Origin of the sequence: Lewinella sp. 4G2, assembly GCF_001625015.1 — a bacterium.
GTDB lineage: Bacteria > Bacteroidota > Bacteroidia > Chitinophagales > Saprospiraceae > Neolewinella.
On record NZ_LVWJ02000014.1, the window covers coordinates 1,672,474 to 1,787,816 of the forward strand.

74 protein-coding genes and 1 tRNA gene (1 of these 75 running past the window's edge) are annotated in these 115,343 nt (G+C 53.7%); 35 read left to right on the forward strand and 40 right to left on the reverse strand.

Annotation, left to right across the window (positions count from 1 at the left end; translation table 11 throughout):
• The first annotated feature begins 797 nt into the window (after positions 1 to 797).
• The 10 genes from A3850_RS19895 to A3850_RS07715 all read left to right on the forward strand — a co-directional run bounded on the left by A3850_RS19895 (position 798) and on the right by A3850_RS07715 (position 12,336).
• Entirely contained in the window at positions 798 to 1,817 is a 1,020-nt protein-coding gene (locus A3850_RS19895; RefSeq protein WP_082921684.1) for a T9SS type A sorting domain-containing protein, read from the forward strand.
• 299 nt (positions 1,818 to 2,116) lie between these two features.
• On the forward strand, positions 2,117 to 3,136 hold the full coding sequence (locus tag A3850_RS19900; protein WP_082921685.1) for a T9SS type A sorting domain-containing protein: 1,020 nt from the start codon (positions 2,117 to 2,119) through the stop codon (positions 3,134 to 3,136).
• 337 nt (positions 3,137 to 3,473) lie between these two features.
• The gene (locus A3850_RS07680) at positions 3,474 to 4,910 is read left to right on the forward strand and encodes a hypothetical protein (RefSeq protein ID WP_157500977.1); all 1,437 of its coding nucleotides are present in this window, start codon (positions 3,474 to 3,476) and stop codon (positions 4,908 to 4,910) included.
• 4 nt (positions 4,911 to 4,914) lie between these two features.
• Positions 4,915 to 5,925: a T9SS type A sorting domain-containing protein gene (locus A3850_RS19905; RefSeq protein WP_082921686.1), complete on the forward strand. Its 1,011-nt coding sequence runs from the start codon at positions 4,915 to 4,917 to the stop codon at positions 5,923 to 5,925.
• 78 nt (positions 5,926 to 6,003) lie between these two features.
• Positions 6,004 to 6,300, forward strand: coding sequence for a helix-turn-helix domain-containing protein (locus A3850_RS07690; RefSeq protein WP_068215282.1), 297 nt, complete (start codon positions 6,004 to 6,006; stop codon positions 6,298 to 6,300).
• The gene (locus A3850_RS07695; protein WP_068215283.1) at positions 6,297 to 7,523 is read left to right on the forward strand and encodes a type II toxin-antitoxin system HipA family toxin; all 1,227 of its coding nucleotides are present in this window, start codon (positions 6,297 to 6,299) and stop codon (positions 7,521 to 7,523) included. The genes A3850_RS07690 and A3850_RS07695 overlap by 4 nt, the downstream gene beginning before the upstream one ends.
• Positions 7,524 to 7,612: 89 nt before the next feature.
• The gene (locus A3850_RS07700; RefSeq protein WP_068215284.1) at positions 7,613 to 9,268 is read left to right on the forward strand and encodes an amidase; all 1,656 of its coding nucleotides are present in this window, start codon (positions 7,613 to 7,615) and stop codon (positions 9,266 to 9,268) included.
• Positions 9,269 to 9,387: 119 nt separating this feature from the next.
• Entirely contained in the window at positions 9,388 to 10,752 is a 1,365-nt protein-coding gene (locus tag A3850_RS07705; protein ID WP_068215285.1) for an ATP-binding protein, read from the forward strand.
• A gap of 28 nt (positions 10,753 to 10,780) precedes the next feature.
• On the forward strand, positions 10,781 to 11,782 hold the full coding sequence (locus A3850_RS07710) for an NADP-dependent oxidoreductase (RefSeq protein ID WP_068215286.1): 1,002 nt from the start codon (positions 10,781 to 10,783) through the stop codon (positions 11,780 to 11,782).
• 281 nt (positions 11,783 to 12,063) lie between these two features.
• Positions 12,064 to 12,336, forward strand: coding sequence for a hypothetical protein (locus A3850_RS07715; protein ID WP_068215287.1), 273 nt, complete (start codon positions 12,064 to 12,066; stop codon positions 12,334 to 12,336).
• A 239-nt stretch (positions 12,337 to 12,575) separates the two neighbouring features.
• Here A3850_RS07715 and argH read toward each other — a convergent pair whose 3' ends face one another.
• Positions 12,576 to 13,913, reverse strand: coding sequence for an argininosuccinate lyase (argH, locus tag A3850_RS07720; protein WP_068215288.1), 1,338 nt, complete (start codon positions 13,911 to 13,913; stop codon positions 12,576 to 12,578).
• Positions 13,914 to 14,014: 101 nt separating this feature from the next.
• Complete coding sequence (locus A3850_RS07725) at positions 14,015 to 15,994, reverse strand: T9SS type A sorting domain-containing protein (protein ID WP_068215290.1); 1,980 nt, start codon at positions 15,992 to 15,994, stop codon at positions 14,015 to 14,017.
• Positions 15,995 to 16,203: 209 nt separating this feature from the next.
• Between A3850_RS07725 and A3850_RS07730 the strand changes: the two genes are divergently transcribed.
• A complete protein-coding gene (locus A3850_RS07730; RefSeq protein WP_197494010.1) occupies positions 16,204 to 17,355 on the forward strand; it encodes a spore photoproduct lyase family protein in 1,152 nt (383 codons plus the stop codon).
• Here A3850_RS07730 and A3850_RS19510 read toward each other — a convergent pair.
• From A3850_RS19510 to rsfS, 4 genes are all read right to left on the reverse strand, one after another.
• Entirely contained in the window at positions 17,352 to 17,957 is a 606-nt protein-coding gene (locus A3850_RS19510; protein ID WP_076639932.1) for a Uma2 family endonuclease, read from the reverse strand. The genes A3850_RS07730 and A3850_RS19510 overlap by 4 nt on opposite strands.
• Positions 17,958 to 17,977: 20 nt before the next feature.
• Positions 17,978 to 18,652, reverse strand: a complete 675-nt coding sequence (locus A3850_RS07740) for a nitroreductase family protein (protein ID WP_068215293.1) — start codon at positions 18,650 to 18,652, stop codon at positions 17,978 to 17,980.
• Positions 18,653 to 18,790: 138 nt separating this feature from the next.
• Complete coding sequence (gene ftsH, locus A3850_RS07745; protein ID WP_068215294.1) at positions 18,791 to 20,758, reverse strand: ATP-dependent zinc metalloprotease FtsH; 1,968 nt, start codon at positions 20,756 to 20,758, stop codon at positions 18,791 to 18,793.
• Positions 20,759 to 20,973: 215 nt separating this feature from the next.
• Positions 20,974 to 21,366, reverse strand: coding sequence for a ribosome silencing factor (gene rsfS / locus A3850_RS07750; RefSeq protein ID WP_231915295.1), 393 nt, complete (start codon positions 21,364 to 21,366; stop codon positions 20,974 to 20,976).
• A gap of 124 nt (positions 21,367 to 21,490) precedes the next feature.
• Between rsfS and A3850_RS07755 the strand changes: the two genes are divergently transcribed.
• On the forward strand, positions 21,491 to 22,345 hold the full coding sequence (locus A3850_RS07755; protein ID WP_068215297.1) for a biotin--[acetyl-CoA-carboxylase] ligase: 855 nt from the start codon (positions 21,491 to 21,493) through the stop codon (positions 22,343 to 22,345).
• A gap of 52 nt (positions 22,346 to 22,397) precedes the next feature.
• On the opposite strand, the gene A3850_RS07760 is transcribed toward A3850_RS07755, so the two are convergent.
• Positions 22,398 to 25,223, reverse strand: coding sequence for a S9 family peptidase (locus A3850_RS07760; protein ID WP_068215298.1), 2,826 nt, complete (start codon positions 25,221 to 25,223; stop codon positions 22,398 to 22,400).
• Between the two features lie 323 nt (positions 25,224 to 25,546).
• Between A3850_RS07760 and A3850_RS07765 the strand changes: the two genes are divergently transcribed.
• The 6 genes from A3850_RS07765 (at position 25,547) to A3850_RS07790 (ending at position 30,704) form a co-directional block, all read left to right on the forward strand.
• Complete coding sequence (locus A3850_RS07765; protein WP_068215299.1) at positions 25,547 to 26,008, forward strand: hypothetical protein; 462 nt, start codon at positions 25,547 to 25,549, stop codon at positions 26,006 to 26,008.
• Positions 26,009 to 26,476: 468 nt separating this feature from the next.
• Complete coding sequence (traF, locus tag A3850_RS07770; RefSeq protein WP_068215303.1) at positions 26,477 to 26,716, forward strand: conjugal transfer protein TraF; 240 nt, start codon at positions 26,477 to 26,479, stop codon at positions 26,714 to 26,716.
• Between the two features lie 36 nt (positions 26,717 to 26,752).
• Positions 26,753 to 27,478 (forward strand): hypothetical protein, encoded by a 726-nt coding sequence (locus A3850_RS07775; protein ID WP_197494011.1) that lies wholly within the window; start codon positions 26,753 to 26,755, stop codon positions 27,476 to 27,478.
• Positions 27,479 to 27,594: 116 nt separating this feature from the next.
• Positions 27,595 to 28,203 carry a MarR family winged helix-turn-helix transcriptional regulator gene (locus A3850_RS07780; RefSeq protein WP_068215305.1) on the forward strand — a complete coding sequence of 203 codons (609 nt, stop codon included), beginning with the start codon at positions 27,595 to 27,597 and terminating at the stop codon, positions 28,201 to 28,203.
• Positions 28,204 to 28,335: 132 nt separating this feature from the next.
• Positions 28,336 to 29,658 (forward strand): ATP-binding protein, encoded by a 1,323-nt coding sequence (locus A3850_RS07785; RefSeq protein WP_068215307.1) that lies wholly within the window; start codon positions 28,336 to 28,338, stop codon positions 29,656 to 29,658.
• A gap of 437 nt (positions 29,659 to 30,095) precedes the next feature.
• Positions 30,096 to 30,704, forward strand: a complete 609-nt coding sequence (locus A3850_RS07790) for a protein-tyrosine-phosphatase (RefSeq protein WP_082921688.1) — start codon at positions 30,096 to 30,098, stop codon at positions 30,702 to 30,704.
• 167 nt (positions 30,705 to 30,871) lie between these two features.
• Here A3850_RS07790 and A3850_RS07795 read toward each other — a convergent pair whose 3' ends face one another.
• The 20 genes from A3850_RS07795 to A3850_RS07890 form a co-directional block, all read right to left on the reverse strand.
• Positions 30,872 to 31,987 (reverse strand): ABC transporter permease, encoded by a 1,116-nt coding sequence (locus A3850_RS07795; protein WP_068215312.1) that lies wholly within the window; start codon positions 31,985 to 31,987, stop codon positions 30,872 to 30,874.
• A 6-nt stretch (positions 31,988 to 31,993) separates the two neighbouring features.
• The gene (locus A3850_RS07800; protein ID WP_068215314.1) at positions 31,994 to 33,097 is read right to left on the reverse strand and encodes an ABC transporter permease; all 1,104 of its coding nucleotides are present in this window, start codon (positions 33,095 to 33,097) and stop codon (positions 31,994 to 31,996) included.
• A gap of 110 nt (positions 33,098 to 33,207) precedes the next feature.
• Complete coding sequence (locus tag A3850_RS07805; RefSeq protein ID WP_068215316.1) at positions 33,208 to 33,927, reverse strand: ABC transporter ATP-binding protein; 720 nt, start codon at positions 33,925 to 33,927, stop codon at positions 33,208 to 33,210.
• A gap of 6 nt (positions 33,928 to 33,933) precedes the next feature.
• Positions 33,934 to 34,833 (reverse strand): ABC transporter ATP-binding protein, encoded by a 900-nt coding sequence (locus tag A3850_RS07810; RefSeq protein ID WP_068215319.1) that lies wholly within the window; start codon positions 34,831 to 34,833, stop codon positions 33,934 to 33,936.
• Complete coding sequence (locus A3850_RS07815; RefSeq protein ID WP_068215321.1) at positions 34,830 to 35,762, reverse strand: HlyD family secretion protein; 933 nt, start codon at positions 35,760 to 35,762, stop codon at positions 34,830 to 34,832. Before A3850_RS07815 ends, A3850_RS07810 begins: the two co-directional genes overlap by 4 nt.
• Positions 35,763 to 35,821: 59 nt before the next feature.
• On the reverse strand, positions 35,822 to 37,126 hold the full coding sequence (locus A3850_RS07820; RefSeq protein WP_068215323.1) for a TolC family protein: 1,305 nt from the start codon (positions 37,124 to 37,126) through the stop codon (positions 35,822 to 35,824).
• Positions 37,123 to 37,548: a DUF2141 domain-containing protein gene (locus A3850_RS07825; RefSeq protein WP_068215325.1), complete on the reverse strand. Its 426-nt coding sequence runs from the start codon at positions 37,546 to 37,548 to the stop codon at positions 37,123 to 37,125. The genes A3850_RS07820 and A3850_RS07825 overlap by 4 nt, the downstream gene beginning before the upstream one ends.
• Entirely contained in the window at positions 37,541 to 38,074 is a 534-nt protein-coding gene (locus tag A3850_RS07830) for an RNA polymerase sigma factor (RefSeq protein WP_068215326.1), read from the reverse strand. Before A3850_RS07830 ends, A3850_RS07825 begins: the two co-directional genes overlap by 8 nt.
• Positions 38,075 to 38,234: 160 nt before the next feature.
• Positions 38,235 to 38,849: a TetR/AcrR family transcriptional regulator gene (locus A3850_RS07835; RefSeq protein WP_068215328.1), complete on the reverse strand. Its 615-nt coding sequence runs from the start codon at positions 38,847 to 38,849 to the stop codon at positions 38,235 to 38,237.
• 300 nt (positions 38,850 to 39,149) lie between these two features.
• The gene (locus A3850_RS07840) at positions 39,150 to 39,656 is read right to left on the reverse strand and encodes a hypothetical protein (RefSeq protein ID WP_068215330.1); all 507 of its coding nucleotides are present in this window, start codon (positions 39,654 to 39,656) and stop codon (positions 39,150 to 39,152) included.
• Positions 39,657 to 39,760: 104 nt separating this feature from the next.
• On the reverse strand, positions 39,761 to 41,704 hold the full coding sequence (locus tag A3850_RS07845) for a glycosyl hydrolase (RefSeq protein ID WP_068215333.1): 1,944 nt from the start codon (positions 41,702 to 41,704) through the stop codon (positions 39,761 to 39,763).
• Between the two features lie 228 nt (positions 41,705 to 41,932).
• Positions 41,933 to 43,399: a mannitol dehydrogenase family protein gene (locus A3850_RS20160; RefSeq protein WP_068215335.1), complete on the reverse strand. Its 1,467-nt coding sequence runs from the start codon at positions 43,397 to 43,399 to the stop codon at positions 41,933 to 41,935.
• Positions 43,400 to 43,411: 12 nt separating this feature from the next.
• A complete protein-coding gene (locus A3850_RS20165; RefSeq protein WP_068215336.1) occupies positions 43,412 to 45,139 on the reverse strand; it encodes a cytosine permease in 1,728 nt (575 codons plus the stop codon).
• Between the two features lie 248 nt (positions 45,140 to 45,387).
• On the reverse strand, positions 45,388 to 46,113 hold the full coding sequence (locus A3850_RS07860; protein WP_068215337.1) for a class I SAM-dependent methyltransferase: 726 nt from the start codon (positions 46,111 to 46,113) through the stop codon (positions 45,388 to 45,390).
• A 133-nt stretch (positions 46,114 to 46,246) separates the two neighbouring features.
• The gene (locus A3850_RS07865) at positions 46,247 to 53,557 is read right to left on the reverse strand and encodes a T9SS type A sorting domain-containing protein (protein ID WP_068215338.1); all 7,311 of its coding nucleotides are present in this window, start codon (positions 53,555 to 53,557) and stop codon (positions 46,247 to 46,249) included.
• Positions 53,558 to 53,642: 85 nt separating this feature from the next.
• Entirely contained in the window at positions 53,643 to 54,209 is a 567-nt protein-coding gene (locus A3850_RS07870) for a Crp/Fnr family transcriptional regulator (RefSeq protein WP_068215339.1), read from the reverse strand.
• A gap of 136 nt (positions 54,210 to 54,345) precedes the next feature.
• Positions 54,346 to 57,288: a T9SS type A sorting domain-containing protein gene (locus tag A3850_RS07875; protein ID WP_157500979.1), complete on the reverse strand. Its 2,943-nt coding sequence runs from the start codon at positions 57,286 to 57,288 to the stop codon at positions 54,346 to 54,348.
• 160 nt (positions 57,289 to 57,448) lie between these two features.
• Entirely contained in the window at positions 57,449 to 59,224 is a 1,776-nt protein-coding gene (locus tag A3850_RS07880) for a hypothetical protein (RefSeq protein WP_157500981.1), read from the reverse strand.
• Positions 59,225 to 59,696: 472 nt separating this feature from the next.
• On the reverse strand, positions 59,697 to 61,292 hold the full coding sequence (locus A3850_RS07885) for a T9SS-dependent choice-of-anchor J family protein (protein WP_068215345.1): 1,596 nt from the start codon (positions 61,290 to 61,292) through the stop codon (positions 59,697 to 59,699).
• A 479-nt stretch (positions 61,293 to 61,771) separates the two neighbouring features.
• Positions 61,772 to 63,388, reverse strand: coding sequence for a helix-turn-helix transcriptional regulator (locus A3850_RS07890; RefSeq protein WP_068215348.1), 1,617 nt, complete (start codon positions 63,386 to 63,388; stop codon positions 61,772 to 61,774).
• 373 nt (positions 63,389 to 63,761) lie between these two features.
• Here A3850_RS07890 and A3850_RS07895 point away from each other — a divergent pair, with 373 nt between their 5' ends.
• The 7 genes from A3850_RS07895 (at position 63,762) to A3850_RS07925 (ending at position 83,819) form a co-directional block, all read left to right on the forward strand.
• Positions 63,762 to 64,427 carry a hypothetical protein gene (locus tag A3850_RS07895; RefSeq protein WP_068215350.1) on the forward strand — a complete coding sequence of 222 codons (666 nt, stop codon included), beginning with the start codon at positions 63,762 to 63,764 and terminating at the stop codon, positions 64,425 to 64,427.
• Between the two features lie 623 nt (positions 64,428 to 65,050).
• The gene (locus A3850_RS07900; RefSeq protein WP_068215353.1) at positions 65,051 to 68,476 is read left to right on the forward strand and encodes a helicase-related protein; all 3,426 of its coding nucleotides are present in this window, start codon (positions 65,051 to 65,053) and stop codon (positions 68,474 to 68,476) included.
• Between the two features lie 80 nt (positions 68,477 to 68,556).
• Positions 68,557 to 71,622: a DUF1156 domain-containing protein gene (locus A3850_RS07905; RefSeq protein ID WP_068215355.1), complete on the forward strand. Its 3,066-nt coding sequence runs from the start codon at positions 68,557 to 68,559 to the stop codon at positions 71,620 to 71,622.
• A 109-nt stretch (positions 71,623 to 71,731) separates the two neighbouring features.
• The gene (locus A3850_RS07910; protein ID WP_068215357.1) at positions 71,732 to 74,533 is read left to right on the forward strand and encodes an ATP-binding protein; all 2,802 of its coding nucleotides are present in this window, start codon (positions 71,732 to 71,734) and stop codon (positions 74,531 to 74,533) included.
• Between the two features lie 88 nt (positions 74,534 to 74,621).
• Positions 74,622 to 78,125 carry a DEAD/DEAH box helicase gene (locus tag A3850_RS07915; RefSeq protein ID WP_068215359.1) on the forward strand — a complete coding sequence of 1,168 codons (3,504 nt, stop codon included), beginning with the start codon at positions 74,622 to 74,624 and terminating at the stop codon, positions 78,123 to 78,125.
• Positions 78,122 to 82,972 (forward strand): DarT ssDNA thymidine ADP-ribosyltransferase family protein, encoded by a 4,851-nt coding sequence (locus A3850_RS07920; protein ID WP_068215361.1) that lies wholly within the window; start codon positions 78,122 to 78,124, stop codon positions 82,970 to 82,972. The genes A3850_RS07915 and A3850_RS07920 overlap by 4 nt, the downstream gene beginning before the upstream one ends.
• A gap of 154 nt (positions 82,973 to 83,126) precedes the next feature.
• Positions 83,127 to 83,819, forward strand: coding sequence for a macro domain-containing protein (locus tag A3850_RS07925; protein ID WP_068215363.1), 693 nt, complete (start codon positions 83,127 to 83,129; stop codon positions 83,817 to 83,819).
• A 179-nt stretch (positions 83,820 to 83,998) separates the two neighbouring features.
• On the opposite strand, the gene A3850_RS07930 is transcribed toward A3850_RS07925, so the two are convergent.
• Positions 83,999 to 86,389: a gliding motility-associated C-terminal domain-containing protein gene (locus A3850_RS07930; RefSeq protein ID WP_068215365.1), complete on the reverse strand. Its 2,391-nt coding sequence runs from the start codon at positions 86,387 to 86,389 to the stop codon at positions 83,999 to 84,001.
• Positions 86,390 to 86,797: 408 nt separating this feature from the next.
• On the opposite strand from A3850_RS07930, the gene A3850_RS07935 reads away from it, so the two are divergent.
• Entirely contained in the window at positions 86,798 to 88,165 is a 1,368-nt protein-coding gene (locus tag A3850_RS07935; protein WP_068215367.1) for a gluconokinase, read from the forward strand.
• A 126-nt stretch (positions 88,166 to 88,291) separates the two neighbouring features.
• Complete coding sequence (locus A3850_RS07940; protein ID WP_082921692.1) at positions 88,292 to 89,446, forward strand: T9SS type A sorting domain-containing protein; 1,155 nt, start codon at positions 88,292 to 88,294, stop codon at positions 89,444 to 89,446.
• A 73-nt stretch (positions 89,447 to 89,519) separates the two neighbouring features.
• Here the strand turns inward: A3850_RS07940 and A3850_RS07945 are convergent, their stop codons facing one another.
• Positions 89,520 to 90,455, reverse strand: coding sequence for a hypothetical protein (locus tag A3850_RS07945; RefSeq protein WP_068215372.1), 936 nt, complete (start codon positions 90,453 to 90,455; stop codon positions 89,520 to 89,522).
• Positions 90,456 to 90,719: 264 nt separating this feature from the next.
• Here A3850_RS07945 and A3850_RS07950 point away from each other — a divergent pair, with 264 nt between their 5' ends.
• Positions 90,720 to 91,271, forward strand: coding sequence for a class I SAM-dependent methyltransferase (locus A3850_RS07950; protein ID WP_068215374.1), 552 nt, complete (start codon positions 90,720 to 90,722; stop codon positions 91,269 to 91,271).
• A gap of 101 nt (positions 91,272 to 91,372) precedes the next feature.
• Positions 91,373 to 94,213 (forward strand): hypothetical protein, encoded by a 2,841-nt coding sequence (locus A3850_RS07955; RefSeq protein ID WP_068215377.1) that lies wholly within the window; start codon positions 91,373 to 91,375, stop codon positions 94,211 to 94,213.
• A 400-nt stretch (positions 94,214 to 94,613) separates the two neighbouring features.
• Here A3850_RS07955 and odhB read toward each other — a convergent pair whose 3' ends face one another.
• The 4 genes from odhB to A3850_RS07975 all read right to left on the reverse strand — a co-directional run bounded on the left by odhB (position 94,614) and on the right by A3850_RS07975 (position 101,736).
• Complete coding sequence (odhB, locus tag A3850_RS07960) at positions 94,614 to 95,897, reverse strand: 2-oxoglutarate dehydrogenase complex dihydrolipoyllysine-residue succinyltransferase (protein ID WP_068215379.1); 1,284 nt, start codon at positions 95,895 to 95,897, stop codon at positions 94,614 to 94,616.
• Positions 95,898 to 96,683: 786 nt separating this feature from the next.
• A complete protein-coding gene (locus A3850_RS07965; RefSeq protein WP_068215381.1) occupies positions 96,684 to 100,229 on the reverse strand; it encodes a reprolysin-like metallopeptidase in 3,546 nt (1,181 codons plus the stop codon).
• A gap of 192 nt (positions 100,230 to 100,421) precedes the next feature.
• Positions 100,422 to 101,015, reverse strand: coding sequence for a 1-acyl-sn-glycerol-3-phosphate acyltransferase (locus A3850_RS07970; protein WP_197494012.1), 594 nt, complete (start codon positions 101,013 to 101,015; stop codon positions 100,422 to 100,424).
• A 229-nt stretch (positions 101,016 to 101,244) separates the two neighbouring features.
• The gene (locus A3850_RS07975; RefSeq protein ID WP_068215383.1) at positions 101,245 to 101,736 is read right to left on the reverse strand and encodes an asparaginase domain-containing protein; all 492 of its coding nucleotides are present in this window, start codon (positions 101,734 to 101,736) and stop codon (positions 101,245 to 101,247) included.
• 541 nt (positions 101,737 to 102,277) lie between these two features.
• Here A3850_RS07975 and A3850_RS07980 point away from each other — a divergent pair.
• From A3850_RS07980 to A3850_RS20170, 3 genes are all read left to right on the forward strand, one after another.
• Entirely contained in the window at positions 102,278 to 102,643 is a 366-nt protein-coding gene (locus A3850_RS07980; RefSeq protein ID WP_068215386.1) for an SET domain-containing protein-lysine N-methyltransferase, read from the forward strand.
• A 103-nt stretch (positions 102,644 to 102,746) separates the two neighbouring features.
• Positions 102,747 to 103,502: a hypothetical protein gene (locus A3850_RS07985; RefSeq protein WP_068215388.1), complete on the forward strand. Its 756-nt coding sequence runs from the start codon at positions 102,747 to 102,749 to the stop codon at positions 103,500 to 103,502.
• 300 nt (positions 103,503 to 103,802) lie between these two features.
• A tRNA-Asp gene (locus A3850_RS20170) sits at positions 103,803 to 103,956 on the forward strand.
• A gap of 384 nt (positions 103,957 to 104,340) precedes the next feature.
• On the opposite strand, the gene A3850_RS07990 is transcribed toward A3850_RS20170, so the two are convergent.
• On the reverse strand, positions 104,341 to 105,525 hold the full coding sequence (locus A3850_RS07990) for an acetyl-CoA C-acyltransferase (protein WP_068215390.1): 1,185 nt from the start codon (positions 105,523 to 105,525) through the stop codon (positions 104,341 to 104,343).
• A 387-nt stretch (positions 105,526 to 105,912) separates the two neighbouring features.
• Here A3850_RS07990 and tesB point away from each other — a divergent pair, with 387 nt between their 5' ends.
• Positions 105,913 to 106,770: an acyl-CoA thioesterase II gene (tesB, locus tag A3850_RS07995; protein WP_068215392.1), complete on the forward strand. Its 858-nt coding sequence runs from the start codon at positions 105,913 to 105,915 to the stop codon at positions 106,768 to 106,770.
• Between the two features lie 44 nt (positions 106,771 to 106,814).
• On the opposite strand, the gene A3850_RS08000 is transcribed toward tesB, so the two are convergent.
• The 6 genes from A3850_RS08000 to A3850_RS08025 form a co-directional block, all read right to left on the reverse strand.
• A complete protein-coding gene (locus tag A3850_RS08000; RefSeq protein ID WP_068215393.1) occupies positions 106,815 to 107,381 on the reverse strand; it encodes a DUF697 domain-containing protein in 567 nt (188 codons plus the stop codon).
• Between the two features lie 299 nt (positions 107,382 to 107,680).
• Complete coding sequence (locus A3850_RS08005; RefSeq protein ID WP_068215395.1) at positions 107,681 to 108,694, reverse strand: nucleoid-associated protein; 1,014 nt, start codon at positions 108,692 to 108,694, stop codon at positions 107,681 to 107,683.
• 91 nt (positions 108,695 to 108,785) lie between these two features.
• Positions 108,786 to 111,338 carry an outer membrane protein assembly factor BamA gene (bamA, locus tag A3850_RS08010; RefSeq protein WP_068215398.1) on the reverse strand — a complete coding sequence of 851 codons (2,553 nt, stop codon included), beginning with the start codon at positions 111,336 to 111,338 and terminating at the stop codon, positions 108,786 to 108,788.
• 139 nt (positions 111,339 to 111,477) lie between these two features.
• A complete protein-coding gene (locus A3850_RS08015) occupies positions 111,478 to 112,221 on the reverse strand; it encodes an isoprenyl transferase (RefSeq protein ID WP_068215400.1) in 744 nt (247 codons plus the stop codon).
• Between the two features lie 88 nt (positions 112,222 to 112,309).
• Positions 112,310 to 112,705, reverse strand: coding sequence for a type II toxin-antitoxin system VapC family toxin (locus tag A3850_RS08020; protein ID WP_068215403.1), 396 nt, complete (start codon positions 112,703 to 112,705; stop codon positions 112,310 to 112,312).
• A complete protein-coding gene (locus A3850_RS08025) occupies positions 112,696 to 112,962 on the reverse strand; it encodes a hypothetical protein (protein WP_068215408.1) in 267 nt (88 codons plus the stop codon). Before A3850_RS08025 ends, A3850_RS08020 begins: the two co-directional genes overlap by 10 nt.
• A 263-nt stretch (positions 112,963 to 113,225) precedes the next feature.
• Between A3850_RS08025 and creD the strand changes: the two genes are divergently transcribed.
• Entirely contained in the window at positions 113,226 to 114,623 is a 1,398-nt protein-coding gene (gene creD, locus A3850_RS08030) for a cell envelope integrity protein CreD (protein ID WP_068215411.1), read from the forward strand.
• A 364-nt stretch (positions 114,624 to 114,987) separates the two neighbouring features.
• A protein-coding gene (locus A3850_RS08035; protein ID WP_068215413.1) for a hypothetical protein crosses the window boundary here: on the forward strand, positions 114,988 to 115,343 show its beginning. Its footprint extends 1,444 nt past the window's final position; only the first 356 of its 1,800 coding nucleotides appear in the window; the start codon lies at positions 114,988 to 114,990; its stop codon lies beyond the right edge, outside the window.

Here is a 115,343-nt window from a genome sequence, read left to right on the forward strand (position 1 = left end):
TTAGTTGGTGTGTTGACGATGGCGTCACCCTACTTCTCTAAGGAGGCGGAGGCTACGTGGCGAAATGTTTCCCAAATTGGAATGGTTGCTTGTATGGTGGTGGCTGCCTATCTATTGTTTTTGGCGGGGCGGGAGCGTGCGCTTGGGGTTGGCGCTTTGATGATTTTGTATGTTTTTATTTGGTTGGGGGTAGCCTCTTGGGTTTGGATGTTTTGGTTGTTGGGGAGTGTGTTTGGTTAGCCTCCCGGCTCCCGACCTCCAGGTCGGGTTTTCAGATCTTTATGCACATTTTATGTTTCTTGCTTTTGTTGCACTTCTTTTCAGATGAAAAGAAGCAAAAATCTTGTCCTGTAACCGTGGCTTAACGCGATTTCTCGGCGGAAAGGCTAAAATCTGCAAACTCGCTAATAAATTTTTGCGCTGAGTCTAGGTCTGTTGATTACATTAAATTGTGGGTATAGCGTAAATGTTGGCGCGCTCGAACAGTGCAGATTTCTTGACGCCTTTCCGCCGAGAAATCGCTACCACGTTTAAGGGACGGGTAACTTCGAGGGCTAGAGGTATCACATCTAACGCCTAAAATCTAACGTCTAAAGTCCCTCCAAGCCTTTCCGCTGAGAAATTGCTACTACAGTTCAGGGACGGATGACTTCCAAGGCTTGAGGTATCCCGTCTAACTTCTAAAATCTAACGTCTAAAGTCCCTAAAAGCCTTTCCGCCGGAAACATCACTTCTGCTCAACAAAATTGCTGTTGAAAATATAAAAGCCGCTAGAACTCCCTATCTTCCAACCAAACATGAAACACCTAACGACAAAACTTACGCTACTTTTTCTTCTATCCTGGGCATCATCGCTCACCGCACAAAACAACCCCTCTTGGCCGGACACCCTCAATGTACTCGTCCCTTTCTACTTTGAAGACGGCATTGGTAATAAGGATACCGTATTCGTTGGGTTTAGTGACGAAGCAACAGATGCAATCAATTCACATTTGGGAGAAGTTGATATTACGGGTCAGCCATTCGATAGCATTTTTGAAGTCCGAGTCGCGGAGTTGAATCGCAGGTATAGACCAGAATTCGGTTTGAAGTATTCTGGTAAAACGGGTTATTATAATCGAGTCTATGATTTTCGGTCTTCTACCATCCCCTGTATTAATTATTCCTCCACTAGGATCATCGAGTTCGTAGTAAACGTTAATCACTATCCAATTAAAGTTTCTTGGGATTCAAGCGTGTTCAGAGAAGGTGGAGATTTGTATTGTATTGCGAATTCGTTGATTACCAATAATTACGCCGAACCAATTTTGGACCGATGGTGGGAATTTGCAGCTCCCAATGATCTGGACTTTAAATGTTTAGCGGTTCAGAACAGTACTCACAGTTTTGAACCATTCGCTTCTAGATTTGTGAATTCTCCTTTTGACCCTACGGGAGCATTTATCGTGTTACCAGAAGAAGGCAGCTCTGGGCCAGATACAATGGCCATCTTGTCATTTTCACTTAATTACGGAAATATTGAAACCCCTCCCTGCCACGACATCCTAGCCCCCGTATCCAACCCCGCCGAAGAACTTCCCTTTACGGTTTATCCCAACCCAGCCACCAGCAATTTGCGGGTCACGCTTCCGGAGAACAGCCTGGCTACCAATTTTCGGTTTGACATCTACTCTGCTTATGGTCGTCTCCTGCAATCGGGGCGGCTTGGGGTTGGTGGCTCCATTGATGTTGCGGACCTAGCTACCGGCACCTATTGCTTGCGCCTGGTGGATGAGGCGACGGGGGAGACGGGCGTGGTGATGTGGGTGAAGCGGTGATGGGGGGTGAATGAATTTATCAACTTTTTGAGGCAAGCTCAAAGTGAGTGAGAGGACTGCGTCAAATCACCGCCTGTCAAAATTATTCTGCGATACCGCTAATCGCTGCGTATTTTACTAACGAATTATTAAGTATTCCCGAACCCTACTGCTAATGAAACCAGGATTTACTCTCATCCAACTTGCTGGTAGCTACCACCATCAACTTGACTTGTCATTCCTTCCAAATGGAGCAGGTACAATTGTAGTTGTAGTTGATGGATACCCCTATTACAAACAGTTTGTAAAGCAATAGCGAGATGAATAACTTAAGTCTTAGGTTAATTGGTGCGCTTGTATGCTTGGCGCTAAATAGTCTGCATGCGCAGAGCAACTACGAATGGCCAGATACCCTCAATGTGCTCGTCCCTTTCTACTTTGAAGACGGCATTGGTAATAAGGATACCGTATTCGTTGGGTTTAGTGACGAAGCAACAGATGCAATCAATTCACATTTGGGAGAAGTTGATATTACGGGTCAGCCATTCGATAGTATTTTTGAAGTCCGAGTTGCGGAGTTGAATCGCAGGTATAGTCCAAAATTCGGTTTGAGGTATTCTGGTAAGACGGGTTATTTTAATCGAGTTTATGATTTTCGGTCTTCTACCATCCCATGTATTAATTATTCCTTCACTAGGATCATCGAATTCGTAGTAAATGTTGATCACTATCCAATTAAAGTTTCTTGGGATTCAAGCGTGTTCAGAGAAGGTGGAGATTTGTATTGTATTGCGAATTCGTTGATTACCAATAATTACGCCGAACCAATTTTGGACCGATGGTGGGAATTTGCAGCTCCCAATGATCTGGACTTTAAATGTTTGGCGGTTCAGAACAGTACTCACAGTTTTGAACCATTCGCTTCTAGATTTGTGAATTCTCCTTTTGACCCTACGGGAGCATTTATCGTGTTACCAGAAGAAGGAAGTTCTGGGCCAGATACAATGGCCATCTTGTCACTGTCACTTTACTACGGAAATGTTCAAAGCCCTCCCTGCCACGACATCCTAGCCCCCGTATCCAACCCCACCGAAGAACTTCCCTTTACGGTTTACCCCAACCCAGCCACCAGCAATTTACGGGTCACGCTTCCGGAGAACAGCTTGGCTACCAATTTTCGGTTTGACATCTACTCTGCTTACGGTCGTCTGCTGCAATCTGGGCAGCTTGAGGTTGGTGGCTCTATTGAAGTAGCGGACCTGGCTACCGGCACCTATTGCTTGCGTCTGGTGGATGAGGCGACGGGGGAGACGGGCGTGGTGATGTGGGTGAAGCGGTGATGTAGGTCAGAGAATTTTGCGCCTTTGGAATTTTTATATTATGAAGCAGTGAGACTGATCAACTCTTCGGTGGGGCATTTACTATTTGGAAATTCAAAATTTGTTGCGTACTTTACTTTCGCCTACTTGTCACACCACTTATCAAAATCCTATGAAGCACCTGTTAACCTTACTTCTATTATTCACCACCATAATTGTTTTCGGACAGGCTGACCCTGGGGACTACTGCGCCTCAGATTCTCTTGCTACTAGCCCCCCAGTGTCGTTAGACAAAAGCGCTCATCCTTTCTGTAACCTCGGGGTGCCGGACATAGTTAACAATTGTAAGGAAGTTTACGTGAAAGTAAACGTACATTTCTTTGTCAATGATGATGGTACTGGTTTGACGGCCGGCAATGGGGCATCCAATCAACTTGAGCAGCGAGACGTTTTTCAAAAGGCTGACGATCTCGTGTACTTTGCCAATCAATACATGGAAGACATAAGTAGTAATAAACAGCTGAACCAAATCCCGTGGGGGGCTGATACAACTTCTGCTCAATGTGTTGGTTTGCGGTTTTTGCTTGATGAAGTCTTTATTCATCGAGACAGTAATATGGACTTAATTAATATTGGAGGCCATAATGACCAATATGTTGGAATAAATTACAGAGACGCCTATAATATTCTTGCGGTAGACATTAGGCGGGCAAGTGGGTACGCGCCTAGACAAGGTAGATATATGGTGGTGAGATCATTCGACCAGCAATTGATCGTCCATGAGTTTGGACATTCACTACTTTTGGAGCATACGCATTTTGGTAATTCCAATGGTGATGATAATTGTTTTGATACACCATGGTATAAATGGGAATATGATCGATATGGTGACGGCAGCGTGATCGACAGTAAAAAAACCTGTTGGAATGTGTCAAATAGAGATGCATCCGGAACAGACCTTTGTACACCAAATGGCACGACGGTAATAAATCCTCACCCTTGTTGCGACAGTTCAACGGTGAATAATAACGTCATGACGTATTCGGCTGCCGCACAAAGTGGTTCGATTGCCGCTCTGACTCCTTGTCAAGTCGACATTGCAATGACGGAGTTATTGAAGGAAAAGTGTGACTTAATTGCAGCGATCGAACCAATCTGTAAGCCAGTGTCAGCGCACATTGGTTATAAGCCAAATACTGATTTTAGTCAGGATTGTAGTTGGACATTTTACTTGCGAGGAAGTACCAACGAGACTGAACACAGGATTTCGTACCAAAAGTTACAGCCTGACGGTACGTATAGTCCATTTTTAGACTCCGATTGGCTACCGGGTAGAGCACGGGAAGAAAGGGTAGTAGTTGGCGATGATCCTTACATCAAGCACGGTACGGTTAGACTCCCATCTAATTCGACCTACATCATGACGCTCACTACCAGAAATAATTGTGATACGGATCATTATCGGGTAGAATTTACAACAGGAGCCTGCGACGTAGGAGACCAAGACGATTCACCTAATCCAGGGCCGTTTCATACGGAAGAATTTCAGGCCTACCCCAACCCGAGTAATGGACCAATCACGCTTGAATATGGAATCGCTTCTTCCGCTGAAATAGAAATTTACGTAGGTTCTAATGCGACAAATTCATTTGAACTCATTGCAGATATTTCGGGCTACAAACTTGCTGGTAGCTACCACCATCAACTTGACTTGTCATTCCTTCCAAATGGAGCAGGTACAATAGTAGTTGTAGTTGATGGATACCCCTTTTACAAGCAGTTTGTAAAGCAATAGCGAGATGAATGCTAAATTTGTAATTTCTATTTTTGGAATAATTGTTTCTTGCAGTTGTCTCACCGCACAAAACACCCCCTCCTGGCCGGACACCCTAAATGTACTCGTTCCCTTTTATCTTGAGGATGGTATAGGGAACAAAGACACTGTTTATTTAGGTTTTAGCGATAACGTGCAGGACACGATAAACCCAAATTTGGGGGAGGTTGACTTGACCGATCAGCCTTTTGATAGCGTATTTGAAGTAAGATTAGTTAATTTTAATAGAAGAAGTAATGTTAATTCAGGAATTAACTATTCAGGTAAGGTTGGATATGCAAGAAGATCTTACAGATTTAGGTCCAACACTACACCTTGTATAAATTATGTGGTAACTAGAGGTTTTGAATTCTTAGTGAGAGTAAAGCATTATCCAGTCACCATTACTTGGGATCCTAGCGAGTTCAGGAGTGGCGGGGACTTGGAATGCATTTCTAAATCATTTATAACCAATTCATACGTGGAGCTGGTTCAGGATGAATGGTGGAATTTAACTATGCCAAATGGTTTTGATTTCAGCTGCTTAGGAACAGCAGATGGGGAGCATCAATTTTATCCGATCGACTTGGCTGAAGCCCCTTTTGATCCATTCGGTGCATTCGCAATATTGCCCGTAGCAGGAGAGCCGCAACCAGATACTTTAGCAATTTATCCCATATCACTTTATTACGGGAGCATAGACAGCCAGCCCTGCCACGACATCCTAGCCCCCGTATCCAACCCCACCGAAGAACTTCCCTTTACGGTTTACCCCAACCCAGCCACCAGCAATTTGGGGGTCACGCTTCCGGAGAACAGCCTGGCTACCAATTTTCGGTATGACATGTACTCTGCTTACGGTCGCCTGCTGCAATCGGGAAGACTGGGGGTTGGTGGCTCCATTGAAGTAGCGGACTTGACTACCGGCACCTACTGCCTGCGCCTGGTGGATGAGGCGACGGGGGAGACGGGCGTGGTGATGTGGGTGAAGCGGTGATGGGGATATTGACCACAATAGAGGCTAACATGTTAGCTATTCTGGCCTATAATCCGTATTTTGGCTAAAATATTAGCTATGGATGGTAAGTATGGTTTAGGGCCCACCCCCGGTTCGGTGATGCGGGCGTTGGCAGACCGGCATAAGCAGTTACGTAAGGATAAAGGATACAGCCAGGCGGAGATGGCGAAGCGGTCCGGGGTATCCCTGGGGAGTTTGAAGCGCTTCGAGCAAAGCGGGCAAATCTCATTGATCAACCTTATCCGGCTCATGAATCTGCTAGGTCGGTTGGATGATTTCCGGACGGTGATGGAACGCAAGTTTGACCCGAAGGAAGCGGCTAAGCTGTTTACTTCCTCAACCGGGGAGGGATGAAACGGCTGAACGTAAATTTGGATTTCGGGGTGGAAACCTATTCTGTGGGCCAGCTCGTAAACGATGCGGGGGAGATTCTTTTTCGTTACAATGCCCAATTTTTGGAGCGGGGCTATAATCTCTCACCGTTCCGCTTAAAAATGAACGCGGAGCCACAGACGGCGAGTGTCGACTTTTTTGAAGGGTTATTCGGCGTTTTTAGTGATAGCCTACCCGACGGTTGGGGGCGGCTGCTCATGGACCGCTATTTACGTGAGCGCAACCTGTTGGCAGACGGATTTAACGTGCTCGATCGCCTGGCATACGTCGGAACTAATGGTATGGGGGCGCTTACCTACCAACCCGCTAAAGAGGCCAGCGGCCACTTCAAAGGCTTAGACCTGGATAAAATCGCCACTGCCTCCGCTGAGGTATTGCGCGGCGAAGATGTGGACGTGGTGGAACAACTCGTACAACTAACGGGCTCATCCGGTGGGGCACGGCCTAAGATTACGGCACTCTACAATGCTACCGCAGACGAATTAATGTCGTGGCCGCCCAGAGAAGCACCGCCTCCAGGTTTTGCGGAGTGGCTCATCAAATTTCCGGCAACCATTGATCCACCAGATATCGCAAGGATTGAACTATTCTATGCAGATCTGGCTCGCAAAGCTGGGCTCGAAGTTGCCCCGACGCGGCTCTTTACCGGAGCATCCGGTGCAACGTATTTCGGAACCCAACGCTTTGATCGTAGAGGAAACGAAAGATTGCACCTACACACCGTAGCCGGTATCCTGCACGATAATTTTCGTTATCCCAATCTCGACTATGGCCACGTAATGCACGCCGCTTACGAACTGGAACAGGATTCCTCCGTATACGAGCGCGTACTTCGACTTGCCGCCTTCAACGTGTACGCGCACAATTTGGATGACCACTCCAAGAATATCTCTTTTTTGATGGACCGGTACGGCAAATGGACACTTGCGCCAGCCTACGATCTCACCTTCTCCCATTCTCCACACGGCTACCATAGTATGTCCGTGGCGGGAGTTGCGAAAGCGCCGGGCTTCGCAGACCTCAAGCGCCTGGCAGAAGAATTTGGCGTTGTCGATGCCGGTGACATCATTGCTGAGGTGCGCCAAACGGTCCTCGCGAGCCTCACTGATCTGGATCAATACCAATTATCAACAAGCTCCGCAAAGGAAATCAGGCAAACTCTGCGAGCCGTGAGTAAAAGTTGAGGCTTAGCGTTAAAAAGGTCTCACTTGCCCGGTTGAATTTTTGGTAGATCAATTCCCCATTATCTTACCCCACCGCTCACCCCAACACCATGCTGAAACGCACCCTCCCCCTGCTTGCCATCGCCCTGATTTGTTTCGCCACCGGCATGGCCGTCAACGACGAACTGACGAAGGCTGATCTGTTCGCCGCCGCCAGGGTCCTGGGTTTGGACTTCCTCGATGACGATGAGGTTGAGCTGATGTTGGAGGACGTCCAGGAGCAGACGGCTACCCTGGAGAAGTTGGGGGAGATCTCCATCGATAACGGCGTATCCCCCGCACTGGCGTTCAATCCCGTACTTCGTCCGGACCAACTTCCTGCGTCCAATACCGTCTCTGCACCCGCGGCAGCGCCCGATGTACTGACCGTGAACGCGACGACTACGCCCCTGCAGTGGATGACCGTGAAGCAACTCGGGACCCTCATCAAGGGGGGCGACATTACGAGCCGGCAACTGACGGAATTCTTCCTGAAACGACTGAAAGAACACGACCCGACGCTGCACTGCGTGATCACCCTGACCGAGGAACGCGCCCTGGCCCAGGCCGATAAAATGGACGCCGAACTCGCCGCCGGAAAGTACCGCGGCCCGCTGCACGGTATCCCCTACGGCGCCAAGGACCTGCTCGCCGCGAAGGGCTACAAAACGACCTGGGGCGCCAAACCGTACCGGGACCAGACCATCGACGTGGACGCCGCCGTGATCGAACAACTCGACGAAGCCGGGGCCGTGCTCGTGGCCAAACTGACCCTCGGTGCCCTCGCCTGGGGCGACGTTTGGTACGGCGAAATGACCCGCAACCCCTGGGACCCGACCAAGGGCAGCAGTGGTTCCTCCGCTGGATCAGCCAGCGCGGTTGCCGCCGGATTGGTGCCCTTTGCCATCGGGACGGAGACGCTCGGGAGCATCGTCAGCCCCAGCACGGTTTGCGGAACGACGGGGCTGCGGCCCACCTTCGGCCGGGTAAGCCGCTACGGTGCCATGGCCCTGAGTTGGAGTATGGACAAGGTCGGGCCGATCACCCGGACGGCCGAAGACGCCGGCCTCGTGCTCGCCCACATGGCCCACTACGACCCGCGGGACGCCCACGCCATCGAGGCCGGGTTCCAGTACCGCTGGCCCACCGAAGCGGCGCGGGGTAAGCGGATTGGGTACCTCAAATCCGTGATGGACGGCGATTATCCTTTCCACGAGCAGGATTCTACGGTGCTCGCCGCGTTGAGGGGTAGAGGTTACGAACTCGTACCCATCGAGCTGCCCGAAGCGCCGGATATCAGCTTCATTCTCAGCGTGGAGGCCGCCGCCGCCTTCGACGCCCTGACGCGCAGCAACCAGGACGATGAATTGACGCGGCAAGTCCGCCGGGCCTGGCCGAATACTTTCCGGACAGCGCACTTCGTCCCGGCCGTCGCGTACGTGCAGGCCAACCGCCTCCGCCGCCAGTTGATGGAGGATATGGATAAGGTGCTAACCGAAGCGGACGTAGACGTATACGTCAACCCCAGCTGGCATTCGAGCAGTCTATTTATTACGAATATGACGGGCCACCCCTGTATTTCCGTCCCGAACGGAATGAACGCGGAGGGTACGCCGACGAGCGTTACGTTTACGGGCAAGCTATTTCACGAGCAAGCGATTGTGGACGTGGCGCACGCGTACCAGATGGCTAGTGAGTGGGAGGAGGTGCATCCGGAGGGATTTTGAGTGGGGCGTGTTAGTGCTTTGGTATTTTGGTGCTTCGGTTATAGAAGCACCAAAACACCACACCATCGGCAACATCTTATGCTCAAGAAACATTATGTTTGTGAAACATAAGATGACTAGTGTTCTATAATCGTACTCAGGAAATAGAGAGACTGACCCGGGCGTTGGCCAGGGAGCGGAAGCAGTTTATCGTGTTGTACGGTAGGCGGCGCTGCGGGAAGTCTACTTTGTTGCGCAAGTTTTTGGGAGCGAAAGATGTGTACTACCTAGCTTCTCAGAGTGAGCAGACCCTCCAATTGGCAGCCTTTCGCCAGTTGCTGGCGGAACGCATTCCAGCGTTTGCGCACGCTAATTTTACGGATTGGAACGCCCTGCTGCATTTTCTGAATAGCCAGGTTACCGAGCGTTTTACGCTGGTGATTGACGAATTCCCCTACCTCGTAAGGGCAGCGCCCGATCTACCCAGCATTATCCAGCGCTTGGTCGACGACCGGGCAAAACTGAAGTTTGACATCATCCTTTGCGGATCGTCCCAGCAGATGATGCAGGGTCTTGTCCTTTCGGGAACGGCGCCGCTTTACGGCCGGGCGGATGAGGTACTGAAGATTGATCCCCTGGCAGCTGGATGGCTACTCGATCACCTGCCCGGGCAGACTGCCGATCAGCTTATTACGGAATTTTCGACCTGGGGCGGCGTGCCGCGCTACTGGGAACTCCGCAGTGATTATCCCGATTACGATTCAGCCGTTGCGGAACTAGTGCTCAGCCCCGACGGAGTATTGCGTAACGAGCCCGCCCGTTTGCTGCTTGATGACCTACGGGACCCTACGGGTGCCCTTTCTCTGCTGTACTTGATTGCAAACGGTGTGCACCGCCCTTCGGAGTTGGGTGCGCGGCTGAATAAACCTGCTACCGATCTATCTCGCCCACTCAAAAAGCTGATTGACCTTGGTTACGTGGAACGCGAAAGTCCGTTTAAAGCAAAATCGAAGCACCGCAAGGGGAATCTTTACAAAGTGAAAGATTCCTTCATTCGCTTTTACTTTCAGTACGTGCAACCTAACCTCTCGAATTTACAGGTCGATAATTCGGCCCGTCTCTGGCAGCAATTAAAAGTGAATTTACCACTGTTCGTAAGCCACGAGTTTGAGCGCATGGCCAGAGTCGCCGTGACGCAGGGTGAACTTGGTAAGGACTTTTTCTTTACCCAGCGTTGGTGGGGTAAGGGAAAAAATGGGAAGCCGATGGAAATTGATCTAGTGGGTGAATCTCTCGATAAAACTAAGCTACTCGTTGGCGAATGCAAATGGTCCACCGTAAAAGCACCGGATACACTTAATGCCGATTTGCTAAGCAAGGCCACTCAGCTACCATTTTATCACGGCCAGGAGTTAATCCCGGTGCTCATCGCGAAAAATTTCGCTCACCCACCAAAATGCTTTCACCTCGGCGCTGAGGAAGTACTGACGTTATTACGGAAGTAAACATCCAAGATTAATAACCCATATCGATATGCAAAACCAACAACAACTCCTAAAAAACCGCCCCACCGGCCTGCCCGACGAAAACACCTGGGAGCTCGTCACCACGGAAGTTCCCGAACTGCGGGAGGGCCAAATCCTCGTCCGAAACCACTACGTTTCCCTCGACCCTGCGATGCGCGGCTGGATGAACGACCGCAAATCCTACATCGAGCCCGTGGCCATCGGCGACGTGATGCGGGCCGGTAGCGTGGGGGAGGTCATTAAAGTCAATAAGCATCCGAGTTTCAAGGTGGGTGACGTCGTGACGGGGTGGGGCGGCGTCCAGGAATACCACGTATCCGACGGCAGCGGCTATTACCCGGTCGATACCCGCCTGGCGCCCATGGAAACCTACATTGGCACCCTCGGCATGCCGGGCCTGACGGCCTACTTCGGTATCCTGGAAGTCGGAGAACTGAAGGAGGGCGACGTTGTCCTCGTTTCCGGCGCGGCGGGCGCGGTGGGTAGCGTGGTTGGGCAGATCGCCAAACTCAAAAATTGCACCGTCATCGGCATCGCCGGCGGCCCCGAAAAGTGCGCTTACCTAACGGAAGAACTCGGCTTCGATGGGGCCATCGACTACAAAAACGACAACCTGTACGCCGGCCTCAAAAAGTATTGTCCCAAAGGCATCGATATTTATTTTGATAACGTAGGTGGCGACATCCTCGATGCGGCCCTCACCAAACTGCGGATGAATGCCCGCGTCGTCATCTGCGGCGCCATCAGCCAGTACAACAACACGACGCCCATTAAAGGCCCAAGTAATTACCTGAACCTACTCGTCACCCGCAGCACCATGAAGGGCATGGTCGTTTTCGATCACGCGAAAGGATACGCTGCCGCCGCCAGACAAATGGGCCAGTGGATGGCGGAAGGGAAATTGAAAAGCCGCGAAGATGTGTACGAAGGGATCGAAAATTTTCGGGAGACATTTTTGCGGTTGTTTTCGGGGGAGAAGATGGGGAAGTTGGTGTTGAAGATTGTTTGATGACTTTAGACGTTAGATTTTGGATTTTAGATGGGATGCCTGATAATTTGGTAGCACTTTTTCAGTACGAAGACATTATCCGGAGACCCGACCTCCGGTCGGGTAGTACTGCCAAATGAAGGGTTGTACAATTTTTTAAAATCTATTAACCAATAAAACAAATCACCCGACCGGAGGTCGGGTCTCCAGCTCCTACAAAATTCTGCACTAATAATTTTGTAGCTTTACCTAGCGTTTTCTTAAGCACTATTTGATAAGTTTAACCCAAGACCGAAGCCCTGATGTACGACTACCGCCTAGCCTATTTCTACAATCTTTCTATCACTGTTCTCCTCGGCATGTACGTATTTTCACGTATATCCACCGTCATCAAGTTTCCTGACGATCCTTATCGTAATATAGTGTATCTGATTGCAGCACTTCCGTCCGCCATCGCTGCGTATCACTTCTGGCAACAATATCAGGAGCGGCGGGAGTTGTCCGTACGGGAGGGGGTGTTTATTCTTACAGCGGTGCAGATTGCTACGAATATGATTGGTTGGTTTTTGCGGTGAAATAAGAGGGATGTTAGAGGTTAGATTTTGGATTTTAGATGGGATGCCTGAATCCCCTGGAAGTTATCCTTCCCTTAACCGTGGTAGTGATTTTAGCGGTAGAAAGCGTGATACGGAGACCCGACCTCTGGTCGGGTTAAACTGCCGTGAGATAGGTCCTATATTTTTGAATATAAATAATTGAAAAAAATAATCAACCCGACCGGAGGTCGGGTCTCCAAAATTGTCTCCAAACCGGGCTACAAAAGATTTTCCAACGCTTTAGCACTCCGCTCAAAATCAAACGAAGCCAACACCGCTTCTCGCTTTGCCGCAATCCGTTCATTTCCCAAATTCCCCAAACTGCCCAAGTGGGTATGTTTCAACTCCGTAGGCGGCACAAAAGTGCCCGCTTCAATATCCCGACCCACCTGCGTATACGCATCTCGGAAAGGCACGCCTTGCAGCACCAAATTATTGACGGCTTCGACGGAATAGAGGTAAACGTAACGCGGGTCCGTCGGGAGTTCTTGGGCGCTGACGCGGGTGCGCGGTAAAGCGTAGCGCACCATGGATAGACAATCCTCCAATTGGTCGAGGGCGGGGAAGATGGCTTCCTTCAGCAACTGGAACTCCCGGTGGTAACCGGAGGGTAAGTTCCCCGTCAATTGCGCCATCTGCGCCGGAAGGGTCTGAAGGAGGTTGCACCGGCCACGAATGAGCTCAAACACATCTGGATTCTTCTTGTGCGGCATGATGCTGGAGCCCGTCGTCAACTCATTGGGGAGTTGGAGGAAGCCGAAGTTCTGGCTACTGTAGAGGCACACGTCCATGGCCAACTTCCCCAGGGTTTGGGCGACGCCCGCAATGCCGAAGGCCGTCACCAACTCGGATTTGCCCCGGCCCATTTGCGCCGCCACGACGTTGACGACCGGGCTCGAAAAACCGAGGAGCTCCGTCGTCCGGTCCCGATCCAGGGGGAAGCTGGAGCCGTAGCCCGCGGCGGAGCCAAGGGGGTTTTGGTCCACCACGTCGTAGATGCCCGTCCAGAGTTTGAGGTCGTCGACCAGGGCCTCTGCGTAGGCCCCGAACCAAAGGCCAAAACTCGATACCATCGCCACCTGCAGGTGGGTGTAACCGGGGATGAGCTTGTCTTTGTGCTCCTCGCTTAATTCGGTGAGGGTTTGGCTGAGCTCCCCCGTCAGTTCCACGATGCCCTGAATGCGGTGGCGGAAGTAAAGGCGGAGGTCCACCAGCACTTGGTCGTTACGGCTCCGTCCGGAGTGAATCTTCTTGCCATCGTCGCCGAGGGCCCGCGTGAGCAACATCTCCACCTGGCTGTGGACGTCCTCCACACCCTCCTCAATGGTGAATTGGCCGGAGGCGGCGTCCTGATATAGTGCTTGCAACTTCTCCCGGCACCTGCGTGCAGCGCCCTCGTCCAACAGACCGACTTCGGAAAGCATTTGGATGTGCGCTAACGATCCGAGGATGTCGAACGGCGCCAGCTCCAGGTCGAGTTCGCGGTCGCGGCCGATGGTGAAGTCGGCGATGCGTTGGTCGAGGTCGTAGTCTTTTTCCCAGAGTTTGGTGGCCATAGCGGTAGCGTTGAGTGGCCACGAAGGTAGGAAATAGAGAAGCCGCCCGGCCAAATGATGACACGGGCGGCTCCGATAAATTTAGCCGGTAACTGGAGGCGCTAGCGCTTCACAAAACGCTGGACGCTGCGCTCGCCGGTGGGCGTGCGGACTTCCAGCAGGTAAGCACCGGGGCGCAGGCTACTCAGGTCGATATCGTTGCCAGCCACGGGGACGGCAACGACCTGGCCGAAGCCGTTGTAGATCGTCAATTCGCCGGCGGGGCCGCGGTATTGCATCCGGTCCGTAGCGGGGTTGGGATAGAGGGAAACTGCCGCTTGCGCCACCTCGCTGCGGAGGGTGACGACTTTAGAAAAGGCGGTCGTGCCGTCGAAGTCAACCTGGCGGAGGCGGTAGTAATGCACGGAGCCCGTGGGGTTGGCGTGCTCGAAAGTGTACTCGTTGACGGAGGAAGCTTCAACCGCGCCGGTTACCCGCCCGATCGGAGCGAAGGTGGCACCGTCGGTGCTGTACTCGACGTCGAAGTAATCGTTATCCAACTCGGAGGCGGTCGTCCATTCGAGCAAGGAAGCCCCTTTACTCAGCGTCCGGCCACGGAATTCCGTCAGTTCAACGGGGAGGACGGCGTCGTTGCACGACACTACTTCCGTGCCCGGTACTTCACTAGCATCGTTGGCGCAGTAGACGGCGATGTTATCGATAGCGATGTCTTCTCCGACGGTATTGATGGAGTCGACCTCGATACGAATATCCACCGTAGTAGCGCCGGGGGGCGGGGCCAGGGCGAAGCAGTATTTGGTAAAGGTTTCGTTGATGACTGGGCCTTCTCCACCTCCCTCGTTGCAACCCGTGTCGAAAGCGGGCGGTGAATCCGTACCGTTGGAGGATTGCAGGCCAGTCACGCGCAGCTCCGTTCCGTCGTCAAACGTAGTGTAAACGTAGAGGTTTGAACTGCCATCCCAAGAGTCAAATACACCCGCATTGCTTTGCTCGACGGCGCTGGCGGATTCGGCGAAGTCCATACAGAGGTACACCATGTTGGTGCAGGACGTGATGTCGATACCGGCAACCGAAAGGAAACCGCCGGGAGGGCCACCACAGGCATTATCCGCGTCGCGCGCGCCGAAGAAACTGCCGTCAGCGTTATTGTAAGTGTAATTGCTGTTGATGTTGTCGCCACCGCAGGGGCCACCGTCAAGGCAAACCACGCCAAAGTAGTCGTTGCTATTAACTCTGCTGCAGGCGGGGTCGATGGTAAAGGGCGTGCTCGCGGAGCCATCAAAGTCTTCCAGATAGATCGGCCCGGCGCCGGATACGAAGGGCGTACAGGCATCCAGCAACGTGCCGGGGAGGGTGCCCGGATCAGTGGTGCAGTGGACGCTGATGTCGTCGATGGCAATATCCTCCCCCTGAGTGTTCAGCTCGCCAAAGGTGAACTCAAGATCGAGGGCCGACCCCGTAGTGGGCAACTCGAAACAGTAGTTGGTGAAGGTGGCCGTCACCTCCGGCTCGCCGGGGTCGTCGGCGCGGCCGTCACAGTTGACGTCGATGCCCGGGCGGGTATCCGAATTGGTGAACGCCTGAATGGCGGTGACGTCGGTCAGGTTCGCACCATCCACGCCGGCCCGGACGAAGACGTAGGACGCGGCATCCCAGGTGTCTTCCCGCATGTTGGAGTTGCTGTATTCGGAACCATTAGCCCCGTCCATGTTACGGGTCTCCGCCACGGTGAAGCAGAGGTAAAGGACGTTGGTCGCCCCACCGCAGGAGGTGATGTCGATGTCCGTAAAGCTGAGTAGTTCACCGGCCAGATCCACCGAACAGCCGGGGGCGGAATCCATGTCGCGGACACCAAAGAAAGTGCCGCTGGCGGCCCCGTAGACGAAGTCGGACCGGACGGGATTACTACAACTGCCCCCGTTCTCACACACGAGGCCGAAGTAGTCGTTATTATCCATCGTGCAGCTCATGTCGAAAGCTGGCGGATTGGTGGTATTGGCCCCGTCGAAGTCCTCCGTCCAAATTTGAGCGGAGAGGAAGAGGGGAAAGAAGCATAGAAGAGCAAGTAGAGTTCGTAGCATAATCGAAGTTAGGTTGATCGCCAAAGGACGAATGAAATCGATTGTAATATATAACGGTTTCATTTACAGACAGGCAGAGAGCGACTTGTTAGATAATTTTAGTCCTTCCGGTGGATGATTTACCCCCCTTAAACGAATTTCTGCTCTTTCTGAGCCGATCGAACTCTAAGTCACTGGCTACCGCTTTACTAAGTACAGAACCGGTGCCAATGAACCAATTACACGATGCTCCCCATGTCAGTGCCCAGTTACCCCTGGACCACGCGGAGGAGCCCATCAGCCAATCCGTAGCCCCACCGGTTGCTACATTTACTCAGCGCGCAAATACCATCGGCCGGCCCGCCAAATTGTGGAAACCCAAGCACGTCTACTTCACGGCCGCCGCCTGGGAGGAAGAGCACGGCCGCCGCATTGCGGAACGGTTGGATCAACTTGGCGTCAACTACGAGCGCCTGAGCAAGAATCGGTTGCCCCGGCTAAAGGGCAACACGGTGCGGGAGACCTACCAAAAATCCAAGAACACCCTCGCCATCGTGAACGCGCCCCCGAGTGCAATGCGCCTGACGCCCATCCCGCCTTCCGCCGACTGGCAATTCCACCTCGCGAAGGGCTGCCCGGCGCACTGTCAGTATTGCTACCTGGCAGGAAGCCTGCCGGGTGCACCGATCACTCGTGTGTACGGCAACCTGGAACAGATCCTGGAGAACAACGTGAACTACATTCAACCTGGGGAAGGAACGACCAGCTTTGAAGCCAGCTGCTACACCGATCCACTCGGTTTAGAGCACCTTACCGGTTCCCTCAGCCGGACGATCGAATGGTTCGGTACCCAGCCCCAGGCGACCCTGCGTTGGGTGACGAAGTACGACGACGTCACCCCACTCCTCGGTCTGACCCACAATGGCCACACCCGGAGCCGCATCAGCCTCAATGCCGAGTGGGTCACCCGCCGCTTGGAGGGTGGCACTGCTGATCTTACGGCCCGCATCGAGGCCCTCCGCCGTCTTTGTGGCGCAGGCTATAAAGTAGGTATCGTGCTCGCTCCCATCATGCCCTTCCCCGGTTGGCAGGAGAGCTACGTCGAGGTGCTCGACCGCACTCAGGAAGCAGTAGGGGAGGGGTGCGACGTTACCTTCGAACTCATCACCCACCGCTTCACCCCCGGCTCCAAACAGGTGCTATTAGATTGGTACCCCAACACGAAGTTGGACCTGAGCGAAGAGGGGCGGCGCAAGAAGTTTAATAAATTCGGTGGCCACAAATTCGTCTATCAGAAAGAGCAGTTAGGCGAGCTCAAAGAATGGATGTACCGGGAGATCGGTGCCCGCTTTGGGGAGGAGACAATTCTTTACTTTACCTAGGAAAGTAGGCGCAAGTCAAATTCAAAACCGGGGAGCACGTCTTCGCCGGTGATGGTTTGGTTGAGCGGGGAAACGATCTTGACGGAGCTATCGGCCCGGTAGATCCAGAGCTTATCCGCATCGACGTCGATGAGCCAGGCCAGTTTTACGCCGTTAGCGATCCAGGTTGTGCGCATCCGCAAATCATTCACAAATCCTGAGCGCGTTGGATCAACGACCTCTACGACGAAGTCAGGTACTAGACCGGCGAATTTAGTTAACTCGGTCCAGGATATCGATGCCATCGTTTCTACTGATACGTACGTTACCGATGCTGTTCTTACGGAGGTATCTGGAAGGGTAAAACCAGCTTTACTACCGAATGCCTGGCCACCGTGCTGACGACAGTACATGGTAAGATCCGCAGCCACTGCTGCCACAGCTGATCCAGTCTTCGTAAAGACCGGCGTGCTGATTATTATAGAGCCATTTTCGTTCCGCTCACAAAATATATCCGGATGCTCAGCGCAGAAATTCCAAAAATCTTCCTCCGAGAATTGTTTCGTGGTGCGCAGTGGATAACAGGCCAAAGGAAGATCAGCGCAATACGTTGGTGAGGTCATACTTGTAAGTTAGGAACTCCTCACTCAAACCAAACACTCACCTCTCCCAAACCCTTCCGTTCAATCACAGGAACCTGCGCGTCCTCCGCGGGGTAACCGACGGGGAGGAGCAGAAAGGGGCGTTCGTTCGCAGGGCGCTTGAGAATTTGTTGCAGGAAGTTCATCGGGCTGGGGGTGTGCGTTACGGTCACCAGGCCAGCGTGGTGGATGGCGGCGATGAGGAAACCACAGGCCAGGCCCACGGATTCATTCACGTAGTAGTTCTTTTCCCGCTCCCCGTCCGGCCCAATATCGTAGGCCTTTTTAAAGGCGACGATGAGGTAGGGCGCCGTCGTCAGGAAGGGCTTTTCCCAGTCCGTCCCAAATTTCTTCAGGTCTACCAGCCAGTCGTCGGACATCCGGCCGTGGTAATTTTCGTACTCCTCCTTCTCCGCCGCCTCGCGGATCTTGGCCTTCATCACGGGGTCACTGATCACGCAAAATGTCCATGGTTGTTTGTGGGCGCCACTCGGTGCGGAGGAGGCCGTTTGCAGCAGGTACTCAATCACCTCCTTCGCCACCGGTCGGTCGCTGAATTCTCGCACGGTCCGCCGTTCGTTCAGCTCCTCAAATAGTTGGCGCGCCCGCAGGTGCATGGTTTCGGGGGAACGTTCCGTAAAGGCAAGGGGAGTAAACCCAAGATCAGAATTAGCCATGCCACGAAGGTAGGCACCGCAGTGGAAGCGTAATGCGGCTGGTGGGTGAAGGCATAGAAAAAGGGTGTGAAGCGACAAGCTCCACACCCTTTTTGGGAAGGTAATTGGGTCTAAAATCTAACTTCTAGAATCTTCAGACTACAAAGAATTATCTACCACCCCTTCACTCTCCACTGGTGCCAGCGGATCCGCATCAGAAGGCCGTGGGCCAATCAAGCGCACCAGGTCCTTACTGGAAAGCACTTCTTTGTCTAGCAGTTCCTTCGCCAGCAGCTCCACCTCGGCGCGCTTCTCCCGGAGGAGATCCTGCGCCCGCTGGTACTGCCCTTCGAGGAGGGCACGTACCTGGTTGTCGATCAGCGTAGCCGTATCGTCGGAGTAGGGGCGTTGGTAACCATTCTGGCTCATGCCGTAAAAGCTGACTTGGCCAACCTTATCGTTCATACCGTAGACGGTGATCATGTCGTATGCCTGCTTCGTTACCTTATCGAGGTCGTTCTGGGCGCCGGTACTGATCTTGCCGAAGAAAACCTCTTCCGCCGCGCGGCCACCGAAGGTCATGCACATCATGTCCAGCATCTGTTCGGTGCGGGTGATGTACTGCTCCTTGGGTAAGTACTGGGCGTAACCGAGTGCGGCCACACCACGGGGGACGATCGTCACCTTCACCAGAGGACTGGCGTGTTCCAGGAACCAACCACAGATGGCGTGGCCAGCTTCGTGATAGGCGATGATCTCCTTTTCCTCGGGATTGATGAGCTTGTTCTTTTTCTCGAGGCCACCGATCACTTTATCGAGGGCGTAGTTGAAGTCGTTCAGCGTAATGCTGGTCTGGTTACGGCGCGCGGCAATCAGGGCCGCCTCATTACAGATGTTGGCGATCTCCGCACCGGCAAAACCGGGCGTCATTTCCGCCAGCGTAAAGGCATCCACGAGGTTCTCGTCGATCTTGATCGTCTTGAGGTGAACCTTGAAGATGGCCTCCCGTCCTTTCAAGTCCGGACGGTCGATACCAATTTGGCGATCGAAACGGCCCGGGCGGAGGAGGGCACTGTCCAACACGTCGGGCCGGTTGGTTGCGGCCATCAGGATGACGCCTTTATCCGTGGAGAAACCGTCCATCTCTACGAGGAGCTGGTTGAGGGTGTTCTCCCGTTCGTCGTTACCACCCTGCATGGCACCCTTTCCGCGGGCGCGGCCGATGGCGTCGATCTCATCAATAAAGATGATACAGGGGGCCTTTTCTCGGGCCTGCTTGAAGAGGTCCCGTACGCGGCTGGCACCTACGCCGACGAACATCTCCACAAAGTCCGAACCGGACATCGTAAAGAAGGGAACGCCCGCTTCACCGGCGACGGCTTTGGCGAGGAGGGTTTTACCCGTTCCGGGAGGGCCCACCAGGAGGACACCTTTGGGGATCTTACCACCGAGGGCGGTATACTTCTTGGGGTTCTTGAGGAAGTCGACGACCTCCATCACTTCTTCCTTGGCTTCGTCGAGACCCGCCACGTCGGCGAAAGTGACGTTCACTTTAGAGTTCTGATCGAACAGCGTCGCCTTGGATTTTCCGATGTTGAAGATCTGTCCGCCAGGACCGCCGGCGCCGCCACCCATCCGGCGCATGATGAAGACCCAGAGTAGTACGAGGAGACCGATGGGGAGTACCCAACCCAGGATGCTACCCAAAATATCGGCACGTTCTACGGGGATGATCGGAATTCGCTCGTCGAAAGGTACATCGTTGCGGTCCTGCGCCTCATCCATGAAACGGGTGAAGTTGTCGGCGGTGATGACTTCCATGCGGTAGTCGTAGCGCTTGCCGCCGAGACCCTTATCGGCCGCGTCCTTGTAGGCGTTGCCTTCTTTCTTTTCCGAATCGATGTAGATCTCGGCGTGCTTGCCGTTGACCAGCTCGACCTTGGTGATCGCGCCTTCATCTTCGATCATCTGCAGGAGGCGTTTTTTGTCGATATCGACGTTGGCACCACCCGTCAGGCTGGAGAGAACGAGCGCTAGCAGCACGAGGGACATGATCGCGTAGAGCCAGTAACTCTGGAGCTTGTTCCCGCCCCCTTCGGGCTTCTTATCTTTCTTGTTCGTGTTCATATATGTTTGGCTAACGCACGATGCCTGATTTCGTTGGCTCGTGTTGGGGCGTATTTACGTTATGTTGGGATCGTGACCGTCCTTGGTCTCTAGCGATTATACCCGTGCATTGTTCGCGTAAAACACGGCTAATCCCGGGCGTAGAAGAACCCCGACCACTTAGTTGGGCCGGGTAGAAAGGGCCAAGGTGCGGCGGAGGAAGGCGGGGCGTGGCCCTACACGTCTTCGTAAGTCGTGAACTCGCCGTCGCTCCACAAGTCCTCCAGTTCGTAGAAGGCCCGCGTTTCGGGGTAGAAGACGTGGATGATGGTATCGAAGTAGTCCAGACAGACCCACTTGGCGACGAGGCCGCCATTGACGCTCTTCGGGTGCTCGCTGAGTTCGCGCTTCAGCCGCATCTGGATATTGTCCGCAATGGAAGCGACCTGGGTGACGGATTCACCTTCGCAGACGACGAAAAAGTCCGTAGGCCGGTCCGTTAGTTTACGCAGATCGATCTTGACGATGTTCTTCGCCTTGATGTCCTGCATGGCATCGACGATGACGTCCAGCCGTTGATTCATTCTTTCGGTAACGTTGCCCGATGACAACTTGATGGAAGTATTCAAATTACTTGTTTAGTGAAGGGATTGGTAGCAAGTACCGTGCCAGGGAAACCGGTGGCGGAGCCCATAAGGTCAGTCCCGTTCCGTATTTTCGGCGATAATTACTTAAAGTTACAGCCGGCCGACATTGAAAGAAAGTAACACCCGGGTTTTTCCGAAAGTTTCCCACCACTTCCCTGCCACCGGTAGCACGAATGACCTGGCCGTAGCCGCGCTTTCCTCCCCCCATCCCCCGGCCCACGGGGCGGTCTTTATTACGGACGACCAGTCCGCCGGCCGGGGGCAGGGCACGAACGCCTGGCATTCTTCTCCGTACGCCAACCTCACCTTTAGCTTGGTCACCCGCCCCTCCCACCTCACCGTGGGGCAGGTCTTTGCGTTGAGCCAGGTTGCGGCACTGGCCGTGGCCCAAACGGTTGACGCTTTCCTCGGTCCCACACACCGCACCCGCGCGAGCGCCAAACTTGTCCCGCATCATATCGGGAGCAGCGCCCAAAACCTTGACGGAATAAGCGTAAAATGGCCGAACGATGTATACGTCGGGAAGCGTAAGATCGCCGGCATCCTCATCCAAAATGGACTCCGCGGTAGCGCCCTAGACTGGTCCGTGATTGGCATCGGATTGAACGTGAATGAAACCGACTTCCCGTCGGAACTAAAGGCCACCGCCACGAGCCTCCGCGCCCTGACCAGTACGACCTTTGACCTGGGAACCGTCCTCAAACAATTGCTAACCGACCTCGCCAATCAATACGAAAAAATGAGCAGCAGCGCGGGCCTCGCGCTTCTGGACCGAAATTATGAAGATCGACTTTACCGACGCGGCGTCCCCAGTGAGTTCCGGCACGTGGCGACGGGGAAGGTGTTTACCGGGGTTATTGAGGGGGTGAATGATCGTGGCCAATTGGTGGTGCGGATGGCTGGTGGGCGGGCTAGTGCGTTTGATTTGCGGGAGGTACGGTTATTAGTTTCTAGTAGGTAGTTTCTAGTTTCTAGAAACCCACCACTAGAAACTAGTAACTAAACACTAGAAACTAATAATCCTCCAGCAACTCCAACCCTTGCTCGATCCCTCGCTCCACCGGCGCCACGCCGTCGCGCATCCACCTAGGCATGGGTGCCTCCATGAGGTAGTGGTCGAAGAATTGTTCCATACGGGTCTGGAAGTCGGCGCGGTTGGGAGTTTTGACGGGCCAGTGGGGCTCGCCGCGGTAGTTGAGGAGCCAGGCGGGTTTGCCGAGGCGGCGCAGGGCCGTGAACCACTCGATGCCCTGGTACCACGGCACGGCCCCGTCGGCGTCGTTGTGCAGGATTAGGAGCGGCGTGTTGATCTTGTCCGTCGTGAAGATCGGGCTGTTTTCGAGGTAGCGCAGCGGGTACTCCCAGGGGCTGCCGCCGATGCGCGACTGGGTTTTCTCGTACTGAAACTGCCGGCTCAGGCCCGAACCCCAGCGGATGCCCCCGTAAGCAGAAAACATGTTGACGACCGGCGCGCCGGACTCCACGGCCGCAAATAGATCCGTTTTCGTAACGAGGTAAGCCGCCTGATAACCACCCCAACTGTGGCCCTGGAGGCCGATGCGTTCGCGGTCAATAAAGCCCTCGCCGAGGAGGCTCGTAACACCGCTCATCACGCAGTCGTAGGCGCTTTCGCCGGGGTATCCGACGCGGTAAACGACGTCCGGATTGAAGATCACGTAGCCCTTGCTGGCGTAGTGGGAATAGTTGATGGAACTCCGGCCGGGCGTAGGCGTGCGGTGGCGGTGGACACTTTCGCTGTTGCGCTCGTAGAAGTTGACGAGCAGTGGGTACTGTTTATTCGGGTCGAAGCCGTCAGGTTTGATGAGCAAGCCCTGCAAGGTGCGGCCCTGGTTGTCGATCCAGCTGTAATTCTCGGCGGAGCCCCAGCGGAAATTGGCCTGCTGTGGGTTGGCAATGGAGACGCGGGTTGCCGGCAGGTTTCTGGCGAAGAGGTCATCGGTATACTGCAGGTCAGGGAACTGCCGGAAGTCAGCTTCACTAAAAACGAGAGCTTCTGCGGAGCGCGCCCGCATAAAATCTCCGTAGGTCTTTGGGCCAGAACGGAGGATGAGTACGTCGCCGTTGCTCACGTCCATCCAGCCCATCCCGGCGTGTTTGTTGTTTTCGTTGAACATCGTGACGAACTGGTCCTTGCGCGGGTCGATGAAGGGGTCCTCCCGGTCCAGATCCCGCAGGGCGTAGCGGATTTGGTTGGCGCGCCCCCGTGTCAGCCGCGTGGCGTCGTCGCGGCCGCTCGCGTCGAGTTTCCAGAGGTCGTAGCGGTCGCTGACGAGGAAGTGTTGCCCGTCTTCCAGCGTGCCAGCCATGCCGTAGGCGCGGGGGTGCATGGGCCGGTCGTTGAGTTCGTCGTAGAAAATACCGGTGGCGTTGGTCGTTAGCGTGTGCAGCTGGCCGTTGCTCGGGTCGAAGCTGTTCCAGGTCGTATCCGTTTGGTTGTACCACACGAGATAATTGCCGCCGGCGAGGAAGCGAGCGGGGGCAACTTCACCGCGGGGCACTTCCGTCTCGTCACCGTTATCCAGGTTAATCACTTTGAGGTCGCGGCCACCGGGGTAGCCTTCCCACATGGTTTGTTTGGCGTAAGGCCGGTCGTCGTAGACCGCGACGCAATCGCCGTTCATTTCGGGTGGGGTAACGACGTAGGGGTAAGCCTCCTCTGCGAGTTGCCGCACCCGCCCACTTTCGGTGCGGTAGACGGCGAGGTAGGTAGCCTTTTTGTCGTCGGAGAGGTTCACATTTTGCTGGGTGTAGAGCCGCGGCTCTTCCGTGCGCCAGATCTCGACGTCGGCAATCTCATCTTCGAGCAGAGTCGTATCCCGTTCGGCGCGGCGGGGCCGGTTGCCGAAGAAGAGGCTCTTACCGTCGGTGCTGAAACGGGGCCGGTAATCCTTACTGATGGCGTAGCCGGCGTCACCGTAGTCTTGGCCCGCCGTGGGGTCCGTTACGTTTCCGCGGTCGGCGCTCCAGTACTGGAGGGTGTAGGGTTTTTGCGCGTCTTCACCGTCATCGGTGGCGGAGAGGTAGGCGGCCTGGCGGCCGTCGCTACTCAGGGCGAGGCCGGTGAAGTCGAGGCTATCCTGTTCCAGCGCCCGCCACTCCAGTTCGCGGGTGTCGAGGCGGTGAACGCCGGCCGTCCAGGTGCTGTCCTTATCGGTCTGGTGGGCGAGCAGGACGGGTTCGTCGCGCGCCCAAACGTAGCTCATGACGCCTTCGAGGTAGAAGCTGTCCTGATTCGCGAAGTTTCTCACCACCAGGCGTTTAGCTTTCTTGTCCAGGCTTTTCGTGAGCGAATCGGGCAGGATGCTTTCCGTCAGGTAGGCGTAGCTGCGCGCATCCCGTTCCGGCATCTTTACGCCATGTACGTGGGGGGTGACGACGGGTTCCGGCTGGCCCAGGTTCCAGACGAGGAGGCTGTCCATTTTGGCGAGTTGGTCCTTCGCTTTTTTCTTCTCCTTCAGTTTGATCCGCCGCACTTCCTCGCGGGCGGGTTTGAGGATGCCCACTACATTTTTTCCGTCGTAACTCAGCGTTGCGCCGTGGAGGCGGGGGAAGCGCCGCTCAGTTTGCTTCCGCACGTCGTAGAGCACGGCCACCGGGTCGCCTACGTCCTTGGTCAGTGTATACAGTACGTAGTTCCCGTCGGCGCTCAGTTGCTCGTTGGTGATCCGGTTCCAGCGCTGCATGTCCTTTACCGTGATGGCTTTGCCGTTTGGGTTGGGTGGGTTTTGGGTGCCGGCTCCGCTTCTTTGTGGGGCGAGTTGGGCGCTGGCGCAGGTGCAGAGCAAGGGCAGGAAGAGGAGAAGGGTAGCGTACCGCATGGTGGGGGAGGGTTGGGGTGGGTAAGATACGTTTTTGGGTTGGGGGGGATTGATTGACTACTGTAGGATAGGTCCTTGGAGCGTCCGACGGTACGAGGATCTCCAAGCGTCCGGTGTTGTTGGTCAATACCGGACGCTTGGAGGAACTCCCCACTTGCTGCGCGCGTGGGGAGCACGCTCCAAGGACCTGGGGGCGGCGTGGGGATTGATTAGCTACTGTATTCTAGGTCCTTGGAACGTCCGACGGTAGGAGGTTTTCCAAGCGTTCGGTGATGGAGGGGTAGGGTTCCTGCGGTGGAATTCAAACTATTAATAATGAGGGGATGCAATTATTAGGCTTTACCGAACCATCCGTTCACTCACTCTTTCAAGCCAACATGGTACAACGCGACATTATTCAGGAACAGATCGAGCAACTTGGGCGCGTCCTGGGTAAGATCCTGGCGGACTTTTTGAAGCTTAGAACAAATGCTGACCCAGTACAGGCAATCTCCATAACGCAGGAGGAATTGCGTGAGCAGGTGGGCTTCGACTTCCCACATTTTACGACGTTGGATGGAGCTGCCGCCCTTGCTTACGTTACGCAACTTGAACTAACGGGCGAACACCTCGATCACCTAGCCAAATTTGCTGTCCAAGTTGCGGAGGCGCAACCACTAGGCCGAAAAGAGAACCTACGAAGCGCTCTTCGCTTGTTGGATCTGGCCGCATTGCGCTCCGAAACAGTGACGTTTGACCGCATCTTTTTACGGCGGCGGATTGAGGAAGGGCTTGAGGGGGAGTAGATTAGATTGCTTGATTAGTGAAGAGGGAGGAGTTCTTTTTGGGGCCGGTGTTGGGGTGGGATTCTTTAGTTATGTGTTTGGCCGCACGCTCGCAGGACGATTCTATTTCCGCTGCGCTACAACAGCATCGACGCTACGAGGAGCTCGAGGGTAAATTTTAGTAGGTCTAGGTCCTCGTAGCGTCCGACGTAGGAGGTCCTGCGAGCGTCCGGTTGTGTATGACCGCACGCTCGCAGAACGATTCTATTTCCGCTGCGCTACAATAGCATCGACGCTACGAGGAGCTGAATTTTGTCTATGGTAGGACCTTGGAACGTCCGACGATAGGAGGTCTTCCAAGCGTCCGGCTCTGGGGTGCATACGCTAGTTCTCAAAACCTTGAAGAAATATCTTGTCAACCCTCAACTAAGCGTAATGTGATGATGTTAGTTAGTTGAACTAACTAAATTTACTCACTCAAATCTTTCTATCATGAAAGTCATTTTCTACCACGCCGGGTGCCCGGTCTGTCTTGATGCCGAACGGCAAATCCTCCAACTCGTCGATGCTGCGGCTCACGACGTGCAAATCGTTCACCTCGGCGATGAACCGGGCCAAGTGCCTGCTGCCAAACAAGCCGGTGTGAAATCCGTACCGGCGCTCGTCATTGCGGGCAACGGGCCCATTCACCTCAACTTCGGGGCCAGCATGGCTGATCTGGAAGCTTAACCATCCATACACTAATAGTTAGCTAAACTAATTACTGTGAAGTTCTTACTACCCATTTTGCTACTCGTCGGGGCCAACGGCTGCTCTCAGACCGATCCGAATGCTCCCGGAGCGGAGTTTACGGGCAACGCTGATTTCAACATCAACGCTACGGACGTACGGTTTGACGACCAGTTGCAACAATTGATCTTTACCATCACCGTAGATGGAAATGCTGGTGGCACCGTCCCCATGCCAGTTGGTAGCCTGGATGGTGCGCCCGTGCTCGGATATGTCGTCCCCACCACGCTCCGGGCCGAGGACGTTGGATTCGCCCCCACCGAAGGCATTGTAGCCATGGCGCTGACGAGCCACCCCGATTTCGATGATACCCCACTGTGGGACGAGAATACCGATAAGGATTACGCCAACGATGGTGTAGTCTGGCACCCGCACTGGGTAATACTGGTCGAAGACGAACGGGTACCCGGCGGCCTCAGCGTAAAGCAATTTGCTGGATCTAGCGAAGGGCTACTTCCCCCAACGAACCCCGGGATGCCCATGTACATGGATTCTCCCGGCTTCCCCGTGCTAACGGATGGTAATGAGATCAAGGTCATCGTACCCGCTTACCGGATGAACAACCAGACTCAGTTCAATTACGACGGCGTAGCGGCCTACATGCAGGTCATTGGTTCAGACACCGAGCGGCCGATGCTCGGGGTATATACGGTTTACAGTATCGCATCGGGCGACCTCTCGTTGCCCTATACGGTTCGGTAAGCTTAAAATTGGAGACCTGCCCGCCTGATGGCGGATAGTGTTGGGGGAGCTGGGTATACCTGGTTCCCCCTTCCTACCCGACCTACTTCGGTTCAGGTATTCTACTTTAGCGGCTGATGAACGTACCCAGTAATCCGCAGGACCGCCACGAAGACCTTGCCGCCAAGATCATCTTCGCCCTTGAGCGGAGTGGCGAAAGCATCCGCTTGGCCCGTGCCGCCGTGGCTCGTTCGGCGGGTTTGACGGATCTACAGCTGCGGGTCTTACGTTACGTTGCCTTTCATCTGGAGGACCCGCCGGGCGTGAGCCGGCTGTCAACAGAGTTTCAACTCAGCCGGCCGACCGTCAGCGAAACGGTCCGGTTACTCCTTAAAAAAGACTTAGTGGTGAAGCAACCGGATCCACACGATGGGCGGGCTTTCACGCTCGCGCCGAGTAAAGCTGGTTCTCAATTAATCGCTAGCCTCAGTGACCGCAAGCACCCGCACCTGAGCATTGTCCGTAAGCTTGACGAAGCGGCGGGGGATTCCCTCTACGGTAGCCTTTACCAGCTACTACACGATTTTCAACGGAGCGAACTCATCCCGTCACAACGGATGTGTCTGGATTGCCGCTACCTCAACCACCACGATGGTGCCCGCCATTGTAGCCTTCTCAACATCGAGCTGACGACGGAGAAATTACGGATTGATTGCGGGGAGTTTGAGGCGGGTACTGCACACTAGGTCCTTGGAACGTCCGACGTAGGAGGTCTTTCAAGCGTCCGGCTAGAGGAGTAGGTAGTCCGGATCGAAGTAAATGTTTTGCATTCTAACGAAACGCAGGTTAAATTAACGGCTGTTTCGTTAACTTTGTGTATGGAATTTTACGGGCGAGAAGCCGAACTTGAACAACTGCAGTCAATAAATTCTACCAGCCGGCAACGGGCACGGATGACGATCATCACCGGTCGGCGGCGGGTGGGGAAGACTCGGCTGATCAAGCAAAGTCTAGGTGGACAGCCCTTTCTATACTTCTTCCTATCCAGAAAGGAGGAGCCATTATTGTGTCGGGATTTTCAGGAGCAAACCGAACGTTTATTAGGTGTGAAGATCATCGGGTCCATCACTCGGTTCAGCCAGCTATTTGAATGGCTCTGCGACTACGCGCAACGGGCGCACCTGAATTTGGTAATCGATGAGTTTCAGGAGTTCTTTCGTCTCAACCCCGCCGTTTATAGTGAGATCCAAAATCACTGGGATCAGTACAAGGACACCATGAAGATGAACCTCATCCTGAGTGGGTCGATACAGAGTCTGATGCAGCGGATTTTCGAGAACTACCAGGAACCACTCTTCGGCAGAGCTACGGCTAAAATTGTCCTTAAGCCGTTCTCGCCAGGGCAGCTCCGTAAACTGCTCGAGCTACACTACCCCGACTTCACCGCAAGAGATCTGCTTACCTTCTTTGCCGTGACGGGTGGCGTACCGCGTTACGTGGAATACTTCGTTGATAGTCAGGCCTTAACTCATGATGGGTTCATCAATGCTTTCTTAGATGGTACTTCTTTTTTCCGCGACGAGGGCAAAGCACTGCTATTAGACGAGTTTGGAAAAGACTACGGTGTCTACTTCAGTATTCTCTCCCTAATTGCGAGTGGCAAAACTGATCGCGGTACCATTACTAGTACGCTACAAAAAGATATTGGTGGCCAACTTACTCGTTTGGAGGCCGTGTACGGTATCGTTAAAGCGCAGCGGCCGATGTTCAGCAAGCCTAACTCGCGAAATATTAATTTTTACATTAACGACGAGTTCCTCCGTTTTTGGTTCCGCTTCATTTTTAAAAACCAGCCGCCTTTAGAAATTGGCAATTATGACTACGTACGCGAAGTAATCGACCGGGACTTTTCCACTTTCGCGGGCGTAGCCCTGGAGAAATTCGTCCGCGCTGAGTTAGCGGCCACCGGGCAGTATTCTCACGTAGGCAACTACTGGGAGAAAGGTAACCAGAACGAGATCGACGTGATCGCCTACAACGAATTGACGAAGCAAGCTTTGATCGGGGAAGTCAAAATGCAGGCAAAAAAGATATCCCTCGATAAGCTTCGCATAAAGGCGGAAGCAGTGATGCGAAAACTGGGGAGATTCGAAGTTGCTTATCGAGGATTCAGTTTGGAAGATATTAAAAAACTGGGTTGATCTTTCCTGGGAACGGACGCTCGGAGGAACTCCCCACTTGCTGCGCGCGTGAGGAGCACGCTCCAAGGACCTGTGGGCGGCGTGGGGATTAATCAGCTACTGTAATCTAGATCCTTGGAACGTCCGACGTAGGAGGTCTTCCAAGCGTCCGGTTACGTGTATGACCGCACGCTCGCAGGACGATTATATTTCCGCTGCGCTACAATAGCATCGACGCTACGAGGAGCTAGGAAGTGATGGTAGGTAATTCCTTGGAACGTCCGACGTAGGAGGTCTTCCAAGCGTCCGTTCTTGAGTGAGGTATTTTGAGTTCATACCAGGCGCAAAGTCCACCGAGCTTTCGGACCTTCTCAAAAAGAATTAAAACGTATTTAGACCTTTGCAGTATTTTATTGCGGGTCGACCGTATTTAACTCGTTACAACTATAGCATACCCCGTGGCCAATCCCCAACTCACCCAAACCATCACCCAACTAAAAAGCGAGACCGACCTCATCCCGCCAGCCCGAAAACAAACCCTTGAGCGCCTCGCTGATTACATCCGACAGCAAAAGCAGCGGGGCGCCGTCCACCTCAACTTCATTTGTACCCACAATTCCCGCCGCAGCCACCTGGCGATGATCTGGGCCGCCGTTGCCGCAGCGGAGTACGGACTGGAGGGCGTGCATACATACTCCGGCGGTACCGAAGCTACCGCCTTCAACTCTCGTGCCGTGGCCGCCCTGGAGCGTATTGGTTTTCGGGTGGATAAGCCTGGCGGCGATAACCCGCGCTACGCTGTCCGATTTTCTGACGAGCAGCCCGCGCTGATCTGTTATTCCAAGACCTTTGACGACCCCGCTAACCCTATCAAGGATTTTGCGGCCATTATGACCTGCTCTGATGCGGATGAGAATTGCCCCTTTATTCCTGGTGTTGACCTGCGTTTGCCGCTTACTTATGAGGACCCTAAAACCGCAGATGATACGCCGAAGGAAGGGGAGCGGTACGAGGAGCGGGCGTGGCAGATTGGGCGGGAGCTGTTGTATGCTTTTGCTTTGGTTTAGGGTGGGGTTGGCTAAATCGCCGTCTCCCCAAACGATGATTAAAGCAAGGGTTGAGTTCCAGCTAAAGCTTGATCGTCAAATCTCTGATGCCATAGTTTCCGTTCAGGCTTCGGGGTGTTGTTCCTCATCCCTATTTCATCGCACCCGCGTCAGCGCCAAACCATCCATCAACTCACTTTCCGGTAAGTCAAGATCGCCAGCCCGTTAAAGACGAGCCCCAAAACCGCCGTCACCCGGAAGTTCCACGCCACGTCAGCCAGGCCGCTGCCCTTTAGCAGGACTTTGCGCATTACCGCTACGAAGTGCGCCACCGGGTTCGGGATGGTAAGCACCTGCGCCCAGTCGGGCATGCTCTCGATCGGGGTGAACAGTCCACTCATTAATATGAAAACCATCACAAAGAAAAATGCAACCAGCATAGCCTGTTGCTGGGTGTCGACCAGGTTAGAAATGAATAACCCGATACCAAGTACTGCGATTAGGCTAACCAGACAATAGCCAAATACCACCAGAAGACTGCCCTCGATCGGTACGTTGAAGATCAACTTGCCGGCAGTCAGTCCTATCGTCAGCAGGAACATACCGATGAACAGGAAGGGAACCATTTTGCCGAGAATGAATTGCCAGCTTTTGATCGGAGTCACGTTGATTTGCTCAATGGTGCCGATCTCCCGTTCGCGAACTGTATTCATCGCCGAAAGCAGAATAACCAGAATGATCACCAGCTCCCCTAGAATACCGGGCACCATGAAGTGTTTATAGTCTAAGTCGGGGTTATACCAGTTCGCTGAGGCCACTTCGATCCTTGGTGCCTTACTGCTATTCCCGCCATGGGCCTCCAGACGAATATCCTGGTTGAAATCCTGAATGATAGCCGATAGATAACCAGAGCCGACCGTTGCCGCCTGCCCGTTGATGGCGTTGACGAGCATTTGCAGCTTCACCTGCTCCCCCGTCAGGAAATTGCGCTCGAAGTCGGGTGGGATGTTGAGCACGATGTCCGACGTGCCCGCCAGCAAACCATGATTGGCCAGGTGAGTGGCCGGTGGCGCATCGATAAGCGTAAAACGATCGGAGGCGCGAACTTGCCCGATTAATTGCCGCGAATACTGCGAACGATCCAGGTCGGTAACCGTGAGGTTGACGTTCTTCACCTCGCTGTCTGCGGCAAACGATAGCAGGATAAGTTGCATGATCGGCATCACCGTCATCATCGGCAACATTGCTTTATTGCCAAGGATCTGAATGAACTCTTTCTGGATGATGAAAAACAAACGGCGCATGGCAGATTATTTGGTACGGACTTTGAAATTGACCCAACTAAGGCCAAGTAATAACAGCGTCATTCCTCCCAGCACCAACGTCGGTATCCAAAGGAAATTCATTCCCAACCCCTTCAGCATGACGCCCTTCAGCAGCTCGATGAAATAGGTCGCTGGTATGATCTTCGAAACTTGCTGCAAAAACCAGGGCATACTGGTGATCGGGAAAATGAATCCGGAGAGTAGCATCGACGGCATCAGCAACGAGAACAGGGAACCCATCATCGCTTCCTGTTGGGTAGCGGACCGCGTGGAAATCAGGATGCCGAGTGACAGGGCGGTTAGCACGTACAACAAGCAAAAGGACAGAAGCAGCACCAGACTACCTAGCACGGGGACGTCAAATACAAAGTAACCCATCACCAGGATCACTATTGCGTTAACCATCGAGATCACGACGTAGGGCGTCACTTTCCCGAGGATGATGGTCAGCGGGGAGAGGGGGCTGACCAGCAGCAGGTCCATTGTCCCCGTCTCCTTTTCCCGGGCAATTGTCAGGCTGGTCATCATCGCCGAGATCAGCAGCAGGATGATGGCAATTACCCCGGGGATGAAATTATAGGCGTTGATCAGTAGTGGATTATACACTAGCTGCGTTTCTACTCCGATCTGGAAGCTCCCCGGCCCACTGGCGTACCGTTGCTGGAAACTGTTGATGATCTGTCCGGTGTAATTGAGCATGGTCGTGGCGTAATTCGGGTCGGAACCATCTGCTAGTAGTTGCAATGACGTACGCTTACGGCGAAAAAAATCCTCTTCGAAATCCGGCGGAATAACTACGCCCATCTTCACTTCACCGGAGCGGAACAGCGCGTCGAGTTGATCGAGGTTCTGCGGTTCGCCGGCCAGGCTGAAATAGCCCGTAGCAGTCATTTCGTTGATCAATTCACGACTCAACTCATCGTGGGCATGGTCGATCACCGCCACCGGCGCGTTACGGAACTCAGTCGTCACGGCATAGCCGAAGATCAGTACTTGCGCGATGGGCATACCCAGGATGATCACCAGCGTGCGCGTATCCCGCAAAATGTGGTAAAACTCTTTACGAACGAAGGCCAGAAAGGAGCGCATAGTAAAAGTTTTTTGGCCTACTAGTCCAGTGTTAGATGGTTTTGGCGCTGACGCAGGTGCGAATAATTGGATAATGGAACAGGGAATGGAGAGCCAGTTGTAATCAATGGTTAGCGGACGAGCCGGAGAAATACCTCATCCATTGATTTGGCGGAGAACCTTTCCCGCAATTCTCCGGGAGTGCCCAACGCTGCGATCTTTCCCGCCACCATGATGGAAATGCGGTCGCAGTATTCAGCCTCATCCATGTAGTGGGTAGTGACGAAAATTGTCCGGCCATCCGCCGCTGACGCGTAGATCATTTCCCAGAATTGCCGCCGCGTAGCCGGGTCGACACCACCGGTAGGTTCGTCGAGGAAAACAACGTCGGGATCGTGAACGCCCGCCACGGCAAATGACAAGCGTTGTTTCCAACCCAATGGCAGACCTCCGACTTTCTCGTCGGCCTTACCTTCCAGCTGTAGTTCGGCCAGAATTTCGTTCGTCTTCTCCTTGATTGCCTTACGGCTCAACCCGTATACGCCGCCATAGAAGTTGATATTTTGGCGTACGGAAAGGTCCTCGTAAAGGCTGAACTTCTGGCTCATGTAGCCGATACGTTCCTTTACCCGTTCGCTCTCGGTCATCAAGTCCAGTCCGGCTACCGTCGCCTCCCCACTGGTGGGCTTACTCAGACCGATCAGCATTTTGATGGCGGTTGTTTTGCCCGCGCCGTTAGCCCCCAGGAAGCCGAATACCTCACCCCGCCCCACCTCAAAGGTGATGGCGTCCACGGCGGTAAAGTCCCCGAATTTTTTGGTCAGCCCTTCGGCGGTAATTACGTTGTCCAAATCAGTTTACATTAGGGCAAGGAACACGTCCTCGATGGTGGCCTCCGCCGGTTTTACGACGACGCTGCCGTGACCGGACTGACGGGCGTAGGCGGAGATTTCATCCTCGGTAGTACCTGGCTTCCCGGTGAGGTGAAGAAACTCCCCGAAGACCTCCACGCGCCGGGCAAAGGGTGCTTCGCGCAGGTCGAGCAGTAATTGGTAGTAGTCGTCGGCGCGGACCGCGAAGAGGTTATGGTCGAAATTGTCGACGATGCGGGCCGGCTCGTCCAGGGCCAGGATCTTCCCGGTTTGGAGCAGGGCCACGCGCTCGCAGCGGGCGGCCTCGTCCATATAAGGCGTCGAAACCAGGATGGTAATCCCGGCTTTTTTGAGTTCGGCGAGCATAACCCAAAAATCGTCGCGGCTGACGGCATCAACGCCAGTGGTTGGCTCGTCCAGGAGAAGCACCTTCGGCTGATGGATCAGGGCGCAGCACAGGGCTAGCTTTTGCTTCATCCCACCGGAGAGCGCGCCGGCACGCCGCGTGCGGAAGGGCTCGATTTGTTCGTAGATTGGCTCGATCAGGTGGTAGTTTGCCTTGATGGTCGTACCGAAGATGGTAGCGAAGAAATTGAGGTTCTCGGCAACGGATAAATCCTGGTAAAGGGAAAATTTTCCCGGCATGTAACCCACGTGGCGGCGGATGCTTTTGTAGTCCCTGTTCACGTCCCAGCCGGCAACGGTCGCCCGCCCCGAATCGGGGATGAGCAGCGTCGTAAGGATCTTGAAAAGGGTGGATTTTCCCGCTCCGTCCGGCCCTAGCAGCCCGAAGCGTTCCCCCGGGGCAATGCTCAGGGTAAGGTTATCCAGTGCCAGGGTGTCCCCGTAGGATTTGGAGATACCTTCTATTTCTATACCGTTCATCGCTTCTTGGTTTCCTCCCCCGCACCTGCGTCCGCGCCCCCGAAATTGACTTCCGCCGGCATCCCCAACTTAAGGCGCCCTACGGGATTGGGGACCGCCACCTTGATAGCGTATACCAGATTGGTGCGCTCCTCCTTAGTCTGGATGGTTTTCGGAGTAAACTCCGCCCGGTCCGCTATCCAGCTGATGGTACCTGTGAGGCGATCGTAAGCTTCGGCCCCGGCATCGATAAGGACTTCAACCTCCTGGCCAATGCGGGCTCGCTGTAGCTGAACGCTGCCCGCGTAGGCGCGTAAAATCAGCGTGTCGGCATTGGCGATGCGGTAGAGTGGCGAACCCACCCCAACGATCTCGCTCGTCTCCGCCATTTTTGTCATCACCGTGCCCCGGATGGGGTTACGCACGTAAGCCTTGTTGATCTGGTTGGTGAGGACGTCAATTTGCGCCGCTACCGGACCCCGACCGGAGAGCACCGCCCGGTTGGCCTCGCTGGTCTTAGCCCGCGCGGCCGCGATCTGCCGGTTGACGACTTCGATCTGGCCGTTCAATTCGTCAAGTTGGCGGGACGTTGCCGCTTTGGCCGCGATAAGCTTTTTGGTGCGGTCGCGCTCCCGGATCAGGTTGCGTTTCTGGTCTTCGTAAATAGCGATGTCGGGTGCGGCCGTCCGGACTTGTTTACCGAAGGTCCTCAGTTGGGCCTGTAGCTGTACGCGTTGCAGGTGGAGCTGGGTGGTATCCACCAGCCCAATCAATTTACCCGCGGGAAGTAGTTGACCTTCTTCCACGTCGAGTTGCAGTAGCCGACCGTTTGCTTCAGCACTTACGGTAGTTGTAATGGCCTCAAAATTTCCGTAGGCATCGGAGCGGACCTCCTCTTCGGTGCAGGCAGTGAATGAAAGGAGGAATAACAGGAACGCGAAGTGTTTCATGGTTGATTTTGTTCCGATTGATGAGGTAAAGGGTAGGGGCTGGCTCTTGCAGCAGGCGCTTAGAAGTCTCCTCGCTCGTTGAGAAAATTGAGCTGAATTTCGGTTAGCTGGGTTCGGTCGATGCGGAGTTTCTGGCGCGCCAGTAATTCGGTATTGGCCTGGCTGAGGTAGTCCGTGGCGGTGATGACGCCGTTATCTAGTTGCGCCGCCATCTGCGTCAAAATCTCCGCTTGGAGTTGGGCGATTTTCCTGTTGCGCTCGATCTGCTGGCTCAAGCGCTCGACGTCAGCCAAGTAAGCGTCATTGACGGAGTTGAGGTTAAAGAGAAAGGTCTCGCGCTGATTATCCAGTTGGGCGGTCCGAAGTTGAAGTAGTTGCCGCAGCTTGTCGGACTTCCCCCAGTCTTTAAGTTTCCATTTAAAGTTGACGCCACCCAGGGCGTAGGGAGCAATGCCGTTGTCGAACAGATTAAGCGGGTTGGGAGCGCCCACCCCAGCCTGTAGGAAGGTGGAAACAAGTGGCTTCGTGTCCGCTTCGATCAGTGCCTCATTGGCGCCAATCGCAGCTTGCTGAAGCTGGAAAAGGTCTAATTCGGGCCGCTGGACCATCGGAACGGTTGTCGCTCCCGGGAGATCGGGGAGTTGGAGGTCTACGTCGGAGGAGAGCTCCCGCCCCGTCAGGGTAGAAAGTTGCGCTACCAGCCGCGCGATGGTTCCCGTGGCGTTATCTCGCTGGGCTTCAATTTCTACTTGGCGAACGCTGAGTTGCAGGACTTCACTTTCGAGTGCCGCACCGAGTTCTACGGCTTGTGCAACGGTAGCCTTCCGCTCGGCGATATCCGCCAGCGTTGTCGCGAATAGACTCACCTGCTCCCTGCTGAGGAGGATGCCGAGAAACAATTGGTTGATCCGCTTACGCAGGCCGAATCGCTCTACTTCCAGCTGTTGGTTAGCCAGCTTCCCTTCCGCTTCGGTTACTCGCTTCCGTGCGTCGAGCCGCCCGCCGTCGTAAATCGTGTATGACGCTTCTCCGTAGGCCCGGGCGCTGTATAATGGGATATCTATCTCCAGCGGTAGGTTCTCGGCATTTTCGAAGCCGGTGGTTTCCGATTGCAGAGTGGCCGACCCAAGTAAGTTGAGTGTGGGTTTGCGTTCTAGATCGAGTAGGTCGAGTTCCGTACTGAGTATTTGATCGTTCAACCCGGCGTTGCGCAGGTTGGGGTAATTGCTTTCCAGCAGATCGTATGCCTCAGTGAGCGAGAGCGACTGCCCGCTAAGTTTTCCTACGGCACAAAAACTGAGCAGGAGAATGAGGCCCAAAATCACGACAGTTGTTGATTTTCCCCGTTGGTAGATGGTAGTCATTGGTTCAACATTTTAATGTCTACGGTTACCGGTTTATGGCCTACCTCTACTTTGACTTTACTGAAAGAAGGGCGACCCATCGCCGTCATGCCCGCCAAGCCCAGTGGTTCCCTCGGGTAGCCAATGAAATTAGTATCCATGGCTCCGTTAGCATTGAGATCCTGAAAGAGAATAATGGCGTATTCACCAGGAGGAACTTGCGGAAATGTGAACGTCACTTCGTCTTGGAATTCAGCCGTTTCCAAGCGAAACGCGGCCTTGTCTTGCTCGCGTGGGAAGCCTTCGGCTGAGGAAAAAAGGAGAGCAACCATTTTGCCTTTGCCAGTAGCATCAATGCCGGAAGTGCTGACGGTGACGGAGGTTTGTGCTGTCATGGAGGCCGCGAATAGCACCCCGGCGGCCAGAAGGATTTTGTTAAGCATTAGAAACGGATTGAATGTGGTAAATGCCCCGGTTGGCCAATCTTTCTCTGAGTACCTTACGGGCGGTAAAGACCCTGCTTTTGGCAGTCCCTATAGGTACGGCTGTCAGCCGAGCGATGTCTTTGTATTTCATTCCTCGGTAGTGAAGGAGGAATGACCTGCGATTAACAGCTGGTAAGCTGTCCACTATTCTCAAAATATCTTCTGCGCTCAGATCGCTTTCGGCGTGGTTGTTGCTCGCACGATTCCCCATCCAGGTTCCAGGGACGGGGTGGTACTCGAGCAATTCTTTGCGGCGTTTCTTCCGGCGATAATCGGAGAGAAAGACGTTGCGGATGATCGTTTTTACCCACGCCCTGAAGTTGGAGCCGCGCTGAAATTTATCGCGATACTTAAGAATGAAGTATTGCACGTCCTGTATCAGATCGGCAGCGTGGTCACTGTCCTTCGTTAAACGGAGGGCGAATGCATAGAATTCTGACTGGTGGCGATGGCAGAGAGTCTCGAGTTCAGTAAAGGTTAGCATACCCTCAGAACTAAGCGAGCAACCAAAAGGTTTAACCAAGTGGTTAAATTATTTGGATGATGCTGATGACTGTGCCTAGTTTTCCCTCATATCCGCAAACAAAAGTGGCCGGCCGGTAGCTAGTACCGATCGGCCATGGTCATATTTATTTAGTGTTTAGCTATGGGCGTAAGCCACCCGCTACGAAGGCCAGTACCTCTTCGGTTCTTTCCTCTAGCACTTGCCGGAACATTTCCTCAGGAACCCCCGCGACGGTTACGACCATCGGCCGGGCCACGAAGGGGAAAACGACGAGGGACATCACGTTGAGAATGAGGTGAATCGGGTTGATAAGGCGAATCTTGCCGGCTTGTCCCTCTTCCATCACTTGCTGAAAAAAGCCCATGATAGTTGTCGGCGCGTCGGTCTGCATCGCCATATCGGTAACGAACTTCCCCTGATTTTGCGACAGTTCGTGCATGATGAACAAGGGTAGATGCGGTCTTTCCAAGAGCAGCCGAATGTGATTAGCCACTAGATCGCGCAATTTCCCCATAACGTCTTTGTCGGAGTTTAAGCTAGAAATCAGCACCGGCGAGACTTCGTTGATCGCCTTAGTGAGGATGACGCGAAACAGCTTCTCCTTACTTCGAAAATAATAGTGTAGCATGGCTTTGTTGATGCCCGCCTCGTCGGCCACCGCCTGCATGCGGGTACCGGCATAACCTTTTTCCTGAAAGATCTTTTCCGCGGCTTGCAGGATTTTTTCCTCAGTCTGGGTAGCAACTTCGCTCATGGGTTAACTTTTGGTACTCAACGTGGCGATTAACTGTTTAGTTGGACTTTGGGTTAAGCGTGGCCTCGGTCAGTTCAGCTCAGGCAGCTTTAGTGTGCTCGAAGTTGATTTATACCAGAATCCTGAAAAAGAAGGACCTATTATCATCCACGGATTGTCGAAATGATTGACCGTTGGAGCATATTGTTTGGGGAATCAATAGTGGCTTTCCTTGTCCCTTACCACCACCCTGCGGCTGCGCCAAAAGAAAAGGATGTAAGGCGACAATGGTCCAGAATCCTAATCCTAAATGAATGCCCCTTATCCCGGCTCTTCCACAGAATTTAACGCCTGCTGGTACCCATAAATCCGTGCGTACGCCGTGCCATCAATCAGCAAAAGCACTACGAGAAAAGCAATTGTAGTGATCAGCGCTGCTCGCCAGCCAGGGCCCGACAGAAAAAGCAGGGCAATGGCACAAGCCGCAATCAAAATGGGGATGGCGGTAAACACCACGTTGTCGTACTCCTTCAGCGTCGCCTCGGCGCGAACGCGTTCCGCTGCAACGAAAGCTGCCGCATCGCGCTCGTAAGCTACCGGGAATTCAGCCAGGCGGGTGCGGTTCGTGAAGAATAAGCCAGTCCCGATAATCACCAGCAGCACACCCGCCACCAGCGTGGGGATGATGTAGGCGCGTGCTAACTCCGTCTTCCCCAATTGCCAGAACCCGATGCTGGCTACGAGGAACAGAATGCCGGCCAGGATGAAGAATGGGGTGGAGACGAGCTCTGCTTTAGCCCAGTCGGTGGCTGATTTTAGGATGGTCATGGTTTTTATTCTTATTTAATGTTGATTGAATTTTTATCCCTACTCGCTAATTATTTTAGAGGGCTACCACTAATTTAAATGACATGAATTCTTTTAAATGATATTCACTCCCCCACCAACCAGGGCCGCAAATGCCCCGCCGGCAACTCCTCCCGCTCCGGCACCGGCACTTCGTAAGTAATATCAATCACCTCCACGGCACCACCCCGCAGCGCAAATAGCGCACTCTGGTAAGGCGGCAGCGAATGATTAATGCGATAATTATTCCCCATAAAGTTGACGTTGATATCCAGCTCATCCACCGTATCGTCGTAGCTCTGCCCGAAGGTCAGGGGGAAGGTGATGCCGGCCGCGCCCCGGGGCGCCACGAAGAGGTAGAGCGTATCCTCCACCGCCCGTGACCAGTAGGGAAAGGGTTCGGCCGCGGACACCAGGGGAGCCGTATCCGGTAGTTCGGTGCTTACGTTGGGTAGGGCCTCTAAGCGTTCCTTAAGGTCAATAAATTGGGCGCTCGCGCGGGTGCCAGCCAATTGGGGGGAGGAGCGGAGGGCGACGCGCCCACCGGATTCCGCCAACTCAACAATTGAAAGGAGGTTCTCCGTACTGAGGTAGTCTACCTCCACGAAGAGGAAGTCGAATAGCTGCGGCCCGATCCCAATTCCCCCATCGCTTTGCACCCGCGCGCTGCGCAAAAATTCGCCGTTGACCCAAAGCGGGTTGTACCCCCAGAGTTCCTTTGGCGGATAAACGTACCGCATTTCGTAATGCCCCCAGGCCCAGATGAATTGCTGGTCCAGCGGCATCTCGCCGGCCCGCCAGGCGTCTTCGGTAGGAAGGTAGACGGCGGCGCGGCTGGCCGTCTGGCCCCGTTGAAAGTAGCGGGAAACGGTCGTGAGGTAATCGTTGAAGGCGGGCAAGTGGGGCGCCAGCGCGGAAGAATCCCCCAGGTGAACGGTAGCGTAAAAGGTGACGCTGTCCGTGCCCACCGGACTGTGCGGTTTCCCGTGCCAGATGATCTGATTGATGCCGTTGGCGAAGGCCGCGTCGGCCATCAGTTTGAGGTCGGCGACCTGGGCGCGGCGCTGGAAATCGCGGGGCCAGCCGTACGTACACGTAAAGGTTTCGGCGCTCACGGTGGCTTTACCGCACAGCGCCGCCGCCGCCGCGGGGATGCGGTTGTACTCGGGTTCGTAGAGCAGGAGCTCCCCCTCCGGCACGTCGAGTTGGTCGTAAGCGCTAAGAATGTCGGCCGGCGCCCCACTGGCCTGGCCCCGGCTGCGGACGCCCCGTTCGTGGCAAGCATCGGTAAAACCAGCGTAGAAATCCACCACCCGTTCACTCAGGAGTTCGTGGTAATCGTAACGTTGAGTTGCACGACCATCCGCGTACAAACTATCCATGAAGGGTTCGATGCGGTAGCCGTAGCGGTCCGCAAAATCATCTCCGAAACCCTCGGCCCACAGGCCCTTCGTTTCTACTTCCCAGCTATCGACAAAGTAGGACTGCCCCGCCACCGGGTCGGGGTACTGACTGTACGTCCGGTCGAAATAAGCGCGGTAGTGGGCCGGCGTGAGGTGGTCCACCACCAGTCCCTGCACGGGCCATTCCCAGTGGGCGGTGATGGGTTGGCGGTAGTCCGGTTCTCCAAACTTCCGGCTGGCCTGGGTGCTATCGAGGCCGACGTCGCCGAAGGGCCAGAGGCTGCCGCCCGTCAGGTCGCACCCCATGCCGAGGCTGGTGGCGTAGCGTTGGGTGTAGTCCACCGCCGCGCGCCAGTCTTCGCCCAGCCACGCGTCGCGCGGGATGTAATTCGTATCCCGCTTATCCATCCGGTTCAGGGGGTAAACGAAGGCCAGTTCTATGCCTCCGAAGCCGCGCGCGTGCAGCCAGTCCAGGTTGTCCTTGATCGTGAGGGTATCCATTTCCTGGGCAAACCACCAGTAGCGGGCGTAGGGCCGGCCACCGTAGGCTTGGTCCGTTGCGAAGGTGGCCTCCGGCTCGCAGGCGAAGAGGCCCAGCAGGAGGAGGGGAGCGAGGTAGCGCATCATGCGGCTAACATACGGTGTTGGGGTGGGTTTTGGCTTAGGTGGTTTTTTGGGGCGCTGCCGCGGGTGCGGGGTTTGGGGGAGGAGCTGGGGAGGTTGGTAAGTATCTCCACTGAGTTGGCACCCGCGGCAGCGCCACATCATCAGTCCCGCACTCGGGATTGGTGCTCTACTATACAAATAGCAGCCAGCTAAGTCACCGTCAAGCGTTGCCAGTTGGCGGCTAATTGTTCACCAATCTGCCATTAGGGACCGCACGTCTCCGCGATCGTACACCAGGCGGACGGCCTCGGTGTAGGCCTCTACAAACCTTGGCTGTTCCGAAAGATCACCAAAGATGCTTTCTTGCCGAAGGAATGATATTGGGTCAGTAGTCGTACCCGCCGCCGCGCGGTGGAGTTGCGCCGCCCGCTCATCGAGGATCTCGAGGGGTTCATTTTTTTCGTTGTGCCGTTGATCGGAATAGTAGCACCAGGCGGCCAGGATGAAAGTAGCGCGGTGGATCTCACCGCCCCGCCGGAGGTTCTCGCGTAGGGTGGGCTGCAGGAATTTCGGCAGCTTGGCCGAACTCTCCGAGCAAATGCGGCCCACGCCGTCGCGAATGTTGGGGTTCGCAAAGCGGGCTTCTAACTGGTCCTTGTACGCCTCCAGGTCGATACCGGCAACCGGGTCCAGGATGGGTGTGACTTCCTGATCCATAAAAGCGCGCATGAAGCCGGCGAAAACCTTGTCGCGCATACAGGCGTCGATCGTCGGGTGGCCGTGCAGCGCGCCGGGGATACCGAGCACGGAATGGCCAGCGTTAAGCAGCCGGATCTTCATCTTTTCGTAGGGCGACACGTCCGGCACGAATTGTACGCCAACGGTCTCCAGCGGCGGCCGGCCATTTACAAAATTATCCTCCACCACCCACTGAATAAAGGGCTCGCAGACGACGGGCCAGCCGTCTTCCAGTTCGAACTCCCGGAAAAGATATTCGGAGACCTCCGGCGTAGTAACGGGTGTGATGCGGTCGACCATCGAATTAGGAAACGTGACTTCTTTTTCTATCCATCCCGCCAGCTCCGGATCCTGATGGCGAGCAAAGGCCAGGAGCATTCTTCGGGCGACGTTCCCGTTATGCTGAATATTATCGCAGGATAGCACGGTGAAGGCTGGGTGGCCGCCAGCTTTCCGCTTTCTCAAAGCAGCGGCCAGGTAGCCAAACACGGTGCGCGGCTCCTGTGGGTGAGCGATCTCGTACTGTACGTCGGGGTTCGTCAAGTCAAACTCCTCGGTCGCCGCGTTGAGGTTGTACCCACCCTCCGTGATGGTAAGGGAGACGATCTTCGTTTTCGGATGAGCCATGCGTTGGATGACCGCATCGGGATTGTCCGGCGCCAATAGGTAGTCACGGATGGAACCGATGATCTCGCTGGAGTTCGTGCCATTGGGGCGTTGGTTGACGAGCGTGTACAGCCCGTCCTGCGCCTGCAATACCTCCGCCATCGCCCGGTCCCCTTCCCGGAGACCGACACCGGTGATGCCCCATTCCGGCGTTCCGTCTTTGAGTAGTTGGTGGACGTAATACGCCTGGTGGGAACGGTGGAAACCGCCTACGCCAATGTGGACGATGCCTGTTTGGAGATGTCCTCGGTCGTAGTCGGGACAGGGAAGCTTACCAGCAAATGCGGTCAGATTTTGCTTATTCAGTTGCATGTATTGGAACCTTTAGTGTGTAAGAGCTGCCGCCATCTTACCCCGCTGAAAAGCCCAGTAAGCCGTCACGAAGTATACCACGGTACAAACAAATCCGTAGGAATAAAACGTCTCCCGGTTAGCGAGGTAAGCCGCCTCGTTCGCGCTACCGAAGAGGACCATCCAGGCCAGACCGAGGGTAGCCGCCAGTGCCAGGTAACCGACTCCGGAAAGTAGTTTGGAGAAAAAGGATTCATCACGTCTGACTACCGGTTCTTCCGTCGCCAAACGGGTGTGGTAATCGCGCACGGAAGCATTGAATGCGGCCTCTTTAGCTTCAGCTTCCGGATAAGCCTCCTTTGCGCCGTATCGTCCTGCGAGTAGGGTATACACAATGATGGTGAAAATCCACGTCGGTAAAAACAGGTAGTAAAAAGACATTAGGTCGAGAAAATTCAGGCCGAACCCGAAGACTAAGCCCAGACCCCAAGAGGCTACGGCCGGCAGGCTATGTGCGTAGTCCTGGAATTTGGCCCAGTAACGGGTGTAGCCGATCCTCGGGAAGATCTGGTGTTCGGCGAATACAATCGCCCCAACGGGTACGACGAGCAATCCAGCATAAGTCAGCAGCGGCAGGATCTGAGAAAAGACGAACGGGAAGCAGGCGATGATGACCATCGCAACACCCACGATCATCGTTGTTTTACGGCGGGGGTAGTTGGAGAAAACCGCCTGCGCCGCCAGCCCCGCTCGGTAAAGGTTGGTGATGGCCGTTGTCCAACCCGCTACAATGACGATGACGAAACCTGACCAGCCGAGGGCGTAGTAAGCCACGTCGCCCGGGTCGAGCTCAACGATGGTTTTGCCCAGGATGACGGCCGCCCCGGCGCCCATGATGCCCGCGGCGATCCAGGCAATGTAGTGGCCGAAGAGCATTCCTGTACTCGTAGCCAACCCGTAGGATTTCTTCTTGGCGAAGCGCAACAGCGCCATGTCGATCAGCCCGAAGTGGGTGATGGTGTTGGCCGCCCAGCCGAAGCCAACGACTTCCACCAGGCCGATCCCCGGCTCCCCGTCGCTGTTGATGCCAGTCCAGACGGACTGGTTGCCGATCTGGATGAACTCCGCCCAACTCTCCGGTAGGGTAGTGCCGACTACGCTTAGGGTCAGTGCCGGTAAGAGCACCATTGCCCCGCTCGTAAACATGACGAACAGCCAGGGTGCGCAGAGGCTGGAGAATTCCGAAACCGCCTTAAAGCCGTAGATAGCTACGAAGACGGCAAACAAGCCCACCGCGATCACGATTAGTACGAACCACGGATTAGTCGGGTACCAATCCAGCTGCGCCGGTATATCAAAGGCGAATCGCACCGCCGTCGCCGATACCGTCACCATCGCCGCCGAGATGACTGTGAAGATGACCACGTTGGCCCAGTCGTAGAGTTTGGACATGTTACCTCCGGCGATCTTTTTAAGGTAGGTGTACAGACTCAAGCGCGTATCAACGGCGATGGGCGTAGTAATGAACGTCCAACTCAGCACCGCCAGGACGTTCCCGATCAGCAGGCCGATGATGATATCCATCGTGCTCGCACCCAATGCGACAAAGGTGGCACCAATGACGAACTCGGTGGCAGCGACGTGTTCGGCGGCGTAGAGGCCAGCGAAGTGCGTCCAGTCGTGGAGTTCGTGCTTGGGGACGGGGAGTTGTTCGGCTTGTATGCCGGCTAAATCTGGTGGCGTGTTTGTCGCTGGCTCCATAAGTCGTTGTATTCGTGGCTGTTCTGGTGTGACCGAAAGTACCAAATATTACAGTTCGCTCGATCAATTAGCTTATTTCGCCAACTAGGCCGGCCGGTCGAACGGTGGGAAGTGCTTTATCTATCGTGGAACGAGTCAGCGGCGCTGCTGCCAACCAGCGAATGGCGAGACTACCGTCAACACACGGATCAGTTGGCGTCGCGATTTAATTGGGACAGGTGCCAGATCGCTACAACCAGCGGGGTACCTCACCCCCGCACAAACACCATAAAATGCTGCCAGGGCAAATTCCCCACATTCTCCTTTAACCGTAAGCCCACCGCTTCCATCTCCCGCACCGCTTGCTCCTCCGACATCTTGTGCAGGCGCTTGATGGGCACCGACGGATCTTCCATCCGGTACTCCAGCAGCACAAAACGCCCGCCCGGCTTCAGCGCCCGGACGATGTTTTCCATCATCTCCCGCGGATGGGAGAGCTCGTGGTAAACGTCGACCATGATGACCAGATCGACGGAGTTTGCGGGAAGCTCGGGGCTGGTCTCGGTGCCCCGGATCAATTCGACGTTGTCGATGCCTTCCCGCTCGATCTTCTCCTGCATGAGCGCAAGCATCTCCGGCTGGAGGTCGACGGCGTAGACTTTTCCCTCCGGTGCCTCGGCGGCCATGCGGAAGGTGTAGTAGCCCGACCCGGCGCCGATATCCGCGATGGATTCATCCGGCTGAATATTCATATTCGCGATGGCCTGGCTGACGTTTTCTTCGTCCTCCCGTTCCGCCCGCTCCAACCAGTCGGCGGCCTGGTGGCCCATGACGTAGCTGATCTCCCGGCCGAGGTAGTACTTATCGGTGCCGTTTCGGGATGGCGTTTGGTAGGTGTAGACAGCGTCTTCCGCTGGCGCATTGGTTTGTTGCTGGCCGGTGCAGCTGGTAACGAAAATCAGGGAAAATAGGAGGGTTAGGAATCGGGGGAGCATGTCAGCTGGTTTATCGATCAGCTAATGGGGAGGCGGGGGAATGGTTTTGGGAGGCGTCTTAGCACTGCCGCACTAACCGAGCAACGACGTGGGCGGGTAAAAGAAAAATTAAACAAATTCCCTCCCGGCCACCCTACTGCACCACCATCCGTTCCGTCCACCGCCGGCCATCCTGGGTACTTACCACTACGAGGTAGATACCGGGAGGTAGCGCTTCACGTGAGCTCCAACGTCGGGTGCCCGCCCCAATTTTTTTGGCGCTGACGCGGGTGCTGTGTGCGGAATAAAGAGCGAGGGAAAGGGGCTCCGATACCTCCGGAAGGCGAAGGTCGAAGCTGCCGGAATTAGGATTTGGGAAAACACGCAGTTCGGCTGTTACCTCCCTTTCGAGGTAAACGATGGGGCTGAAGGCGTAGCTGCCGTCCAGGTCCACCATTCGTAGGCGGTAGTAGGCGGAGGATTGGGGCTTGTCATCAACGTAGTCGTACTGTCCTGCATTCCGTCCTTCCGCTGCACCTGCGACAGCGCCTAGTAGTTGCCAGGTGTTGCCATCCGCGGAGCGCTGGACCTCGAAGTGGCTGAAATCCTCTTCGTTAGCCGTTGTCCAGGAGAGCAGGTTATTTTTATTCCGGGCTTTGCCGGTAAAGGAGAGTAAATCGAGCGGTAGCACGGAGACGGTAGTCAGCGTAATGTCCCGCCCGTTGTTATAGCTGATTTCCAGAAAACTGTTGTTGAATTCAATCAGTGCGCCTTCGGGCAGGCCCGCGAAGGTGCCCACGATGTCGGAATCGGCATCGTTACGTACAATGGTGAAGACGTCGTTGACGGTGGGTTGGTAATCTCCTTCCAGCCGTAAACTCGCTCCGCCCAGTTGGCCAGAGGCACGAAGAACGATTTGATCGTATTCCGTGCAGGCAGTTATGCCCTCCAGTTCAATGGTTAAGATGGGTAAATTACTCACGGAAGACCGCATGGTTAGGCAACCGGGAGAACTACCGGGCTGGAGGTTGCTACCATCAAAGAAGCCTACTTCTCCACTAATGCTACCTTCCGCTCCCAGGGTGCTTCCGTTGAAAAATTGGAAGTCTTCGTTATCTAAGAAAATGGCATTGCCTCCGCTGTTAGTGATGATTAGTTTACCGTTAATGTTCCCGTTGATACTTTCAATGCCGTTGAAGGCGGCATCCCGAATTATCAGTGTGCCAGTTGTTCCGATCGTCAGCATTTCGCGATCGCCAATAATACCGTCTTCCCCTGCACCAATCACGGAAAGTGAGCCATCGACCATTATCTCGCTGGGGTCGTTGGTTACTCTAATCCCCGCCCCAACGGGAGCCTCAATGGTCCAGGAGCCCGTCGGTGAAATTTCGAGGATACCATCATCAATTACTACTGCATCCGCCGGGGCATTTGTACAGTTTACGGTACCATCGACGATCAGGTTATGGAATCCCCCCATTTCAACACCAAGCTGATTGAGCGTGAGGCTTCCGGACTGGCCGATGGTCAAGTCGCTTTTAGCGGTCAAGCCATAATTGCCGGATTGGTCGGTAATGAGTACGTTACCATCTAGAATGATGAGGGAGTCCCCGGTTAAAACCAGCCCGTCCGCACCACCACTGATCGTTAAATCAGCTCCTTCGTTTAACCGAAACTGGCCATCGCTGCCAACGACGTGGAGCTCGGTGATCGTCACCGCCCCGGTATCAATGATGGCGATGGGGGCATCGGAAATATCACCTATAATTACTCGGTCCGTGGTACTCGGTACCCGACCGATAGTCCAGTTGCCGGCTTCGTACCAGTTGCTGTTGACGGCGCCGGTCCAACTAGCCTCGATGGCGTTTTGAGTGGCGGTAAGCACTACATCGTTATCGTTGGTGCCATCGGCGTAAGAGATTTTCAGCAATACCCCGTTGAACGGAAATAAGGTACCTTCAGGGAGGCCCGCGAAACGTTGAGTAAATGCTCCGGAACCTGGTTTCAGGATCAGCGAAAAAGCTTCCCCAATTTCGGGGATATAACTTCCGTTTAGTTCCAGTACTGCACCGTCAATATTTATTCCCTGGGGTATATTCAGTTGGCTATAGCCCGTGCAGGGCGTAGTACCGTTGATGGTAAAAGCCAGCGTACCCTCACCCAGGTCGGGGATGGCTAGCACATTAAGACATCCGTTGGAATCACCCACTTCCATCCGGTAGTTATCTTCATCCTGCCAACGGGTATCTATGGTGCCCGCACAGCGGAGGGTGCAGCCTGTTCGGGGGAGGAAAATGCCCTCGTCGACGGCGTTTAAAGCGGAACCGGATATGGTTAGCACGCCCCGCACGTTTATCGGGTAGCTACCGTCATCGTCACAATGAATACCGTGCCCACCGTTGTTCCGCAGGGTTACTTCGGACGGTGCGTTGAAAGCCATGCCGTTGTCGTTGGTGGCATGGATACCATCTCCTCCGCTGTTAGTGACGGTCAGCTTTCCATTAATTGATACACCCGCGCCGTTGTGGAGTAGGCCCGTGCCCGTAGCTGCGTTAATCCGGCAATCGCCGGTACTGCCTACATTCAACCTACCGTCGCCCTGCAGTGAAAGGCCCGGCCCGTCGTTGAGTTGTAATTGTCCGTTGCAGGTCAGCGTCCTGGTAACAAGTACATCGGTGTTCGTTTGCTGGAACATTAAATTACCGTTGGGCCCAATCGTCGTAGTGACCCCCAGTAAGGGCATGCCATTTGCCTGCTGGTCAACTAAAAGCTTACCGTTGACAATCAGTCGACCGCTTTTGGCGACGAGGCCGGCCGTACCGGCACTAAGGTTCAAAATAGCCCCTTCGGCTACGGTGAAGTTTCCGCCGTTGCGCAGTTGCAGGCTGGCAATGGTGGCCGTTCCCGTGGGTAGGATGGCTGGGTTCGCCCCGGCTTCGATCAGCACATCATCGTCCGCAGTCGGGATGACGCCGCTCGCCCAGTTGTCGGGGTTGTACCAGTCGCTGTCTACCGCTCCGGTCCAGATGGCTTGGTCGGCCCCCAACAAGGTAGTCAGGGTAATGAATGCGCCCCCTCCGCCAAATTCGGCCATGCTTGGATAAGTGATTTCGAGAAGCGTACCGTTAAATGACAACGTATCCCCATTCGGCAGACCTCTGAAAGTACCACTTGAAGGTGTGGAAACATTGTCTGGCACCGCTACCAAAAAGGTTTCGCCTGCCATAGGGACATAATCACCGTCTAATTCAAGACTAGCGCCGTTGATGCGTAAAAAGTTATCGTAGGTGAGCTGGCTGTAGTCCGTACAAACGGTAGGTCCGTTGATCTCAATAGTGAGAATGGCGTTGTTGAAAAGGACTTCCCGGTCGAAAAAGGCGCACCCCGTTGGGCTACCAGGAGCCAGCCGGCTGTTCGCCGCAAAGTTGATCAAGGTGCGGACAAAACCGTCTACCGCCAAGGTTCCTCCCGCATTGATGCTAAAATCCTGGCTACCCGTGATCGCATCGTTGCTGCTACCGATAACCTTCAGCGTACCGCCGATGGCTGCTTTCACACTATTTATGCCATGGCGACCTGCGTTATTCACCTCAAGTAAACCCTTTGGCACCGACAGGTAATCGCCCTGGCCTGCTCTTATACCGTCAAATCCGGGACTGAGAATGGATAAACGACCATTGACTTCCAGCGTATCGTTTCCGTCAAAAGTCCTTACCCCGGACCCGGTTGGATAAGAAATGGAAACGGACCCCGTAGTATCTACGTAAACAACACCAGTCTCCAACAAGATGCCTTCTGCCGGGGCGGTAAGGCTGGTTACAGAACCAGCAACTGAGAGGCGGGCGCGGTAAACATTGATTCCACCTTCTTCCAGGAAAATGATTCCTGCGGGCCCTACCTCCACATCACTATGCACTTTCAGCCCATAGTCACCGATCTGATTATTAATGCTGACGGAACCATTAAGTACGGTGAGGGAATCCGTATCAAGGAAAAGCCCTTCGGTGCCACCGCTGATGGTCAGCGTAGCCGCTTCGTTTAACCGAAACTGGCCGGTATTAATTACCTGTATTTCCGCTACCGTGACGGAACCGGTATCGATGACTGCCGGAGGAGCCACGATGTCACCAATCGTCACGTGAGACTCGGGGCCGGGCACCAGTTTGGTACTCCAGTTTCCACCTTCGTACCAATTGCTATCGACGGCTCCCGTCCAACGTACGTCAATATTGTCGATGGCGGTGAGGACGACGTCGATCTTGGAACCTTCGTACACCTCATAAGCGATCTGCAGCGGCACGCCGTTGAATAGCACCGTACCACCTTCCGGCAGCCCAGCGAAGGTGCCTCCAGCCTCGTTGCTCCCGCTCGTTGTAAGTAAGGAGAATTGATCCCCTACTTGCGGAACGTAGCTACCGCTAAGCTCCAGTATGGCGTCGTCAATATTGAGGACATCGTCGTATTCAATCTGATCGTAGCCCGTGCAGCGAGTTGTTCCCTCTATCTCGAAGGCGAGGGTCGTTTCGCTCAGGTCAACGGGCGATTCAAAGGTCAGGCAACCGGGGGATGCCCCGGGTTCGAGGCGGCTGCCAGCGGCGAAAGACACGTCTCCAGTGAGCCGGTTTTTCGCGCTTAAGGTGGCGGTAGCTGAGTTTACGAGATTTCCTCCGCCAATGGAGATGCTACTGGATCCAGCAACAAAGAGTGCCCCGTCATTAATGATTGCAAGCTCCGTAGAATTGAAATTAATACCACGAGATATAAAGTTGGTAATGCTGACTCTACCGGTACTCCTAATGTTAATGCTACCATTATCGTAAGTAATGCCAAATTCGGGGCCAGAAATTGACAGGTTCCCCAGAATGTCTATTCTACCTTGGGCAATCATACCAATTGGCACTCGCCCCGTAATTGACAGTGCTCCGCTTTCTTCGATGAGGAGCGTGCCTGAAGTGCTTACCGCCATATCCGCTCCACGGCTCAATTCTACAATCCCTGCACAGTTTAGGGTGCCACCCACTCCAAAATGACTACCGTAGGCCAGTAGGACGCCGGTTCCTCCTACCGACATCACCCCCCGGCAACTGACGCTTCTTTGCCTTTGATTTTCAACGGTCAGGATGCCATTTACGGTAACCTCTCCCTGAACGTTTAGCCCGATCTCCCCGCCCGACAAACGCAAACTGGCTCCTTGCGCAAGGGAAAACAGGCCTCCCGCGTTAATGGAGAGGCTGACAAGGTTTACATTTCCAGTTGAAATAACTGCGGAATTGGGTGCCGGATCAATCTCGACCAAATCGTTCGTGCCAGGTACTGCCCCACTACTCCAATTACCCGCCTCGTACCAATCGCTGTTGACGGCTCCAGTCCAGTGAACTGGTAGCTGCCGGATAGCAAGCCCTATTTCGTCAAGCGGTGTTTTGGGCTTGGCTCCTATGCGGAAATAGTAAGTTATGCCAGCTTGCAGGGTGACGGTATCTATTTCCCCACCGGCTTCAAAGCCTTCATCATTGTCGATGCAGCGCATTTCCGTAAGCGGGTGGCTGGCCCCCGTGTAAATACCGAGCGTAAGGTCATTCTCAACCCCCGGTCGAGGCTCATCGACGTAGCCGTTGGCGTCGATATAAAAATCGGCGGTGGCGGGTGGGGTGTAGGCGTACCACCAGGATACAGTTGCCCCGCAATTGTTTTCGTTTGTCTCGGTAGTTGCCCCGTTAAAGCCAACGGTAGCCGGCAGGGAAGAAAACACATCATTTCCCTCCAACACCGTGGCATTCGCCAAGTCATCATTCACCGGTGGCGCATCGTAGGGTTCCCCGTAAAGGACGATGTCATCACCATCTCCGCCGACGTAACTGATGAGCATCAGCGCACCTTTATGCCGGAAAGTGTCGCACTCCCCCAACCCGGCGAAGGTGCCGGTGATCGGGTTGGAATGCACGTTGTTGATGATTACGAAGGTATCGCCGGCTACGGGTAGATAAGTACCACTGAGCACCAGCTCCGCGTCGGTAATATCCGCCGCCTCCTGGAAGATGATTTGATCGTGCAGCGAACAAGCCGTGCTCCCCTCCAGGTCGAACCGGAGGACATCCTCGGTCAGGTCCACCGCTTCCGTGAAGGTCAGGCACCCTTCGGCCGGGCCTGGTTGCAGGGTAATGATGCCTTCAAAGTTGACCGTACTGGTCAGCGTCCCCTCCGCGATTAAAATACTTTCATCAATATTCTCAATTGTACCGCCGCTGGAAAGTGCATTTGCGGCATCAGCCAGGATTAGCGTGCCCTGATTGCTGAACGTGGTCGCATTGTCAGTGAAGTGGACGCCGATATTGCCGATCTCGCTGACTTCAAGCTCCGCTTCCCGGTTGACTTCAACGTTGCTACCCGCACCCAGGACGAGGCCGTCGCTACCTATCTCGGTGATTTTCACTTCTCCGTCTACGTTTAAACGGCCGTTAGCTCCCAGGCGGACGCCGTCACCCGGCACTTCGTTGATGGAAATGAGCCCGTCAGGAGTGCACTCCAACTGACCGTTGTTGATCTCAACTCCGTTTCCTGCGTCAGTTGTGACGGCAAGGGTGCCCATTACGTTCACCTCGCCTTGCAGTATTCGGAGGGTGCCTAGCAAGATGGAGAAGCTGTTATCGCGCAACGATACCTGGCCGTCGTTTAGCTCAATTGATGGTCCTGAAGGAGAAGATACAACGAGGTTGCCCTCAACGGTAAGTTGGCCGTTATCAGTGATAGCAACCCCTTCATTCAGGCCAAAGACCGTTAGCTGACCATTAGGTGTTACCGTCAGCCTGCCCGCTTCAATCCGTAGCGCCCCAATCTGGACGGTATCATTTATCCGGGGGCTTGGGTTAGCGTCCGGGATAACAACGGTGGCATTAGTGGTGGGTAATGCTTCCAAATCCCAGTTATCTACTTCTTCCCACGCGTTATTTTCAGCCCCCGTCCAAGTGAATATGGCGGGCGTAATGGTGGTCGTGATGTCGCCGCCAAACACATTTTCGGGTACGGCAATGCGTAAATAGTAAGTGACTCCACCAGTGAGTGTGACAATTTCTGCTTCACCGCGCCCCACTCCCTCGTTGTTATCAAGACAGCTTACTTCAGTCAGGGGGTGGCTGCTACCGGTATATACGCCAAGGCTGACGTCATTACTTACACTAGGTGAAATGTCGTCAACAACTTCCGCTCGAATCACGAAATCTTTCGTCTCGGCGGGCGTCAGGGAGTACCACCAGGAAAGCTCTTTTTCACAAATCAACTCGTCAATCTCCGTAGTGGCTACGTCTTCATCAAAACGGTTTACAACGTGGCTGAAGGCGCCTGAGCTCAGATCGACCGTGATGGCATCCGCCAGGTCGTCGTTGGGTGCCTGGGCGAGTATTTGGGCGCTGCCGCAGGTGCAGAGGAGGAGGATAAGGAGCGGAGTGAGGGGAAAGCGGTAGTCTGACATTAAGGCGAGGGGGGGTAATTCGCCCGCAAAGGTCTCGGCCGACCGCAGTATTACTTTTCACCTATCTTAAAAAATGGAGAACCGCCTACTTTTTTTTGCCCCGGATGACGCTCAGCGTTTGCTGGGTAATCCCCAGAAAGGAGGCCGTGCTTCCTAAAGAAACCCGCCCGGCAATACTAGGGTACATCTCCAGGAAAGAATCGTACCGCTCGGCCGCGCTCTGAAATTGTAACATGTTCAGTTTTTGGGAAAACAGATCCAGCAGGTATAGACTAAACTCAATGATCACTCGGCTCAGTCTGGGGAAGCGCTCCTCTAGGGCCCAAAAATCTTCATATGCGATCATGCTAACCCGGCAATCTTCTACCGCTTCCCACTGGTAGCGTTCTGTTTTGTTTTTGTAGAGTATGCTATTGACGGGTGCAATGAAGCAATTTTCGTCAAAGAAGAAATGGGTGATGTCTTTCCCGTCCTTGAAGAAAAAGGTTCGAAGGATGCCTTCCTCCAGAAAGAGTACCCGCCCGGCGTATTTTTGAAAATTGGCAATCACCTTTCCCTTGTGAATCTTTTCCTCGGTGAACGCACCGGCAATGATGGAGCATTCTTCCTTAGAAAAGACGTCCTTGTGCCGGAGATAGGTATAGAGGTTCATAGGGCAGAATTCAATTTCATATACTAAAATGCTAGCTACAAACACGGTATTTATATCCGGGTTGCCTACGCCTCTCTTATTCTTAAGCACCTCAGGTGCAGATGATGTTTTGAGGCCTCGAATAACCGAGCCAGGCTCATTGCAATACCACCCGCCGGGTTAGCATCTGTCCTGCTCGATTACGCAGCCTAAGTGAATACACCCCCGCCCGAGCATTGGGTACGTCAATCGCCACGTGGTGTACGTCAGCAGCAATCATCACCGATAATATCTGGCGTCCGTGCATATCCAATAAGGAGAGTTCCCCCTGCCCTTCGGCGGAGTAGCCAGCCTGTGTCAAATCTACCGAAAACCGCCCATTACTTGGGTTAGGATATACTTTCATCGCACCTGCGGCAGCGCCCGGGTCATTTTCTACGTAGACAACATCGCTGTATGAATAGGTCCCGTCCAGATCAATCATCTTGAGGCGATAGAATGCGGTGACGGCGTCCTCTTCGTAGACGTAGGAATTCTCGCCAAGCTCACTTCCGTCGAAAGATGCAACATGCATATTATCAAGGAGTTGCCAGGAGTGCCCGTTGCCTGAACGCTCGATCTCAAAGTGGCTGAAATTCTCCTCATTGGTGGTCGCCCAGGTCAGTACATTGCTTTTACCCTGGTTTATGCCGGTAAAAAAGAGCAGGTCGAGAGGGAGGGTGGAGGATACGTATAGACCAATATCATCACCGTCACCCGCCACGTAGGAGATCATTAACTCGGCCCCGTTGAAGCGCAGCGTTGCTCCTTCCGGCAAACCGTCAAAAGTGCCCTGAACGTTTGAGGTGCTCGACCGCCGGACGATCAGAAAAACATCATCCACTACTGGGGCGTAGTCACCCGTAAGCACCAGTACTCCGTCGGTCACGTCGAAGGCCTGATCGCCGAGGTCAAGTTGGTCAAATTCTGCACAGGCGGTGGTTCCTTCCAACTCAACGTTTAATTCCACGCCCGTAAGATTGGAAAGCGTGTTGGATTCTACGCAACCGGGGGAACTACCGGGATGCAAAGCACTACCCGCGGCGAGCTCCATTGCGGATGTGACCTCGCCGTTGATGAACAGCTCCCCGGAGGCCGTTTGGTTAAAAATACCATCTTCCAAAGCCTGGCTGCTGGCATCAAGAATTCGGAGGGTCCCGGCATTCGTGAAGGTGGACCCTACCTCTAAGTCGATTCCGTCGGAATCGACATCACTCAGGGTAATACTGCCATTGTTGGTGCAATCGCCGCCAGTGTTGATGGCATCGCTGCTGGTGGTGACGATGCCGATGGTTCCGTCGTTGACCAGGAGCAAACCGTTTAGTCCCCGGCGCACATCATTGATGTCGAGCGTTGCCGCGCTCCCAATTTGTAATACACCGTCCGAGCTTGTTTCCACTCCGTCGCGCGAGTAGTCTTGTATCGTAATGGTTCCTTCATTGGTGAAGGTGCCCGTAATCTTGATGGCACTTTCGGCGCCCTCAAGGAGGGTGATACTTCCGTAGTTGGTGCAATCCGCACCGGTGCTGATGGCATCGTCCTCCGTACGGGTGACTGAAATGCTGCCATAGTTGCTAAAGCTACCGTTTTTGATGCCCTCTTCAGCCGTGTCGATCTCAACGGAGCCGGTGGTGCCAACGGTCAGTAAGCCACCGTCGGTATCAATCGCGGCTTCTCCGACCTTGCTGATGATCAAGCTGCCGTTTACCCAGCAGTTCCCGCGGCACAGCAATCCGATTTCTTCGGGTGATTCTACGGAAATGAGCCCATTCTCCAGGAGTTCTAAACCACCGGACTCGCCCACGAAAATGCCATCAAATTCCGCATTGCTGCAGTTGAACTCACCGGCAATGCTCACCGTATCGTTTACTTGAAGACCTACCACCCCATTGCTTGTTGATACCAGCCCCGTAGACCGAATGTGGGCCTCTCCCTCCCGAACGGAAATGCCAATACCGGAGGTCAGATCGAATTGCACCTCGCCTTCTACCTCCAAGGTGCCTCCGCCTGTAACCCGTACACCAGATGTGCCCTCAGAAACAGTCAGAATCGCCCCCTGCCCAACAGTCAGACTTCCACCTTCCAGGGTGATTTTTCCAGCCAAGGCATTGTCGGACGCAATGACGCAAGGCCGAACCGCGCCGCCGGAAATGGAAATAGCTTGCCCGGCGGTTGGCATTTTTCCGGTCGACCAATTTTCCGCCGTAAACCAGTCGGTACTGGCTGAGCCTTGCCATTCAATAGGAATGACCTCGGTGGTAGTCCGAATGTTACACGGCCTGGCGTCACTGCCCATGGCTACCCGAAAATAGTAAGTCGTTCCGGCGGTAAGCATTAAGTCAAGGGTTTCGCCACCGCCCGAATAGTTATTTGTATTCTGGCAAACTATCTCCTGCAAGGGGTGAGCGCTGCCGGAATATACCCCAAGGGATACGTCCGTATCCGTCGTGACGCCCGTGGCCGATAGATCGCCGGACGACAGCTTATAAGCTTGCGTAACAGTGGGCGTAAAGGTGTACCACCAGCTGTTATCGAAGCCGCACATTACTTCATTAGGCTCATCGGAAGTGCCAATCACCTCTTCGCCGCTAAAATTATCGGCGGAGATAGCGCCCAGGGTAAAGGTATACGCCCCACTTAGCAGATCGTTGTCGGGCGGGACTATGTCGCCCGAAGTCGTAATGGTGAATGTAGACCAGTCGCTGGCTTCTTCGGCCCCGGTGCCGGATTCAGCGGCGCAGATGTTACGAACGTAGGCGAAAAAGGTAGTTCCCGAAGCGAAACCGGAAGTATTGAGGGGAGTACCGACGCTATTCAGAGAGCCAACGCTTTCAGTAGCGGGGTCCTCCAGTGCACAGAAGGACAATACGAATTCCTGGCGAACGGCTTCCATACTGCCTCCTGTCCACGATACGGAAAAGCCGTTATCAGAAATACCCAGGACGTTCTGGTCAGTAGGGCCGGCACACTGCGCATGTAAATTGGCACGGCTACAGATGCTGAATAAAGAGAAGAATAACAAGGTGAGGAATAATAAAAAAGATATACGCTTAGCTTTCATGTAGGCCGGTTTACGGGGTTACGCCGATTTGGCTGTGCTTCCGGACTAATCCTAGTCCAGTAGCGCGGCGCAAAACTATCGGTAGTACAACCTGGACCTCTCTTTTCGGCGTTGCAAAACGTTGCAGACCTAATTTAGCTAATGTTCATGCGGGTTACGTCTATAGGCTATCAACTAAAATTTGCAGGGCATTCCGACCGCCCAAGCCTGCTTTTTTCGTAATTCGGTATTTATAACTCCTCGTTGTAGCATCGGACTTGTTCAGTAATTGGGCAATACTCTGGTTATTGATCCCCAGGCGAAGAAGGCTACAGTAGCGAATCTCCTGTGCGGTAATACCAGGGATCTTATCCCGCAACCGATCCTCAAATTCGGCGTTGATGGTTTCCACCTGGTCCTGAAGTTTGGAGATCATTTCCTGGTCTTCGATGGTTGTCGAGAGCTCCGATCGCAGCTTGCCGAACTGCGTCTCTCTTTCTCCGACGGGGAGGCGATTGATCGTCTCTATCCGCTGTAGTATCTCCCTTTTTAATTTGGTCCGTAGCCGATTATCGGCAGCCAGTCGTTTGATGTCCCGTTCCCTGGTAGCGACGCTGTACTTGAGGTTTTCGTTTTCTAGTTCCAAAATTCGGCGGCGATCATCATCGGCGCGTTGGCGCTCCCGTTCATTCCGACGGCGGTTCCAACGGTAAGCGACGGCACTTAGTACGGTTACCGCCAGCAATAAACCGAGCAGCGCAAGCCCGAATTGGCGCAACCGAACTTCCCTACGCAGTTGCTCGATTTCTAGTTGGTTAATAATGGCGGATTGTTCCTGGGCACGTTTTTGCAGTAAAATGTGCTCACTCAGCGCCTTCGGTTCCTGCAATTGAGCTTCTGCTTTGGGGAGTAAATTGTTGGCCGCGAAAGCGTTATAGGCCCGAGAATATTCCTCAGCTTCCACTGGGTAACCCAACCGGGTCAATAGCCCTCCCAAATGTTGATATAAAAAGCACGTACGAAAGTCAGGGCCTTCTCCCTGTGAAAAATAAGCTTGCTCTTTTCGGAAAAACCGAAAGGCTCCTTCGTCCTGCCCGGTGTCTACCAGATATTGTACGATGTAGCCCATGGCTTGCATCGCCCAAGCGTAGCGGTCATACTCTTTACGAGTGTAGTAGGCTTCATCCAGGTTGGCAAGACCTGCCTCAACTTGTCCATTAGCCATCAGGGAGTGCGCCATGCTCTCCAATAGATTGACGTGCCAAAGGCGGGAATCCATTCGCTGTGGTGACTGGAATAGATCTATGCCTTCGTTGAAAGCCGCAATCGCTTCCTCATGATAATTGGCCATCTGCAGAAAGAAACCGTATGCATTGACTGCTTTTGCCAGCCCGATTGTATCGCCGCGGGCAATTAGTAATGCGGTATTGCGGTCATGATAGCGCTTGGCGTTCGCTAATTGCCCCAGTTTAATGGCGGTTCTCAGGGTCGCATTGTAGACTTTCTGGTAGGGAAAAGTACTACCTGGATCAAGCTGATTCAACGCGACCAAAGACTGTTGTAGTGGCTCCAGGGCTAGTTCCGGCGTCTGATAAAATTCCAAATACATGCCATAGCCCGCCTGGGCGTAGCCGCGAATCAGGTCATCTTCAACTAAATTTTCAACGGCCAGGTCATTAGCCATCTTACAGTATGGGTAGGCATCTGCAAGCCGACCACTTTGAATTAGTAGCTGACCATAAACTGCAAGTTGGCAAACCCTTAAGCGTTCGATCACCGTAGCATTTGCTAAATGATCATCCAAAATCGCTAAGATGCTATCAACGCTATGTCTTTCGTATCCACCACTGGCTTCCTGGTCTGCCAGCTTAATGGTTCCTGTATAGGGTTCGGATAGTCCTGCGTAAAAGTGCTGACTGCTAATAGGAATGTGCTGAGCGCATCCTTTCTCCGTCACTCCCAAAAGAAGTAGACAACAACCCCAAAAATGCAGTAAAGAGAAGAGGTGGAAAGAAGGTCGCATTGACATTAAAACCGTACAAACATCAGAAATAAGCAGTATCGCACTATGAAAACCTCAAACGAGTTCTTTCGCTGAAGTCATACGAGCTATTCAAAGATAGCGGCTAAATTCATTCTCCTAAGGGGAGGGAGATGTTTCAAAACGTTGCCGGGCGAACGGGACGGTGGTCGGCATCCATTCCGGGCGAGTAACCATACTTTCAAGCCAATGCACCACCTGCATTGATTACTGCAGCTAGTCTTCAGCGCTAACGCAAGTACGTAAACCAATGGACAGGGTAGCGCATCACCCCAGCCACCAACGGACGATTCTACCCAGCAAATAGATGGCTGGGAAACACCCGATACACGCTAAAGTAACCACCACTTTTTTCTGTTTGGTCTTCATCCGTAAAAGGGCAAGAGAGTTAGCGGACGACCACTCGCTCCGTCCATCGCCGGCCGTCTTCAGTACTGACGATAAGGAGATAAACTCCGGGTTTCAGTGTCTCCTTTACTAGCCAGTTTTGGGTGCCCGCCCCAATTTTTTGGGCGCTGACGCGGGTGCCGTGTGCGGAATAAAGAGCAAGGGAAAGGGGCTCCGATACCTCCGGAAGGCGAAGGTCGAAGCTACCGGAATTAGGATTAGGGAAAACGCGCAGTTCAGCTGCTGCCTCCCGCTCGAGGTAAACGACGGGGCTGAAGGCGAAGCTGCTGTCCAGGTCCACCATCCGTAGGCGGTAGTAGGCGGAGGATTGGGGGTCGTCATCAACGTAGTCGTACTGTCCTGCATTCCGTCCTTCCGCTGCACCTGCGACAGCGCCTAGTAGTTGCCAGGTGTTGCCATCTGATGATCGTTCTACCTCGAAGTGGCTGAAGGCTTCCTCATTGTCGGTCAACCAGTGCAAAGTATTCCGTTTGCCCGCCCTTTCGCCGTTGAAATCGAGCAATTCCACGGGCAGTGCCCTGAGGCTATTGACCAGTACGTCGTTGATGAACAAGCCGTTACCGTAACCATTGGTTTGAACGAACCTCAGTACGAGTGATGGCCCCGCGTAGGGGCTGAGGTCGAGCGTATCGCTACGCCAGTCCTCCGCCGTCTGAGGGCCCCAGCCGTTCGTTTGGTTGCCGGTGGTGGCCAGTTCGCTTCCGGCCTTGTCGTAAGTAGTTGGAAGGAAGTTGTTACCTCCATCCGTAGAATACTCAATCTGAAGGCGTTCAAAAATTGAATTACTGAAGGGGGCGTAGGCAACGTCGAATACCATGGTGGGGTTAGCCACCCCGCTCAAATCGAGTAGAGGAAGAATAAGGTAATCTTTCGCTCCGCGCGCGTCGTACGAGTAGTTGTCCATGCGGGCCACCCGACCGTTGGTTCCATCGCTCTGGGTGGTCGTGGTCATTTCCCATCCTTCCAGTCCATCGGGGTTCTCAACGGACCAATCCGCAGGAGGCACGCCTCCCTCAAAGTCTTCATCAACGCTGGTAAGCGGCACGGCCGGGGCGTTGGTCATCACGTTATCGATGAAGAGACCGTTACCGTATCCCGCTACCTGGACGAAACGAAGGATTATCGTTTCGCCGGCGTAAGGCGTAAGATCTAGCGTATCACTACGCCAATCCGCTGCGGTTCGCGGTCCCCAGCCGTTTGCCTGGTTGCCCGTGGTCGCCAGCTCCCCGCCGGCCTTATCGTAAGCGGTGGGGGAAAAAGTACTGCCTCCGTCGATCGAAACATCGATGTACAGCCGTTCAAACTGGGTGTCGCTAAAGGGCGCGTAGGCTACGTCAAATACTAACGTGGGGGCAAGTACCCTGGTCAATTGCAGCGCGGGCGTGATCAGCCGGTCCTCCTGCCCGGGGGCATTGTACGAATAGTTGTCCATGCGAGCTACCCGCCCGTTGGTGCCGTCGCTTTGGGTAGTGGTGGTCATTTCCCATCCTTCCGAGCCATCGGGGTTTTCGATGGACCAACCCGAAGGCGGGACTCCCTGCCCAAAATCTTCACTGATCTGCTGTGTCTGGCCCACGAGCGAAAAGCACGCCAGACAGGTACAAATCATTATTAACGGACGGGAATATCCTTGAGGAATTGAACTTCTGGACATCAAGCTAAAGATCATTATTGAAGATTTTTAAGAGCGTTATTTGGCTTCTTGACCCTCCGCTATGGTCATCGCTTTGTATTGCAATCGACGAAGACGAGCGCCTTACCGAGGCGAGCCTTCTGCGACCACTCTGATGTGCTTTAGCAGTGATCTTTGGGCGCAGAGGACGGGCCGCTGATCTCAGATAGATCAGTGACATGAGGTTAGCAAGGATTATAAAATGAGGGGTCGCCGCTGTCGCTAATTTTTCTTTCTGACCGGGACGTTGCGGTGATCATCTTAGGCCTTTCCCCAATCTGAGGTCCGTACCAAAATGCACCGCAAAGGTCATGGAGCAGGGCGAAACTAATCCGCCACCCACCAGCAGAAAACCGCCAAAAGGGGCTACAAATGAGACAAAATCAGGCCTCCACCAGCTTTTCCTTGGGCCGGAAGCCAAAGCGGTCGGTGAACCGCTGGCTGAAGTAGGTGGGCGACTTAAAGCCGACCGCCTCGGCGAGTTCGGCCACACTTTTTACCTTCTCCTCTTCCAGGAGTTGGCGGGCGTGATCCAGCCGGACCTCCAGCAAAAACTGGTTGGTCGTCTTGCCGGTCACCTCTTTACAACGCCGCAACAGCTGGCGCTCGCTGCTTGTCATCTCTCGGGCCAGGCTGCTGGTCGTTACCTCCCGGCGCTCCCGCAGGGCGGTTAGTACGAGACTGGTTGCTTTGGCTACCCAGGGATCCATGGCCGCCGGTGCTCCGGCCGGTGGTGCTACGGGCTGGGCACTGGGGTCGCCAATACGCTCATCTTCCGAATTGCTTGGCTCCTCAACTCCTGGTTTCGAAGTTTGAACCGAAGGCACATTCGGTAGGGTGGAATCGAGGCCTGCGGTCCGGCCAAATCTGCGCCAAGCCATCCCCAGCAATACAATGCAGGCTAGTGCGCCGATGATGAACCTCCACCAACTGCCACCGCCAACGGCCGAAGTCAATTTGGCCCGATCTTCGGCGTACCGGCTTTGGATTTCGGCCAATTCCCGGGTGTTTTCCGCGCTCAGGAAGCTATCACGGAGCGAATAAGTCCGCTCCAGGGTAGCGAGGGCTACTTCGTGTTCGCCGAGTTGTAGCTGGGCTTGGTAGAGACAGTCCCCATTTTTTACCTGCACCTTCAGGTCGCCGAGGCGCTCCGACTGTTGCCAACCGGTGGCGCAGTAGTCACGAGCGGTCGCCCAATCTTTGCGGGCCAGGGCGACCAGGCCGAGATCGCCGTAGCTGGAGGCTTCGTCACCTCGCAACCCCAGTGAATCCTGCAGGACCCGGGCCTGGGTGTAGTACGCGGTGGCGGAATCCAGCTGGTTGGATTTAAAGTAAACGTCCCCGTAATTTTTCAGGCTGTTGGTGATGCCCTCGAGGTCGTTAGCTTTTCGTTTCAGGGCCAAGCTCCGGTCTAGGTAATCGATCGCGACGGCGAACTTCCCCCACTCGGTGTACACTTTACTCAGATTATTCAGGTTGGCGGCAATGCCCCGCTGGCTGCCCAGCAGGTTGTGGAGGTCGAGGCTCTCCTCGTAGTACTTGACGGCGGTTTCGTAGTCTTGCTGGTTGAGATAAAGACTACCCAGGGAGTTGAGGGTCGCAGCCCGGCCCGAGCGGCTTTTCGAGCCGGATTTCGCGGCGTAATCGAGGCTGGCGAGCAAGGCCTCGAGGGCTTCGGGGATATGGCCCTGCTTACGCAGCGCATTTCCCAAACCGAGGGATGTTTGCCCCGCGCGGTGCCAGGCCTTGTCTTCCTCGTAGAAGCGCAACGACTGTTTGAAATTCAGCACCGCCGAAGGGTAGTCACCCGATCGCAGTTGCAAATTGCCGATGTTCTGCAGGGCTCGGGCCACCCAATACCCGTGGCCTATTTCGCGGGCCAGGGCTAGCTGGGCTTCGGCGTAAAACGTAGCACTATCAGGTTGGGTATGCCGGCAGGATTTATTCACCAGACGGTCGGCGGCCTGCAACCGAATGGTGTCGGCGAGGCCTTGATCCAACCATTTTCTTATGCGTTGGCCGTGCCTGTCTGACTGTCCGCTAAGGGAGCAATTGATGGTCAGCAACAACAATAACAGGGGCACTAAGCCTACCACGGAGGTCAATAGTCTCCCGAATGGTGATCTCGCACTGCCTATCATATTTAAACTGACACTTGGTCCGGGCAAAGATAGGAGGCTACCCGATTTGAAATGGTGAGCTAAGAGCAATAAAAGCATTCCGGGCGCTGCCGCGGGTGCAGTGATAGGAAATAAGGGCAGGTGGCGCTGACCCGATTGTGGTAGAACAATATTTCCAAATGCGTAACACCTGAAGATGAGATAGCATAGACGGGAAGCAACTCGATTATAAACCTCTAAGTACTTCTGCAATATGCGTTTCCTGTTCACTTACACACTCCTTCTTACGGTCCTTACGGGCCTCTCCGCCCAAGTAGGCGTCAACAACCCCAACCCCGAGCAAGCACTCGACGTGAACGGCAAAATAAAACTGACCGACGATAACGTCACCCCCGAAGCCGGGACGATCCGCTACAACACCAGCGAAGGCGACTTTGAGGGGCACAACGGCTCCGAATACATTAGCCTGACCAAAAGTTCTTCCGTAGCGGAAACGGCCCGCGCGGCCATCGCTTATAATTTTGGCGTGCCTAATAACAATACTTACGAGGACTTCGACCAGGGAATCGTTTACTCCAACTCCTTCGTTGGACTTGATCCTGAGGTGGCCTATTCCAGCACTCAATTTTTTATGGTGGAAAAGATAGTGATGACGCCCACCACCGAAGCAGCAACGGGCTCCTACTACGTCAACATCGCTGAGTCTACCGCGGCGGGCAGTCAATTTAATCCGTTGCTGTACTATCGGGTCGATGCTAATGATAGCAGTCTGGAAGTTACTTCCAACCGGGTCCCTATACTTATGGTCCGGCCCGGCAGAAAGGTGATGGTGCGCAATAATGCCAACTCTCCCGGACAAGTACGCGTAGTCATCTACGGGGTATTTGTTGATGACCCTTCGGATTATTTTGGGTTGTAGGGGATCGGTAGGTTATTAGAGGTTATTAATAACCAAATTTTGCAGTTGATTTTGCATCACAATTTAGGGCCTGAAAATAAAAGTATTTCTGAACAGGAATAGACTGAAGATGGATATCATGTAAACCTAGTTAAACGTGCTTAATCCTTAGTTTCTCTTTGGGAGTGTAATTGTTGAAGCTATTAGTTTTCGGTTGATTGAAGTAATTAATTTTTGTAGATCATTTCAATAAGCGACTACGCCTTCCAGTGAATACAATTGAAAATCTACAACCAAATAAGTGGACGCTTGACTAAGCGATCTGTTGTCAGAATTGAGTATGTGACGTTGGGAATAATTTAGGCTGTGATTATGTAGTGTGCACGTTCTTAATCGCTGACGTGAGTCTAAATGTGTTGTCGATGGTGTGTTGATTTGTATTTTGTTTGAAGACTTCACGCAACAATAAATGTCAGTATAGAAGGAATATAAGCTGGTAGGGTAATTAATCAAATTGCAATCGAAAACATCAAAGGCGACATGTCACTCATATTCAAATGGGCTGTAAGGGGTTACTACGCAGTGGTACGTTCAATCAAATCGTAAGTTGTCTATCTTGGGGGCCACTTTATAAATCCAACCCCATGCAAGACCTAGAAAACAAAGTAGTCCAAAATCTGATCCCGGATGAACCGGTAACGATACTTCGAGTCAAGCAAATGGGGGAGGACGTAGGGCTCACTTTCTTTGGTAACAATAGTAACAAGCGGCAAACACTTGTCCTCACGCCCGAAGAAATAGCTGGACTAGAAGTTATTACGGAGGAAGGTCAGTTCAATTTCACGGGAGATGCTAAAGCTTTTTCGCTCTTCGTCGAAGCTGAGCGTATCCACTCGGCTTATCAGTTCGATCCTCTTTTCGCCGTTAACTGTAGTGTTGTTGATCCGTTGCCACATCAGGTGGAGGCAGTTTATAAAAACTTGCTGCCGCTGCCCCGTATTCGCTTTCTGCTGGCGGATGACACGGGAGCCGGCAAAACCATTATGGCTGGTCTTTTACTTAAAGAATTGATGATTCGCGGGATCGCCGAACGAATCCTCATCATAACTCCTGGTGGACTTACCAAGCAGTGGCAGGAAGATGAACTGCAATTGAAGTTCAACCTCAGTTTTGAGCTCGTTAACCGTGAGCGGTTTACTTCTGACCCCAACATTTTCAACAACGCCGACAGGGTAGTCACGTCTATTGATTTTCTCTCTCGGGAAGAAATAATCAATAACGCTGCCGAAACAGAATGGGACATGATCATCGTGGATGAGGCTCACAAGCTATCTGCCTACGAGAGCGGTAGTAGATTATATGAGTCGCTGCGGTACAAGGCAGTCGAACGTATGTCCAGTAAGTGTGAGCACCTGCTCCTGCTAACGGCCACGCCTCACCGCGGGCGCAAGGATACATTCAGGAAATTACTTCAACTGCTCGACGAGGATATATTTGCCAACGATGCACTGGTCGATGAGCGAATTAACCAGTTGGGGAAGAACGGCGCCAATAAGTTCTTCATCCGTAGGCTTAAAGAAGAAATGAAAGACTGGAATGACAAAGCGCTGTTCCGTAGTCGCTCAACCAAGACCGTCAAATACGAACTCACTAATAAAGAAAAGAGGCTATATAATAAGGTTACCGAATACCTTGAGGAACAGCGGGAAAAGGCAGAAGGCAACATTCACGTCAGCCTAACCCTGATGGTCATGCAACGTCGGCTAACTTCTTCCATCTTCGCAATCATGAGGACGTTAGGAAATCGTTATGCGGCTCTGAAGGACGTACTAACAGTCATTCAGCGTCAGCCGGACCTGTTCAAACAGCGCCATAAGTTTGAGACCGTACAGGCTGATACACTGAATGATTACGATGAACTTGATGATGAGGATCGCGAGGAATTAGAAAGCATCTTGTCTGATGCTAAACGCTTCAAGCTATTTACTACCGCCAGCAGTCCCCAGGAAATTAAAGATGAGGCCGAGGAAGTGAAAGCACTGCATCTGCAGGCTAAAGAACTATACGACGACGGCACAGAAGAACAGAAATTAACCAAACTTTACAACCTACTTCAGAGTGAAGGAGTGATGGACGGCAAAGAGAAGCTTGTTATCTTCACTGAACACAAAGACACGCTCTATTATCTGGAAGAAAAGTTAGCTACTAACGGTGGGTTCACCGTAGCTACTATCCACGGTAGTAAAAATGTTGACGAGCGCCGTGAAGCGCAGGACCATTTTCGCAACGACGCTCAAATTCTCCTGGCCACCGACGCTGCTGGTGAAGGGATCAACCTCCAGTTCTGCCGCCTGCTCATCAACTGGGACATCCCGTGGAATCCTAACCGTCTTGAACAGCGCATGGGACGTATCCACCGCTACGGGCAAGAAGACGATGTGTTAGTTTTCAATTTGGTCGCATCTAATACTCGGGAAGGAGCTGTCATGGAACGTCTCCTAACCAAGCTGGACACCATTCGGGAGCAGCTCGGAGACGATAGAGTGTACGACGTCATCAGTGACGTGTTCGAGAACGTAAAGCTAGAGGAGTTTGCCCGCGCCGTATTTTTTGGGGATAAAAATGAGGCGTTGGAAAAACTGGAAGTACCCGCGGACCAACTTAAAATAGACTTTCAGAATAAAATCAACGATAAGCAAAACACCATTGGCTATAGTTCTATTAACTATAAGGAGGCAGAAAGGCTCATGACCAAATCCCAGGAGGAACGTTTGCAGCCTACCTACATCCGGGAGTTCTTCGAGATGGCTTTCGCCGACCTAGGCGGAAAGATGAAGGAAGTCGGCGACGACGTGTTCCACATCAGCAAGTTACCTGAGGAAGTTGATCGCATCATCCGCAAGGGCTACAAAATGTCTACTGACCTGGAAAGCCATTTTTGCTTCGATAAAAAAGTCTTCCTCGACGCCCACCGCAGTGCCCGCTACCGCAAACTCCACTACATCAACCCAGGTAACCCAATTTTTGACTCCGTTCTGCGCGTCATTCGGGAACGGTATAAGGAAGAGGCCATGAAGGGCACTATCCTCGTCAGCCCCGACGAAACAAAGCCCTACTTCGCCTTTCTCACAAAATCCAAGATTGCCGACAGTCGCTACACGGCCGCTGACGAAAGTCTTGCCGATGCGCGCATTAATCTAGTTGCGCACGACAAGAGTGCTAACGTGTTCACTAGGACGTCACCAGCTCGCTTTCTCGACTTTAGCCCACCACTCGATTTCGCTAAGGATGTAGTTGTACCGGAACCGGTTGACGACGAAGCCGTTAGTGGCTGGGTGTACCAACACATTACCGTACCGCAGTACAATGAGGTCAGCACCCGCGTTAAAGAAGACGCTGCGGAGCGTAAAAGATTTCTCATTAAGTCCTTTGATGATTTGAGTTTTGACCTCAACCGCGAGATTAACGACTTACAGTTTCAGGTCAGCCAGGGGAAAAAGCGTGCACCAGCCAAACTAGCTAAGCGTATGGACGCCATCGTCAAGTTGGGACAGCGCAAAACCGACCGGCTAGACAAACTAGACCAAATGATGAGCCTCTCCAAACGAGAACCGGAAATTCTGGGCTGCGCCTACATCGTTCCGTTGACCGAACTGGAATATCAAAACTTTTACGAGAAAGACCGTGACTTCAATACCGAAGACACCGCGATGGACGTCAGCATGAAATATGAGGTAAGTCAGGGACGACGTCCGGAAGACGTCGGCAGCCAAAATCTGGGGTACGATATCCGCAGTACCGATAAACTCTTTAAGCAGCGCTACATTGAAGTTAAGGGCCGTAAAGGCAGTGACGGCCAGGTTTTCCTGACCCGCAACGAATTGTTCAAGTTGCGCCAACTGGGGGAGAAAGCTTATCTCTACGTAGTCATCAACTGCGAAACCGATAACCCCGACCTTTTCATTGTTCACGATCCCGGAAGCGTGCTTCACCCCATAGAAGTGCCGGCCGGCGTACGCTATAAAGTGACCATGCAGGATTGGCAACGCACCGCCCAGCGCATCGGCTAACAATTCCTTAGCTTAACGCTTCCTCTTTAATTGGCTTTTATAAGACCATCTTTTCCGAAACCACCTTAGCTATTCCAACTATGCCCAGCACAAGCGCCCGCGCAAAAAAACTCATTGAAGTCGCCATGCCCATCCGGGAAGTGAGTACCGAGAGTGTGCGCGATAAGAGTATTCGCCACGGCCATATTTCTACCCTACACCTCTGGTGGGCTCGCCGCCCGCTGCCCGTATGCCGTGCCGTCGTGTTCGCCAGTTTGGTGCCCGACCCCGAAGATGCTGCCTGTCCGCCGGCTTTTGTGGAAGCGATCAAGCTGCTACTGAAAGGCAAAAATTACCAACCCTACAAAGACATTCCCTACACGGCGATTGCTGACGAAATGGAGGACAACCCACGTAACCGCCTGCTGTGTTTCATCGGTCGGTTCAGCGAGGAACTAGTCGCCGCCGAGAAACTGGGTAAAACGGTGCCCAGCAAGGAGCGCCTCAGCAAGCACTCACTCATCAAGTGGGAGAATAAGGACAACATCGATATCCTTACGATCGCGCGGAAGCTTATCTACGTAGCGCACAATGCCGAAAAGCAGGTGGACGCGGACGCAGGTGCCATGCTGAAGCAGTACGAGCAAAACTACGCGGCCATTACCACCGCCGAAAAAGAGCTCTACGAACTGGAAGACCGCCACATGGGTGGCCCGAAAGTAGAAGCGTTGGAAACATGTCTGGAAACCGCCATCGAAGCCTACCTCAACGAGATGCCCAGTGTATTCGATCCCTTTGCCGGGGGAGGAGCCATTCCCCTGGAAGCCGCCCGTCTCGGCTGCCGAAGCTTCGGTAATGACATCAACCCCGTCGCCCACATCATCCAGCGGGCCAGCCTGGAATTTCCCCAACGCTACGGTAAGGAAATTACCTTTTCCCAAGCCGAATACACCCGACTGTACGGGAAGGCTGCCTGGAACCTACGCTACAAGGAAGGCCGCACCTTCGGCGAAAAGACCAAGGTAGAAAACCGTCTGAGCCACGACGTGGAGCACTATGCCAATCTGCTGCTGGATCGGACTAAAGCTAAAGTGGGTCACCTCTACCCGGCTGATCCGAACGGGGAGGAAGTCATTGCTTATTACTGGGCGCGGACGGCTACTTGTACTAATCCTAGTTGTGGAGCGGAAGTGCCGCTGTTGCGGCAAGGCTACTTAGTAAATAAGAAAGGCAAGGATGGTAAAAAGGTACATTTACACCCGACAATAAAAGATAAACAAATTGATTTCCAGATCAGGGAGGGAAAGGAATCTGAATCTTTTTCATACATCAGTCGTGGAAATTTAAATTGTCCAATTTGTAAAAATCAGACACTTGCTAAGGAACTTAAAAAACAATTTAAAGCAGAGACTACTGGCACTAGATTATTAGCGACTATTACTACAAGCAATAATGGTAAATCATACCGGCAGCCGACTTCTGAAGAGATAGAGGCAGTTAATGCGGATTTCGGTAATTTACAACGCCCACTAGAATCAATGCCAGTTAAGTACACGCAAGCATTGCCATCTTGCACATGGGGATTAGAGCGATGGGGTGATATGTTCTCCCCCCGCCAACTAACCACCCTCCAAACTTTCGTCGCTGAACTCAATGCCCTCAAAGCCACGTGGCGCAAGGAAGGCGGGGAACTGACGGGGTATCAGCGAGCGTTGGTGACTTATTTGGCGGTTTGGGTGGATCGGATAGCCGTAGCAAACACCACTTTTGGAATCTGGCATGCTGGTCGAGAAACATTAGAGCGGATTATGGGGCGTCAAGCTATAGCAATGGTATTTGACTATCCCGAAAGTAATCCATTTTGTAACTACACAGGTAGTGCACTAAATCAAATCAATTGGATCGTAAAATATATCGATACAGAGGGTATGAACTTTAATGCTGCAGTGTGTAATAATTCTTCAAGCGGTGAAGTAGCACAGTTTGCGGAAAAGTCGTTATCCGCTGTAGTCACAGATCCTCCATATTATGATGCGATTGCATATGCAGACTTGTCAGACTTTTTCTACGTCTGGTTAAAGCGAACTATGGCAGATGTTCTTCCTGCAATTTTTGCGACACCACAAACGCCGAAGACCGAAGAATGTACCGCACTCAAGCATCATCATAACGGAAGTGTTGATGTAGCAAAAAAACATTTTGAGGACAAATTAAAGCAAATATTTGCTGCTATTCAGATCCAAACAAAAGATGTTGTTAGCATTATGTTTGCTCATCAAAGTACAGAAGCCTGGACGACATTATGCAACTCAATTCTTGGATCCAACATGAATATACAGGCGAGTTGGGCGAACGACACAGAAATGACTGGCGCATTGAAGACGAATAAAGCGTTCCTTTCTTCTTCAGTGACGGTAGCTTGCACACCATCAGCTAAAAAGGGTTACGCTGATTTTAATGAAGTCAAACAAGAAATTAGCGAAAAAATAGATGTACAAGTCAGAGATTTATATGCGCTAGGCTTCCGTGGTGCCGATCTTCTAACCGCTTGTTTTGGCCAAGCCGTTAGTGTTTTTGGTCAATACAAAGCAGTTGAGAAGGCAAATGGAGACGAAGTAACCGTAGAAGAATTACTTGACCTGGCCCGCGAACTAGCCTTCCGTAGCATCATCAACGATGTAGATACCGACGAGGTGACCCAGTTCTACATGGGCTGGCTGGCAAGTACGGGCTTTGACGAAGCGGACCACGACATGGTGCGTAAAGTGACCCAGATTGGCCTAAACATCGATACGTCCCTGCTCGATCACTATCACATCCTGATCGCTAACGGCACCAAGCAGTCACTGGCGGATAGCCACCAGCGATTCCAACAGCAGAGTTCGTTGGGAACGAAAGACACCTCGCCCGATATTGACCGCATCCACCGACTTTTTCGCCTGCTGGAAATCAACAACAAACCGGAATTGTTGAACTATTTGCACGACCACGCGCCTACGGCGGAGAGTCCGCTCTGGCGCGTTATGAACAGCCTCAAAGAGTTGCTTCCACCGGAGCACGCGGACGCAAAATCCGTAGGGGTTCTACTGACCAATCAGGAAGTCTTACTGCGGGAGGCTCGGGAACGGCAGCGGAAGGCGGCTCCCCAGGGGAGACTAGATTTTTAGCATCAACGAAGGTCGCATGGTAAAAGCGTATTTACTCCTCGCTCCTCCACCCTTCATTGCACCTGCGTCCGCGCCCTTATTTTTATTATCACCCAGTTACTGAACAGTTATGAAAAGTTGGTTTAACGTAGTCCGGCCCCACGAAGATATCCGCCGGGGCGAACTGGCCGAAGCGGTTTTTGCCGCTAATCTTGCCGAAGTGGCCGCCCACCGTGGTCCGGAAGTTTATCGGGACCCGGACATATTTTTTGCTAAGACCTATTTCACCGCGGGTCTCCGTAACCTGGCAAAGCAAGTGATCCTTGGTCTGAACGGTAACACCAAAAGCGGGAACCGGGTTATATCGCTGCAAACGGGTTTTGGCGGTGGCAAGACGCACAGCTTGATTAGTCTGTTTCACCTGGCTACGCTCGGTAGTGCAGCGAATGCGCGGGAAGACCTGGCCGACCTGCTCGCCCACACGGGCCCGATCGGATTTGAAATCGCTAACTACGCCGTATTTACCAATACCACCAATGACCCCGCCCAGGGCCGGGAGGAGAAGGGAACGCACATACAGACGCTGTGGGGCGAACTGGCTTACCAGCTAGGAGGAGCGAAAGCGTACGAAAGGGTGCGCAAGAACGACGAACTACGGTCGGCACCTAAAGGGATCTTTAAAGATTTACTGGAAGATTGCGCGCCGGCGCTGATCCTGATTGATGAGTTGGCTGACTACTGTGTGAGCGCCTCGGCCATTGAAGTAGGTGGTGCCGACCTGAGTAGCCAGACGGTGTCATTTATGCAGGAACTTACCGAAGCGGTAGCGGCCGTACCTGGAGTGGTGATGGTGGCAACTTTACCCGCCAGCGTTACGGAAGTAGCTGCATCAGAAAAGGGAGCGGCTATTTTGAACTCACTGGCCAGCCGACTCGCCAGGGTAGGGAAGGACACCAAGCCGGTGGATGGCGACGAGATCTACGAAGTGATTTGCCGTCGATTGTTTGAAGACATCGGTCCGCGGGAGGAACACCAGAAAGTAGCTGCCGGCTACGTAGAATATTATAAAAAGCAGCTTAAGGAGGCAGCACCTTCGGAAACCCGTAAAGCCAAATACGGGGAACTGATCCAGAAAGCCTATCCCTTTCATCCGGGGCTCATTCAGGTGTTCGAGCAGCGGTGGGCGGCTAACCACGATTTTCAGCGCACGCGCGGAGTACTACAATTGCTGGCGACCATCGTCGGTGACTTATGGCAGCGGAAAAGTGCGTTGCCCGGCAGTGGACTGATTCATACGAGCCACGTCAGGTTCGGCAATCTCGATACGCTGAGCACCAAGCTGGTGTCGTTGTACGGCAACGGCTACAGCGCAGTACTGACGGCAGATATCGGTGGCCCTAACTCCAACGCCTACCGCATAGATGATGATAACGTGGAAATGGGTAAGCACGAGCTGGCACAGGGCGTGACGGCTACGATGATGCTGGCCTCTTTTGGCGGGGACACGGCTAACAAAGGCCTTTCCTCCGGTGAGGTTAAGCAGTTTGTCCTAACACCGGACGGTCCTAGCCAGTATCTAGTCGACACGGTACTCGCTGATCTGGAAAGCCGCGCGCACTACCTGCACTACGCCTCGGCGGGTAAGCAGGGTAAGCGCTACTGGTTTCACACCAAGGCGAACATCAACATTCTGGTGAACGAGGCCAAGAACCAGGTAAGGGACGGTGACATCAACGCTGAGGTCATCGACCGACTGGAAACAAGCGTTCGCGGGGTAACTAAGTTCCGCTGTATCGTTAACCCCAACGACGAGATTCCGGAACAGAAGCGGTTGACGCTGATGATCCTGCCGCCCCAGTTGCGTACGGAACCCGACCGTCTTAACCGTAACGCGCGGAATAAGGTGCTGAAAATTGCCAACAGCCGCGGCAACAGTGATCGGAGTTTCAAGAATACGATCCTGTATCTGCTGGCCTCCGAGGTAGGGTTTCTGAAGTTACAGGAATGTACCCGAGCTTACCTGGCGACGAAAAAGATAAAAACTGACTTTGGTGGGTTGGAACCCGATCAGCGCCAGACCATCCTTAACCGGCTTAATGAGGCGGACAAGGAAGTCACTAAAGCTATCTTGAACGCATACACCGTCGTGGTCCGGGTAGAGAAAGGCGAACCCCGTACGCTTTCTATGCTCTCCTTTGCGGGTACGCTTCAGCAGCAGTTGAATACTACCCTGATTGAACTGCTTAAAGATGAGAGTTGGTTACTGGGAAAAGTAGGGTTGCGTACTTTTGAACGTGGCAAATTACTTCCTGCTCCGGGAGCACCCATTGCTGCTAAACGAATTTACGAAGCTTACCTGCGCTACGATAATTACCCAATGATAACGGGTAAAGATGCTATCGAAGTCAGTTTGCTGAAATACCTTGATAGCGGTGACATCGCCATGGCGAGCGGCAACCCGCCGGAATTTTCGCGCTACATCACGAACGGTAGTGACTTGCTGCGCTTTGACGCGGAAGACGAAAATATGTATGTGGTGCATCTGGATGATGTTCCGCGTAAAGAGCCGCTTCCCAGCACGCCTGAACCATCGGGCGCGGTCGCAGGTGCGGGGGAGGTTGGAGGAGCAGGGGCAGGCTTCACCCCAACTTCACCCTCTAACCCTGGCCATACCGGATCAGTCGGACAGCCAGCAACGGAATCTGCGCAGCAGCTCATTCATAAGCTCGTCATTGATGGTAAAATTGATCCCCATCAGTTCTTCAGTATCTATCCCAGCCTCATCGCTCCGTTCATTAACAATGACGTCAGTATTGAGCTAACGGTCAAAGCCTACTCAACCAAAGATGAGCCGATTGTAAAGGGAGAGCAGCGGATGAAGCTGCTGGAGGAGGCTGCTCGGCAGTTGGGGATTACGGTGCGGGAGGAGTAGGCGCTGGTTTCTGACAGCGGGCAGGCTTTTTTTGGAAGAGTGATACGGGTTAAGCACTATCGTAAGCACCTGGACGGACGTATAGATCATGGAACAGATTGAACTTTGGAGGGCTTTCGTTGAGGCGCAGGACCTAATCGTGAACACTTTGCCTCCCTTCTACTTCAGGGAGGGTACGGTTGAAGAACACCGTCTGGGGCAGTGGAAAGCCGAGGTTGACCTTTCCCGTTACCGGACGGAAGCCAGCGAAGTGATACAAAGCGTTTTTGAGGGTTTGCCCGCCGACCGGATTGATTATAGCCTCGGGGTGATCAGAAAGCCCAAAGCGGTAGAATTCAAAGCGGACGAGTTTGAACGCGTCTTTGAAAAAGCGGACGATAATCAGTTGCATCTCTATCCCGATCCGGCTATCATTTTCTACGTCAAAGCGGAGTATTCCGAGCGTGACGTCTGGAATAGCATTATCGAAGGCAGCAACAGGGCCAAGCCTGACCGGAGAAAGCGGATTGCGTACCTGACTAGGAATGAGATACTGAAAGTCACTACCGGAAACTTTCCGATTGTAATCGATCCTAATTTTGGCGCTGTTTTCAGTAATGTTCACCCGAGTGAAACATACACGTCCGGCGTTCGTGAATTGATGAAGCGGCATCTGATGCATTTTCAGGATGCTTATTTACTAGAGGATACTGCTGTGGCCTACGTCTATAATGAATGGATAGAGGTTGGTGACTTAGACTCGATTATAGCCGATACAGGGATGCTGTGTGATCACATTCTGGTAGCCGTTCGGGTTGAAAATAACGAATACCTGTATGACGGCGGCTTAAAAGACTGGAGGCAGCAGTTGGGCATCTACTGGTTCGGGGAGGATTATTACAATAATGACATCGCTAGATTCAAACAACCCGTTGGTGAATACTTTCGAGTTTACGTAGAACCTAATATCAGTTATGAAGATTTTTGTGCGCTCGTGGGCCAGTTACGGTCTAGCTTCGGTAGCGTCTTTGGGGCGGACGACGTCAAGATTCAGTACCGATACGAGTTTAGCTTGGATCGCAACCGGTGGGAAGAAAGCCTATCGTCAAAGATTACCGGCGCGGACACCTCTATCCAATACAATTCGCAAACAGCCTCTTTTGACTTCACAAGTGACGATGACCTGAGAAGTAAGTGGGAAGCACTGTCGAAAATTGATGATTTGCTCTGGCCCTATCAAATAGACGAGCACTACTTTAAAGTCGGGTATGAATACATCAATCCCTTGGATTTCTTTCGGGAGGAACTAAAGCAGCAATTTCCAGGGCTAAATATTTATTACGCGGAGGATGAGGATAAGTTGACCTGTGCTATTCACTATAAACTGGGCGACGTTCACACGAAAATTCTTGCGACCGAGAAGTTGGCAAACAGTGTTATACCGTACTTCGAAAGGGCTAATTTTGAAATAGATTTTCCTAAGCCAGCGAGCGGTGTTGATTTATACCCTTTTGACTTCCGGCAAAGTGAGATCGAATATGATCTGGAAAGAATGCTGCTGAAGCTCAGACAAAATTCTTTCGGGCTGAAAGATGGCAGAAGGCTAGAAGTCATTGGGGAGGTTGACAGGGTGAAGTTTCCTGTGCTACATTACACTAGCTTGGCGGAGGGTATTCCCGTAGAAGAGATTGTCGCGGTTCCGCTTCATGGTAACTTTAAAGGAGATCAGGACAGACTCAAAAGGCTAAAGGATACGATAGAAAAGATTTACTCTACCTCCAAGAGTGACTGTGCTAATCCCAATATAAAAGCGATCGTTCAGGATAGCTCGGTAGCGGAGGGCCAAGAAAACGTAGAGAACAGCGAAGCTTATCTGAAGCTCAAAGATGAAGTTGAAAACAGTCTGCTCGGTAAAAGGGTAAACGCAAAGCAGCTGGAAGCAGTAACCAAAAGTCTACTAGCAGAGGACATATTCATTATTCAGGGGCCACCCGGGACGGGAAAGTCTACCAGTATTTCGGAGATTGTTTGGCAGCACCTGAAGGATGCAAAAGACTATAGAGTCCTCATTACCTCGGAAACGAATCTTGCCGTTGACAACGCGCTGGATAAACTGAGAAGTCCTTATCACAATTTGATCAAACCCGCAAGGTTCGGGTCAATCGATAAGCTGGACAAAGAAGGTAAGCGCTTTTCAGTTGACCACATAAAAGGATGGGTGAAGAGCAGCCAGGCAGAACCTGATAACGACCGTATGCAAGAGGGTAGGCGAGCACCACACGGGAACATAGTAGAAGACTGGATGAACAGAGTGGCCCGTCAGTCAGGTCACTATAAATACAGCGAACGGTACAGTGAAGCAATAGGAGACTGGCGGCACGTTTTGGAAGCAGACGTTGAGATGCGGCAAATTTTTTTCGACGAGTACCTGGCGGGAGTGAATGTGGTCGGTGCTACGTGTTCTACGATAGGCGAGCGGTCCTCAACCGGAAGTCCGACAAGGTTCTTTCGTGATTACTGTGACATTTATCACCCCAAAAAAGGACCATACAAGCACAGTGGTATAAAATTTGATTTGGCTATCCAGGACGAAGCCAGCAAGGCGTCACCACCGGAGATGGCCATACCGATGGTGTACGCGGTGAAAAACATCATCATCGGCGATCATAGGCAGTTACCGCCAATGGTTGACTCCAATGAGTTTATCGACGACATCACGCTAGCTGCGAAGCGGAGCGAAGACCCTGAAAAAATCAAGCGGGCTAAAAAAATAGTGAGGTTGATCAAGGGGAACAGAAGCCTGTTTGATGAATCACATTTTGAGCGGCTTTACGATAACATTGCACCATCGCTGAGGACTTCACTTGATACTCAGTACCGGATGCACTCTTCCATAAACGAGGTGATCGAGCAGTTCTACGTTACGGACAATGGTTTATCGTGCGGCCTGGACTACGAGGCTTCTAATAGCCCCGACCTTACGAATTCTCAAAGCCGGTTTCACGGGATCGATATTCCGGGCTTTATCTCTCCGGAACATCACATTGTTTGGGTCGATACGAAGTCTCCGGAGCTGAAGGAAAAAACCTCCCGTTATAATGCGGGTGAGGTTAGCGCTGTTGACAGGATCATCGAGCTAATTGGAAATAATGCGCAGTTTGCAGACTTTCAGTCCAACTGGCAGCAGGAAGAGGATAAGCAAATAGGAGTTATTTCCTTCTACGGAGCGCAGTTAAAGCAACTTGAAACTTTGAAAGGTAAGCACGCTGATGTTCCGATGAGGATTTCTACCGTTGATCGATTCCAGGGGATGGAAAGAAATATAATTATTGTTTCGACGGTGAGAAGTGATAAACTAGCGGCGTATGAAGGTCAAGACGTTGCTGACTATATGGACCAACCCAACCTGGGATTTGCCGATTCCCCTAACAGGTTAAACGTAGCCCTGTCGCGGGCGAAGCGCTTGTTGATCGTCGTAGGGAATGCAGATCATTTCATCGCGGAGCATCACGGAGACAAGGTAGAGACCTACGCCAATGTTATAAATTTAATAAAGGCTCCAGAGAATCGTCACAGTTTATTCATCAAGGCTCAAGATTTGGAAGGATTATGAGCAGTCAACTTATTCAATTTAGCCATAGCTGGCCAGTTGTTGTCACTGACTACATAGGGGACATCAGGAAGGTATTTGAAGTGACCGACCTTGACAGCGTAATCTGTAGAATTATTAATGAGACGGTTAATAAGGAGATCGAATTTGATGATTTAGGTCTTGTCTTGGGTTTTGGTATGAAGACCCTAACGAAATTTGATGAGCACATCAAATTTTATAAAGATCCGGCAGAGATAAATATTCTGAACAAAATTCTAGCAAAGTGTACTGAATTCAATCTGATAGAGAGAGTACTTGGGACATCAACTATTAGGATTACTGACTGGGGTATTCACGCACTAGCGCAGAGAGAAAAATTTGAGTTTTGGAAGTGTACGTTGTCATCTTTCAAGCACGCTAGCTTTGAATTAGGGGAGGCAACTGGTCATTTCCCATACTTCGATCTCGGTTTAGAAATAGGCGTAAGGCAAGATGAGAAGTATAAGGAACCGTATGCACTATCAGCGTATGAGAGCAGTTTGACGCAGGCATCTAAGTATGCGCTACTTAACTCTAAGCAAAGAGGCGCTTATATAATAGATGAAGTACCGGACAGTAACTTTCAAGCTAAGAGAGTTGTGTATATCCCAATGGAAGTCTGTTTATACGAAGATCAAACGACGCTGGGGTTTTCTTACGGCGGAAAGAACCTGAAGGAGATTTCTCAATCTATAGGGTTAGAAAGCAATAGTGAGTTGAGATCCTACCTGCAACGGAAAGGCTTGTATACCTATCTACTTACACAAGATAAACTTCTGTCGTCTTCGGATATGGCTCCTTACGTAGCGGATGATTTTTTCAACCCTGTATTTATTGTCAATTCCGGGAAGATAGACTGGTACTCTGAAGGTATTTTCAATTTCTTTGTCGCGGGTACTTTTGCGGACCATACGGTTTGGGTGGCCATCAGTGAAGTTTGTCCCGTACAACTCCTTGTACAGAACGCTCCGCTGCTTCACGGGAATGTTTTCTGGCCTACGCTGACGCAGAGAGGCGAAAGCAAGGATATTCTTAGCAACGTTTTCTTAAATTGGGATCTAGATCTTGTTTTGGAAAAGCTTTCAGAAATAGATCTTTTAGATTTTCTGGATCAAAGGCTTTTAGCCGTACCAAAGGTGAGTAGCGAAGACAAGAATGATGATTATATGAGCCTGTTTCCTGATCATTTTTGGGAGACTGTTACCGAGCAACTCAGTGATGAAAATTTAGAAAAATACCTGTTCCAGTATCCCTTGAGTTTTGTGTGGATCACGACCAATAAGGAGACGCTTTGTAAGCGTGTGCTGTTGGAGGATGTCAAATGGAAAAATGATGTTTTCTCACGGCAATGGAACTGGGTTCACATTTCCAGTAGCTATGATACTGGCTATCTAGCTAAGCATTTCAAACGTTTTGGACCCTATCTGGACGCGAGAAGGCTATTCTTGCAGATAACTAAAGATGAAGAAAGTCTTACCCGCTTTTTGAAGAGTAGACAGACCTCTCTCATAAAAGAAAAACTGGCAGCTATATCATTTAAGCTCTCCTACTTCCATCAAGTAGTGCTAAACGACAGTACGCTTGCCTTACTGGAAGAGAATGAGCTACTAGGTTGGGGGAGCAACGGGGTTGATGGTGTAGAGATTCATCCTGACCTGGTATGGACGGGTACGATTATTGAGAACTACGGTCATCATATCCAGTCAGAAAATGCTTGTGAACTCATTTCATGTCGTTTGAGTAGCATTCAAGTCGCGATCGATAATCCTGATTTGGCCTGGGATTGGGTAGGAATTATTGCTCATTATGACCAGGAGGAGGTAACTGAGAGATGGTCGATAATTCAACAGCATGTAGGTAGCGAGAATCTCGCCACGGCGTACGTAACGCTATCAGAGAAACTAACCTTAGTGGGAGCAGTAGACTTTTGTGACAGAGTCCCAAACGCTGACAAGCATATAGTATGGCACGCTATATGCTCGAGAAGTACGGGGGATCAGATCGAAGCGGCCTACGTTCTAATTAGCGAAAAACGGTCAAGTATTCTAACGGACGAAATCATTAGATTATGTACCCGAAAGGTGAGTCTGAACTATATAGTAGAACATCAAGATTTGTGCTGGGACTGGGCGTCAGTAACTAGGGATAAGATACCTTCTGAAGAAATAGGAAGGTATTTTGAAGTATTGGCACCCTATCTAGATTTGGAATTTATCGTAAAAAATATTTACAATAGAGAGCAACTGAATGATCTAGATTTTCTGAGGAATTTAGCTGAATTTATTGAGGAAAGAGGGGGGCAGACAAAAAATATTTTGTGGAAATTTATTACTGAACAGACTGATCCTGAGACTCTATGGTCTTACATAGATAAGACTTATCAGTCTTCAGTATTTCATTGGGACTGGACTGTCATTTCAGGAAGTCCTGATTTTTTAAGAGGCCATATTGATGATCTGCGTAATGGCCGCAGTCGCTTTTTTATTGACAATTCTAGTTTGATAGATTGGTCCGTTCTTGTAGAGAATAAGTACTTCAAAGGATTTTTAAAAAAAGACAAGCACTTTGACAATCTAACAGATTGGAGTAATCGAGTCTACACAATTTTGAATCCCATTGTGAACTACATTGATTGGACATTACTAAGTGCTAACTTAGATATCACTCGGTACACACCGATAGTAAGGGCGTATCAAAAACACTGGAATTGGGATGTTTTCTCTGAGTACAGTAATATTATTACAAAACGAGAGGGTAGGAACGTCGTTCTCGATTTGGAACGAGTAAATCGATTTAAGCGATTTTTAAATTTTCATGTTATTAGCTCTAGGTCAGGTATTCGGATCAGTCAGGAGCTTGTATTTGAATACGGGCATGAAAACCTGAACTGGGAATTACTTTCAGCTAATTGGTCGTTCAATTTTTCATGGGGCCTTTTCTTTGAAGGAGGGGAACCTGAAAATAATCCAATACGTGATAAATACGGTCAGCTAATAATGGACAAGGGATGGGATTTTAAAGCCATCTCCAGAAGAAAAGATGCCCGGATTACGCCAGACCTAATTCAAAAACTTATTGATAAGGGATGGGACTGGGAGTATTTTTCTTCGCAGAATTTTATTACTAAGGATTTTGTGTTAGAGACGCTGGGAAAAGATTGGAATTGGGTTCTGGTTAGCGAGAATAAAAGTGTATTGTTCGAGAAAGAGTTAATCCGTACTTTGATAAAGAAGGACGTGGACGGAAGCATCAATTGGTACGTGACGTCTTCGAGCGAGCATTTTATGATCTCCATGCAGATTCTATCTCTATTTCCAGAGAAGATTCTTCAGACACTGAACTGGTCGGCATTATCCAAGAGCGAGCACCTTGATACTACGCAGCTCGAAAATGGACTCTTGAGTCGCTTTTCAGAATACTGGGATTGGAAAATTTTAGTCGAGTACGATAATATAGACCTTTCGATAGAAGTTTTGTCTAACTATAACAGGCTCATTCCTTCTGATACTATTTCGGAATTTACTAGGCCGGAAGTTCTCTCAAGCATTGTGCTTGACAGCATAAAGGAAAACATAGACTGGGACATCATTTGTAGAAGAAGTGATCTGGAGTCACTGATGTCAGATTTGGAATTTATATCTCGGAACAAGAGGTATCTGAATTGGGGTATTATAAGTAGACAAATACATGTTGCCTTTACAAAGGAATTACTAAAGACATATTATGATTTATGGGACTGGTCGGCATTGAAAAAAAACCCAAGGATAGTAGAGAATGATGAACTGTTATCATATGTTACCAACTGTATTGAGACTGATAGTAGGCTGCATTTTTTAGACAGAATTGACCAGCAGGATTCTAATTGGTCCGGCTACATATACCACTTTACTAATTTACCGAATGCGATTAAAGTCCTTAACTCGTCTTCAATTTTGAGCAGGGATAATGCTCTAGCAAGACTAGATAATTTTGATGATGCAGCAGGTTTAGTTGTGGGTCGGCGGAATGTCGCTCATGCATACGCCAGGTTTTACTTCAGACCGCAAACGCCGACGCAGTTTTATAATGAAGAACTTGGGCAAGATCAGAGTAGTATCTATGAGAGAACGTACGGAAGTGCTTTGAGACTAGGACTTCCTAAATGTCCTGTCCCCATTTTTTTTAGATTTCGTCTTCAAAAGGTCCTGTTTGACAGTTCTATTGAGTACAAGGTGTCTAACGGAAATATGCAGACAAACTGGGCTAAGCCCTTAAATTTAGAAAAAGCTGTACGTGCTTTCAATTTTGATGAAGTGTACTCAGTTTTTCCTGATTTCAGAAAGTTCGGGAGTTTCGGTGGTTTCGATAGGATAGGTTTCCGCCGAGCTATGAAAAGTTACATTGATAAGTCTCAACAAGAATTTCTTGTGAAAGACAAATTTGAATTTTCGGGGTATCACGATTTTGATATAATAGTCAAGGACGAACATGTAAGGTCTCATTTAGTTGACTTGTTAGAAGATGAAAGGCTTAAAAAAAAGGTGATTGTAGATGACAGGGAATCTAATGTCTTTCATTCTGAAAATAGGACAATAAGGGTGGATAAGGATGGGGACACAGTTAAAGTAAAGACTGACTATGAAAATGATCATAAGATCAAATTGGTCTTTGGTGAGCCATTTAATACTGTAAGTGTCGATGGACACAACGTCAGTATTGCCGGAAAATCAATTGAATTTGAGAGTCACTTGATATTAAAGTTACAGAAAGAGCTAGACTTTAAGGTTGAATTTAAAGATTGCCTCCTTGAAAGATCCTGGGAGGTTTTTCCTTTTAAAGAAACTGCGTAGAATCACTGTCGTCTACTTCAATTTTAAACTACTAAATAGTATATTGGCGAGGTTTTGAGCTGTGGTGAAAAGTTGACGATTGCTTTTTTGTAATTGTCCAAAAGATCTGCTGTTTAGTTGGGATTAAATTTGTCTAAGTGTAAACAATTTCAAAATGAATATTAGGTACATAGAAGGGAATTTGTTTAATAGTGATTGTCAAACGATAGTGAATACAGTTAACTGTGTAGGTGCTATGGGTAAAGGTATTGCGCTAGTTTTTCGATTGCGGTTCCCAAAAATGTATGAAAGATATAGGGTGAAATGTCAACTGAATGAAATTAATATTGGAAAATTATGGCTCTACAGAGATGACGCAAAGTGGGTGTTAAATTTTCCCACAAAGAATCATTGGAGGTACGATAGTAAAATTTCATTTTTGGAAGAAGGGCTCCAAGAATTTTTGAACACTTATCATCAAAATGGAATTACATCAGTAGCATTTCCTTTACTGGGGTCCCATAATGGAGGTCTCGATCCTGAAAGCGTTGAGAGCATAATGGTAGAGTACCTGTCTCAATGTGAAATACCGATAGAAATATATAGGTATAACTCAAATGTGACTGATGGGATGTTTGAAAAACTTAAAGATGCATTTGAGCGATTACCTTATAGTGCTATAAAAGAAGCAACTGCCCTAAGAAGAGATAAGTATCAATTATTAGCATCACTTGTAAGTGATTCAGAAATTAAATCTATGATTTCATTAGTCAATTATAAAGGCTTAGGCTTAGGGACATTGCAAAAGTGCTTCAATTTAATTTCGGAGCAAAACGATGAAGGGCAACTTTCATTATTTACAAAGTGAAAAAAGGATGCATTTTGCCATGATTTACCACTAGTATGCAATAGTTGTAAGTGGTTGTGCTAGAATCAAATGTTACGGTTGTAAATGATACATGGCACCGGAACTAGTTTACAAACACATTTGGAGGGTAGTATATCAAATGTATCCTGCCTTAAAGACCCTGGTAGTTCCTGCGCGTTTTACCGCATCAAAACAAAACTCCCCTCCACCAACTCTTCCCGACCATCATCCAACTCCAGCACGCCGAAGTACGCGTACACCCCAACCGCCGCGATCTCCCCGTTCACCTGGCCATCCCAGGCGACCGCTCCGTCGCGGGCCTCGTAGCGGAGGCCACCCCAGCGGTCGTACACTTTGAAATCGACCACCCGCCGCACGCCCCGGCCGGGGAAGATTTGGTAGCGGTCGTTCCGCCCGTCGCCGTTGGGGCTGAAGGCGGTGGGGAAGTAGGTCGTCACCCGCCGGTCCACCCGCACCGTTACGCTGGCTTCGCTGACGCAACCGGCCGCATCCGTGATTTGGAGGGTATACCGGCCGTCGGTCGTCGGCCGCAGGGTGGGGAAGGGGCAGTCGAGGCAGCTCAGGGCGGGGTCGGGTAGCCAGTTGAAGCTAACGTCCGCGGGGTCAACGGCAGCCGTCCAACGCAGGGTAACACTATCACCCAGCCCGACTACGCCGACTTCGTTGAGCTGCAGCTGCGGATCTAAAGATGGGCTAATCCTAATCTCCGGGCCCGTTGCCGTGCAGCCATTAGCGTCCGTTGCCAGGACGCTGTAATTGCCAGGAGGTAATCCTGGAAATACATCGAATTCCGCTTCCCGCCCGTCGGCTAAGGTGTAAGTGACGGGATCGGTGCCGCCGGAACCAAAGACCTGCAGGTCCGCCACGTCAAATCCGCAACCTCCCTGCACCGCAATTGAATCGATCCGCAAAGAGGACGTGGCACCACTGACGGTGAACGTATCTCTCAATGGGCAACCATCTGCAGGAACCAACTCCACCGTATAAGTCCCGGCCGCCAGGTTGGTGATGGAAAGCCCGGTTTCTGCTAATGGATCTCCCGCCAAAGTGCGCCAGGTGGCAGTGCTGGGTGTTAGGGTCAGCTCCACCGTTGCGGTGCCGGAATTGCCGTCGCAACTTGGGGGCTCCGTTCGTACGAAGTCCGTCACGCCCGCCGCAACGGTGGAAACATTGATGCTTTCCGTAACGGTACCACATTCAGCCACGACTTCTACGTTGATGGTGCCCGCCGCCGTTACGAACAAGCCTGGTGTAGGGCCGGCCGTAGGGTAATTGACGGTCACGCCATCCGGTACGTCCGGGGTAAAGACCAGTACGGGTTCCCCCGCCGTTGGGACATCGCAAATCTCAATGGTGGCCGGAAAAAGATCGGGCACCGTCCCCCCGCCCGTCGGGTCGGGAATGACGGGGGTGACCAGCACATCCGAGAGGGCGCATTCTCCGTTGAACGTGGTGCGTAGCCGGTAGTCACCGGGTTCCGTCGGGGTGAAGCTGGCGTTCGTGGCGCCGATGACGGCCACCCCGTTGCGGTACCACTGGTAGGTATACTGCGCGTCCACCGGGCCGGTGTAGACCAGCCCTCCGTTGCAACCACTGGTGGTGGCCGTCACGCTACCCAGGCTGCCCGCTTCGGCCTCTTCCAGCCGGCTGAGGCGGAAGTCATCCGTGTAGTAATAGATGCCTCCCCCTTCGACGCCGGGGAGGTCCGCAAACGTCAGGTCGAGGGGGCGGCAGATCACGATGGCTTCGTAGGCTACTTCCGCGGTGAAGTCCACCGTGAAGGGAACCCAGCTGTTTGGGCTGCCAGAAACGCGGAAGCGGGTGATCTCTTCCCAGGGGGTGTCGTCGCCAAAACTCTCCGCGACGAAAACGTCGTTACGCTCCTGCAATTCGGCGCAACTGCGTACGCCGTAAATCGCCAGTAGGGGTTCCGGGTAGGAGTAAAGTTGGCTGATGAAGGTATCCGAAGTCAGCGTAGGTATTCCGAACCCCAACTGGCCGGTGTAGCGATAGTCCTCCCCCACGGTCAGAGGGCCGTCCGTCAGGCACGCTGCCATTTGCTCGCCGGCGAGAAAAGAGGCGGGCGGGAAAGCAACCACGTACCCCATTCCAGCGTAGCCCGTTCCGCTGGGGATGGGCAGCGGAAGCGGCGGAAATTCCACGTTGTCGGCGTCGGTAAAACTCAGCAGGTTAAACGCGTCCGTTGTCCCTACATCCGGTTGCAACCACCCGGCCATGCAGGATACCTGGCTGATGTCATCCGGCAAACCGTTGGGGTTGGCCGTCGTGCATTCCGGGTCGCTAGTAGAGTATTCCTCAAAGGAGGGGTTTGGAAGTAAACTTGGCGTTTGGCTTAAGAGGGTGCAGGCGCAGTCCGACACATCATTCAGGTCTACCAATCCGTCTCCGTCGTCATCAATGCCGTTGTCGCAGATCTCCTGCGCGTAAGCCTGAGAGCCAATTAACAGCAGGGAAATAATCACAAGTAGTGCTTTCCGGGCCGCCGGCGTTGCGGGCGGAAAGTTTTCTAAAGTAAGGCTGGGTAGCATGCGTTGGGTAGGTGTAAAGTGTTGGGTAATTAATCCAGAAAGGGCGGCTCTGTATCTAATGCACACCGTTCCGAAATTAGCCCCTACGGTCCTGCGCCAAAAATGTGACCGCAATCAACCTGTTATTTCCCGTATGTCCGCCGGTTGACGCATCCTGGTTGCTCAACAGGGTATTTCCGGCCTTGGGCGCTGCCGCAGGTGCCGGGGAGGTGGGCGAGTACTGGGCGGGTGGGTGTTCGTTGAGCTGAGGAAATCGCTTGATGTTGGTGGTAGTCCCGTTAGTTTAGGGGAATGGTTCGTTGGTGCTTTGGTACTTTGGGGCTGCCGCAGTAACGTGCGGTAGCCCAAAGCACCAAAGCACCAACGAACCAAAAGGCGTTAGCCTTGACTAAGCTAAATCCAAAATCCATGCCTTCCTCCGCCACTCACTACCTAGGCCTAGACGTCGGCACCACCTCCGTAAAAGCCTGCGTTTTTACTGCTTCCGGAGAGCTCGTCGTCGAGATTAACGAGGCCTATCCCTTGTTGCATCCGGAACCCGGCGCGGCGGTGCAGTCCGCCTCCCAATTGCTGAGCACCTGCGGCTGCGCCCTCAAAAAAGCGGTAGCGGAGACGGACGGAGAGATCCTGGGTATCGGCTTGAGCTGCCCCATGCACAGCCTGATCCTGTTTACGGAAGGGGAGGGTTTTGACGACACGGTGTACACCTGGGCGGACAACCGCGGGGTGGCCGTGATCGACCACATCAGCGACGAACTGAAGACCGAACTGCACCGCCTGACGGGCACCCCCGTCCACCCCATGACGCCCCTCGTGACCTTCCGCTGGCTGACGGAATACCATCCCGAAAAAATCGCCGCCGCGACCCACCTGTACGGCCTCAAAGAACTGCTGACGCACGGCTGGATGACCGAGACCGTACTCGACGAACAACTCGCCTCCGCCACCGGATTGTACGACGCCGTGGCCGGGCAGTGGAGCGACCTCGCCCTCCGCACCGCCGCTAACCTGAGCGAAGCAGCTTATAAACAGGATGGATTTCCCCTCCAATTACCCCCCGTTAGACCGGCCAGCTACCAACTCACTTGGAAACCCGAAATCGCCGTGGAACTAGGCGTAGCAGGCATCCCCGTCTTCCTCGGCGGCTCCGATGGCTGCCTGGCGAACCTGGGGAGCGGCGTCGACAAACCGGGAGAAGTCGCGATCACGGTGGGGACGAGCGCCGCCGTCCGCGCCACCCACCAAACTGGCCGCGTGGACCCCGCGCACCGCCTCTTTAATTACCGGATGGACGCGGATAATTTCGCCATTGGTGGCGCCTCCAACAACGGTGGAAAGGTGATCGAATACTGGCAAAATTTACTGAGTGGCCACTTCCCGGACATCCCTTCCTTCGTGAACGCCGCCCTCGCCACCCCGCCCGATCCGGGCCTCCGCTTCACCCCCTACCTCAACGGAGAACGCGCCCCCATCTGGGATGCCGCCGCCGCCGCGGACCTGACCGGCCTCCGCGGCCACCACCAACCCGCCGAGATCGCCCGCGCCGTCGTGGAAGGCGTGACGAATAACATTGTTACCATCCTGCGAGATCTCGAAGCCGCCGTGGGGGAGACCCGCCGCATCCACGCCAGCGGCGGCTTCACGGAGAGTAAAGAATGGGTAGAGCTACTGGCTAAGCTTTCCGGCCGCGAGGTGGTGGTAGCCGAGACGGGGCAGGCGAGTGCGTACGGGGCTGCGTTGGTGGCACGGCGGGCAATTAATTCGCGGCTGGACTAACACTATCGGTTTAGCTCCCGTCCAGTTGGCGTAGACCGCTAAACCAACGTGGGCCTTTCCCACCGGCTGCCTTCCGCTGAAACTTTGCGCGGAGACACCTGACTATACCCCATTCAATCATTTACCATGAGACTATTTTATGTTATTTGCTGTGCCCTGGTGGCACAAACGGGCCTCCTTGCCCAAACGCTTGATGCCTCCAACGCCCCGGTGGTGGGGGATTCCTGGCGAGCGGCTTTCCTGGCTACTAGTTTTGGCCGTGACGTCGTTGGCCTGCCAACGCCGGGCGAGACGAATGCCACTTTCGATTTCCGCTACCTCGGTAACGAGGCCGTACTGGAAGATGGGACCACACTGCTAATGGCCCCGCTGGATAGCCTGGTTTCGATCCGTATTTTTGATGTTCCCACGGCAGCGGATTTCGGTGCCGGCGAAGTAGTTCCAGATTTCCCCGACGGCGCGGTGGGTACGGATGACGGTATCTTCGAGATTGCCTTTCGCAACCTGGATGATGATAACTTCGAAGCTTCCTTCCTGAACACTTTAGAGGATGGCGTTTACGGTATCGGCTTCGGCTGCGTGGAAGATGGGGAGTACTTTGATGCCATCACTTTCCCAGAGGACTCGTTGGTGGTTTTGCCCTTCGGCTTAGAAGTGGGCGACACGCTGCTTCAGGAGTCGCGGGATACCACGGTAGTTGTAGCTGGTGATACCACCTTTGAAACCCGGATCGTTCGTTTCGAGGTTTTGAGCACGGGCACCCTCCGCACGCACGAACAGGATTACGCTAATGCAGTGGCGCTGCGCGTATTCTCCTTCGCCGAAACCCGGGAAAGTTTTGGCTTTTTCAGTACGACGACGGATAACATCAATTTTTACGTGCCGAATAGTTTTGCGCCGCTGGTTTCCCTATTTCTGGATGAGGAGGTCGACGATGACGGGGAATTGGTAGACCCAACCGTACAAATCATCACTTACCTCCCCACCAGCCTTTCCAGTACGGCCGCTGTGGAGCGGGAGCAATTTCAGCTCACAGCTTACCCGAATCCCGTCACCGATGGGGTAACCGTTGAGTTCAATAGCCAACTGGCCGGAGGGGCCACCGTCAATCTGCTTTCCACCGACGGCCGCCTGGTGGCCAGCCGAGAATATGAAGGCCTCGTGGCCGGGGTGACCTCGCTGCGTTTCGACGTCCCCGCCCGCGTGGGTAAAGGTACCTACCTGCTACAAATCGAGCAGGGGGGCATGACTACGGCGCGCACGGTGATAGTGCAGCGGTAAGCTTTTGGCTAAGCTTAAGCTAAAGCCGGTCAGCTCAGAGATACATAATCGTACACTGAGTTGGCCGGCTTTTTTAATGCCCGAAAAATACGGCTGCAACTGCGGCTGCGATGGGCGGGAGGAGGAGTAGACCGTTGACGACTATGGCGTACCAGTCTTCGTCGGTTCTTGAATACGTCATAAAAGCTACTGGAATTCCGATTAAATAAGCTGATGCCATTAGCCAAGCTGGATAGATTAAATGCTCCATTTCAACTAGTGTGTATGCAGTTATCGTTGCGCACGCTAGGAAGAGGAATGGGACAAAAGCTTTTAGCGTTACCGGATAGCTATTGGCGAAAGTCTTCACACCGTGAGAGCGATCTAATTCCACATCCCGTAAGTCAAAAAGTAACGCTACGGCTAAGCAGAAAAGAAACCTGGTCAAACTAATATTTAGTAATACAAGGTCTGGATGTATATCAAATATCCATCCACCACAGGGGCCCACCGATAATATATTAGCAATCAGAAGTGGCAGGTGAACGGTCATGATCGTCCAAGCCGTGGCAACAAACACTACTTTTAAGTAGGGTAAGTCTCGTAACCTTTTCCAACCGGGAATTGGAATGAGGTAAAACGCTGTCAACCCAAATGCTATCGCAAACAGAGGATTTAACGGATCGGTATACCTAAAAATGAGGAGTCCGGAGATAGCTATGGATATGCACCCCAGTAAAAGTGAACTGTTAGGGTGCCTCTTTACTAACTGGTATCTCTTGGTTTCAGGAAGTTTGGGAGATAGCCGAAAGCTTAGAAATCGGTGGAGGGTGTAGACACCGAGAGTAGCAAAAAATAGAGTCAAGAGTGGAGGAAGAATGAATTTTCTTGCGCCTTCCGGCCACCACGGTTGGTAAACATCTGATGACCTGGCTATTGCCAATGTCCAAAAGCTTAACCCTGCCGCCGCCAGCGCAATCCATACGTGGCCGTAAAACAACCATTCTTTGAGGCGGGCGAGTAGTTTCACGAATAAATTGCGGGGTTAATGGTGCGCGTTAGCAAAGAAATGAAGAAGGAAACATCCGGTTGCCCGCCACCACCAGCTTTTACTTACTTTGGCAAAGTTAATGGCTCAGGATGTGCTGGGGGCGACTGTAGACTACAGACTATAGACTACAGACTACAGACTAATAACCCCCGGCCGCTCCAGGAACCTCCCATTGTCGCTGCGCTCGGATGGCAGGCCGCCTGGAGAGCCTAATGACTACAGACTAAAGACTACAGACTAATCATGTCCACATTCTCTTTCCTCCTGGAAGGCTTCCGCAATCTCCGCACCACGGGCACCTTCACCCGCTCCAGCCCCGCGCTCTGCCGGGCGGCTATTGACCGGATCGACTTCCCGGCAGCCAAAGTGATCGTAGAGTTGGGGGCCGGAGATGGCGTCATTACCAAACACATTCTGGAAAGACTGCCCGCCGATGGAAAGGTGATCGCCTTCGAAGTCAGTCCGGATCTGTGCGACGATATGCGGGCCCTCAATGACCCCCGCCTCATTGTCGCCCAGGACAGCGCCGAAAACATCCGCCACTACCTCGACCAGATCGGTGCGGACAAAGCCGACCACATCGTATCCGCCATTCCCTTCGCCGCTTTGCCGGAGGATTTGGGGAAAAGTATCGTCCGCGCGGCAAAAGACACTCTTCGGCCCGGCGGCTGCTACAACCAGGTGCACTACAGCCTGAAGACCAAGAGTTATTACGAAGACGCCTTCGGGGAAGTAGAGACCAAGCGGGTGTGGGCGAATTTGCCGCCGGCTTGGGTGCTTTACTGTATGCGATAGTATCGGTGCTTTGGTGCTTTGGGCTGCCGCGCGTTGGAGGTGCGGCAGCCCAAAGCACTAAAGCACCAAGCCCCCCTTCCCAACTGCAAGCCAACAGAAAAATGCGTTCCCTAGTCCTAATCTGCACCCTATCCTTCCTCTGCACCCGCGCCAGCGCCCAGATCGGCCTTCACCCGCCCGCCGTGGACTGGCAGCAATTAACGACGGACGAGGGCAACGTGATCTACCCCAAAGGATTTGAAGCCCGGGCCCAGCGCGTCGCCAATATCATGGCCGCCATGCGCGCCAAGCAGGCGGGGACGGTGGGAGACCAGCACTATAAATTCGACCTCATCCTCCAGACGCCGAACACGACCATCAACGGCTACGTGGCCCTGGCGCCGTTTCGCTCGGAGTTTTTCCTGACGCCGCCCCAGCAACCCAACCTGTTAAGTAATATGGACTGGGTGGACCTCCTCACCATCCACGAATTTCGCCACGTACAGCAAAACTCCAACGAGCGGCGGGGGCTGACGCGGCTGGCCTCCTACCTCGCCGGGCAACAATCCTGGGCCGGGATTAGCTTTTTTGCCACCCCCAACTGGTATTCCGAAGGCGACGCCGTCGTGATGGAAACCGCCCTCACCGAAGCCGGCCGTGGCAGAACGCCCGCCTTCAGCGCCACCCTGCGCAGCTTGCTCGACGAGGGGATTATGTACAACTACACCCGCAGCCGGAACAACAGCCTGAAACGGAACATCCCCGACCACTACCGCTACGGCTACAACACCATCACCTACGCCCGCCAGGAATTTGGCTACGACATCTGGAAGCGGCCCCTCCACGTCGGGACGGCATGGGCCGGGCTCCTCTATCCCTTCAGCCAGGCCCTAAAACGCGGGACTGGCCTCGGCACCCGCAAAATGTACCGCGCCGCCCTCGAGGATTTGCGCGACCGGCAGGAAGAAGACCTCGCCCAACGCGGAACCATTGTGGGAGGCGAAACCATCAGCCGCCAACGGCGTGCCGTAACCGATTACACTTACCCCATCGTAACTGGAAACGGTAACCTCCTGGCCCTACGCTCTGGCTTCCAGCACATCCCCCAGGTCGTCCGGATCGACCCCGCCACCGGAAAGGAAGAGGTAGTGATGACGATGGGCATCCAACGGGAATCCTTCTTCCACGCCCGTGGCGACCAGATCGTGTGGATGGAGAACCGCAACGACCCGCGCTACACCAACGAGAGTTTTAGCGACGTATTTATCTACAATTATAAACTGGACCGCAAGGCCCGCCTCTCCCGTAACCAGCGCTACTTCGCTCCCTCCCTGAACGCTGACGGGACGCGGATCGTCGCCGTGGAAGAAGACGTTCAGGCCGGAGAGCTGGCCCTGGTCATCCTTTCCGCCGGCAACGGTAGCGTGCTGCAACGGATCAAGGTTGACGCCAATAGCGCCGCATTGCCCCAATTCTCCCCGGACGGCCAGTGGGTCTACTACTACGAAAAGGGATTCGATGGGACGGCCATCGCCGCCATCAACCTCGCCAGCGAAGAATACCAGATCATCAAACCGGCCACCCACGAAGCTCTAGGTAACTTTCACGTGACGGCGACCAACGATATCGTCTACAGCAGTGGTCGCGATGGCGTCGATAATGTGTACGTCCTCAACCCAAGCAACGGGAAGTACCGGCAACTGACCAACGTCCGCATCGGCGCGGAATTTCCTTTCCTTGCCGCCAACGGTGATTTGTATTATTCCGAAGCCCACTCGTCCGGCCGCCAACTCAAGCTGCTGAAGGGGGACGCGGTATCGAAATCGGGCCGATCACCCGTCGGCGTAAACCCGGCGGGCCCCAGTGTTTTCGAACGGCCATATTCGTGGGGGGCGGACGCTTACCCTTTGCTGGATAGCGTTCCCGACCGCACCTATCCCTCCATGGATATCAGCGACAACCTGAGTGGTATTCGCCTGCATTCCTGGAGTATTCTGGCGGACGCCGCCAACCCCGGTTTTGGGATTGAGGCGAGCAATGCCCTCAACACGATTTCGGCAACTGCTATTGCCAGGTACAACTGGAACGAGGAGCGCGTCCAGACCAACGCGGAGGTGAGCTACGGTGGGCTTTTCCCCGTGCTGACAGCTGGTGCGCGCTTCATCGATCGCAATTTCGACGTGTTGGTAGTCACCGATTCCCTAATTGGCACCAGGCGCCGTAGCGTTGATCAATTGGATGGCTACCTCACCGCCTCCGTCCCGCTGAACTGGACGGCCAGCGAATACCTTTTCGCCCTCCGGCCCAGCTTGGGCGTTACCCGCGTAGGCCTTTCCGGCGATTCTCCCGATTCCGATCTGCCGGCCAGTTTTGGCTACACGACCGCGCGGCTGGACCTCAACGCACAGCGCCGCCGCGCCCGCCAGCAAGTCCATACCCGCCTCGGCTTCACGGGCCTGTTGGAGTTACGAAAGACCATCAGTGGCGACGATTTAGGCCAGGCTTTCCGCTTCAATACGCGCCTGTGGTTACCCGGCGTAGCCCGCACCCACGGCGTCCGCCTGGATTTTGATTTCCAGCGTGAAGACGGGCAGAACCCCTACCAATTCCCGGATTTCTTCCGCTACAGCCGCGGCTACAGCGTGGGCGTATCCGACCGGGTCTGGCGCTTCAGCGGCAATTACGAACTGCCCGTCTGGCATCCGGATTTCGGTTTCGCCGGCCTCTACTACCTCCGCCGCGTCCGCCTGAATGCTTTTCTGGATTACGGCAAATACAGCATCACCCGGCTGGATACCCAGACCATGGCCTCCACCGGCGTAGAGTTCTACTTCGATCACATTTTCTTCAACGTAGCCCCCGTCAGCGTAGGCTTCCGTTTCTCCTACCTGTTGGAAGACGACATCTACCGCAACGAAGCGGGTAGTCTGAATTTTGACTTTACGGTGGGGCAGCGGTTTTGAGGGGAGTAAATTCCACGGCCAACCGGACGCTCGCAGGAGCTCACCTCTTGCTGCGCGCGAGTTGACCACGCTACGAGGTCCTAATAGGAGACAACTTTCTCAATTAACTACCGAATCCTAAAGTCCTCGTGGCGTCCGACGCAGGAGGTCCCGCGAGCGTCCGGCTGAAAAAGACGATAGAAGTTAGAATTTAGATTTTAGATGGCGGAGGCCGGACCCTCGCAGGAGCTCACCTCTTGCTGCGCGCGAGCTGACCAAGCTACGAGGTCCTAATAGGAGACAACTTTCTCAATTAACTACCGAATCCTAAGGTCCTCGTGGCGTCCGACGGTAGGAGGTCCCGCGAGCGTCCGGCCTGACCGGTACTATAGACTACAGACTATAGACTATAGACTCAAGACTACAATCCCATCAACAACAAAGTAGGATCCTCCAACAACTGCTTCACCTTCACCAAAAACGTCACCGAGCTCGATCCGTCAATTACCCGGTGGTCGTAGCTCAGGGCGAGGTACATCATGGGGCGGATCTCCACCTTACCGTCGATGGCGACGGGGCGCTGGATGATGTTGTGCATCCCGAGGATGGCACTCTGCGGGCGGTTGATGATCGGGGTGGAAAGCATGGAGCCGAACACGCCACCGTTGGTGATCGTGAACGTTCCGCCGCTCATCTCCTCGATGCTCAGCTTGTTATTCCGGGCGCGGCCGGCGAGGTCCTTTAGCTTGGATTCGATCTCCGAGAAGTGGAGCGATTCGATGTTCGCGATCGGCGGCACGACGAGGCCCGTCGGGGTGCTCACCGCGAAGCTGATGTCCACGTAATCGTGGTAGATCAGGCTCTTGCCGTCTTCGCCGATGTGGGCGTTTACGTCCGGCATCTCCATGAGCGCCTGGGCGCAGGCCTTGGCGAAAATGGACATGAAGCCCAGCTTCACGCCGTACTTCTCCACGAATTTCTCCTGTACTTTTTTGCGCAGCGCCATCACTTCGCTGAGGTCCACCTCATTAAAGGTCGTCAGCATCGCCGTTTCATTCTTGGCTTCCACGAGGCGGCTGGCGATCGTGCGGCGCATGCGGCTCATCTTTTCCGTCCGGGTTTCCCGGCTAAACGAGCTACTACCAGCGGAGGGCGCGGCTACTTTTCCAGTTCCCGTCGCTTTTGCAGCTGCGGGCGCTGCCGCAGGTGCGGGGGAAGATGGAGCGGGGGCAGCGGCGGCCTTCTGGGCGTCCTCCTTAGTGATGCGGCCATCCCGGCCAGTCCCGTTGACGGAAGCAGCGTCGACGCCGGCCTCCCGGAGGATCTTGCCCGCGGCGGGGCTGGGCGTACCGGAGGCATAAGTGGCTTCCTTGGCGGAAGCGGCTGGTGCAGGGGCGGATTCCTTAGCGGGGGCCGGGGCGTCCGTCTTCTTATCCTCAGCTTTGGGGGCGGCGCCACCACCGGTATCGGACGTGTCGATCTTGGCCACCAGGGCACCGATCTCCAAATCATCCCCTTCCGCGGCGACGTGCACGATCCGGCCGGCGGCTTCGGCGGGGAATTCCAGCGTAGCCTTATCGGATTCAAATTCACAGATGGGCTCGTCCAACTCCACGTACTCCCCGTCGGCCTTCAGCCATTCAGAAAGGGTTACTTCAGTGACGGATTCCCCAATAACGGGAACTTTCATTTCGACGATGCTCATGCTGGATAGTGTTCGGTTGGTTGGTAAGTTGGCTCTCTAACGCGGCGTAGCGCAGGAGGTTGGCAAAGGTACACCTTCACGCCAATTTGTTACCCCGCGTTTCCACGGCGTTCACAGGTTTTAGGGCATCGAATATTCAGGTTTCGCAGGAGTAGGGGAGGTTGGGGAGGAGGAGAGGCCTCCGGCGGTTTCAGACAAATTGTTCCGGAGGGACAAGCTGGTTAGCCTGGGGTCAAGGAGGCCAACGGCCGAACGACCCCAGGTTTTCGTTTGTCCCCAGGTTTTCGTTTTGCCCCGGAGGGGTACACCTCGTAGCCCGGGGTTAACGGCGTAGCCGTCTCGCCCCGGGTTTTCGTTCCATCCCCGGTTTTCGTTCTATCCCCGGGTTTGGGATTTCGTAATCAGGTTTCGCAGGATTAGGGGAGGTTGGGGAGGAGGAGAGGCCTCCGGCGGTTTCAGACAAATTGTCCCGGAGGGACAAGCTGGTTAGCCTGGGGTCAAGGAGGCCAACGGCCGAACGACCCCAGGTTTTCGTTTGTCCCCAGGTTTTCGTTTTGCCCCGGAGGGGTACACCTCGTAGCCCGGGGTTAACGGCGTAGCCGTCTCGCCCCGGGTTTTCGTTCCATCCCCGGTTTTCGTTCCATCCCCGGTTTTCGTTCCATCCCCGGGTTTGGGATTTCGTAATCAGGTTTCGCAGGAGTAGGGGAGGTTGGGGAGGAGGAGAGGCGATTGTCACTTCCAAGGCCCTACCCGACTAAGCTACTACCCAACTACAATACTACCCAACTAAAAAACCACCACCCGCCGAGTCTCCCCACCAGCCCTAAGCAAATAAACCCCCGTAGCTCGCTCCCGTAGATCCAACGTACCCCCGTCAGGAAGTAAGGTGCCAGATTCTAAAAGTTGGCCGGTCGCCGTCATCAGTTGGTAGGGGACGGTCGTCTCCACCTCGCCGAAGCGGTAATTGAACAAACCATTAGAGGGGTTCGGGAATACCGCCAGGGAAGCGGCGGCGCCTTCGCCGTAGCGGGCGGCTTCGATGGGGCTGTAGCTGATCGTCCCGTCGAAGTCCACCTGCCGGAGGCGGTAGAGGTAGTCCGTATTGGGCAGGGCGGTCTCATCGCGGAAGGCGTACTCCCGGCCGGCGGCGACAAAACCGATTGCTTGCCACTCCTCCCCGGCACCCGCGGCAGCGCCCCGTCGTTCGATGTAAAAGCCTTCGTTGTCCACTTCATCTTCAGTAGCCCAGGCTAACTCGATGGCCTTCGTCGTGCCCCGGGCGGTAAACTCGAGGAAGGTGACCGGCAGGGCCGAAGCGCGGCAGATCTTGAGTTGGAAGCTGTTCAGATTGCCGGCCGGGGAGCTCCCCACGCCTCCATCGCTGAAGAAGTTATCCGTCACGGTCAGGCGCCAGGTGCCGCTGGCTTCGGTACCGTCGAACAGGGAGAGGGCGTTGCGGGGGCGGTAGAAGAGACCGTTGGTGCGCCCGGCGCGGGAGCAGTCGATGTTGACCGACGCGGCCTCATCGTCAAAACTGAGGTCGAAGCCATTGCGCGAGCCACAATCCCGATCGAAGAGAATCAGGGAATCACCGGATGGCGCTTCGAGCAGGACCGTAAGGTTACTCGCCGTTTGGTTCGTAACGCTGAGGCGGAAGACGTCCACGTCAGCAATCTCACCGGCGGCGGAGGCGGGGACGAAGATCGTCTTGGTCGCATCGTACTGGCCCTGGGTAGCGAAGATCGGCACCTGGGTATTGTCGGAAGCAATGATGTCACAGGAGTTCGTGCGGAAACTGGACGTGGACCACGCCGAAGTGCCACACTCGCTGCCCTCGCGGATGCGCCAGTAATACTGGGTCTCGCCGTCCAGGTAAGCGGGCGGAGAGAAACGGGGCTCGGTGAGGTTGGACACGTCGTACACCAAATCCATAAATTCAGGATCGGTGGCCAACTGCACCTGGAAGGTGACCCCGTTCTCACTCGAAGCAGTAAGTGCCGGGCGGATATCCGCGAAACCACCCACTGGGCTGATCAGGTCGGGCCCCGCGCCGCCATCACCACTAGTGCGGGTGACGCTGAGCGGAATCGTAATGGTGCCGTCCGCACTCGTGCCGGTAAGCGTAAAGTCAGTCTGGCCCAGGGGCAACAGGTCGGCGTTGTTGAGCAGCAGCTCCATCCGGCCACCGGGGCGGCTGGGGTTGACGGAGTAGCTCGGCGTAACGTCCGCCGGCAAACCGGTAATGGACCAAGTGATAGGCGCCTCCGCTCCCCCCGCCGAAGAGGTGAGGATGGAGTAGGGGGCGAAATCCCGCAGTAAAAAACAGTCGGCGTAATCCGGATTGGAGATGGCTGCTCCGTCAATCGCTGCGGCGGTAGTGGCACTGACGATCGTGAAATCTTGGGGGCTGACGTTGAAGAAAACATTATCCGCGCTGCGTACCATGATCCGCGCCTGACTGGAGAGGCCGGCGGGGATGGTGACTTCTTCAATTCCGTCGTTGGCCGTAGCGACGGCCAGCGCATCGAAGGTGACGCCACCATCTTTGGAGAGCAGAATATCCATCTCCTGGGAGTTGAAGGGTGCGGCGTCCGTGCCGGCAATGTCCCACTGCACCTGGGCCACCTGACCCTCACTGAGTTGGTTGCCATCGGCCGGGTCGGTGATCACGAAGGGATCGGTGGAAGCATCTACGGTGAGGCGGACGTCGTCCTCCGAAGCACAACCGTAACTGGCGTTGTAGTTGATGACGGTGCCGCGGAAGTTGAGCGTGCGGTCCACCTCGGGCAGCACCTCCCACTCCTGGTCCTCACCCGCAATGGTGGCGGAGAGCACGGGGAAGAAGCGCTCCGGGCTATCCGAAGGGTTGAAGCCCCGGAAGAGGGGGCCGCGCTCGTTGGTGGAGGCCGGCGGCATTTCCTCGGCGGGGTCCGAGTCATTCTGCTCCCAATTGTAGGAAAGGGTGCCGTCGCCGGTAGCGTCGGCCTTCAGTACGAAGGGCGTGCCGGCGGGGATGGTCTCGTCCGTCTGCGGCGTCACGCTGGCGTTGCTGAGGGTAGTATTGATGATGGTACCACAACCGGCGCCGCCACCCAACTCGGAGAAGGTAGTCATCTGCTCGATGCTGCGGCCATGGAAGAAGTCGTCGCTGTTATCCTGGACGTTGGGTGAGCAGATACCGGCGTAACCCATGATGGAGTGGCCGGAACCCGGCTCGGTACTGCCCGACTCATCCCGGTTACAGGCGTTGTTCTGGGTGTGGCGGCCGTTGAAGTTGTGGCCCATTTCGTGGGCGACGTAATCGATGTCGAAAATGTCCGCCTCCGGCGTTTCGTGGGAGGAAGCGCCCTGGGCCCGGCTGTTGACGGAGCAAGGAGCCTCGAATTGGCCAATACCATTATTTGGCCCCTGGGTAATGGAATGGCCGTAGTCGTAGTTGTCTAAACCAATGATATCAGTCGTGAAGCTGGTGTTCTCGTTGAACATGGTGCCCACGTCGTTACTGGAGAAGGGAGCGCTACCTGACCCGTAGCCATAGAGTTGGTCGTTGTCCGCCACCAACTGGAAACGCACGGAGATCTCTCGGCTGTACACTTGGTTCACGCGGTTAACGGTGGTCACGACTGCGGACTGTACCAAGCCGGATTGCGCCGCGGAACTCGCCCCGTGGTAGGTGCTGTAGCTGCTCGTGGCCGTCATCGTGAAGCGGTACTCGCGGAGTTCGCAACCGCCTACCTTTTCTACGGTGTGATCGTGGTCTTCGTTAAGCCCGCTCGGAGCCTGGTCGGCCGTGGTCTGGCAGGTCCATTGCTCGATCTGGTCGGCGTTGAAGTCTTTTTTACGGTAAGCCTGGTAGTGGTCGGTATCCCCCCGGAATACGGGATCGATGAATACCGTCTCGTGCCCGCCACCCTTGATGGAAGCGTGGAATCCGCGCTCGGTCCAGTCCAGGAAAATACCGTGGGTAGGGTCCGCTTCGTCTACGCCGTAGAAGGTGCGGATGTTGGGGTAACGCGCCATCCCGGCTGGCTCGGAGATGTTGTAGCTGACGATCCGGAAGTTGGCCGTCCGCCCGTCGGGCAAACGCAGGCCGAGAATGGTCTCACTACCCTCGGCGGCCACCTTGCGCTCGTGGGGCGCGGTAAAGAGGAAGTCCTTAAGGGCCTGTCCGTCCACCGAAAAGGTCGTTGCCCGCGCGGGGTTGATCCGGCGGTCACCGTCGATGGCGGAAACGTCCGCATCCAGCCACTGGCCGGGTTGAAAAAGCTGGCGCTGAGCGTGGCCCGCGGTACAGACAAGACAAAGCAGTAATAGGGTAGAGAGATAGCGCATGGGTGAAGTGATTGTAGGTGTAAGCTCCTGTCAACAGTACCATTCCGAGTGCAAACGGAAACGCAACGTTACCAGAAGAATGAAAGAGCGAATTAGGTTGGGGCCGGTAAATGCCGGACGTACTACAATAAAGTAAAGGGACGCTGCCCAAAGAACGCGCCGTGAGGCATATGTCCGTTTCGGGACAAAAAACTATTGCCGGACTTCCGGTAGCGCATCCAACACCGCCGGGTCGTAGGTGAAGCTGTTTTCCGGTACGAGGCCTTTGATCCCGTCGAAGTGGCGGTAGATAAAGTCAAAATCCTCACGAATGTTGCCGGTAGGGTGGAAGGGCTTGGAAAACTCCAGCTTCCGGTTGCCAAAATCCCAGCGGGTAAGCACGATGGGCACCCCCGCTTCCAGGGCGATGAAGTAGAAACCAGTTTTGAATCGCTCCACTTTAGACCGCGTGCCCTCAATCGCAATGCACAGTCGGAATACCTTCTCCCGCTTAAAGATCTCGGCGACGGATTGCACAAAATTCGTCCGCCGGCTCCGCACCACCGGTACACCTCCGAGGTAGCGAAGAATTGACCCCATTGGCCACTTAAACAGGCTCTCCTTGCCCACCCAGTGGATGTCGACTCCCAAGACGGGCCGCGAATAAATGCCGTAAGGGAAGTCCCGGTTCGAGGTGTGGGGCGCCACGGCGACGATGCAGTGGTCCGGCCAGTCGCCATTATTGTGGTCAACCACCTCCATATTATTGAGGCGCAACATCATCTTAGCAATCCAACGGGGCAGCATGGTTAGGCAGTTAGTTCTTAAAGCAGTACTTCGCTTTAATCGGAACACTTTCCTGCTCCCCTCTCCTGTGGAGAGGGGCTGGGGGAGAGGGTTACAATCGCAAATCGAAACATTATACAGAAATTTTAAGTAGCGTTCTACGGCGCTGCCGCAGGTGCCGGAGGAAGTAGGCAAGAAACAAGGGCCCACCATATACTTAATGGGCTAGAATAATGGACGATGGAAGCCCCTACTTGATCGTTTCGAAATACCCCGTGGACCGGTTCTTCCGCACCTTGTCCCAATCCCAGTACCGGCCGTTCATCGCCACGTATACGCCGGGCGGTAGCGATTGAACGAAAGCCAGTCCACTCCCCAAATTGAAGAACCCATCCGAAGAGGAGCCGAAGGCGTAAGGGATCATGGCGCCCGTAAGCACGATGGTTTTCCCCTCGATGTTGGCGTCGGCCAGGTAGGCGGCGGTTTGCTGCATGGTGTCCGTCCCGTGCGTGATGAGGATCTGATCCGTATCCACGCCCCGGCAGTTGTGGGCGATGTTCTCCCGGTCGAGGTCTGTCAGGTCGAGGCTATCTACCATCATTAGCGTCCGGACGTTGAGGTCCAGCGTACACCGTCCCCGCTCCAGCATTTCGGGTAGGTTTGAATCCTGAAAATAAAGCTGGCCGGAGACGAAGTTGTACTCCTTATCAAAAGTGCCACCGGTGACGAAGATCTGGATCAAGGCTAGGGGAGGGTTGGGTTGGGGCGAAGGTAAGACGTGAAAGTCTGTAGTCTATAGTCTTCCGTCTGTAGTCATGAGGTTCTCCAGGCGGTTCCAGATCCAAGCGCAGCGCAATCTGGAATTCCTGGAGCGGCCGGGTTTTAGGAGTCTATAGTCTGTAGTCTGAAGTCATGATTTTCCAGAAGCGTTCGGCTTGAATAGAAATTCCTGCAGCTAACCAGACGCTCGCAGGAGCTCAACTCTTGCTGCGCGCGAGTTGACCACGCTACGAGGTCCCTAAAAGGAACTATCCTAATGATTAACTACTAAGATCCAAGGTCCTCGTGGCGTCCGACGCAGGAGGTCCCGCGAGCGTCCGGCTTTAGGTAGTCTATAGTCTTCAGTCTGTAGTCTACAGACTAATTACTCCGCAAAACATTAAGGCCACATGAAGAGCCGAGAGAGACCAAACAAATAAACACTACCTTAAAGACCACCAACTACAGACTCTAGCCTGCGAACTGTAGATTACAGACTACAGACTACAGACTCTAGACTAACAATGCTCCACCTACCCTCCCTCTACGTTCAACAAACCGCCAATGGCCGGGGGGTATTCACTTCCGCCGCCATCCCGGCCGGGGGGATCATCGAGCTATCACCCGTCATCATCGTTTCGGCGGCAGATCGGGAAAAGATCCACCACACCGTCCTGCACGATTACTATTTTCAGTGGGACGGCGACCGGGCGGCCATCGCGCTGGGCCTCGGCTCCCTCTACAACCACAGTGAACGGGCCAATGCGGAATTCGAAATGGACTACGCCGGTGGGCAGATCCGTTTTACGGCCGTCCGTGACATCCGGGAAGGAGAGGAAGTAACCACGGACTACCGCGTGGGCGATCCGGAAATGACGCTGTGGTTTTGAACCCGAAGGGCATCAAATAAAGCGATGGGTAAATTTCGCCAGGGTACGTATTACCTTTGTTATGGAATTTGAACCCCATTTCTACCCTTAATACCACCTGTTTATGCTGATTTACGGATCACGCGCGCGCCACGGCGAGACCTTTAAACTCAAAGAACTACCCTGCGCCCACTGCGAGCAAACGGAAAGCCAGACCATGTCTTTCTTCACCCGCTACGGTTACCTGTACTGGATTCCCTTCATCCCGCTTGACAAAGTCTCCGTCACGGAATGCGACCACTGCAAGCGTACCTCCGGTGAGGAGGACTACACCAATACGCTCCACTCCATCAAGAACGAGTTGGCGCCGCGCGTCGAAAACCCGAAGTGGTACTGGGCCGGCAGCATCGCCGTGGTGGGGCTATTTGCCGTTTTCATGGCCATCGGCGCCTGGTCCAGCGCAGCGGATGCGGCCGACTACCGCAGTGGCCTCCTCAAAGCGGACGTAGCGGAAATGACCAACACGCCCTCCCTGGAAGCCGATTCCGTTTCCTACTACATCGATCAGTTCATGACCGCGGTCATGCCCGCCGAAAATGGTCCGGACGACTTCTACTACAAGACCAAGCACTACGGTAGCAACATCCTTGTCCTCATGAGCATCCCCGAACTGGGAGATTATGAAGATCGGGAAGAGATCATGCCCTCCATCGTCAACATCGTCGAATCCATCGAAGACACGGATGGCAAAAATATGTACTACGGCATCATGAACAACAGCGATCGCTTCATGCTCGTCAAGTCGCCACAGGACTCCTCCTACAGCAGTTTCGCCGATAAGGACCTGCTTTACCCCTTCTACGGGGAGCCGATGGAGTAAAAACTCTCCACTCACATCAGACGCGCAATCAGCTCACCGTAGCCGATTGCGCGTTTTTTAATGTCCGGCCAAAATGCAAGGTCGATTTTGAAAGGAACTGCCATATTCCGCCATTCAGTTAGATGAATCGTAAAGTTGAGAACGATTTAATGAAAATACTTGCACGTTTAGATTGAATCGTTGCATCTTTGCTATTGCAAGGACGAAGCAACGGCTTCTCTTTTATAGTTAAGAGTCTTTAGTCTACAGTCTATAGTATCTTCAACTACAGACTATAGACCACAGACTATAGACTAACACTGTAGAGTGATGAAATTGGCAGCCATGCCCGCTTGTCTCGCGGGTGGGGAACCCAGGATAAACCACGATCACGGCTCTAGCAGAGCTAGCTCTTCCGGAGCGATGACCGTTGGCTAACCGCCCCTTGTAGGTTCGACTCCTACCTCTACAGCCATTTACAGTTTCTAGTCTGTAGTCTACAGTCTATAGTGCACGCAGTACTCTAGACTACAGACTGAAGACTACAGACTAACTTTGTAGGGTGATGAAATTGGCAGCCATGCCCGCTTGTCTCGCGGGTGAGGGTTCGGGGATAAACCATCTATCTAATGTTTGGCTAACCCCCTCTTGAAGGTTCGACTCCTTCCCTTACAGCAAATTGAAAAGCCCCCAATCTTCTTCGGAAGAGCGGGGGCTTTTTTCGTTTTCGCGGGCGCTGCCGCAGGTACAGGGATAGTATCAAGTTGCGAGTAATGAGTTGCAAGTAGCGCAACTCGACACTCGCAACTTGATACTTGCAACTTGATACTTGAAACTCGCCACTTGAAACTCGCAACTACTAAACCGCCTCGACCACCACCGCCGAGGCACCACCTCCACCATTACAAAGCGTCGCTAACCCGTACTTCCCACCGTTTGAGTGCAGGACGTTGATCAGCGTTACCAGGATGCGAGCACCGGAAGTACCCAGCGGGTGACCGAGGGACACGCCACCACCGTTCACATTCATGTTCTTGCCGTCAATCCCTAACTCCTGGGTGAAGGCCATGGGGACAACCGCGAAAGCTTCGTTCACCTCCAGGTAATCGATGTCGGACATTTTGAGGCCGGCGCGGTCCAGGGCTTTAGGGGCTGCTAGGGTAGGGGCGGTCGTGAACCATTGCGGCTCCTGGGCGGCGTCGGCAAAAGAGACGATCTTGGCGACTGGCGTCAGACCGAGTTCTTTCATTTTAGCTTCGGAGACGAGGACGAGTGCGGCGGCACCGTCATTGATCGTGCTGGCGTTGGCCGCCGTGACGGTTCCTCCTTTGCCGAAGGCGGGCCGCAGGTTGGGGATCTTGTCAAACTTGACCTTCTTGTACTCTTCGTCTTCGGTGATCACCAAGTCGTCGCCTCGCCGTTGCGGAACGGTTACGGGGACGATCTCCCGGCCGAAGGTGCCGTCTTCCGTTGCCCGCTTGGCTCGGGTGTAGGATTCGATGGCGTATTCATCCTGGGCTTCGCGGCTGATGTCGTATTTCACCGCGGTAGCGTCGGCGCAGACGCCCATCGCGTTTTGGTCGTAGGCGTCAGTAAGGCCATCTTGCGTGAGCCCATCGACGAGTTTGCGGTCACCGAATTTAGCTCCCCAACGGGCGTCCGGCACGTAAAAGGGGATGTTACTCATCGATTCCATGCCGCCGGCCACGACAATATCGTTGTGCCCTAACGCGATGGACTGCGCGCCCAGCATGACCGTCTTCATACCCGAGGAGCATACCTTATTCACCGTCGTGCAGGGCACGTTGTTCGGCAAACCCGCGTGAATGGCCGCCTGCCGCGCCGGCGCCTGACCGAGGTTGGCGGAGACGACGTTCCCCATCAGTACCTCATCCACCTGCTCGGGCTTCACCCCGGCCTTCTCAAGCGCTCCCTTAATGGCCGCCGCTCCCAATTGCGTTGCGGACAGGGAAGCAAACTGCCCCCCGAAAGACCCAATGGGTGTACGGACGGCGGAAACAATGTAAACGGTTTGGTTGGGCATAATCGAGCGGTTTTAATTTATTTGTCTTGACAACAGAATGGTATCGATAGTTCTCCAAATCATCAGACAATGCAAAACTAATGCGCAAACCCCAACGCAGCCTCCCCAGTCCCGGATGGGCGTCTACCGTAGCGAGGGACCGCGCCAGTAGCAGCGAAGCTCATGTTTCCCCTCGTTTTCGTTTCCCCTCGTATTCATTTGTTTTCGTTTTGTGTAACTCCCTCCCTGAATTCGTTTCCCCCCGGTTCTCAATTTCCTCACCCATCCCCCCCGCTCCAAAATCCAAACCCCCGCACCCGCGGCAGCGCCCAAAATCAAACAACACGAACGCAACCCAACACAACCAAGGCCCCACCCACCGGTTTAGTGACCGCAAACCACTGAGCCATGAAGCACGTATCGGAACTACTCGAACACCTTGACCTGGAAAAACTGGAGGTCAATCTCTTTCGCGGGCAGTCGCGCTCGATCGGGTCGCCACGGGTATTTGGGGGGCAGGTGCTGGCGCAATCGTTGGCCGCGGCGATGCGGACGGTGCCCGACGACCGCTTCGTACACTCCATCCACGGCTATTTTGTGCTGCCGGGAGACGTGGACCTGCCCATCGTATTTGAAGTGGATCGCATTCGCGACGGCGGCAGTTTCACTACCCGCGCGGTAAAGGCCATCCAGAATGGCGCCGCTATTTTTCACCTGACCGCGAGCTTCCAACTCGACCAACCGGGCTACGACCATCAGATCGATATGCCGAAGGTGCAGGGTTACGAAGAGCTAGTGAGTTACGAGGATATGGCGGAAAAATTCGGCGACCAACTGCCCGAAAACATCCGGCGCATCCTGAATATCAAGCGGCCCATTGAATTCCGACCGGTTGAATTTCTGAACCCCTTTCAGCAAGAGAAGTACGAACCCATCCGCAACGTCTGGCTCAAAGCAAAGGGGGAGATCGGCGCCCGGCGCCGCGAACAAGCACTGGTGCTGGCCTACGCCTCCGATTATAATCTATTGACAACCGCCCTTTTCCCCCACGGCCGCGCCGTCGACCACCGTGATTTGCAAATCGCTAGCCTGGATCACGCCATGTGGTTCCACCGCCCCTTCCGCGCCGAGGAGTGGCTGCTCTACAGCATCGATAGCCCCTCAGCCAGCGGCGCCCGTGGCTTCACGCGGGGAAACATCTTTACGGCGGATGGGAAATTAATTGCCAGCGTCGTCCAGGAGGGACTGATGCGAAAGGCAAAGTAGTTTTTAGTTTCTAGTGAGTAGCACTAGAAACTAAAAACTAGCAACTACTTTACGATAGCTCCTAACTGTGATGTCAAACTCAGCTTAGAAGGATCCCACTTACCCTCTTTTACCTGCGCGATGATGTGGTCAGCAATGGACATCAACGTAATGTCCGCCGGATTCTGGCCGAGTTCCATCTGGCTCTGGTAGAGCGTACCCACCTCGAGGGTCAGGAAACCGGAAACGGCTGCCTGGGTAGCCCCGTTCACGAACATCTTGAGTGGGCTGATGGTCTGCGCCAACGATCCGGCCGCCGCCGTAAGCACCCGACCCACGAGCGCCGTAACACCCGTAGTGATGACGGTCCGCAGGATCTGATCATCAATATCAAATTCGTAAATATCCGCCAGGTCCTTGATCATCTTGGTCTGCAGCGCCGTGGAGGCCGCAACGTCAAGACCAAAGACAGGAATTAATCCTGAAGCCGTACCCAACAGCGCGTACCGCTTGATGAGGGCATTCGCTTCCTCCCGCTTCTCAGCGAGGTCCGGCGTAAGGGTATTTTTTGCTACTGCGAGGCTCGTTTCGTTTGCCGCGTCTTCAATTTGCTCAATAGTATCGTTAGCCATGGGATTGGTTTGATTGGTTCACCTGGTATAACCGGTCCCAAGGGCTAAGATGTTCGGGGAGGAGACTATAGACTCCAGACTACAGACTAAAAATACCCGGCCGCTCCAAGAACCTCAAGCTGCGCTGCGCTTGGGCTTGAGGCCACTTGAAGAACCTTATGACTACAGACTGTAGACTACAGACTACAGACTAAAAATGCCCGGCCGCTCCAAGAACCTCCCATTGTCGCTGCGCTTGGATGGCAGGCCGCGTGGAGAACCTGATGACTACAGACTAGAAACTAGAAACTACCAACTACCTACTCCCCCTTCTGGTCCAACAACAACGAAGCCAGCTCATCGCTCACAATCGTAATCTTCCCCGTCGCCTCATCCACCTCGATCTGCCCGCTACGGAAATGGTCTTTGGTGCAGGTGATGCTCAGGCCACCGAAGCCGGCGCGGAGGTAGTATTGCTTGCGGAGGCTGCGCTTGTCCACGCGGAAACCTTCGTCGAGGTCGCCGTCGCTTTCGGTCAGCATGTCCTGCAAGGGCTGTTCGTTGCCGTAAAAGAACTCATCGAAATCCTTTGCGCGGATGGTCTGCTGGGGAGCTTTGGCAGCGTACTTGACGAGAGCCTTCTCGAATTCCCCCTCGTTCATGGCGAAGCCGGTCTCCTTGTCCTTCGGGATGGGAAGTTCCTCGACGAGCTCCAGGAAGTTCTGCGTGAGTTCCGCGCTGGTTTCCGGACGGTCAATCCCAACCCAGTCGGTGAAGTACTGGCTGATGGAACCCTGCGTCCGCGCGTGGCGGATCATCTGTACGGTACGGCCACTACCGGCGAGGAGGCGGACGGCCATGGCCATGTGATCTACGTCGAGGTACTGAGTACTGGAGAGTTTAAGGTGATCCTCTTCGGGTACAAACACCAAGCCCGGTGTTTCCCGAATAAGGAAGATGCCAAGCATCCGCTGCTCTTCCATGGTGTAGTCCGCGTACAGTAGGTAACCACCCTTCGCACCAATGACGCCCTGGAGGCTCTGCCGCAGGATCTTCATGGTGTCGTTGGAGAAGGTGACGAAGTTCTGCCGGTTGCGCCCGTCCATCAACCAGTTTTGGTAGTAGGCGGGGAAGAGGGCCTCGTCCGGCTCGGAGAGGAAGCCCTGCAACAGGTCGTTCTTGCGCTCAAAGATCTGATCGAGGCGGCCAATGAGTTCAATACTCTGTTCCGTGATGGCCAGCGTTTCCTTGGATAGGACAAGTTCCGCCTCCGCCATCTCCGGCTGCTTCTTCAACTCGTGAACGATGAGATTGTGGACGATCAGTTGATCCATTCTTAGTATTTAGTCGGGTAGTCAGGTAGTCGGGTAGTCGGGTAGTGCAGCACTACGCTACTACCCGACTACCCGACTACGCTACTAGAAACTACTCCGGTTCGAAGCCGAGGATGACGTTGAACGTGCTCAAATTGCCATTGTCCGAAGTATCCGCATCCTTATCGAAACCTACGCCCCAGTCAAAGCCGAGCGTACCGAACATCGGGAGGAATACCCGGGCGCCGAAGCCCACTGAACGGCGGAGATCGAAGGGGTTGAAGTCCCGCGCAGTCCGCCAGGAGTTACCCCCCTGGGCGAAGGCCAGTACGAAGATGGTACTGCTCGGGTTCAACGAAATAGGGTAACGAATCTCGGCCGTGTACTTGCTAAAGATCGGCGTGGCGTTGTCCGTCCGACGGCCCGTGACGGGGTTGCGGATGAAGTTGTTAGGCAACTCGTTCTCGCTGTATCCCCGGAGGCTGATGACGTCCACCCCGGCAAAACTGGCCTGCTGGTTGTTGATACCGTTGCCACCCAGGCGGAAACGCTCGAAGGGGGAAACACCCACCACGTCGTCGTAGGCACCGAGGAAACCAATCTTGGCTTGCGTCTTCAGGACGAACTTGCCCCCCAGCGGGGTGTACCAATCCGCATTAAAACGCCACTTGTGGTATTCCAGGAAGCGGAACTGATCGGCAACGCTTTCAAACTGCTCCGGGTCGCTATCCACGAGGCCCAGTTGGCGGTAGGGTGGGGTAAGCTTTACGGTCAACTCAATGTTGGAGCCCTCCTTGGGGAAGATGGGGTCCGTAGCCGTCGTCCGGCTGAGGGTGAATTGAGCGGAGAAGTTGTTGAAGTTACCCGTCCGCAGCTGGACGCCCTCGTCGGTCTGGAAGTTCTGCCGCCAGCCTTCCAGCGTCAAGATCTGCATATTGACGCCGGCGCGGAAGACGAAGTTATCGTCCGGCCACCGGAGGCGGGTACCGAAGCTAACGGCTGCCTGCTGGATGATGAGTTTGTTGGGTACGGCCCGCGAACCAATGTCGAACTTATTGTAAAAGAGCGACGCCGTCAGCGAAGTCGGCCGCTTACCGCCCAACCAAGGCTCGGTCAGGGAAGCGTTGTAACTCTGGTAGAACTGCCCGTTCGTCTGGGCGCGGAGGCTCAGTCGCTGGCCATCACCCTGGGGGAGGGGGTGCCAGGCTTCGCGGTTGAAGATGTTCCGCATCGAGAAGTTGTTAAACGTCACCCCGAGGGTACCAATGATGCCCTGGCGGCCACCCCAACCGGCGGAAAGCTCGAGTTGGTCGGAAGGCTTTTCTTCGACGACGTACTTGATGTCCACCGTCCCCCGGTCCGGGTTCACGGGGGTCTCAATGCCGAGCGCCTCCTGGTTAAAGTAACCCAGGGCGATGATCTGCCGCTGGGACCGGATGATGTCCGAACGGGAGAACTTCTGCCCGGGGCGGGTGAAGACTTCCCGGCGGATCACGTGCTCGTGCGTCCGGTCGTTACCCTCAATGATCACTTTATCGATCGTCGCCTGTGGGCCTTCGAAAATACGCATCTCCACGTCGATAGAGTCACCTTCAATGGCGATTTCGGTGGGTTCGATATTGAAGAACAGGTACCCATCGTCCTGGTACAAGCTCGATACGTCGCTGTTGGTCTGGCTAAACGTTAGCCGTTCCTGCAATTCTTGTTGGTTAAATACATCGCCCTTTTCCAGACCCAGCACCCGCGACAGCGTCTCATCGTCGTACTTGGAATTACCCTTCCACGTGATGTTGCGGAAGTAGTACTGGTTACCCTCGAAGAGGTCGATGTTCAGGACGACGTTGCCGTCCTCGTCCCGCGTGATCTCATCGTCCAAAATGCGCGCGTCGCGGTAGCCGAGGGTGTTGTAGTAGGCGATCAGGGCGTCCTTATCTTCCTTGTACAGGGAAGGTTGGAATTTGGAACCGCGGAAGATATTGAGTTTGCTGACCTGCTTGGTCTCCTTCAGCTGCTTGCGCAGCTTCTTGTCCTTGACGTCCGTATTGCCCGTAAAGTTGATGGCGTCGATCTTGACGCGGTCGTTCTGCTCTACGTCAAAGACGAGGCGGACGCTATTGGCGCGGGAAGAATCGACGATCTCGCGCACGTCCACTTCCGTATCGAGGTAGCCCTTTTCGATGAAGTACTTGCGCACCCCTTCGGCGGCATTCACCTTGGCGTCCTCGGTGACGATGCCGCCGCGGACGATGAAGGTGTTGATGATCTCGTTGAGGTCTTCGTGCTTGCCCTGCTTCACGCCTTCGTAACTGTGGCGCAGGTAGCGCGGCCGTTCGGTCACGCGGACGACGAGGAAGATCACGTCGCCAATCGTTTTTTCCTGCTCGATCCGTACGTCGGTAAACAGCCGTAGCCGCCACAGATTCTTGATGGCGCGGGGAATATCCGGCCCGGGGACGCGAATCTTATCACCAACGCTCAGGCCGGTTACGCCGATGATGGCGTTCTGCTCGGCGAAAAAGGCACCCTTTACGGTGATGGCGCCGATCTCGTATTCGCCGGGGTTGGAGTAGTCGTAGACCGGCAGATTCAGGGAATCCGTCTGGGCGGCGACCGTTGCCGTCCCGAACAGGCAGCAGAGTGAAAGAAGTAGAATGCTTAGTCTCATTCGTTGCTTTTATTTTCTTTCCCGTAGGTGGGCGCTGCCGCAGGTGCGAGGCAATTGGGAAAGGGGGGAGCGGCCGGGGGCGAGGCCTGTTTTTAATTCTTGGGAAGGGACCGTAAAGGTCGGGATAAGGTTGGTTGGGCTAGGTGAGTTGTTCGGATGTCTGGCCAAAACGTCGCTCCCGTTGCTGGAAGTCGATCAGGGCCGCGTGCAGGTCGGGTTTGCGGAACTCCGGCCAGAACACGGGGCTGAAGTAAAATTCCGCGTAGGCCGCCTGCCACAAAAAGAAGTTGCTCAGCCGGTGCTCCCCACTCGTACGAATGATGAGCTCCGGGTCCGGAAATTCCCGCGTACTCAGTTGTTGGTGGATGACCTCTTCGGTGATCGCCGAAGCGTCCAGCCGGCCAGCCTCCACCTCCCGGGCAATCCGGCGGATGGCGCTCGTGAGGTCCCACTTACCACTGTAGTTGAGGGCGAGGATGAGGTCCATCCCCTTATTCTTAGCCGTTTGGGCAATACCAAACTTGAGGGCATCCTGTGTGGCCTCGGGCAGCTGGGTCGTATCCCCAATGGCCCGTAGCCGGATGTCGTTCTCCAGCAACGTACTCATCTCCGATCCGATCGTATCGATGAGCAACTGCATGAGGGCACCGACTTCCATCTCCGGCCGGCTCCAGTTTTCGGTGCTGAAGGCGTAAAGAGAAAGGCACTCTACACCGAGCTCGGCGCAGCCCTCCACCGTCGCGCGCACGGCCTCGACGGCACTATGGTGGCCAAAGACGCGGGGTTTTCCCTGCCCCTGGGCCCACCGGCCGTTACCATCCATGATCACACCGATGTGGCGCGGCAGGTGGTCCTTGTCGATCTTGGCTTTGAGTTCGCTCATGGCTTTGTTACGGGCCGCGAAGGTACGAAGGATTATTAGTCCGTGGGACTGAGCGTTTGAACCGGATCGTCCTAAGAAATCAGGAAGACTAAATAATTGGGAACGGATTCTTGTATTGTAACTCAGTGATGCGTAGAAAGTCTTTGTCGTTCCGCGAAACAAGGGTGACATTCTGCCTTATTGCCGTTGCAGCAATGACGGCATCAGGGAGTTTGATCCTATATTTTCTGCGAAGCTGGATAGTAAGGTCCTTAGTAACCTCATCTAATGAAAGTACTTGCATAGTAGCAATTAGCCTTTGGCTGACTGCAAAATCAGCCGCGGTTCCATTAAAGAAACCCAGAACTTCTATTTCAGTTATGATTGAAATGGCTGCATCTCCAGAGTCTCGAAATTGTTGAAGTATTGCCAGCCCAGATGCAGGAATCTGATTACGCATGGCGTAAATCAGAATGTTAGTATCGAGTAAATGAGTTATAGCCATCCAGCACGCATTTCAGCGATTTCTGCATCCGTCTCTTCAATCGTTTTGCTTGTACCCCAAACACCGATGAAATCGAGTATTGACTCTTCTTGCTCATCACACTTCGGCTCTACCTCTAATTTAGTCGTTCCATCTAAAGTCGAAGTGTTTGTTGCCGAGTCTTCACGAAAGGGATGAATCTTAATCACGTTCAGCTTCTGCAAGCCATTCAGAATCTCCATTCCTTTTTCATCAAGCAGGTCAATTTGTAGAGTCATGGCAGCTAGTAATTAGGTAACTGAAAACGAAACTAAGTTAAGCAAAGTTGCTCCAACACTACCACGGGTGCACTACTCACTAGCGACTTGATTCTCGCAACTCGCCAATCGCAACTTTAAACTCGCAACCCGCAAATCCTCCCCCAACCCCCACGAATCCTAATCCACCTAAAGAACTTTGAAAAACAAAGCTATCTTTGCTTCCATCTTTCTCGCCACCCGTTTAACCCTAAATCACCCGGCGCAGAACTAAAGAATTACGCATGACCACCCTGGACCGCTTCACTTCCTGGACCAAAACCAGCCTCACCCTCAAACTCGCCATCATCGGCTTCATCATCTTGCTTTTGATGATCCCGACTTTCTTAGTGGACGAACTCATCAGCGACCGGCGGCGGTTGCGGGACAGTGCCCAGGACGAGGTCGCGGCCAAATTCGGCGGCGAGCAAACCGTTGGCGGGCCGGTCATCTCCGTACCTTATAAATACAGCATTGAATCCACCAACGCCGCGGGGCAGCCCGTCTCCACCCCGTATACTGGATACGCCCACTTTTTGCCGGATGCCATCGACGTGAAGGGCGAGCTCGTCCCCGAACAACGCAAGCGGGGGATTTTCGTGGCCGTTCTCTACAATACCCAGTTCCGCGTTTCCGGGAAGTTCTCCGGCTTCAACGCCGCCGCCCTCGGCATTCCGGAGGACGCCCTGCAGTGGGAGGACGCCATCTTCACCGTTGGCATCAGCGACATGACCGGGGTGGACGCCGAGATCGATCTTCAACTCGCCGACGATACGTACTCCCTCGGGCCGGGCACCATCACCAAGGATATCTTCCCCAGCGGCGCCAATACGCCCATCACCGTGACGGGTGAGGAAGAGGAACTAGCCTTTGATTTTGCCCTTAACCTCAACGGCAGTTCGGGGCTCTACTTCCGCCCCTTCGGCGTCAAGACCTCCGTAGAGATCACCAGCGCCTGGCCGGACCCCAGTTTTGCCGGCACCTACCTTCCTCAGACCTCCGAAGTCACGGCGGATGGCTTCGTCGCCACCTGGGAGGTCCTGCAACTCAACCGCAATTACCCGCAGCAGGGGACGGGGGCTTACACGCCGCGCTTCAACGTCAACTCCCGCTACGACTACGGTATTGACGGGGCCAATACTTCCTACGGCGAAGACCGTTTTGGCGTCCGCCTCCTTTTACCAGTGGATGAGTACAGCAAAATTTACCGCAGCACCAACTACGCGCTGCTGTTCATCATCATCACGTTCCTGACCTTTTTCTTCATCGAGGTGCTCAACCGGAAGCGGGTCCACCCCATTCAGTACATCCTCATTGGGGCGGCGGTCATCCTATTTTACGTGTTGCTCCTTTCCATCAGTGAGCACCAGCATTTCGCCCTGGCTTACTGGATCAGCGCCGCGGCGATCACCCTGCTCATCACCGGCTACAGCTACGCCGTCCTGCGCAACTTCAAACTCACCGGTCTTGTCGCCGGCCTGCTCATCGTGCTGTACGTCTTCTTCTACAGCTTGCTGCAGTTGCAGGATTTTGCCCTCCTCGTCGGCTCCCTCGGCCTGCTGTTGATCCTCGCCGTCATCATGTACCTCACGCGGAACGTGGACTGGTATAATTTGGGTGGGGCGAAGAAGTTAGAGGAATAACGATTCAAATTGTTGCTCCATCCAAGCACCTGCGGCAGCCGATTCATTTGGGCGCTGCCGCAGGTGCGGGGTTAAGGATAGAAGACACTTAGGATCGAACGTCCTAATTAGGGATTGTCCGATACTCACAAGGATCGACCGGTAACTAATTAGGTCACCACCTATTTACTTGCCCGAACACACTGCACCCGCGGCAGCGCCCTGAATAGCTAGCATTTTTCACAAATTTTCTCGTAACCCACTATCAAAACCACCCCACCACCACGTCTACCAGTTATTAGGTGCCCTCCCAGGCTCCGGCGGCTTGTCTAATTGCGGACCAGCCGTTACCTTATGCAGCGATTTACTCCACAACCCACGCACGATGTCTGCCCCACTAAGAAATACTTTCCTCTACGCTACGCTTCTTTGCTTCGTTGCCTTCACCTCCTGCCGGGAAGAAGGTACCGTGACCAGTACCGTCACTGGAGAAGTACCAACGCCCTCCATCATTACCGCAACGATCACAACCGTGAACGCGCAGCGCGGGCAGGAAGCATTCAAGGACGTCGCCTTCACCGGGATGCCCTCCGCCGCGGAGATTAATCCGGACGGTACCATTACCATCCCTACGAGTAATCTGGACCCAAACGGAACGGCGGTCACCGTAACCAAACCGGGCTTCTGGCCCGAGCACCGGGTACTGATGCCTTCCGCCGGCGGCGAACTGCGCGAAACTTT

What these genes read in the sequence shown, in the direction of transcription:
- A3850_RS07865 (WP_068215338.1), bottom strand. Translation starts at nt 53,557, where the DNA reads ATGTCAGACTACCGCTTTCCCCTCACTCCGCTCCTTATCCTCCTCCTC.
- A3850_RS19895 (WP_082921684.1), top strand. Translation starts at nt 798, where the DNA reads ATGAAACACCTAACGACAAAACTTACGCTACTTTTTCTTCTATCCTGG.
- A3850_RS07955 (WP_068215377.1), top strand. Translation starts at nt 91,373, where the DNA reads ATGCGTTCCCTAGTCCTAATCTGCACCCTATCCTTCCTCTGCACCCGC.
- A3850_RS07905 (WP_068215355.1), top strand. Translation starts at nt 68,557, where the DNA reads ATGCCCAGCACAAGCGCCCGCGCAAAAAAACTCATTGAAGTCGCCATG.
- A3850_RS07915 (WP_068215359.1), top strand. Translation starts at nt 74,622, where the DNA reads ATGGAACAGATTGAACTTTGGAGGGCTTTCGTTGAGGCGCAGGACCTA.
- A3850_RS07835 (WP_068215328.1), bottom strand. Translation starts at nt 38,849, where the DNA reads ATGAGCGAAGTTGCTACCCAGACTGAGGAAAAAATCCTGCAAGCCGCG.
- A3850_RS08015 (WP_068215400.1), bottom strand. Translation starts at nt 112,221, where the DNA reads ATGAGCGAACTCAAAGCCAAGATCGACAAGGACCACCTGCCGCGCCAC.
- A3850_RS07795 (WP_068215312.1), bottom strand. Translation starts at nt 31,987, where the DNA reads ATGCGCCGTTTGTTTTTCATCATCCAGAAAGAGTTCATTCAGATCCTT.
- A3850_RS07980 (WP_068215386.1), top strand. Translation starts at nt 102,278, where the DNA reads ATGCTCCACCTACCCTCCCTCTACGTTCAACAAACCGCCAATGGCCGG.
- A3850_RS08005 (WP_068215395.1), bottom strand. Translation starts at nt 108,694, where the DNA reads ATGGATCAACTGATCGTCCACAATCTCATCGTTCACGAGTTGAAGAAG.
- A3850_RS19510 (WP_076639932.1), bottom strand. Translation starts at nt 17,957, where the DNA reads ATGACCTCACCAACGTATTGCGCTGATCTTCCTTTGGCCTGTTATCCA.
- A3850_RS07965 (WP_068215381.1), bottom strand. Translation starts at nt 100,229, where the DNA reads ATGCGCTATCTCTCTACCCTATTACTGCTTTGTCTTGTCTGTACCGCG.
- A3850_RS07730 (WP_197494010.1), top strand. Translation starts at nt 16,204, where the DNA reads ATGAACCAATTACACGATGCTCCCCATGTCAGTGCCCAGTTACCCCTG.
- A3850_RS07810 (WP_068215319.1), bottom strand. Translation starts at nt 34,833, where the DNA reads ATGAACGGTATAGAAATAGAAGGTATCTCCAAATCCTACGGGGACACC.
- A3850_RS20165 (WP_068215336.1), bottom strand. Translation starts at nt 45,139, where the DNA reads ATGGAGCCAGCGACAAACACGCCACCAGATTTAGCCGGCATACAAGCC.
- A3850_RS07820 (WP_068215323.1), bottom strand. Translation starts at nt 37,126, where the DNA reads ATGACTACCATCTACCAACGGGGAAAATCAACAACTGTCGTGATTTTG.
- A3850_RS07985 (WP_068215388.1), top strand. Translation starts at nt 102,747, where the DNA reads ATGCTGATTTACGGATCACGCGCGCGCCACGGCGAGACCTTTAAACTC.
- A3850_RS07870 (WP_068215339.1), bottom strand. Translation starts at nt 54,209, where the DNA reads ATGAACCTCTATACCTATCTCCGGCACAAGGACGTCTTTTCTAAGGAA.
- A3850_RS07970 (WP_197494012.1), bottom strand. Translation starts at nt 101,015, where the DNA reads ATGCTGCCCCGTTGGATTGCTAAGATGATGTTGCGCCTCAATAATATG.
- A3850_RS07875 (WP_157500979.1), bottom strand. Translation starts at nt 57,288, where the DNA reads ATGAAAGCTAAGCGTATATCTTTTTTATTATTCCTCACCTTGTTATTC.
- A3850_RS07695 (WP_068215283.1), top strand. Translation starts at nt 6,297, where the DNA reads ATGAAACGGCTGAACGTAAATTTGGATTTCGGGGTGGAAACCTATTCT.
- A3850_RS07940 (WP_082921692.1), top strand. Translation starts at nt 88,292, where the DNA reads ATGAGACTATTTTATGTTATTTGCTGTGCCCTGGTGGCACAAACGGGC.
- A3850_RS08000 (WP_068215393.1), bottom strand. Translation starts at nt 107,381, where the DNA reads ATGGCTAACGATACTATTGAGCAAATTGAAGACGCGGCAAACGAAACG.
- A3850_RS07815 (WP_068215321.1), bottom strand. Translation starts at nt 35,762, where the DNA reads ATGAAACACTTCGCGTTCCTGTTATTCCTCCTTTCATTCACTGCCTGC.
- A3850_RS07785 (WP_068215307.1), top strand. Translation starts at nt 28,336, where the DNA reads ATGGAATTTTACGGGCGAGAAGCCGAACTTGAACAACTGCAGTCAATA.
- odhB (WP_068215379.1), bottom strand. Translation starts at nt 95,897, where the DNA reads ATGAGCATCGTCGAAATGAAAGTTCCCGTTATTGGGGAATCCGTCACT.
- A3850_RS07800 (WP_068215314.1), bottom strand. Translation starts at nt 33,097, where the DNA reads ATGCGCTCCTTTCTGGCCTTCGTTCGTAAAGAGTTTTACCACATTTTG.
- A3850_RS07910 (WP_068215357.1), top strand. Translation starts at nt 71,732, where the DNA reads ATGAAAAGTTGGTTTAACGTAGTCCGGCCCCACGAAGATATCCGCCGG.
- A3850_RS07725 (WP_068215290.1), bottom strand. Translation starts at nt 15,994, where the DNA reads ATGCTACGAACTCTACTTGCTCTTCTATGCTTCTTTCCCCTCTTCCTC.
- A3850_RS07925 (WP_068215363.1), top strand. Translation starts at nt 83,127, where the DNA reads ATGAATATTAGGTACATAGAAGGGAATTTGTTTAATAGTGATTGTCAA.
- bamA (WP_068215398.1), bottom strand. Translation starts at nt 111,338, where the DNA reads ATGAGACTAAGCATTCTACTTCTTTCACTCTGCTGCCTGTTCGGGACG.
- A3850_RS07690 (WP_068215282.1), top strand. Translation starts at nt 6,004, where the DNA reads ATGGATGGTAAGTATGGTTTAGGGCCCACCCCCGGTTCGGTGATGCGG.
- argH (WP_068215288.1), bottom strand. Translation starts at nt 13,913, where the DNA reads ATGGCCACCAAACTCTGGGAAAAAGACTACGACCTCGACCAACGCATC.
- A3850_RS19900 (WP_082921685.1), top strand. Translation starts at nt 2,117, where the DNA reads ATGAATAACTTAAGTCTTAGGTTAATTGGTGCGCTTGTATGCTTGGCG.
- A3850_RS07765 (WP_068215299.1), top strand. Translation starts at nt 25,547, where the DNA reads ATGCAATTATTAGGCTTTACCGAACCATCCGTTCACTCACTCTTTCAA.
- A3850_RS07935 (WP_068215367.1), top strand. Translation starts at nt 86,798, where the DNA reads ATGCCTTCCTCCGCCACTCACTACCTAGGCCTAGACGTCGGCACCACC.
- A3850_RS07895 (WP_068215350.1), top strand. Translation starts at nt 63,762, where the DNA reads ATGCGTTTCCTGTTCACTTACACACTCCTTCTTACGGTCCTTACGGGC.
- A3850_RS19905 (WP_082921686.1), top strand. Translation starts at nt 4,915, where the DNA reads ATGAATGCTAAATTTGTAATTTCTATTTTTGGAATAATTGTTTCTTGC.
- A3850_RS20160 (WP_068215335.1), bottom strand. Translation starts at nt 43,399, where the DNA reads ATGCAACTGAATAAGCAAAATCTGACCGCATTTGCTGGTAAGCTTCCC.
- A3850_RS07950 (WP_068215374.1), top strand. Translation starts at nt 90,720, where the DNA reads ATGTCCACATTCTCTTTCCTCCTGGAAGGCTTCCGCAATCTCCGCACC.
- A3850_RS07860 (WP_068215337.1), bottom strand. Translation starts at nt 46,113, where the DNA reads ATGCTCCCCCGATTCCTAACCCTCCTATTTTCCCTGATTTTCGTTACC.
- A3850_RS07760 (WP_068215298.1), bottom strand. Translation starts at nt 25,223, where the DNA reads ATGCGGTACGCTACCCTTCTCCTCTTCCTGCCCTTGCTCTGCACCTGC.
- creD (WP_068215411.1), top strand. Translation starts at nt 113,226, where the DNA reads ATGACCACCCTGGACCGCTTCACTTCCTGGACCAAAACCAGCCTCACC.
- A3850_RS07900 (WP_068215353.1), top strand. Translation starts at nt 65,051, where the DNA reads ATGCAAGACCTAGAAAACAAAGTAGTCCAAAATCTGATCCCGGATGAA.
- A3850_RS07780 (WP_068215305.1), top strand. Translation starts at nt 27,595, where the DNA reads ATGAACGTACCCAGTAATCCGCAGGACCGCCACGAAGACCTTGCCGCC.
- A3850_RS07840 (WP_068215330.1), bottom strand. Translation starts at nt 39,656, where the DNA reads ATGACCATCCTAAAATCAGCCACCGACTGGGCTAAAGCAGAGCTCGTC.
- A3850_RS07990 (WP_068215390.1), bottom strand. Translation starts at nt 105,525, where the DNA reads ATGCCCAACCAAACCGTTTACATTGTTTCCGCCGTCCGTACACCCATT.
- A3850_RS07715 (WP_068215287.1), top strand. Translation starts at nt 12,064, where the DNA reads ATGTACGACTACCGCCTAGCCTATTTCTACAATCTTTCTATCACTGTT.
- A3850_RS07740 (WP_068215293.1), bottom strand. Translation starts at nt 18,652, where the DNA reads ATGGCTAATTCTGATCTTGGGTTTACTCCCCTTGCCTTTACGGAACGT.
- A3850_RS07845 (WP_068215333.1), bottom strand. Translation starts at nt 41,704, where the DNA reads ATGATGCGCTACCTCGCTCCCCTCCTCCTGCTGGGCCTCTTCGCCTGC.
- tesB (WP_068215392.1), top strand. Translation starts at nt 105,913, where the DNA reads ATGAAGCACGTATCGGAACTACTCGAACACCTTGACCTGGAAAAACTG.
- A3850_RS07825 (WP_068215325.1), bottom strand. Translation starts at nt 37,548, where the DNA reads ATGCTTAACAAAATCCTTCTGGCCGCCGGGGTGCTATTCGCGGCCTCC.
- A3850_RS08025 (WP_068215408.1), bottom strand. Translation starts at nt 112,962, where the DNA reads ATGACTCTACAAATTGACCTGCTTGATGAAAAAGGAATGGAGATTCTG.
- A3850_RS08020 (WP_068215403.1), bottom strand. Translation starts at nt 112,705, where the DNA reads ATGGCTATAACTCATTTACTCGATACTAACATTCTGATTTACGCCATG.
- A3850_RS07700 (WP_068215284.1), top strand. Translation starts at nt 7,613, where the DNA reads ATGCTGAAACGCACCCTCCCCCTGCTTGCCATCGCCCTGATTTGTTTC.
- A3850_RS07930 (WP_068215365.1), bottom strand. Translation starts at nt 86,389, where the DNA reads ATGCTACCCAGCCTTACTTTAGAAAACTTTCCGCCCGCAACGCCGGCG.
- ftsH (WP_068215294.1), bottom strand. Translation starts at nt 20,758, where the DNA reads ATGAACACGAACAAGAAAGATAAGAAGCCCGAAGGGGGCGGGAACAAG.
- A3850_RS07920 (WP_068215361.1), top strand. Translation starts at nt 78,122, where the DNA reads ATGAGCAGTCAACTTATTCAATTTAGCCATAGCTGGCCAGTTGTTGTC.
- A3850_RS07710 (WP_068215286.1), top strand. Translation starts at nt 10,781, where the DNA reads ATGCAAAACCAACAACAACTCCTAAAAAACCGCCCCACCGGCCTGCCC.
- A3850_RS07830 (WP_068215326.1), bottom strand. Translation starts at nt 38,074, where the DNA reads ATGCTAACCTTTACTGAACTCGAGACTCTCTGCCATCGCCACCAGTCA.